This is a genomic window from uncultured Algoriphagus sp. (genome assembly GCF_963974835.1).
Taxonomy (GTDB): Bacteria; Bacteroidota; Bacteroidia; order Cytophagales; family Cyclobacteriaceae; genus Algoriphagus.
On record NZ_CAXBET010000003.1, the window covers coordinates 173,015 to 288,357 of the forward strand.

102 protein-coding genes and 1 riboswitch (2 of these 103 running past the window's edge) are annotated in these 115,343 nt (G+C 39.9%); of the genes, 64 read left to right on the top strand and 38 right to left on the bottom strand.

Going from position 1 to position 115,343, the window contains the following annotated elements; all coding sequences use genetic code 11:
• The 8 genes from AACZ73_RS08815 to AACZ73_RS08850 all read left to right on the top strand — a co-directional run.
• A protein-coding gene (locus tag AACZ73_RS08815) for an EVE domain-containing protein (RefSeq protein WP_339877187.1) crosses the window boundary here: on the top strand, positions 1-379 show its 3' portion. Its footprint begins 20 nt before the window's first position; only the last 379 of its 399 coding nucleotides appear in the window; its start codon lies beyond the left edge, outside the window; it ends in the stop codon at positions 377-379.
• Positions 376-1,995: a transcriptional regulator gene (locus tag AACZ73_RS08820; protein WP_339877188.1), complete on the top strand. Its 1,620-nt coding sequence runs from the start codon at positions 376-378 to the stop codon at positions 1,993-1,995. The genes AACZ73_RS08815 and AACZ73_RS08820 overlap by 4 nt, the downstream gene beginning before the upstream one ends.
• A gap of 34 nt (positions 1,996-2,029) precedes the next feature.
• Positions 2,030-2,578, top strand: a complete 549-nt coding sequence (pyrR, locus tag AACZ73_RS08825; protein ID WP_339877189.1) for a bifunctional pyr operon transcriptional regulator/uracil phosphoribosyltransferase PyrR — start codon at positions 2,030-2,032, stop codon at positions 2,576-2,578.
• Between the two features lie 2 nt (positions 2,579-2,580).
• On the top strand, positions 2,581-3,507 hold the full coding sequence (locus tag AACZ73_RS08830; RefSeq protein WP_339877190.1) for an aspartate carbamoyltransferase catalytic subunit: 927 nt from the start codon (positions 2,581-2,583) through the stop codon (positions 3,505-3,507).
• Between the two features lie 64 nt (positions 3,508-3,571).
• The gene (locus AACZ73_RS08835) at positions 3,572-4,288 is read left to right on the top strand and encodes an ABC transporter ATP-binding protein (RefSeq protein ID WP_339877191.1); all 717 of its coding nucleotides are present in this window, start codon (positions 3,572-3,574) and stop codon (positions 4,286-4,288) included.
• A complete protein-coding gene (locus AACZ73_RS08840) occupies positions 4,281-5,921 on the top strand; it encodes a putative ABC exporter domain-containing protein (RefSeq protein WP_339877192.1) in 1,641 nt (546 codons plus the stop codon). The genes AACZ73_RS08835 and AACZ73_RS08840 overlap by 8 nt, the downstream gene beginning before the upstream one ends.
• 161 nt (positions 5,922-6,082) lie before the next feature.
• A complete protein-coding gene (locus AACZ73_RS08845; protein ID WP_339877193.1) occupies positions 6,083-7,450 on the top strand; it encodes a pyridoxal-phosphate dependent enzyme in 1,368 nt (455 codons plus the stop codon).
• 182 nt (positions 7,451-7,632) lie between these two features.
• A complete protein-coding gene (locus AACZ73_RS08850) occupies positions 7,633-8,289 on the top strand; it encodes a hypothetical protein (protein ID WP_339877194.1) in 657 nt (218 codons plus the stop codon).
• Here AACZ73_RS08850 and AACZ73_RS08855 read toward each other — a convergent pair.
• Positions 8,276-9,004, bottom strand: coding sequence for a lysophospholipid acyltransferase family protein (locus tag AACZ73_RS08855; RefSeq protein WP_339877195.1), 729 nt, complete (start codon positions 9,002-9,004; stop codon positions 8,276-8,278). The genes AACZ73_RS08850 and AACZ73_RS08855 overlap by 14 nt on opposite strands.
• Before the next feature lie 452 nt (positions 9,005-9,456).
• Between AACZ73_RS08855 and AACZ73_RS08860 the strand changes: the two genes are divergently transcribed.
• From AACZ73_RS08860 to hisIE, 5 genes are all read left to right on the top strand, one after another.
• On the top strand, positions 9,457-10,236 hold the full coding sequence (locus AACZ73_RS08860) for a phenylalanine 4-monooxygenase (RefSeq protein WP_339877196.1): 780 nt from the start codon (positions 9,457-9,459) through the stop codon (positions 10,234-10,236).
• Between the two features lie 69 nt (positions 10,237-10,305).
• Positions 10,306-10,902, top strand: a complete 597-nt coding sequence (gene hisH / locus AACZ73_RS08865) for an imidazole glycerol phosphate synthase subunit HisH (protein WP_339877456.1) — start codon at positions 10,306-10,308, stop codon at positions 10,900-10,902.
• 117 nt (positions 10,903-11,019) lie between these two features.
• Positions 11,020-11,736: a 1-(5-phosphoribosyl)-5-[(5-phosphoribosylamino)methylideneamino]imidazole-4-carboxamide isomerase gene (gene hisA, locus AACZ73_RS08870; protein WP_339877197.1), complete on the top strand. Its 717-nt coding sequence runs from the start codon at positions 11,020-11,022 to the stop codon at positions 11,734-11,736.
• Between the two features lie 96 nt (positions 11,737-11,832).
• Positions 11,833-12,588 carry an imidazole glycerol phosphate synthase subunit HisF gene (gene hisF / locus AACZ73_RS08875; RefSeq protein ID WP_339877198.1) on the top strand — a complete coding sequence of 252 codons (756 nt, stop codon included), beginning with the start codon at positions 11,833-11,835 and terminating at the stop codon, positions 12,586-12,588.
• Between the two features lie 172 nt (positions 12,589-12,760).
• The gene (gene hisIE, locus AACZ73_RS08880) at positions 12,761-13,363 is read left to right on the top strand and encodes a bifunctional phosphoribosyl-AMP cyclohydrolase/phosphoribosyl-ATP diphosphatase HisIE (RefSeq protein WP_339877457.1); all 603 of its coding nucleotides are present in this window, start codon (positions 12,761-12,763) and stop codon (positions 13,361-13,363) included.
• Positions 13,364-13,389: 26 nt separating this feature from the next.
• On the opposite strand, the gene AACZ73_RS08885 is transcribed toward hisIE, so the two are convergent.
• Both AACZ73_RS08885 and AACZ73_RS08890 read right to left on the bottom strand, forming a co-directional pair.
• Positions 13,390-14,709, bottom strand: a complete 1,320-nt coding sequence (locus tag AACZ73_RS08885; protein ID WP_339877199.1) for a S41 family peptidase — start codon at positions 14,707-14,709, stop codon at positions 13,390-13,392.
• 54 nt (positions 14,710-14,763) lie between these two features.
• Positions 14,764-15,156, bottom strand: a complete 393-nt coding sequence (locus AACZ73_RS08890) for a Dabb family protein (RefSeq protein WP_339877200.1) — start codon at positions 15,154-15,156, stop codon at positions 14,764-14,766.
• Positions 15,157-15,322: 166 nt separating this feature from the next.
• Here AACZ73_RS08890 and AACZ73_RS08895 point away from each other — a divergent pair, with 166 nt between their 5' ends.
• Positions 15,323-16,309 carry an aldo/keto reductase gene (locus AACZ73_RS08895; protein ID WP_339877201.1) on the top strand — a complete coding sequence of 329 codons (987 nt, stop codon included), beginning with the start codon at positions 15,323-15,325 and terminating at the stop codon, positions 16,307-16,309.
• Positions 16,310-16,339: 30 nt separating this feature from the next.
• Here the strand turns inward: AACZ73_RS08895 and AACZ73_RS08900 are convergent, their stop codons facing one another.
• From AACZ73_RS08900 to typA, 3 genes are all read right to left on the bottom strand, one after another.
• Complete coding sequence (locus AACZ73_RS08900) at positions 16,340-17,239, bottom strand: hypothetical protein (protein ID WP_339877202.1); 900 nt, start codon at positions 17,237-17,239, stop codon at positions 16,340-16,342.
• 176 nt (positions 17,240-17,415) lie between these two features.
• Positions 17,416-18,345, bottom strand: coding sequence for a hypothetical protein (locus tag AACZ73_RS08905; RefSeq protein WP_339877203.1), 930 nt, complete (start codon positions 18,343-18,345; stop codon positions 17,416-17,418).
• 137 nt (positions 18,346-18,482) lie between these two features.
• Complete coding sequence (gene typA, locus AACZ73_RS08910; protein ID WP_339877204.1) at positions 18,483-20,288, bottom strand: translational GTPase TypA; 1,806 nt, start codon at positions 20,286-20,288, stop codon at positions 18,483-18,485.
• A gap of 509 nt (positions 20,289-20,797) precedes the next feature.
• On the opposite strand from typA, the gene AACZ73_RS08915 reads away from it, so the two are divergent.
• Positions 20,798-21,712, top strand: a complete 915-nt coding sequence (locus tag AACZ73_RS08915) for a glutaminase (RefSeq protein ID WP_339877205.1) — start codon at positions 20,798-20,800, stop codon at positions 21,710-21,712.
• On the opposite strand, the gene AACZ73_RS08920 is transcribed toward AACZ73_RS08915, so the two are convergent.
• Positions 21,709-22,164 (bottom strand): YciI family protein, encoded by a 456-nt coding sequence (locus tag AACZ73_RS08920; protein WP_339877206.1) that lies wholly within the window; start codon positions 22,162-22,164, stop codon positions 21,709-21,711. The two genes, AACZ73_RS08915 and AACZ73_RS08920, sit on opposite strands and share 4 nt — an antisense overlap.
• 1,063 nt (positions 22,165-23,227) lie before the next feature.
• Here AACZ73_RS08920 and AACZ73_RS08925 point away from each other — a divergent pair.
• Genes AACZ73_RS08925 through AACZ73_RS08940 form a run of 4 tightly spaced genes read left to right on the top strand, consistent with a single transcriptional unit; the run spans position 23,228 to position 26,186 of the window.
• A complete protein-coding gene (locus tag AACZ73_RS08925) occupies positions 23,228-23,599 on the top strand; it encodes a response regulator (RefSeq protein ID WP_339877207.1) in 372 nt (123 codons plus the stop codon).
• Between the two features lie 60 nt (positions 23,600-23,659).
• Complete coding sequence (locus AACZ73_RS08930; protein ID WP_339877208.1) at positions 23,660-24,457, top strand: ABC transporter permease; 798 nt, start codon at positions 23,660-23,662, stop codon at positions 24,455-24,457.
• 2 nt (positions 24,458-24,459) lie between these two features.
• Entirely contained in the window at positions 24,460-25,212 is a 753-nt protein-coding gene (locus AACZ73_RS08935) for an ATP-binding cassette domain-containing protein (protein WP_339877209.1), read from the top strand.
• Positions 25,209-26,186 (top strand): MlaD family protein, encoded by a 978-nt coding sequence (locus AACZ73_RS08940; RefSeq protein WP_339877210.1) that lies wholly within the window; start codon positions 25,209-25,211, stop codon positions 26,184-26,186. The genes AACZ73_RS08935 and AACZ73_RS08940 overlap by 4 nt, the downstream gene beginning before the upstream one ends.
• A gap of 277 nt (positions 26,187-26,463) precedes the next feature.
• Here AACZ73_RS08940 and AACZ73_RS08945 read toward each other — a convergent pair whose 3' ends face one another.
• A complete protein-coding gene (locus AACZ73_RS08945; RefSeq protein ID WP_339877211.1) occupies positions 26,464-27,522 on the bottom strand; it encodes an endonuclease/exonuclease/phosphatase family protein in 1,059 nt (352 codons plus the stop codon).
• A gap of 151 nt (positions 27,523-27,673) precedes the next feature.
• On the opposite strand from AACZ73_RS08945, the gene acnA reads away from it, so the two are divergent.
• The 5 genes from acnA to AACZ73_RS08970 all read left to right on the top strand — a co-directional run bounded on the left by acnA (position 27,674) and on the right by AACZ73_RS08970 (position 33,095).
• Positions 27,674-30,451, top strand: a complete 2,778-nt coding sequence (gene acnA, locus AACZ73_RS08950; RefSeq protein WP_339877212.1) for an aconitate hydratase AcnA — start codon at positions 27,674-27,676, stop codon at positions 30,449-30,451.
• A 344-nt stretch (positions 30,452-30,795) separates the two neighbouring features.
• Positions 30,796-31,173, top strand: a complete 378-nt coding sequence (locus tag AACZ73_RS08955) for a hypothetical protein (RefSeq protein WP_339877213.1) — start codon at positions 30,796-30,798, stop codon at positions 31,171-31,173.
• 45 nt (positions 31,174-31,218) lie between these two features.
• Positions 31,219-32,058 carry a hypothetical protein gene (locus tag AACZ73_RS08960; protein WP_339877214.1) on the top strand — a complete coding sequence of 280 codons (840 nt, stop codon included), beginning with the start codon at positions 31,219-31,221 and terminating at the stop codon, positions 32,056-32,058.
• 6 nt (positions 32,059-32,064) lie between these two features.
• Complete coding sequence (locus tag AACZ73_RS08965; RefSeq protein ID WP_339877215.1) at positions 32,065-32,433, top strand: hypothetical protein; 369 nt, start codon at positions 32,065-32,067, stop codon at positions 32,431-32,433.
• A 425-nt stretch (positions 32,434-32,858) separates the two neighbouring features.
• Entirely contained in the window at positions 32,859-33,095 is a 237-nt protein-coding gene (locus AACZ73_RS08970; RefSeq protein WP_339877216.1) for a hypothetical protein, read from the top strand.
• Positions 33,096-33,311: 216 nt separating this feature from the next.
• Here the strand turns inward: AACZ73_RS08970 and AACZ73_RS08975 are convergent, their stop codons facing one another.
• Positions 33,312-34,082, bottom strand: coding sequence for an energy transducer TonB (locus tag AACZ73_RS08975; RefSeq protein ID WP_339877217.1), 771 nt, complete (start codon positions 34,080-34,082; stop codon positions 33,312-33,314).
• A gap of 158 nt (positions 34,083-34,240) precedes the next feature.
• Between AACZ73_RS08975 and pgi the strand changes: the two genes are divergently transcribed.
• Positions 34,241-35,887, top strand: a complete 1,647-nt coding sequence (gene pgi / locus AACZ73_RS08980) for a glucose-6-phosphate isomerase (protein WP_339877218.1) — start codon at positions 34,241-34,243, stop codon at positions 35,885-35,887.
• Between the two features lie 245 nt (positions 35,888-36,132).
• On the opposite strand, the gene sucD is transcribed toward pgi, so the two are convergent.
• Positions 36,133-37,014 (bottom strand): succinate--CoA ligase subunit alpha, encoded by an 882-nt coding sequence (gene sucD, locus AACZ73_RS08985; RefSeq protein WP_339877219.1) that lies wholly within the window; start codon positions 37,012-37,014, stop codon positions 36,133-36,135.
• 288 nt (positions 37,015-37,302) lie between these two features.
• Here sucD and AACZ73_RS08990 point away from each other — a divergent pair, with 288 nt between their 5' ends.
• From AACZ73_RS08990 to AACZ73_RS09005, 4 genes are read left to right on the top strand one after another with little or no spacing between them, the layout of a single operon-like run.
• Positions 37,303-38,478 (top strand): ATP-binding protein, encoded by a 1,176-nt coding sequence (locus tag AACZ73_RS08990; protein WP_339877220.1) that lies wholly within the window; start codon positions 37,303-37,305, stop codon positions 38,476-38,478.
• A gap of 2 nt (positions 38,479-38,480) precedes the next feature.
• Entirely contained in the window at positions 38,481-39,113 is a 633-nt protein-coding gene (locus AACZ73_RS08995; RefSeq protein ID WP_339877221.1) for an ATP-binding cassette domain-containing protein, read from the top strand.
• Positions 39,110-40,369, top strand: a complete 1,260-nt coding sequence (locus AACZ73_RS09000) for an FtsX-like permease family protein (protein ID WP_339877222.1) — start codon at positions 39,110-39,112, stop codon at positions 40,367-40,369. The genes AACZ73_RS08995 and AACZ73_RS09000 overlap by 4 nt, the downstream gene beginning before the upstream one ends.
• Before the next feature lie 29 nt (positions 40,370-40,398).
• Complete coding sequence (locus tag AACZ73_RS09005; RefSeq protein WP_339877223.1) at positions 40,399-40,839, top strand: hypothetical protein; 441 nt, start codon at positions 40,399-40,401, stop codon at positions 40,837-40,839.
• 44 nt (positions 40,840-40,883) lie between these two features.
• Here AACZ73_RS09005 and AACZ73_RS09010 read toward each other — a convergent pair whose 3' ends face one another.
• Positions 40,884-41,705: an aminotransferase class IV gene (locus AACZ73_RS09010; protein WP_339877224.1), complete on the bottom strand. Its 822-nt coding sequence runs from the start codon at positions 41,703-41,705 to the stop codon at positions 40,884-40,886.
• Between the two features lie 128 nt (positions 41,706-41,833).
• On the opposite strand from AACZ73_RS09010, the gene AACZ73_RS09015 reads away from it, so the two are divergent.
• Positions 41,834-42,244 carry a hypothetical protein gene (locus tag AACZ73_RS09015; protein ID WP_339877225.1) on the top strand — a complete coding sequence of 137 codons (411 nt, stop codon included), beginning with the start codon at positions 41,834-41,836 and terminating at the stop codon, positions 42,242-42,244.
• Here AACZ73_RS09015 and AACZ73_RS09020 read toward each other — a convergent pair whose 3' ends face one another.
• The 3 genes from AACZ73_RS09020 to AACZ73_RS09030 are packed head-to-tail and all read right to left on the bottom strand — an operon-like array spanning position 42,245 to position 43,874.
• Positions 42,245-42,685 (bottom strand): cytochrome c, encoded by a 441-nt coding sequence (locus AACZ73_RS09020; protein ID WP_339877226.1) that lies wholly within the window; start codon positions 42,683-42,685, stop codon positions 42,245-42,247.
• On the bottom strand, positions 42,682-43,332 hold the full coding sequence (locus tag AACZ73_RS09025; RefSeq protein ID WP_339877227.1) for an SCO family protein: 651 nt from the start codon (positions 43,330-43,332) through the stop codon (positions 42,682-42,684). Before AACZ73_RS09025 ends, AACZ73_RS09020 begins: the two co-directional genes overlap by 4 nt.
• A 5-nt stretch (positions 43,333-43,337) precedes the next feature.
• Positions 43,338-43,874: a CopD family protein gene (locus AACZ73_RS09030; protein WP_339877228.1), complete on the bottom strand. Its 537-nt coding sequence runs from the start codon at positions 43,872-43,874 to the stop codon at positions 43,338-43,340.
• 52 nt (positions 43,875-43,926) lie between these two features.
• Between AACZ73_RS09030 and AACZ73_RS09035 the strand changes: the two genes are divergently transcribed.
• The 3 genes from AACZ73_RS09035 to AACZ73_RS09045 are packed head-to-tail and all read left to right on the top strand — an operon-like array spanning position 43,927 to position 46,082.
• Positions 43,927-44,334, top strand: a complete 408-nt coding sequence (locus tag AACZ73_RS09035; RefSeq protein WP_339877229.1) for a hypothetical protein — start codon at positions 43,927-43,929, stop codon at positions 44,332-44,334.
• Positions 44,331-45,329, top strand: a complete 999-nt coding sequence (gene meaB, locus AACZ73_RS09040; RefSeq protein WP_339877230.1) for a methylmalonyl Co-A mutase-associated GTPase MeaB — start codon at positions 44,331-44,333, stop codon at positions 45,327-45,329. The genes AACZ73_RS09035 and meaB overlap by 4 nt, the downstream gene beginning before the upstream one ends.
• Positions 45,330-46,082, top strand: coding sequence for a DUF4163 domain-containing protein (locus tag AACZ73_RS09045; RefSeq protein ID WP_339877231.1), 753 nt, complete (start codon positions 45,330-45,332; stop codon positions 46,080-46,082).
• A gap of 112 nt (positions 46,083-46,194) precedes the next feature.
• Here AACZ73_RS09045 and AACZ73_RS09050 read toward each other — a convergent pair whose 3' ends face one another.
• Entirely contained in the window at positions 46,195-47,244 is a 1,050-nt protein-coding gene (locus AACZ73_RS09050) for a DUF5074 domain-containing protein (protein WP_339877232.1), read from the bottom strand.
• Positions 47,245-47,377: 133 nt separating this feature from the next.
• Entirely contained in the window at positions 47,378-49,234 is a 1,857-nt protein-coding gene (locus tag AACZ73_RS09055; protein WP_339877233.1) for a TonB-dependent receptor, read from the bottom strand.
• Positions 49,235-49,346: 112 nt separating this feature from the next.
• Positions 49,347-49,562, bottom strand: a riboswitch (cobalamin riboswitch).
• A 99-nt stretch (positions 49,563-49,661) separates the two neighbouring features.
• Here AACZ73_RS09055 and AACZ73_RS09060 point away from each other — a divergent pair.
• From AACZ73_RS09060 to AACZ73_RS09070, 3 genes are read left to right on the top strand one after another with little or no spacing between them, the layout of a single operon-like run.
• Entirely contained in the window at positions 49,662-50,822 is a 1,161-nt protein-coding gene (locus tag AACZ73_RS09060; RefSeq protein WP_339877234.1) for an ABC transporter substrate-binding protein, read from the top strand.
• A complete protein-coding gene (locus tag AACZ73_RS09065) occupies positions 50,809-51,840 on the top strand; it encodes an iron ABC transporter permease (RefSeq protein ID WP_339877235.1) in 1,032 nt (343 codons plus the stop codon). The genes AACZ73_RS09060 and AACZ73_RS09065 overlap by 14 nt, the downstream gene beginning before the upstream one ends.
• Positions 51,841-51,843: 3 nt before the next feature.
• Positions 51,844-52,809: an ABC transporter ATP-binding protein gene (locus tag AACZ73_RS09070; protein ID WP_339877236.1), complete on the top strand. Its 966-nt coding sequence runs from the start codon at positions 51,844-51,846 to the stop codon at positions 52,807-52,809.
• 126 nt (positions 52,810-52,935) lie between these two features.
• Here the strand turns inward: AACZ73_RS09070 and AACZ73_RS09075 are convergent, their stop codons facing one another.
• Positions 52,936-53,274 carry a type II toxin-antitoxin system PemK/MazF family toxin gene (locus AACZ73_RS09075; RefSeq protein ID WP_339877237.1) on the bottom strand — a complete coding sequence of 113 codons (339 nt, stop codon included), beginning with the start codon at positions 53,272-53,274 and terminating at the stop codon, positions 52,936-52,938.
• Entirely contained in the window at positions 53,261-53,500 is a 240-nt protein-coding gene (locus tag AACZ73_RS09080; RefSeq protein ID WP_339877238.1) for a hypothetical protein, read from the bottom strand. The genes AACZ73_RS09075 and AACZ73_RS09080 overlap by 14 nt, the downstream gene beginning before the upstream one ends.
• Positions 53,501-53,802: 302 nt before the next feature.
• Between AACZ73_RS09080 and AACZ73_RS09085 the strand changes: the two genes are divergently transcribed.
• The gene (locus AACZ73_RS09085; RefSeq protein WP_339877239.1) at positions 53,803-55,287 is read left to right on the top strand and encodes a DUF5687 family protein; all 1,485 of its coding nucleotides are present in this window, start codon (positions 53,803-53,805) and stop codon (positions 55,285-55,287) included.
• Positions 55,284-55,979: an ABC transporter ATP-binding protein gene (locus AACZ73_RS09090; protein ID WP_339877240.1), complete on the top strand. Its 696-nt coding sequence runs from the start codon at positions 55,284-55,286 to the stop codon at positions 55,977-55,979. The genes AACZ73_RS09085 and AACZ73_RS09090 overlap by 4 nt, the downstream gene beginning before the upstream one ends.
• 164 nt (positions 55,980-56,143) lie before the next feature.
• On the opposite strand, the gene AACZ73_RS09095 is transcribed toward AACZ73_RS09090, so the two are convergent.
• The 4 genes from AACZ73_RS09095 to AACZ73_RS09110 all read right to left on the bottom strand — a co-directional run bounded on the left by AACZ73_RS09095 (position 56,144) and on the right by AACZ73_RS09110 (position 62,430).
• Positions 56,144-57,583 (bottom strand): TolC family protein, encoded by a 1,440-nt coding sequence (locus AACZ73_RS09095; RefSeq protein ID WP_339877241.1) that lies wholly within the window; start codon positions 57,581-57,583, stop codon positions 56,144-56,146.
• Positions 57,576-60,743, bottom strand: a complete 3,168-nt coding sequence (locus AACZ73_RS09100; protein ID WP_339877242.1) for an efflux RND transporter permease subunit — start codon at positions 60,741-60,743, stop codon at positions 57,576-57,578. The genes AACZ73_RS09095 and AACZ73_RS09100 overlap by 8 nt, the downstream gene beginning before the upstream one ends.
• 30 nt (positions 60,744-60,773) lie before the next feature.
• Positions 60,774-61,862, bottom strand: coding sequence for an efflux RND transporter periplasmic adaptor subunit (locus AACZ73_RS09105; RefSeq protein ID WP_339877243.1), 1,089 nt, complete (start codon positions 61,860-61,862; stop codon positions 60,774-60,776).
• Between the two features lie 157 nt (positions 61,863-62,019).
• On the bottom strand, positions 62,020-62,430 hold the full coding sequence (locus AACZ73_RS09110; RefSeq protein ID WP_339877244.1) for a hypothetical protein: 411 nt from the start codon (positions 62,428-62,430) through the stop codon (positions 62,020-62,022).
• 547 nt (positions 62,431-62,977) lie between these two features.
• Between AACZ73_RS09110 and AACZ73_RS09115 the strand changes: the two genes are divergently transcribed.
• From AACZ73_RS09115 to AACZ73_RS09160, 10 genes are all read left to right on the top strand, one after another.
• On the top strand, positions 62,978-63,760 hold the full coding sequence (locus tag AACZ73_RS09115; RefSeq protein ID WP_339877245.1) for a DUF3050 domain-containing protein: 783 nt from the start codon (positions 62,978-62,980) through the stop codon (positions 63,758-63,760).
• A gap of 23 nt (positions 63,761-63,783) precedes the next feature.
• Positions 63,784-64,221, top strand: coding sequence for a GNAT family N-acetyltransferase (locus AACZ73_RS09120; RefSeq protein WP_339877246.1), 438 nt, complete (start codon positions 63,784-63,786; stop codon positions 64,219-64,221).
• The gene (locus tag AACZ73_RS09125) at positions 64,211-64,654 is read left to right on the top strand and encodes a GNAT family N-acetyltransferase (protein ID WP_339877247.1); all 444 of its coding nucleotides are present in this window, start codon (positions 64,211-64,213) and stop codon (positions 64,652-64,654) included. The genes AACZ73_RS09120 and AACZ73_RS09125 overlap by 11 nt, the downstream gene beginning before the upstream one ends.
• Positions 64,655-64,713: 59 nt before the next feature.
• The gene (locus AACZ73_RS09130) at positions 64,714-65,361 is read left to right on the top strand and encodes an HAD hydrolase-like protein (protein ID WP_339877248.1); all 648 of its coding nucleotides are present in this window, start codon (positions 64,714-64,716) and stop codon (positions 65,359-65,361) included.
• A 477-nt stretch (positions 65,362-65,838) separates the two neighbouring features.
• A complete protein-coding gene (locus tag AACZ73_RS09135) occupies positions 65,839-66,237 on the top strand; it encodes a heme-binding protein (protein WP_339877249.1) in 399 nt (132 codons plus the stop codon).
• Between the two features lie 94 nt (positions 66,238-66,331).
• Positions 66,332-66,760, top strand: a complete 429-nt coding sequence (locus AACZ73_RS09140; RefSeq protein WP_339877250.1) for a DUF1801 domain-containing protein — start codon at positions 66,332-66,334, stop codon at positions 66,758-66,760.
• Positions 66,761-66,770: 10 nt separating this feature from the next.
• Positions 66,771-67,349 (top strand): YdeI family protein, encoded by a 579-nt coding sequence (locus tag AACZ73_RS09145; RefSeq protein ID WP_339877251.1) that lies wholly within the window; start codon positions 66,771-66,773, stop codon positions 67,347-67,349.
• Positions 67,350-67,568: 219 nt separating this feature from the next.
• The gene (locus AACZ73_RS09150) at positions 67,569-68,147 is read left to right on the top strand and encodes a helix-turn-helix domain-containing protein (protein ID WP_339877252.1); all 579 of its coding nucleotides are present in this window, start codon (positions 67,569-67,571) and stop codon (positions 68,145-68,147) included.
• 166 nt (positions 68,148-68,313) lie between these two features.
• Complete coding sequence (locus AACZ73_RS09155; protein ID WP_339877253.1) at positions 68,314-68,760, top strand: hypothetical protein; 447 nt, start codon at positions 68,314-68,316, stop codon at positions 68,758-68,760.
• A complete protein-coding gene (locus AACZ73_RS09160; protein ID WP_339877254.1) occupies positions 68,761-69,276 on the top strand; it encodes a GNAT family N-acetyltransferase in 516 nt (171 codons plus the stop codon). It begins immediately after the preceding gene.
• Between the two features lie 11 nt (positions 69,277-69,287).
• On the opposite strand, the gene AACZ73_RS09165 is transcribed toward AACZ73_RS09160, so the two are convergent.
• Together AACZ73_RS09165 and AACZ73_RS09170 are read right to left on the bottom strand one after the other, a co-directional pair.
• Positions 69,288-70,124 carry a sialate O-acetylesterase gene (locus tag AACZ73_RS09165; RefSeq protein ID WP_339877255.1) on the bottom strand — a complete coding sequence of 279 codons (837 nt, stop codon included), beginning with the start codon at positions 70,122-70,124 and terminating at the stop codon, positions 69,288-69,290.
• A 40-nt stretch (positions 70,125-70,164) separates the two neighbouring features.
• Entirely contained in the window at positions 70,165-70,860 is a 696-nt protein-coding gene (locus tag AACZ73_RS09170) for a GDSL-type esterase/lipase family protein (RefSeq protein ID WP_339877256.1), read from the bottom strand.
• Positions 70,861-71,014: 154 nt separating this feature from the next.
• On the opposite strand from AACZ73_RS09170, the gene AACZ73_RS09175 reads away from it, so the two are divergent.
• Positions 71,015-72,409 carry a sulfatase gene (locus tag AACZ73_RS09175; protein ID WP_339877257.1) on the top strand — a complete coding sequence of 465 codons (1,395 nt, stop codon included), beginning with the start codon at positions 71,015-71,017 and terminating at the stop codon, positions 72,407-72,409.
• Positions 72,410-72,424: 15 nt separating this feature from the next.
• Here AACZ73_RS09175 and AACZ73_RS09180 read toward each other — a convergent pair whose 3' ends face one another.
• From AACZ73_RS09180 to AACZ73_RS09210, 7 genes are all read right to left on the bottom strand, one after another.
• Positions 72,425-74,098 (bottom strand): D-aminoacylase, encoded by a 1,674-nt coding sequence (locus AACZ73_RS09180; protein WP_339877258.1) that lies wholly within the window; start codon positions 74,096-74,098, stop codon positions 72,425-72,427.
• Positions 74,099-74,135: 37 nt separating this feature from the next.
• Positions 74,136-75,083: an FAD-dependent oxidoreductase gene (locus tag AACZ73_RS09185; protein ID WP_339877259.1), complete on the bottom strand. Its 948-nt coding sequence runs from the start codon at positions 75,081-75,083 to the stop codon at positions 74,136-74,138.
• 12 nt (positions 75,084-75,095) lie between these two features.
• Complete coding sequence (locus tag AACZ73_RS09190; protein ID WP_339877260.1) at positions 75,096-76,886, bottom strand: serine hydrolase; 1,791 nt, start codon at positions 76,884-76,886, stop codon at positions 75,096-75,098.
• A 406-nt stretch (positions 76,887-77,292) separates the two neighbouring features.
• Entirely contained in the window at positions 77,293-77,628 is a 336-nt protein-coding gene (locus AACZ73_RS09195; RefSeq protein ID WP_339877261.1) for a HopJ type III effector protein, read from the bottom strand.
• A gap of 318 nt (positions 77,629-77,946) precedes the next feature.
• Positions 77,947-78,411 (bottom strand): GAF domain-containing protein, encoded by a 465-nt coding sequence (locus AACZ73_RS09200; protein ID WP_339877262.1) that lies wholly within the window; start codon positions 78,409-78,411, stop codon positions 77,947-77,949.
• Between the two features lie 161 nt (positions 78,412-78,572).
• Positions 78,573-79,706 (bottom strand): VCBS repeat-containing protein, encoded by a 1,134-nt coding sequence (locus AACZ73_RS09205; RefSeq protein ID WP_339877263.1) that lies wholly within the window; start codon positions 79,704-79,706, stop codon positions 78,573-78,575.
• Between the two features lie 88 nt (positions 79,707-79,794).
• A complete protein-coding gene (locus AACZ73_RS09210; RefSeq protein ID WP_339877264.1) occupies positions 79,795-82,944 on the bottom strand; it encodes a PVC-type heme-binding CxxCH protein in 3,150 nt (1,049 codons plus the stop codon).
• A gap of 325 nt (positions 82,945-83,269) precedes the next feature.
• Here AACZ73_RS09210 and AACZ73_RS09215 point away from each other — a divergent pair, with 325 nt between their 5' ends.
• The 5 genes from AACZ73_RS09215 to AACZ73_RS09235 all read left to right on the top strand — a co-directional run bounded on the left by AACZ73_RS09215 (position 83,270) and on the right by AACZ73_RS09235 (position 92,502).
• Positions 83,270-86,368, top strand: coding sequence for a TonB-dependent receptor (locus tag AACZ73_RS09215; RefSeq protein WP_339877265.1), 3,099 nt, complete (start codon positions 83,270-83,272; stop codon positions 86,366-86,368).
• 45 nt (positions 86,369-86,413) lie between these two features.
• On the top strand, positions 86,414-87,922 hold the full coding sequence (locus AACZ73_RS09220) for a RagB/SusD family nutrient uptake outer membrane protein (protein WP_339877266.1): 1,509 nt from the start codon (positions 86,414-86,416) through the stop codon (positions 87,920-87,922).
• A 240-nt stretch (positions 87,923-88,162) separates the two neighbouring features.
• Positions 88,163-90,814: a c-type cytochrome gene (locus AACZ73_RS09225; protein WP_339877267.1), complete on the top strand. Its 2,652-nt coding sequence runs from the start codon at positions 88,163-88,165 to the stop codon at positions 90,812-90,814.
• Entirely contained in the window at positions 90,811-91,614 is an 804-nt protein-coding gene (locus tag AACZ73_RS09230) for a DUF1080 domain-containing protein (RefSeq protein ID WP_339877268.1), read from the top strand. The genes AACZ73_RS09225 and AACZ73_RS09230 overlap by 4 nt, the downstream gene beginning before the upstream one ends.
• A gap of 210 nt (positions 91,615-91,824) precedes the next feature.
• Positions 91,825-92,502 (top strand): hypothetical protein, encoded by a 678-nt coding sequence (locus AACZ73_RS09235; protein WP_339877269.1) that lies wholly within the window; start codon positions 91,825-91,827, stop codon positions 92,500-92,502.
• 409 nt (positions 92,503-92,911) lie between these two features.
• On the opposite strand, the gene AACZ73_RS09240 is transcribed toward AACZ73_RS09235, so the two are convergent.
• On the bottom strand, positions 92,912-93,364 hold the full coding sequence (locus tag AACZ73_RS09240; RefSeq protein WP_339877270.1) for a transposase: 453 nt from the start codon (positions 93,362-93,364) through the stop codon (positions 92,912-92,914).
• Between the two features lie 298 nt (positions 93,365-93,662).
• Here AACZ73_RS09240 and AACZ73_RS09245 point away from each other — a divergent pair, with 298 nt between their 5' ends.
• From AACZ73_RS09245 to AACZ73_RS09260, 4 genes are all read left to right on the top strand, one after another.
• A complete protein-coding gene (locus AACZ73_RS09245; protein WP_339877271.1) occupies positions 93,663-94,721 on the top strand; it encodes an aldose 1-epimerase family protein in 1,059 nt (352 codons plus the stop codon).
• A 107-nt stretch (positions 94,722-94,828) separates the two neighbouring features.
• A complete protein-coding gene (locus tag AACZ73_RS09250; protein ID WP_339877272.1) occupies positions 94,829-96,040 on the top strand; it encodes a hypothetical protein in 1,212 nt (403 codons plus the stop codon).
• A gap of 173 nt (positions 96,041-96,213) precedes the next feature.
• The gene (locus AACZ73_RS09255; RefSeq protein ID WP_339877273.1) at positions 96,214-97,236 is read left to right on the top strand and encodes a TIM barrel protein; all 1,023 of its coding nucleotides are present in this window, start codon (positions 96,214-96,216) and stop codon (positions 97,234-97,236) included.
• Between the two features lie 117 nt (positions 97,237-97,353).
• Positions 97,354-98,520 carry a Gfo/Idh/MocA family oxidoreductase gene (locus tag AACZ73_RS09260; RefSeq protein WP_339877274.1) on the top strand — a complete coding sequence of 389 codons (1,167 nt, stop codon included), beginning with the start codon at positions 97,354-97,356 and terminating at the stop codon, positions 98,518-98,520.
• An 80-nt stretch (positions 98,521-98,600) separates the two neighbouring features.
• Here AACZ73_RS09260 and AACZ73_RS09265 read toward each other — a convergent pair whose 3' ends face one another.
• Complete coding sequence (locus AACZ73_RS09265; RefSeq protein WP_339877275.1) at positions 98,601-99,506, bottom strand: sugar phosphate isomerase/epimerase; 906 nt, start codon at positions 99,504-99,506, stop codon at positions 98,601-98,603.
• Positions 99,507-99,616: 110 nt separating this feature from the next.
• Between AACZ73_RS09265 and AACZ73_RS09270 the strand changes: the two genes are divergently transcribed.
• From AACZ73_RS09270 to AACZ73_RS09285, 4 genes are read left to right on the top strand one after another with little or no spacing between them, the layout of a single operon-like run.
• The gene (locus tag AACZ73_RS09270) at positions 99,617-100,339 is read left to right on the top strand and encodes a hypothetical protein (RefSeq protein WP_339877276.1); all 723 of its coding nucleotides are present in this window, start codon (positions 99,617-99,619) and stop codon (positions 100,337-100,339) included.
• A complete protein-coding gene (locus AACZ73_RS09275) occupies positions 100,336-103,074 on the top strand; it encodes a carboxypeptidase-like regulatory domain-containing protein (RefSeq protein WP_339877277.1) in 2,739 nt (912 codons plus the stop codon). The genes AACZ73_RS09270 and AACZ73_RS09275 overlap by 4 nt, the downstream gene beginning before the upstream one ends.
• A complete protein-coding gene (locus AACZ73_RS09280; protein WP_339877278.1) occupies positions 103,074-104,228 on the top strand; it encodes a DUF4249 domain-containing protein in 1,155 nt (384 codons plus the stop codon). Before AACZ73_RS09275 ends, AACZ73_RS09280 begins: the two co-directional genes overlap by 1 nt.
• A gap of 1 nt (position 104,229) precedes the next feature.
• Entirely contained in the window at positions 104,230-105,852 is a 1,623-nt protein-coding gene (locus AACZ73_RS09285; RefSeq protein ID WP_339877279.1) for a hypothetical protein, read from the top strand.
• Between the two features lie 38 nt (positions 105,853-105,890).
• Here the strand turns inward: AACZ73_RS09285 and AACZ73_RS09290 are convergent, their stop codons facing one another.
• The 5 genes from AACZ73_RS09290 to tilS all read right to left on the bottom strand — a co-directional run bounded on the left by AACZ73_RS09290 (position 105,891) and on the right by tilS (position 113,350).
• Entirely contained in the window at positions 105,891-107,555 is a 1,665-nt protein-coding gene (locus AACZ73_RS09290) for a mechanosensitive ion channel family protein (RefSeq protein WP_339877280.1), read from the bottom strand.
• A gap of 69 nt (positions 107,556-107,624) precedes the next feature.
• Entirely contained in the window at positions 107,625-110,330 is a 2,706-nt protein-coding gene (locus AACZ73_RS09295) for a hypothetical protein (protein ID WP_339877281.1), read from the bottom strand.
• 100 nt (positions 110,331-110,430) lie between these two features.
• Positions 110,431-111,366 carry a malate dehydrogenase gene (gene mdh, locus AACZ73_RS09300; protein WP_339877282.1) on the bottom strand — a complete coding sequence of 312 codons (936 nt, stop codon included), beginning with the start codon at positions 111,364-111,366 and terminating at the stop codon, positions 110,431-110,433.
• Between the two features lie 145 nt (positions 111,367-111,511).
• Positions 111,512-112,027 (bottom strand): cyclic nucleotide-binding domain-containing protein, encoded by a 516-nt coding sequence (locus tag AACZ73_RS09305; RefSeq protein ID WP_339877283.1) that lies wholly within the window; start codon positions 112,025-112,027, stop codon positions 111,512-111,514.
• Positions 112,028-112,030: 3 nt separating this feature from the next.
• Positions 112,031-113,350: a tRNA lysidine(34) synthetase TilS gene (tilS, locus tag AACZ73_RS09310; RefSeq protein ID WP_339877284.1), complete on the bottom strand. Its 1,320-nt coding sequence runs from the start codon at positions 113,348-113,350 to the stop codon at positions 112,031-112,033.
• Positions 113,351-113,398: 48 nt separating this feature from the next.
• Between tilS and AACZ73_RS09315 the strand changes: the two genes are divergently transcribed.
• Together AACZ73_RS09315 and AACZ73_RS09320 are read left to right on the top strand one after the other, a co-directional pair.
• The gene (locus AACZ73_RS09315; protein ID WP_339877285.1) at positions 113,399-115,063 is read left to right on the top strand and encodes an OstA-like protein; all 1,665 of its coding nucleotides are present in this window, start codon (positions 113,399-113,401) and stop codon (positions 115,061-115,063) included.
• 151 nt (positions 115,064-115,214) lie between these two features.
• Positions 115,215-115,343 carry the beginning of a T9SS type A sorting domain-containing protein gene (locus tag AACZ73_RS09320; protein ID WP_339877286.1) on the top strand. The gene runs 585 nt beyond the window's last position, so 129 of the gene's 714 nt are visible here — the first part of the coding sequence; it begins with the start codon at positions 115,215-115,217; its stop codon lies off the right edge, out of view.

Genomic DNA, 115,343 nt, shown 5'->3' on the forward strand with positions numbered 1-115,343 from the left:
GTCAGAGCCGGAATCGTATTCCTGGGATGATTTCGTGGCAAAAAAAGAAGATGTTTGGGATGGGGTAAGAAATTATCAAGCTCGTAATTTTCTCCGTGAAATGCATCTCGGAGACTTGGTGTTTTTTTACCATAGCGGTAAAGAAAAGGCAATCGTAGGCATCGCTGAAGTCAGTCAGGAGCAGTTTCCTGATCCTACGGATGAGGCTTGGACTTCTGTCAAGTTGAAGGTTAAGAAATCCCTTAAAAATATGATTTCCTTGTCAGCAATGAAGGCGGAAGATAGACTATCAGAGTTACCTATGTTAAAGCAATCGCGTTTGTCCGTATCGCCAGTGAGTAAAGATGAGTTTGACTTACTTCTCCAAATGGGCTCATGAAAAAGCCTTTATTATTCTTCTTTCTTTTCATTCTTTTTCAGCAAGGTTTTGCTCAGTTGAAATTTATTGAGCGCTTTGAAGTAGCTTCTGAGTTGAATGACCCCTTATTCGAAATGATTGACTCAGAAGCTGGGCTAGTCTCTTTTCGCACCATCCCTGAGAAAGGACTTAACTTGAGGAGAGTTTTTCAATATTTCGTCTCGGATTCTTCTCTGAGATCCCCAGATGGCATAATTGAATTTCCTGTCAAGGAAGGTTTTGATATGCTGGGTTATGACACAGAAAGAAACCAGTTATATATACTTTTCACAAAAGGCTTCGCTATCAACTCAGCGAAGTATTTGCTGCAGGTGAATTTGGACACAAAGCAAGGTTTGGAATTTACAGTGGACAATGTGCTGGATATGGAGCTTGTGGAGTTTCTTGTCCAAGATCAAAAAGCCATTTTCATGGGGACATCAGATAACCGACCTGTTTTGCAGATTCATGATATGGTGACCAAGAGTGTACATACACTACAGGGTATTTATGGAAACGACACTCAAATTCTACAAATCAGGAAAAAGCCTGAAACACGTTCCTTGGAAGTCGTGCTGAGTCGTAAAGGATTATACAGGAATCGTGACTTATTCATCAATACCTATGATATGATTGGAAATGTCATTCAGGAAGTAAAAGTTGACCAGTTTGCTGATCCCGGACAGGAGATTCTGGACGGAATTCTATTGACAACAAATAATTATCAGGAAGCAATGATTGGTGCATTCGGCATGGAGCGGAGAAACTCCTATCAAGGCATGTACATAATGGATATTAATGAGTTTGGAGAGTTTGACTTTAAGCTTTATACCCTGGAGGATTTTCCCAATTTTTATAATTACCTCAATGAAAAAGCAAAAGGAAAACGCGATGCTGAAATTCAGAAAGAGATAGAAAGAGAAAAAATACCGGCCATAAATAGTCTATATTCAATTCGTGATGTTCGACAGACAAGTGACTCTTACTATGTTTATTTTGATCAGTATACGGTTTCCAATAGCCGTTCAGGATATCAAAATGGCTACTCTCCAGGAAGTGGCTACCGGTACGATCGATGGAGCAGGATGGGGACCACCATCATTAATGACCCTTATTTAGCAAATCGTTTTCCAATGTCAAGCAGTTATCAGACGATTTCGGAGTACCGCTATATTTCTGCTCACTTTGCTAAAATAGCAAAGACAGGCCAAGTAATTTGGGATAATGCTTCCACGTATGATGAGCTGGTGACTACCTATCCGGAAGCATTTGGAGAAGTAGCTGTGGTTGGAGAGGATTTTTATCACATGTTTGTAGAGAATCAGACTATCAAACTGAGTTTTTTTAGAAACGGTGAGAAAATCTTTGAAAATCAGGAATTTGAATTAGGCCTAATAAAAGAAGATGAGCGTATCAGGGACACTAATGAGGAAAGCTTGCGATTGATCCACTGGTATGATAGATATTATTTACTATCTGGTACACAGCGGGTAAGGTTTTTAAGCAATAAGGGAGGAGACGAAATTAGGGAAGTGTATTTTCTAACCAAAATAGTCGTGGATGGGGATTTGTATCAGCCCGAAGAACTCCCGGACTAGATTTTATTTTTATATTTACCCGCAAATCTACCCCATGCAAAAACGGCTAGTCTTAGACCAAGGACAGATTGAGATCATACTCAGACGATTCTGTCATCAACTGATCGAAAATCACAACGATTTTGATAATACCGTGCTTCTGGGCTTGCAGCCGAGAGGGCCGATATTGTTGGACAAAATCGTAAAGCTTCTTGAGGAAATTTCAGGAGTGAAGGTTCCTTCAGGGTATCTTGATGCTACTTTTCACAGAGATGATTTTCGCAGAAGAGATTTTCCCCTCAAAGCCAACGAAACTAAAATCAACTTCCTGGTCGAAGGCAAGAAAGTAATCTTGGTTGATGACGTGCTCTATAAAGGACGATCAGTTCGTGCTGCCATGGATGCCATGATCGCTTTTGGAAGACCACAGAAAGTCGAGCTCATGGTACTGATAGACCGCAAGCTTACCCGGGATTACCCTATCATGCCGGATTACTATGGCGTGAGAGTCCATACACTTGAAAGCCAATATGTACTGGTAGAATGGGCTGAAAAGGGGAGTGAAAAAGATGCAATTTGGATCATAGAGAAAGTTAATCACTAACGATGTCGCAACTTAGTACGAAACACCTACTTGGAATTAAGAACCTCACAGAGGATGATATCCAACTTATTCTTGACACGGCGACAAATTTCAAAGAGGTGATCAATCGCCCGATCAAAAAAGTGCCTTCTCTCCGTGATATTACAATTGCCAACGTTTTTTTCGAAAATTCCACACGGACTAGACTCTCATTTGAGCTAGCTGAGAAAAGGCTTTCTGCAGACGTAGTGAATTTTTCTTCTGCAAATAGCTCCGTGAAAAAAGGAGAAACTTTGGTAGATACAGTAAACAACATTCTTTCGATGAAAGTGGATATGGTGGTGATGCGACATTCCAGTCCGGGAGCCCCACATTTTCTTTCCCGAAATGTAAAAGCCAACATTGTAAATGCCGGAGACGGAACGCATGAGCATCCAACTCAGGCTTTACTGGATTCCTTCTCGATCAAAGAAAAACTAGGAGATGTAGCTGGAAAAAAAGTCGCCATAATCGGAGACATCCTGCACTCCAGAGTTGCGCTTTCCAATATTTTTTGTCTTCAAAAATTGGGTGCGGAAGTGATGGTTTGCGGACCGATTACCTTGCTTCCAAAATATATTGCCAGTCTTGGGGTAAAAGTGGAGCTTGATGTGAAGAAAGCATTGCAGTGGTGCGATGTTGCCAATGTGCTCAGAATTCAGCTTGAGAGGCAGCAAATCAAATATTTTCCAAGTTTGCGGGAATACTCGCTTTATTACGGTATCAATAAAAAGCTTTTAAGCCAGCTCGATAAAGAGATTGTGATAATGCATCCAGGGCCGATCAATCGCGGAGTTGAACTGAGTTCGGATGTGGCAGATTCGGAACATTCAATTATCCTTGAGCAGGTGCAAAATGGAGTGGCTGTACGAATGGCTGTTCTTTATTTGCTGGCAGGAGCAAAAGGATAATCAATTTGAAATTTCAAATTTGGGATTTCAAATTCATTCACAATAAAATCTCAAATTTACTTTTATGCTGAGTGTTACCAATCTTGTAAAGACTTATGGCAAGCAAAATGCTGTCAATGATATTTCCTTTGAACTACAAGGTGGAGAGGTAGTTGGCCTGTTAGGCCCGAATGGCGCGGGGAAAAGTACCACCATGAAATGTATTGTTGGCCTGCTTCGCAAAACATCCGGGGAAATTACGCTAGGCGGATTCGATCATTTGAGCGTTGAGGCAAAGCGTCTTTTCAGTTACATTCCAGAGACTCCCTATGTGTATGATTTGCTTACCGTGCAGGAGCATATGCAGTTCATTGCTCAAGCTTATGGAGTGAAAGAGTGGAGAGCGAAAGCCGATGAATATTTAGAGCTATTTGAATTAGCTGATAAAAAAGATAAGCTCGGACGAGACCTGTCTAAAGGAATGCGCCAAAAGGTATCGATTTGCTGCGCACTGCTTCCAGATCCACAAGTACTCTTCTTTGATGAGCCAATGATCGGTTTGGATCCAAAAGCGATCAAAAACACCAAGAAAGTTTTCAGAGAATTAAAGGAGGCGGGAAAAACCATTTTGGTTAGTACTCACTTAATCGATAGCGTTGAATCTATCGCTGATCGAGTGATGATTTTGAAAGATGGAAATATCGTCGGTAATGATACTGTGGCAAACTTGAAGATTCAATCTCTGCAAGGTGAAGGAACTACTTTAGAGGATCTCTTTTTAGAAATGACCAAAGATGAATGAAATCCGACTCCTGCTCAGAAAGGATATTCTCATTCTGATCAATAATATTAAGCTAATTATTAGAAATCCGCTCCGTCTGCTGCCTTATGCAGGCATCGCAGGTTATATATTTTTCATGTATTACCTACGTCTCAAGAGTCGAGGAAATGATACACCTACACCTGAAATGCCAGCGTTGGATGTAAATGGTATTCCAGAGGTAAATTTTGCAATGCAAAATGTAATCGGCGGAGTAACGATTCTCGCTTTGGTTGTTCTCATTTACCAGTTGTATAGCGCTACAAAAAAAAATGTCAGCTTCTTCAAAATGGCTGATGTAAACCTGCTTTTTACTGCGCCTGTTAAGCCTGAAAATATTTTGATTTACTACATGGCAAGATCGATTTTACCTTCTTTGGGAGGAGCGATCATTTTTGTCGCGTATGGAGCCAGCCAAGCAATAGATACTTTTGATACGACAATTCCCAATTTCATATTTCTGATTTTGGCTTTCGCCCTTTTCTTTTTTATTGTCTCTCCAATAAAATTCCTGGTTTACACGCTGAACTCCAAGTACGATGTAATGGAATACATCCGAACGGGGATAATTGTGTTAGCGGTTTTGCTTGCCGGAATGATTATTATTCCCGGATTGATGTCTGGGAAATTCTGGCAAGGTATGTTTTCTTGGGTTAGTTCGCCTTGGTTTGATTTCTTCCCAATTGTCGGTTGGAGCAGGGGAATCGGCAGCTATCTTATTCACGGGAATGCGATAATTTCCATCGGTTTTATCCTGCTGTACGCGGTTTCGTATTTTGTGATTCTAAAATTGGTCATCCGCTTTTCGGGGTACTATTACGAAGATGTGCTGGAAGCTACCAAGTCAAATGAAGAAAAACTTGAAAAAGTAAAAGGCAAAAAGCAGGTCGGAGAGAGTTCATATAGCTTAAATACCAAAAAGAAGTTGGCGCTTCCAGATTTTGGGACTGGTGCCAAAGCATTTTACTGGAGAAATTATGTGCACAGCTCAAGACAGGATTTTCACCCTCTTTTTGGGCTGTATTCTTTGATTATGGTAGGAATAGGAATTGTTCTCTCAGTCCTTTCTTTATTCCAATGGTTCTCTCATTACTTCTTGTATGGTTATCTGCTTATTATGCTATTTTTATATTTTTTTGGAGGAATAGGCAGGGCAAATGTCGGAGACCTGAAAAAACCATTTTTCATATTGATTCCAGCTTCTTGGACTTCAAAGTTCTGGAATATGATTAAGCTGGATATTCTCCAGATTACTTTGTTTTGTCTAGCACTGATTATTCCTTCAGTCTTGATTGCAGGGTTAAACTTTTATATTATCCCACTCTTCCTATTTGCTACAATAGAGATTTACTTGGTGGGATTCGGCATCAACATTATCCCTCAAATAGCCTTGGATGAAGGTTGGGACAGGAAATTGATCAAGCCTTTTATGATTGGTGGGATTGTGCTGTTCGGCTTTGTTCCGGCATTTGCGTTTAGCGTGGTGGCTTTTATTATGTCAAAACAATTCGTTTGGGCATTGTTTGGAGGCACATTTGGAATGTTTTTCGTGGCGGCTATTCTGATGCACGTGACGCTAGATGTACTGAAGCGATTGGAATTTAAAGAAGTGTAAACAAGTCTCACTGTTCAGTTTTCAGTCGCAGCATATTGAGTTCCTAGGTCATATTTGGTTCGATAATGCAGAATTTTATTCTGTTTTAACTTTCCTGTAATCGCATCCCCCGGAAAATTCCTTTATTTTTGATTACCAAATATGACCAAATGTAACCGACTATGATCTACAACTCAATTATCGATACCATCGGAAATACTCCGATGATCAGACTGAATAAACTGGCCAAGCATATCAAAGGGGAGGTTTTGGTGAAAGTGGAATACTTTAATCCAGGAAACTCCATGAAAGATCGTATGGCGATCAAAATGGTGGAGGATGCCGAAAAGGCAGGTTTGCTAAAACCTGGAGGAACGATCATAGAAGGGACTTCTGGAAATACCGGAATGGGCTTAGCTCTGGCAGCAGTTGCCAAAGGCTACAAATGTATTTTCACCATGGCTGATAAGCAGTCTAAGGAGAAGATAGATATTCTTAAAGCCGTGGGAGCAGAAGTGATCGTTTGTCCTACAAACGTGTCACCTGAAGATCCTCGTTCCTATTATTCCATTGCGAGGAAATTGAACCAGGATATCCCGAATTCCTTTTACCCAAATCAATACGATAACTTATCTAACACTGCCGCTCACTATGAGACAACTGGTCCGGAGATCTGGAATGATACGGATGGTAAAATCACGCATTATGCAGCTGGTGTCGGTACTGGTGGCTCTATGTGCGGAACTGCGCAATATCTAAAAGAGCAAAATCCAAATGTGGTGACAGTTGGGATTGATACCTATGGTTCGGTTTTCAAAAAATATAAAGAGACGGGCATTTTCGACGAAAAAGAAGTGTATCCATACCTGACGGAAGGAATCGGCGAAGATATACTTCCCAAGAATGTGAACTTCGATATGATTGATCACTTCATCAAAGTGACTGATAAAGATTCCGCCGTGATGACTCGTAGATTGGCTAGAGAAGAAGGCTTATTTGTAGGTTGGTCATGTGGATCTGCTGTGCACGGCGCATTGGAGTGGGCAAAAGATAATCTGAAAGAAGGTGATCAGATGGTGATTATTTTGCCGGATCATGGGACTCGATATTTGGGTAAAGTTTACAATGACGAGTGGATGAGAAATCACGGTTTCTTGGAAGATAAAACCTTCTCCACCGCTAGAGATATCATAGCGCAGCGAAATGGCGCTTATACTCTGGTTTCTTCCTTGAAAACTGACTCAGTGAAAGATGCCATCGGATTAATGAATAAAACCAGCGTATCTCAAATTCCGGTAATGGAAGATGGTGAAGTGGTAGGTAGTTTGACCGATAATAAATTGCTTGCTAGAATCATTGATAATCCATCTTTGAAAGATGCGAATGTCGCCGATGTGATGGAGGATTCCATGCATTTTGTGGCGCTGGATAGCACGTTGGATGTACTTTCATCTATGGTGGAAAAAGAAAAAGCGGTGCTCGTTCGTGATGTGCAAAATCAGATTCACATCATCACTAAGCATGATATATTAGAAGCTTTTACTAAGTAATATTATTTATCTCTCTGCTGCCAATAACCATGATTTTCTTGGCTTAGTAAGCCCGGAGACCGAAGACCGAAGAAGATTATCCTATAGCATTGAGGCCACTTCTGTCTCCCGTCTTCTGTTTTCCGTCTGCTAAATAAAAAAAAGAGGGTGATTAGCATCTTTGCCGGTATTATACATTAAATATGAATCAAGATAAAATTCAGCGAATCATTGATTCGGGAGTAGATTTTAATATTGGAGATATCATCGAAAAAGCATGGGAGATGTTCAAATCCCGTGCTTTATTCCATATTGGCTTTATGGTTTTGGTAGGTGCTATTCAAGCGGGATTTACGCTTTATTTAAAAGACTATACCTTTCTATACAGTATCTTCTTAGCACCACCATTGGTCAGTGGCTTTTACTTGGTGGCTAACCGCCAAAGCCAAAAAGAATACCTTGATTTTCAGAATTTTTTTGATGGTTTTAAGTATTGGTGGAATCTGGTTATAACTAATTTGATCAGCTCTATTTTAATCGTGGGAGGTATATTGCTCCTAATAATACCCGGGGTTTACCTGCTAGTAGGCTATTTATTCTGCCTCTTGTTTGTGATTTTTGGAGGCTTTGATTTCTGGACTTCTATGGAGCTTAGTCGTAGACTAATTCAAACAAATTGGCTCAAATTCTTACTGTTTCTACTGGTACTTCTGGCACTCAATATTGCAGGGTTACTCTTTTTCATCGTTGGGATTTTTGTCACTATTCCAATGAGCTATTTGGCAGTTTATATTCTCTTTGAAGAGTTGACTATTGATGCCATTGACGAAGAGCCGAAGGATAACATTATTCATGTGTAAGAAGCATCGCTTCTAGTCTGGAGCGGCATTTTTCCGATAGTTCATTTACAGCATTTTCAGAGGCCGAACTGGGCTGAATAGGTTTAGAAAAGTAAATCTTGACTTTACCTGGTCGTATCAACAGCGATCCCTTTTTCATCACCTTATTTGCTCCGATAACTGCAATAGGTAGAATAGGAATACCTGTTTCTACCGATAGACGAAATGCCCCGGATTTGAAAGGTAGTAAAGGTGCATTACTGGCATTTCGGGTTCCTTCAGGAGCTACCACAGCCGAGATCCCCTGATTTAGAAAAACCACCAACTGATCTATACTTTGTCTTCTTGATTCCGAATCTGTTCTGTCTACCCAGATAGCGACTTTGCCTACCACCCAGCCAAAAAATGGGATTTTGGATAATTCTTTCTTTCCTAGAGCTCTTACCTGCTGAGGAATGGCTAGCGGAATTATAGCTGCATCTAGAAAAGAGCGGTGGTTAAAGATATAGATGTAGGATTGAGTTCGGTCGATGAGATCACGATCATGGAATTCATATCGAATTCCAGATAAAAAAGACCATACTCTTGCCCAGATCCGAATAAACAAAAAAGATATTTTCCCGCCTGCTGGACTGATGCTTAAGGGGATTACGATAAAAAGCCCTAGAATCAGGAGTAGCGTGAAAAAGAGTATGATAGAGTAAATAGTAAATATTACTTGGATGACTTTTATCATTCGTCAGAATTGGTAATTTTGGGTATAATATAATCTTCACTCTTTGCTTGCAGGAGCCTCCGAGCGTTCGGGGGCTCTGTTTTTTTGAATCTTCGTAAAATATAGATAGATTTTAAGGAAATTGCTTTTGATAATACATTGCCTATCTTAGCAGTACGAAATGCAAAGAAGCATTTCAAATGAAAAAATTCACGTGAATCCGACACCAAGAACTTTCGTACATCATTCTTACTACCATCTTCAATGAAGGAATAGGATGACTATGGATTTTTGGTAAAAAAATATAGAGGCCTATTCCTAGTGGAATGGGCCTTTTTTGTTATCAGATCGCCGTTTTGCGGCCTCTCCAGAAGCAACATTTTGATAGTTGAAGAAAGTCCAGCTTCTGGAGAAGCAAGACAACTGAAAAGCAGGATAACCGAATAAGTAACTACAGAATATACCCAAATACCATGAACGCAAACACAAAACAAAAAAACTGGGTCTTCAGTGATCCCCGACTCCAAAAGCTTAGACAGGAGTATGATTCTTACACAGAGGAGGACTTCAAAGTTTGGAAAATCCTCTTCGAGCGACAGATGCCGAATCTACCAAAGGCTGCTTCCAAAGCTTATCTGGAAGGGGTGGAGATGGTGAAGTTTTCTGCTGATAGAATCGCAAATTTTGCTGAGTTGAACCAGGTTTTGGCTAAAAGTACAGGTTGGGAAGTGCAGGTTGTCCCTGGACTGATCGATGATGATCTGTTCTTTGGCTTGCTGAATAACAGAAGGTTTCCTTCCTCGACATGGCTTCGCACGATGGAGCAGCTTGATTATCTGGAAGAGCCAGATATGTTTCATGATGCTTTTGCTCACATGCCCTTGCTGACTAATCAGCCTTATGTTGATTTTCTGGAGAACTTGTCTGGGATTGCTTTAAAGCATATAGACAACCCTTGGGCGATACAACTGCTAAGCAGGATTTATTGGTTTACCATAGAGTTTGGGTTGATTCGTGAGGATGGTGAGTTAAAAATATATGGTGCGGGGATCCTAAGTTCGGCAGGAGAGACTAAATTCAGCCTTTCAAATGAACCTGCCCATCTGGAATATGATGTGAGGAGAATTTTGAATCAGGAATACTGGAAAGATCACTTTCAGGATAAGTACTTTGTGATAGAGAGTTATGAGCAGCTTTATGAGTCTCTTCCTGAAATAGAAGAGGTGCTTGAGGAGATGTTAAAAATGAAATAAATGTGGGATGACGGATGTCCGATGCTGGATGTTTACACCGGACATCGGTCACCTAACACCCGACAATACATGAAAATAGCAGTCATTAAATATAATTCCGGCAATGTGCAGTCGGTGCTCTATGCTTTGGAAAGGCTAGGTGCAAACGCTGAATTGACGGATGATCCAGAAGTAATCCGAGCCGCGGATAAAGTGATTTTCCCTGGTCAAGGTGAAGCCAGTACAGCAATGCGGTACTTGAAGGAGCGAAAACTTGACACCTTGATCAAAGACCTGCCACAGCCTTTTTTAGGTGTTTGTCTGGGCTTGCAATTGCTTTGCGAGCATTCTGAGGAAAATGATACGGAGTGTTTGGGAGTTTTTCCAGTGAAAGTGAAGCGCTTTGTGCCAGAGAATTCTCAGGAATTCAAAGTGCCACATGTGGGCTGGAATGAATTGGAGAATCTTGCGGATATTCCGCTCTTGAAAGACCTGCCTGCTGAGCCATTTGTATATTATGTGCACAGCTTTTATGCTGAGTTGAGCGATTTGACTATAGCTCAGACGCATTATATTCATGATTTTTCCGCGATGCTCCATCGGGATAATTATTATGCTATTCAAGCGCATCCTGAGAAAAGCGGTTTAGTAGGAGAGAAATTGTTAAGCAATTTCCTTTCTATTTAAAAATAAACACTTCGACTTCGCTCAGTGTGACAATTGCATGAGTCAGGCTGAGCGAAGTTGAAGCCCTTCTAATATTTTAATCTTTCAATTTTAGAATTTTCCAATCTTTCAATTCAAATGCAAATAATTCCAGCAATCGACCTCATCGGAGGCAAGTGCGTCCGACTTAGTCAGGGCGATTACAGCAGCAAAAAAGAATACCACGACGATCCATTGGAAATGGCCAAGCGCTTTGAAGGTGCCGGAATTCAACGATTACATCTGGTTGATTTGGATGGAGCCAAGGCTAAAAAGATTGTAAATGCAGATGTTTTGCAGAGAATCAGCTCAGGAACAAGCCTACAAGTTGATTTTGGAGGAGGGATTCAAGCGGATGAGGAAATCGAGAAAGCATTTAGCCTAGGAGCCAAGCAAGTGACCGGAGGAAGCATTGCTGTAAAGAATGCAGCGCTCTTTGGAGGCTGGATCACAAACTATGGTACTGAAAAAATCATTCTGGGTGCTGATGCAAAAAATAGAAAAATCGCTGTAGGAGGTTGGGAAGAAACTACTTCTGTGGAGTTGATTCCATTTATAAAAGACTATGTCGCTAAAGGAATTAGCTATGTGATTTGTACTGATGTTGCAAAAGATGGCTTGCTTCAAGGTCCATCTACGGATTTATACAAAGAGATTTTGGAAGAAATTCCTAGCGTAAAGTTGATCGCAAGTGGCGGTGTTTCTTCAGTTAAAGATCTGGAAGAACTGGAGAAAATTGGTGTCTATGGGACGATAGTAGGGAAGGCTTATTATGAGGGGAGAGTGACGCTGGAGGAATTGGCAGCTTTCGTTTAATTCAGAAAGCTAAAATTAGAAATCTCAAACTTTCCAACTTTACCACATTACAACCTAATTTTCCAATCTTTCAATTTTAAAATTTTCCAATTCAAAATGCTTACAAAACGAATAATCCCTTGCCTAGATATCAAAGAAGGCCGAACGGTTAAAGGAGTGAACTTTGTGGAGCTTCGTGATGCGGGTGATCCGGTGGAGTTGGCAAAGATCTACTCTGACGAAGGGGCTGACGAACTGGTGTTTTTGGATATCACAGCTACCGTGGATAAGCGTAAAACCCTAGCAGAACTCGTTACTAAAGTTGCTAAAGCAATCAATATACCTTTTACAGTGGGCGGAGGAATATCAACCGTAGAGGATGTAAAAGTATTGCTTAATGCTGGAGCAGATAAGATTTCCATCAATTCTTCGGCGGTGAAAAATCCACAGATCATCAATGAAATGGCAGCTGAATTCGGTTCTCAATGCATAGTCGTTGCCATCGATACTAGAAATGTGGATGGAATCGACTTTGTGCATACACATGGGGGAAGAAAGGCAACTTTGCTAAAAACTCAGGAATGGGCTCAGGAAGTTTGTGATCGTGGGGCAGGAGAGATTTTGCTAACTTCCATGGATCACGACGGGACGAAAGCAGGATTTTCTAATGAGCTTTTGGCGGAGATTTCATCCGCGCTTTCCATTCCGGTGATTGCTTCAGGCGGTGCCGGCACAATGGGACATTTCAAAGATGTGTTTACCTTTGGCAAAGCAGATGCAGCTTTGGCAGCAAGCATTTTTCACTTCAAGGAAATTGGGATTCCTGAGTTGAAGAGTTATTTATCCGATTCTGAAATCAGTATAAGGAAGTAAAAGAGACATAAGACATAAGTATCAAGACGATAGATTCTAGATCTGATAAAGTAAGAAATGGAGCTTATGTCAGACTGAGCATCCCGTATAGGTATCGGGATGGAAGTCTAGTAAGTACCACAAATTAATAAACAAAACCTTCGAGGTTTTGAAAACCTCAAAGGTTAGAAATATGAACATAGATTTTAAAAAAATGGATGGTTTGGTGCCGGCGATAGTGCAAGACGCGATATCTGGCAAAGTGCTAATGCAAGGTTATATGAATGAAGCGGCTTTAGCAAAAACCAAGGAAACTAATCAGGTTACATTTTTTAGCCGTAGCAAAAACCGTCTTTGGACTAAAGGAGAGACTTCCGGTAATTTTATGGAGTTGGTAAGCATTGCGGTTGATTGTGATGGCGATTCAATTTTGTTAAAAGCCAATCCAATAGGCCCGGTTTGTCATACTGGGGCTGATACTTGCTTTGACGAGGTAAATTCCTCCAAAACCGGATTTATAGATCAATTGAGGACGATTATTAAGGATCGCAAAAACAATCCAACTGATAAATCTTATACTGCTTCTCTTTTTGCCAAAGGCATCAATAAAGTAGCTCAAAAGGTAGGTGAGGAAGCTGTAGAGATTGTGATCGAAGCCAAGGATGACAATAAGGAGCTATTTATGGGGGAGGCAGCAGATCTGCTATATCATTACTTAGTTTTGCTGGAAGCTAAGGGGTATGAACTGGATGAAGTGATGGATGTGCTAATAGATCGGCATAAGAAGAAAGAATAGACTAAATATTTATAGCGAATCTTCTATTAATATGCTGGGAACTCCTGCTGTAATCCTTTAAACTGATCGATCATTTCCCATTTTGGTCTATAGAAGGTATTTGTAAGTCTTCCGGTTACCGAGCCATTTTCGATCAGATTTAGGGCTGCTGCCAGTCGAAGGTCATTTGGGTCTCCCCAATTGAACTGAGGGGAATCACCTACGGCGAAATCAGTGGGAAAACCTTCGAAATATTCAGTATTCCCTTCTGCATTGGCAGTGGCAAAAGTGATGGGTACTAGCTCAACATTATTATCTCTGAGCGTTTTATTGTAGCTGGAAAGAGGAAATGATCCTACAGGTTTTCCGTATGTATTGTCACCTATCAGTGTAATGTCAACATAGGGGGATAAGGAATTGATGATTAATTCAGACGCTGAAGCAGTGCCTCTTGAGGTAATGAAAAACAATCTATCAAGATTTAAACCTCCGATCTTTTTAAAGTTTACACTTTTTTGAAGGTCAGTTTTTAATGAATTTAATTGATTTGTGTACATCAATTTTTCGGTATTGGTAGATTGAATAAAGTAATTGTTGATTTGCTCGGCTACTGCTACTGATCCACCACCGTTATATCTCAAGTCAATGATCAATTCATCGATTCCAGCATCTTCAAAGAATTTCATAGTTTGATCCACTTCCAGACTTTTAGTAGGAGACTGACCAGCTGTAGCTTTGAAACTCTGATATACCCAATAACCCACCTTTTTTCCAGAGAGGTCAATGACTTCCTGATGCAAGACAGAGTTAGATTGGTATTCGGCTTTTACATTAACTCTAGTAGTAGTACTACCGTCAGGTAATCTAAATGTGAAAGAATTCGTTATGCCGGGATCTGAAGTGCCAAGTTGGAAATCGTATCCTCCTGAGCTGGTTTTATATTCTGAGATTGCCTTCCCATTAATTTCAGTGATTTCCCATCCTCGCTGCCATCCATCGAGTCCTGCTGGAGATTCATAAAATACGAAAGTGACATATAATCTCTCGTTAGCATCGAAGGCAAAACCAAACCCATGACCGGCATTTTTGCCAACAAATGCATTATTAAATGCATCCTGAGTCGTGAGGTAAGAAAATCTATCCAAAGGTTTATAAATGATTGCGTCTAGCAATTCCTCATTCGTGCTGTAAGAGGAAGTTGTTGTAGTATTTGGAAGCTCATCATTCCAATAATACCATTCTTGCATAGATTCTACTATGGCACCTTTCACTGCATCCGACTGAGGGTTTGGAATTACTTCTTCTTTCGGATCGCAAGACCAGATTAGCAAAACCAGCGAACTGAGCATCCACTTTGAAATATTCATATAAATGGGATTATCTGCTGTCAAATACGTGTGAAAGGTGCTTTTAGATTTCTTTTATATAGCTATGTCGTACACCTGGACTTTTTTCCACATATGGGAATATTTATCAATAAATTCCAGGTGAGTAGGATCTGACTGATAGATAAGCTGATCTTCTAAGCTATCAAAGAAGGCTGTACAGGCTACTTGAAAGCTGTGATCTACCACATCTCTATCTTCAGTCGCTGCAGGCGTGCCTGCTATGAATTTACCAACGGTTTTGCATCTACCCAGCATAGGCACAGCTTCAGTTAGAAATTCTTGAGTATTAGCGGTGTCGTGTAGCCAAAAATAAACTTGATGAATCATTTTTTGTTTTGCCATTTCTTTAGCGATTGAGGTTAGAGGTAAGACAGCTGTAGCACTTGCCACGCTGATGGTTTTTATAAATTGTCTTCTTGTTTTCATTTACATTGGTTTTAGGTTTGTTGAATGCGAAGGGTTTTTTTAACGGATAAATATCCGTTTTAACCGTGATTCTAAAGATAAAAATTTAAATTACTTTTAGATAATCGGGCAGTTTTTAGCCTTAATTTAAACCCTTAATATCTCTTTTTTAAAAATCGGCAGCATCATGAATTACAGAACTTTGGGAAAAACCGGATGGAAAATTTCTGAAATAGGTTTAGGAACATGGCAAGTAGGAGGCGGATGGGGAAGCCCATTTAATCCCAAAATTGCTGAAGAAATACTTCACACCGCTTTTGACCAAGGAATCAATTTTGTAGATACTGCAGATGTTTATGATGCTGGATTAAGTGAGTCAGCGGTGGGTGAAGTAGTGAGACAGCGATCTGAAAAAATCTATGTCGCTACTAAATGTGGCAGAAGAATTCAACCTCACATAGACGAAACGTACTCCACAGAAAAGCTGCGGAGACATGTAGAAGATAGTCTAAGTAATACAGGGCTAAATCGTTTGGACTTGATTCAGTTGCACTGCCCACCCACTTCTGTTTATAATCGAGATGAGGTATTTACACTCTTTGAAAAATTGCGAGCCGAAGGCAAAATTGCTGCAATGGGTGTGAGCGTAGAGAAAGTAGAGGAAGCTAAACTTGCTATGGAATACGATATCGTTTCTACTGTGCAGGTTATTTTCAATATGTTCAGGCAAAAACCAGCAGATGAACTATTTCCTTTGGCTGCCTCCAAAGAAATTGGATTGATTGTTCGTGTTCCCCTAGCCAGCGGACTCCTTACTGGCAAGATTACTCCAGAAACTACTTTTTCCAAAGATGATCATAGGCACTTCAACCGTGAAGGAAAAGCTTTCGATAAAGGAGAGACTTTTTCTGGAGTTCCTTTGGATAAAGCATTTCCTGCTGTAGAGAAGTTGAGAGAGGTCTTCAATGGAGATGGAGCTTTGGCGGCAATAGCTTTACGTTGGATCTTGATGTATGATCAAGTGAGTGTGGTAATTCCAGGGGCATCCAAATCATCCCAGCTAGAAGCTAATGTAAATGCCGGAAAACTCCCGCCGATCACAAAAGATCAAATGGATGCGGTGAGAGATATTTATAATGAACACATCCGAGAAGAGGTCCATCATTTATGGTAAAGATTAGAGGGCTTATTGCTAATGCCGACCCTACTTCTTACCCAATACTGGCCTAATGGATTTCATAAATTCACTTTCTTCAGTCTGAAGGATGTAATTATATACCGTGTTTTTATGTGTTTCCTTAAGAGTTAAGATTCCGTCGCGAAGGCTGATAACTTCCAGCTCATTATTTTTTGATCGAATAGAAGGTGTGCTTACATATAATTTACCATCACGTTCAACTACGCTTTGGATTTCATTCGTAATAGGAAGTCTATTTTCATCATATTTTAAGGACATTTCCATTTTCGGACTGAAATCATTTCTGTTTAGTAAAAAAGTTTGATATAAGGCATAACGAGCTCCTGAAATCTTATCTTTGATTTCAGTAATATTTAATGGATTAGAAGTAAATGCCTGACCAAAAAGTACCGTTTGGGTGGATTGGCTTGGGGTATTTTCGTTCCCATAATAATTGCCTCTGGACTGAGCATCAGATATCAATATTACATTGGCTCCGGACATGGCGGCTTCCGCTTTCATTTTGTCCAATGATCGATTTTTTACATTATGCATTGTTGAAAATACAGTAACGCCCGTGGCCTTACTGAATAACTCGCCCTTAGATGTTAAACCTTCAGTTTCCTGAGGCACGTAGGTAATGTAAACCTTATCTGCATCCTCCAATCCTTTTATTTGGTTGAAAGGGCTTTGAAACACTTCTTCCCTTCCGCTAGCAAATATGATTTTATTGATAGCATGTTTGCTGATAGAGTAAACAGCATTTTCTTGAGGAAAACTGTATTTAATTAAATTTTCACCTATTTCCTTTACCTGTACCTCTTTGGGTCCTTCCTTGAAAAAAAGAACATCATTTTTTGACTGTGCAATTCCTGATGTTGAGAATCCTATAAATGCGAGTAATGCAATCAATAAAGGAGATTTCATAGTATCTAATTAAGATGTTGTATATTGAACAGTCAGTTTAGTTATTGAAACTAAAATTAAAGGTTTTTTGGTAAGAACAAACAAACTTTTTTATAAAATTTGAAAAGAACAACTTCGATATTTAGCTGAGGATTACGCTTATTTTGATGCTAGAAACTTGCCTGAGTTTCAATTTCCTAGTCTGCCACTTTAATGTTTACTAAAGGAGGAATGTAGGATTTTGTAAACAGGTAAAAATTGGAAGTTTTCTGTGGGTTTATTCCTGCTATAACGACAAAATCTTCTCCCGCATCTATAACCTCAAGTTTATCAAATTCCTCGCTAATTCCTTCTGCACTCACAAAAAGCTGAATACCTTCTTCAGGAATATCTTTCAAATAGTTAAATACAGGCCTTCCTTCTTTTGTGTATTTGGATGCTTCAAAAGTTTGAACTTCGTTTTTCCATTGATTTAAGTTCTTCACAGTCATTAAATGATATTCTGCAAAAGCAATCTTATTTTTTAATTCTGAGATGTCAAAAGGATTGGTTCTATAGGCTATGCCATTATAATATTGAGTAATGGTGCTGTACGCGGATCCCAGGTTTTTAGTATAAGTTGAATTCGCCACATAATTGCTATCAGAGTAGTTAGTTCTTATCCCTTGTTGCACATTTTCTATCAAGACCACATTTGCCCCTCGCATAGCTGCTTCCAGTTTAAGTTTGGCTATTTGCTTATTGCTAGATCGATTAATCGAAATCAGGGGCCCAACGTTAGTTATGTAAGTATTGAGTACACCTATATTTTCCAACTCTACTACTTCATCAGGATTTGTTGCGATATATACCTCTTTGGAATCCTCTAGCTTATTTATAAACTTTGGAGCAGTCTGAAAAACTTCTTCCCTTCCGCTAGCAAATTGGATCTTGCTAACCAACATTTTATTTAGCGTATACAATGTCTCTTCGTCAAGGTAAGTGTATTTAATTACCAGTTCGGTTACTTCTTTTACATTAACTTCTTTTACTCCCTCCTGGGTAAAAACCCTGTCTGATTTGGTCTGAGCAAAAAGAGTAATGCTAAAGTAACATACTGTAAAAGTGAGTAATAAGATGTTTTTCATGCAGCGAATCAATTGATTAGTTTAGAGACGTGCGAATTAGGTAAATAGTTAGGGCTTAGGTTACTATTGAAAAAAAAAAATCCCTCAAACTTTCGTCTGAGGGATCTCTATATTTAAATCTAGATTCTAAAATCTTATTATGCGTCTTTCTTCGCCATTCTAGTTCTTTCGCCTTCATCCAAATAGATTTTTCTCATTCGGATAGACTTAGGTGTGATTTCGAGGTACTCATCTTTTTGGATGTATTCCATAGACTCTTCCAGGGAAAACTTCTTAGCAGGAACGATTCTTACGTTATCATCAGATCCTGAAGCACGCATGTTGGTCAATTTCTTACCTTTCTGTACGTTCACCACGATATCATTATCACGGGAGTTTTCTCCGATTACCTGACCTGTGTAAAGCTCGTCTCCTGGATCTACGAAGAAAGTACCTCTGTCCTGAAGTTTGTCAATCGCATAAGCAGTACACTGACCACCTTCCATTGATATCAACGAACCGTTAGTACGACCTGGCATATTTCCTTTGAAAGGCTCATATGACGTGAATCTATGGTTCATGATTGCTTCACCTTGAGTAGCAGTAAGCATGTTGTTTCTCAAGCCAATCAAACCTCTTGAAGGAATATTAAATTCCAAGTGTTGAAGATCGCCTTTTGGCTCCATGATAAGCAACTCACCTTTACGCTGAGTAGCCAATTCAATCACCTTACCAGCTGTCTCCTGAGGCACATCTACTACCAAAGTTTCGATAGGCTCACATTTCACACCATCGATTTCTTTGAAGATCACCTGAGGCTGACCTACCTGAAGTTCGTAGCCTTCTCTTCTCATCGTTTCAATCAGAACAGACAAGTGAAGGATACCGCGACCATATACCAAGAATTTATCTTCAGAGTCAGTTGGCTCTACTCGTAGGGCCAAATTTTTCTCAGTCTCTTTCATCAAGCGATCTCTCAAGTGACGGGAAGTCACGAATTTTCCTTCTTTACCGAAGAATGGAGAGTTGTTGATTGTGAAGAGCATATTCATCGTAGGCTCATCAATAGAGATTCTTGGAAGTGCTTCCTGATTATCAACATCGGAAATAGTATCACCGATCTCGAAATCATCTATACCAGTTACCGCACAAATATCACCTGCGAAGGCTTCTTCTACGCTAGCTTTGCCCAAGCCTTCAAAGGTATGAAGTTCTTTCACCTTCATTTTCTTCACAGATCCATCAGATTTCATCAAGGCGATCTGCTGATTTATCTTGATCGTTCCTCTTTTAATTCTCCCGATTGCGATACGACCCACAAAGCTGGAGTAATCCAGAGAAGTGATTTGCATCTGAAGTGTACCTTCATCGATTTTAGGAGCAGGAATATGGTCCACGATCGCATCCAACAAAGGAATAATAGAATCGGTTGGGTTTTTCCAATCAGGACCCATCCAGTTTTGCTTAGCAGAACCGTAAAGCGTCTGGAATTCCAGTTGCTCTTCAGTAGCGTCCAAGTTGAACATTAATTCAAATACTGATTCCTGAACTTCGTCAGGACGGCAGTTTTCCTTATCTACTTTATTTACGACTACTATTGGGGTTAATCCAAGGTCAAGCGCTTTACCTAGTACAAATCGGGTCTGAGGCATAGGGCCCTCGAAAGCATCCACCAAAAGGATCACGCCATCCGCCATTTTCAATACACGTTCCACTTCACCGCCAAAATCGGCGTGACCAGGTGTGTCGATAATGTTGATTTTGGTGTCTCTGTATCGAACTGATACGTTTTTGGAAAGAATTGTAATTCCTCTTTCACGCTCTAAGTCGTTGTTATCGAGAATTAAGTCGTCAAACTGTTGATTCTCTCTAAAGATCTTAGATGCATGGATGATTTTATCCACGAGTGTAGTTTTGCCGTGGTCAACGTGTGCGATGATCGCGATATTCCGAATATTCTGCATGGTTTGCCTGATTGAAGGCGCAAAAGTACGAATAATATTTTGGAGTAAGGTTATAGAATTATAAAATCTAAGGTTAAAAGTCTGAAATCCCGTGAATTGAATAGTGTTTTGGATGCCATTGTACGATCCAATTACGATTCATATATGACATAGTTCATTGTCCTCAATAAACACTTCCACCTTATAAGCCACATGATCCAGGATGTCGTATGGATATCGATCTAAGGGAATCCTTTTTTTGAGAGTGTCGACTTGGCAATGGGAGATTTTCATTCCAGCTGAACTCTTTTAACTGTTACTGAAAGTACTCTATAAAAATATTACATACATAATAATCTTATGTGCTGTTTCTTTTATTGAGATCTGAAACAATGCAATTTCACTAAAACCCTTTGGCCAGCTAGACTGAAGACTGGAGACCGAAGTGGGCTTCTGTCTTCGGTCTCCCGTCTTCCAGCTTTTCTCACAAAACTCTTTCTTTCTCTCCCATTTTTCCAGACTTTTCCAGAATGGACTACCAACATCTAATAGAAGAAGTATATCACGAGGTACAAGCGGAGAATTTAAGAGGTAAAGTTGCCAATTACATACCTGAGATTGGGAATGTGAATCCCAATCATTTTGGTATTGCTCTGGTAGACCTAAAAGGCAATGTCTATGGTGTTGGTGATCATCAGTTACCATTTTCTATCCAAAGTATCAGTAAAGTTCACACGTTGACGATGGTTTTCAATGTATTCAATTCCAAACTTTGGTCCCGGGTGAATGTGGAGCCAAGTGGAGATCCATTCAACTCTATAGCACAACTGGAATATGAAAAGGGCATACCCAGAAATCCCTTTATCAATGCCGGAGCTTTAGTAATCACTGATGCCTTGTGTAGCAAGTTTGATCGACCGATTGATCAGATCACCAACTTTATCAATGAACTCGCAGGCGCAACCTGTGTGAAAATTAATCCTGATGTTAAAAAATCAGAGTTGAATCATGGTGAGCGAAATACTGCTTTGGCTTATTTTCTCAAGTCTTTCAAAAATTTCAATAATCCCATCGATGAAGTGCTTGAAGTCTATTTTTCCCATTGCGCAATGGAAATGAGTTGCGTGGATCTTGCTAAATCCTTCTCATTTTTAGCTAATGATGGATTTTCGATTTTTGCTGATCGACAGATTTTATCTGAGAGCAGTGCACGAAGGATAAATGCCTTGATGCTGACCTGCGGCTTTTATGACGAAGCTGGAGAATTTGCATTCAAAGTTGGATTGCCTGGGAAAAGTGGGGTAGGTGGTGGAGTAGCTGCTGTGATGCCCCATAAGTTCAGTATTGCTGTTTGGAGTCCTGAGCTAAATGAAAAAGGCAATTCAGTCAAATCCATCAGAGCTTTGGAATTATTGACAGATAAGCTAGCCTTTTCCTTATTCTAGATTTCAACTTTTGCCACTTTACTGTGAAGGTCGCTCATTAGCATTAGGGCTGCTGAACCATACCATTCTTTCAGATCCATTTTCAGTACACCCGCTTCGATAGCAGGATCAGAGGCAGTAAGTTTTTGAGCTTCTTCAAGGCTTTCGACAGCAAAGAAGAATAGGCCCCTCAATTCTTCGTTTCCGAAGAAAGGCCCTGCCATGACAAGTTTTCCTTCCTCTGCCAATCGATTGATATTCGCCATATGACCTGCTTGAATTTCTGCTCTCTGCTCTTCCGTGTATTCCTGCACTTTATCACCTCTATAAAGAAAGGCAATTACATATTTTTTCATTCCATATTCATCGGCACCAACTTCCCCAGCAAGTGCGGAGTCGTATGCATCATTTTGGGCTTGGGAAACGAAAGTAAAGGAGAGCAAAGTGACGAGTAAAAGAACTATATTTTTCATATTGAAAGTACCGGAATTTTGTTAAAAATGGGATATGAATATTCAGAGATTGCAGGTCAATTTATGACTTTTAAAATTTTAGATTTTCCTTCCATTCACAATTATTTTTAGAAATAATTTATCATTTCTATGAGATTCATCTGTCAGATTTATTAGGATAATTGCGTGCTTGAACTGCGAAAATTTTTCTTTCAAATTCGTCTGGATTTTGAGATAAATATTTCTTGGTTTTTGTAATGATTTGATGGGAGAAAATCAATTTTCAGTTAGGGAAGCACGTACCTTATCAGAAAGACATTTCAAACATATGTGCAATATTCGATTCCCAAATCGGGACTTTTGCAGGACAATTTGAGCAAGATTGAAAATGCATTATCAAATCTTATTCTCCCAGATCCAAAAGAAAAACTAATTTCTTTTTAAGTCATGAATCCAAATTAACCCTGGATTGAATAACCATATTTTCTTTAGCTACTCAAATTATAAAATCGCACTTTTTATTTCTACAGGTTGGCCGAATCGTATGGATATGCTCAATTCAAATTGTAGGATTTGCAACTGTAAATTATCCATGGTTATGGCAATTAAAAAGTTAATTGAAAATTGATTTTGATAAAATATCTAAAATCGACCTCAGTTTTGTACTGGCGAACACCCCTATTATTTGCAGAATAATCTATTGTATCTGTGAAAATGCTATTTTTCTAAGCTCACCCAATATTACCAGTAATAGCTCTAGAAGTAATAAGCTTTACTTAATATTTAATCAGTTAAGTATTTGATTTAGTGAAATATAAAACTACTTTAGGGTTATCATAATTTGAGGTGGCTAAAAAAATTAGATTAGACTAAAAATCGGTTGGTGTTACTTAAATGGTCGAAAATTAATTTCATGCTATTGTTTTGGATAGTGTAAAGTTACATTGGATGAAAAGTAGTAAATTGCAACCTCACCCAATCATTTCTATCCTTCTTTTATTTGAGATTTTGTTTGATTTTTCAGGAGAAAACAGTTAAAAAATTTCCAAAGAAGGCTAGTGCTAATACTTTCTAAATTACAAAAATGAGCACAAGTCAAATCAGGAAAGTCCTCTTATTGGACGATGATAAGATTCAAAAAATATTGGTTGGCAAAAGACTTTTGAGATTAAATCCGCGTATCGAATTTGTCTACTTCGATGCGCCAAGTGACGCCTTGAATTATCTGAAATCTGAATCTGTGGATTTGCTTTTGATAGATTTGGATTTGCCTGAAATGAGTGGATGGGATTTTGTAGATGAAGTAGAAAAAGTAAGCCCACATTCGAAAGTGATTTTGCAATCCGGATCAGTTCGGAGAGAGGAAATTGCCAGAGCTAATTCTGATGTCAGAATTAGTGAGATCTTTGAAAAACCATTAAGTGAATCAGACTTAAATTCGATACTGGGACTTTGATGAATTTTAGAGCTATCCTTTTGAATAATTTAATTAATTTCGATCGATCAGAAAGATTGTATGACTGAAAAAGCAGAAGACAGAAAGCCGCTGCTTTCAAAGAAAATAGATAAGTTTTTTACCGGATTGGCGGACGCTTGGAATTTCGTTAGGAGATTCTTCAAAGTAGTATTTGTGCCACCTTATGAATTTAAGGAAATCATTCACCAGTGCTATAGAATTGGAGTCGAGTCTTTGCCTCTAATTTCACTCACGGGTTTTATCGTCGGTATTGTATTTACCAATCAATCCAGACCTTCACTTTCAGAATTTGGAGCCACTTCTTGGTTGCCATCGCTGATCTCAATTGCAGTAGTACGAGCGATGGGACCGCTGGTTACTGCGTTGATTGCAGCAGGAAAAGTAGGATCAAGTATAGGTGCAGAAATTGGCTCCATGAAAGTTACTGAGCAGATTGATGCCATGGAAGTTTCGGCAACTAGCCCATTTAATTTCTTGGTGGTGACCCGGGTGATCGCGACTACGCTGATGATTCCTATGCTGGTGATGTACACAGATTTTGTTGCGCTGATGGGATCTTTTCTTAGTGTAAGTGCAAACGAGAAGGTGAGTTTGACCACATTCTTTGTACAGGTTTTTGAATCCATCTCCTTTCTGGATATCATATCTTCAGTTCTGAAGTCAATTTTGTTTGGCTTTACGATAGGCATAGTGGGCTGCTATAAAGGATATAATTCATCCAAAGGAACAGAGGGTGTGGGCCGAGCGGCAAATGCAGCGGTAGTAATGGCTATGTTCTTAATATTTATTGAGGAGCTTTTAGTTCTTCAGATCGTAAACGCCATCCGAGCATTTTAATTATGGAAGAAAAGGTTGTTAAAATTCGAGGTTTGGAAAAGTCTTTTGGAGACTTGGATGTATTGAAAGGCGTCGATCTTGATCTACACAAAGGTGAAAACCTGGTTGTCTTGGGCAAATCAGGCTCAGGAAAATCTGTATTAATTAAAATAATGGTAGGACTGCTGAAGCAGGATTCTGGAACTATGAATGTCCTAGGCCAGGAGGTTTCTACTTTGAATACGAAGGATTTGAATGCTTTGCGTCTAAGAATTGGCTTTTCTTTCCAAAACTCTGCGCTTTATGATAGTATGACGGTGAGGGAAAATATGGAATTTCCTTTGGTGAGAAATATTAAAAATCTAACCAAAAAGGAAATCACGATGAAGATTGAAGGTTTATTAGACAGTGTCGGTTTACCTCAATCTATCAATCAGATGCCATCGGAGCTTTCCGGAGGTCAGAAGAAAAGAATAGGAGTTGCCAGAACCTTGATTTTGGAGCCTGAAATCATGCTTTACGATGAACCCACAGCGGGATTGGACCCAATTACATGTGGGGAGATCAATAATTTAATTACCCAAGTAAGAGAAGAATATAATACCTCATCCATCGTCATTACCCATGATCTCACCTGTGCTAAGGATACAGGGGACCGAATGGCAGTTTTGTTGGATGGGCAGTTTGACGCGGTGGGAACATTCGAGGAAGTTTTTCCAAATGCAGATGACCCGCGTATAAAATCATTTTACGATTATAATTTTATCAACTCATGAGAGGCGAAAATAAGAGATCAGTCATAGTTGGCATATTTGTCTTCATTGGCATAGCAATCCTGGTTGCAGGTGTTTTGACACTTGGTGGCCAGCAGAAGAAGTTTGTAAAAGCGATTCAGCTTAAAGCTGTCTTCGATGATATAGGCGGTCTACAGACGGGTAATAATATCTGGTTCTCAGGTGTGAAGATCGGTACTGTACGCAAAATTAACTTCTACGGGGATTCTCAGGTAGAGATAGAGATGAACGTGGAGGAGGAAGTAGTGGAGTTTATCCGTAAAGATTCCAAAGCTACCATCAGCTCGGACGGTCTGATAGGCAATAAAATCATTGTGATATACGGTGGGACCACTTTGGCACCGCCAGTAGAAGATGGAGACCGATTGGAATCTGTGATGCCACTGGACACTGATCAAATGATGGAAACGCTGCAAGTGAATAACGAGAATCTGGTAGAGATCACTGGAAATCTCAAAAACCTTACAAGCAAACTGGCAGAAGGCGAGGGAATGGTAGGTGCAGCACTCACGGACTCCCTATTGGCAGAAAGCTTCAGAGCTATCGTGAAAAATCTGGATCAAGCCTCTATCAATAGTAACAGGATGATTAGTGAGCTGAATAAGTTTACTTCCAAATTAAATCAAGAAGGCAATCTTTTCAACGATCTTGTTACTGATACTACCATGGCTAATGAGCTGAAGCAGACTATGGCGAGCTTTAAGCAAGCTGCTGCTAACTCAGAAGAGATGACACAAAAACTGAGTAGTATCACAGACAAATTCAATGATCCAAATAATTCTATGGGAATGCTTTTGAATGATCCTGAGTTTGCGGAGACACTGAAGAGCACATTGGAAAATACTGATTCTGCTACTTATAATTTAAACAGAGGTATGGAAGCTTTGGAATATACTTGGCCCTTTAACAAAGGCTTTAAGCGCAAGCAAAAAGCTGAGGCTAAAGAGAACAACTAAAGGCGACATCCTTTGACAGGTTGTCGGTGATAGGTACATCACATTCATACAAACAAAAAAAGAGGGGATAAAATGCACATCGATGGCATTCTATCCCCTCTCTCTTTTTAAAACTCTTTAGATAAGATTATCCTTACGAGGAATACTAAATCCTAAATGAGAACTTTCCCATCAACTTTGTGCAGTGTTTAGCCTTGAGATAGAGAATGAAGTGGGAAGTATTCAATAAGAAAGTGAATAAGCTTATAGACAAATCCGAAGATATTTAGTCGAGATCTTAATTCCCTTCTTCCACTCCATTACTGATTTTTTCGCGGGCTTCCTCTTTTTCCTCTTCATTCGCCTTCAACGTGTCTGTATCGTTTGTTGTAGTCAATACTGCTTTCAACGAAATCGGGAAGTGATCAGAACCTATTCCTTCTTCTACTTTCATACCGCCTAGCCCAAAATCATCGCTCAAGAAGATATGATCAAGTGGCCAGCGGAATAAAGGCACTTTCGCGTGGAAGGTGTTGAAAAGTCCTCTTCCTCGACGTGGATCTGCCATTTCTGAGTTTTTTAAAAATAATTCTGTGGTGTAGCTCCAAGCCACATCATTCAAATCTCCAATTACCAAAGAAGGTTTATTATTGTCTTTAGATTTTTTTCCAACAAGTAAAATTTCTGCATCCCTTTCAGTGCTTTTAGTATTTTCTCCAGGTACCGGGGGAGTAGGATGAATCGCATAAATGGTAATTATTTCCCCATTTCTTAATTTAACATCCAGTTCCAATGAAGGGATTTCGTCATCGATAAGATAATTTATTTCCTGTCGAACTATTTCCATTCTGGTGTAGAGCAGAAGTCCATAGGTATTATCCAAAGGAATTTTTATTTGGGTAGGATAGTCTTTTTCAATTTCAGAAAGACATTTTTCCCAAGCTTTGTCTGTTTCTACAAAAAAGATCAAATCAGGATCTACTGTTTTAACTAAAGATACTGCTTTACCATATTCTGTATTGTATTGATAGACATTTCCCACTAAAATATGAATCCCGGATTCTGGCGAATAGGGAACTGTTTCGATCATCTTTTTTCCCAAGGGAGTAAAAGGCAACACTTTAGTAACTAGGTAACTAGAGGTTATGATTAATACAGCAATCCAAATATTTCTCTCTAAGTTAGACTGTTTGTTATGGGTGAGGAACCACCAAACAATAAGAGAAATGGTAATTACCAGTTTTTGAAGGCGAGGATAATCAAATACTCTTACCCACCAGTAATCTAATTTTATAAGTGGAAAAAATGTAGCCAAAATGAAAAACGCACTGAGAATTCGAAGTATGATGTAGCCCATTTAAAAATTTTGAATTTCTTAAGTTAAATTAAAGATTATAAAGCCTGCTGCAAGGTGGTAATAGTTTGCAACATTTCGAAACTGTGGAATCCTAAGCAGGGAATTTGAGTTACTAAAGCGAATCTATTTTTAACCTTAGCCCACATAAGACATGAGTCAAGACCCATTCCAAATTAAAACTACTCTAAAAACTTCAACAGGAGATCATACTTATTGGAGTTTGGAAAAACTTGAAGCAAGCGGTCACCAAATTAAACATTTACCCTTTTCTATCAGGATATTATTGGAAAATGCCTTAAGGAATTTCGATGACTTCGCAATTACAAAAGAGCACTTAGAAACCTTAATGAATTGGTCACCTCAGCCTTCGGACAAGGACGTCCCCTTTAAGCCAGCTCGAGTGTTGATGCAGGATTTTACTGGAGTGCCGGCCGTAGTGGATATCGCTTCCCTTAGATCTGAAGCTCACAGAAAAGGCAAGGATGCAAGCACAATTAATCCTCTAATACCTGTAGATCTAGTAATTGATCATTCCGTTCAGGTAGATTATTTTGGAACCAATTATAGCTACCAGAAGAATGTAGAGAAAGAGTATGAGCGTAATTCGGAACGGTATAAATTTTTGAAATGGGCTCAAAAGACATTTAATAATTTTTCAGTGGTACCTCCAGGAATGGGGATCTGCCACCAAGTAAATCTTGAATATTTAGCTCAAGGAGTAATAAAACGTGATGGAATGGTATTTCCAGACACACTAGTCGGCACGGATTCCCATACACCTATGGTAAATGGTATCGGAGTAGTTGGCTGGGGAGTTGGAGGAATTGAAGCGGAAGCTGCAATTCTTGGTCAGCCGATTTACTTTATCATGCCAGAAGTGGTTGGTCTAAAACTGACAGGAAATCTACCTGCAGGTACTACTGCTACAGATATGGTTTTGACAATTACTGAGTTGCTTCGAAGAAACAGCGTAGTAGGGAAATTTGTAGAGGTATTCGGCCCTGGTTTAGATAATCTGTCTGTACCAGATAGAGCCACTATTTCCAACATGTCACCGGAGTTTGGTTGTACTGTTACCTATTTCCCTATTGACGATCGTACGCTCGATTACATGGGTAAAACCAACCGTTCAGCTGAGCAGATCAAGTTGGTTGAGGAATATTGCAAGGCAAACATGCTTTGGAGAAAAGATGAAGATCTAATAAACTATAGTTCTGTGGTGGAATTAGATTTGGGAACCGTCGAAGCTACAGTTTCTGGCCCAAAGCGCCCTCAGGATAAAATTTTGGTTAAGGATTTCAAACCAAAATTTGGAGAGTTGTTGGAATCAGTTCATGGCCGTCAATATATTCCTATAGATAAAAGAGAGGAAGTTGCCAGGTTTGTAGAAGAGGGTGGAGGACAGACTGAAGACCAATCTCACGAAAAAGCGCCTGCAGAAACTGAGATAAAGACCAAAATAAAAAATGGATTAAAATCCGTTTCCGTAAAGCTCCACAACGACAAGTTTGAATTGTATGACGGATCTATCGTCATAGCAGCAATCACTTCTTGCACTAATACCTCAAATCCCTCAGTAATGTTGGGAGCGGGCTTAGTAGCAAAGAAAGCGAGAGAAAGAGGTCTTGATGTAAAGCCTTGGGTGAAAACTTCTCTGGCTCCAGGTTCGAAAGTCGTAACTGACTATTTAGAGAAATCAAATTTACTGGAGGATTTAGAAGCATTGAAATTCCACACAGTCGGTTACGGTTGTACTTCCTGTATCGGAAATTCCGGCCCACTTCCAACCCACATCGCCCAAGCAGTAGAAGACAATGACTTAGTGGTTGCTTCGGTACTTTCAGGAAATAGAAATTTTGAAGCTAGAGTTCATCCCCAGGTGAAAATGAATTACCTCATGTCGCCAATGCTCGTGGTGGTGTATGCCATCGCAGGTCGTGTGGATGTGGATTTGTATAACGAGCCCATTGGCTACGATCCGAATTTGGAACCTGTATTCATGAAGGATATCTGGCCAACTAATGAGGAAATAGCTGAGGTTGCAAGAAAAGTCCTTACTCCAGATGATTATGCAAAAAGTTACGGAGAGATCTTCGAAGGAAATGATATCTGGAAAGAACTGAAATCAGGAGAAGGAGAAATCTATCCGTGGGATGATAGCAGTACCTATATCAAGGAGGCGCCATTTTTCAAAGGAATTTCGGTAGATGTACTGGAACCTAAAAATATCACAAACGCAAGAGTCCTTTTAAAACTGGGTGATTCGATCACTACAGATCATATTTCACCGGCAGGGTCTTTCAGACCAGATACTCCTGCGGGAAAATACCTGAATGGAAGAGGAGTAGAGAGACCAGACTTTAATTCTTATGGTTCGCGTAGAGGAAATGACGAGGTCATGGTTCGTGGTACTTTTGCGAACGTGCGGATCAAAAACCAGTTAAGTACTCAGGAAGGAGGTTTTACAACTTACATTCCTAGCAATGAGCAAATGTCTGTGTTTGAAGCTTCTGAGAAATATCAGGCAGCACATGTGCCTTTGGTTGTTTTGGCGGGGAAAGAATATGGCTCGGGATCTTCCCGTGACTGGGCAGCGAAAGGAACTAACTTGCTGGGCATTAAAGCTGTGATCGCAGAAAGCTACGAGCGTATTCACCGAAGCAATTTAGTCGGTATGGGCGTATTACCACTTCAGTTTATGCCGGGCGAAAATGCAGAAAGTCTAGGCCTGACAGGTAAAGAGGAATTTAGTATTGTGGGAATCGAAGATGGCTTAAAACCCTCGCAGAAATTCGAAGTGATTGTTACTTCAGAATCTCAGGAGAAGAAGATCGAAGTCCTTTCGAGGTTAGATTCAGAAGTAGAGATTGCTTATTACAAGCACGGAGGAATTCTGAATTATGTGTTGAGGGATTTCTTGAAGGAATAGGAAAGTTGGGTGTTTGAATGTCGGATGACCGAATGCACGCCTCTGCCAGTGTTGAGCTTGACTTTAATTAGTTTTGGCTCTTTTGAAATAACAAAACCCGTCAGAAATGGCGGGTTTTGTGTTTTCCTAGGCAAGATTCTTCAATAAAAGATTTGAGTATTTCCCATGTTAACAGAATGATAAATTATCAGATAAATTTTAAACTATTGTTGCTTTTATAGTCAAGGAGGTTCATACTTAAGAAGTTTTTAGACATTCAACTAATATTCTTTTATGAAAAACACTTACCCCCCGAGTACAAATTTTTAAGTAGATCTGGGTTTTGGTCATTTCTGCTTTTAGCTTTGATTCTCGTTATTACCTCTTGTGTAAGTGAGGAAGAACCTGTCACGATCCCAATATCTGATGTTCAGCAAGCAGTGGAGGAAGCCAAGTTATGGTTTGGACCGCAAGAGGAGTTTGTTCTACCTATGAAATCAGGAGAGAATTCACGAGCAAGGAATCAGATCAAGAAAATCCATTGGGACAAGGCAATCACCCATGAGAACGGATCGGTTATCGAAGTGATGATAGAGTACAATTTTCATGGTGTCCCAGTAAAGGGAGAACAATCCTCTGGACAGGTTAGTGAAAAGGAGAAGCTGTCATTTTATCGGTTGATCCTAAAGAAGGACGAAGCGGGTGGCTACACGAAATATCTGATGAAGTACTTTCCAGAGTAAAAGACTGAAAGCCAAAGTAAGCTTGAGGTAACTAATTATGGCAGGTTGAGTGGGCAATTCGTCGGGGAAATACTACTTTACGATTGGGACGAGAATCTGTTGATGGGCTGGGACATGGCAGAGGGCCGTGTTATACGTTTTTTCCGATCAAGAGAAGTTCGAAAAGGGTTGAATGGAGAGAATTTAGCTCAGCAGTGCCAGAATTATACCGAGTTGATCTGTATAGCTTATTACATAGGAAGTGAAAGAGTAATTGAGTGTACAGAATCGCCTGTGGTAGAATGTCCTGCTGATAAAGGCGGGGCAGGATGGTATGTAGGCCCTCCGGGATATTCTGGTGGCGGTGGTGGCTCAGGCGGAGGAGGTCCGACTGGACCAGTGCCTGGGGGAGGTTCCGGTTCTGGAGGTGAAGGATTGCCGAAGTTGTTGCCGGAGGATGAAGAAAGTATGCTTGAATTGGAAATTAGTCCTGAATTTGAACAAGATTATAGAAATCAAATGAAACCGAAAGAGCTTGAAATTTTTGATGATTTGAGTAGGTTAATACAATTACGATATTTAGTTAATGGAAAATCAGCGCTTGATTTAGCAGCATCACTTTATCCTGGAAGTGGTCTCTATAATGGTTGTGGGGATGCTTTCAGACATGCTTACTTTAGCGGATTAAATGTAAGTAGCCTTGATCCGACTTTGGCTAAATCTTCAGGGGATGCCCATGAGGATTTCTTGGGAAACCCTCAAAATGAAAAATCAATGGATTTGTACAATAATAATTTAGGTCGTAATACAGTTAACACTATTTTAAATAGTGCCTTTCCCAGAAGTTTTCAATTGGAGCTCAAGACAACACTTGTAGCTAGGGGACAGCAAAGGGAATTTAAATAATAATGAATGGTTCTACTGTGTTTGGAGGGTGCTAAGATGATGGCAAAATTATATAAAGCTTTAATTGTAGTTGGTTTTCTAACTTTGCTTTCAGGTTGCACTACCTTTAATATTAAAGAAATTTCGATTGATTTAGAATCAGATAATTATGAATCAGTGGAAATTGATTTTTCTCAATATAGTACTGCTATTGAGTGGGATACATTATATATTGTGAGGCCTTATTCAAATGTTAAAGAGTTCCAATTTAAGAATTGGAATTTGAATCAATTAGATATGATGGCTCAATCAGACAGTGAGATACTTGTCTTATATTCTTTAAAAAAAAGAGTGGTGGGCTATTCGCTTGTTCCAAGACGTTTTGATTTGCTTTAATTGTGGGGAGAAACCAAATATCAGTATGATCCTTATATAAAGTTTGATTTAAAGAGGAGCAAATTTTTATTTGTTAAACGCGATGAGGTATATAAGTTAGTAGACATTCAGACTGACCCAGCCAATTGAAATTGGTCAGGATATTAGGGTGAAGTTACAATCTTCACCCAGATACCTCGATGTTTTGTTTACGTCCAGTTGGGGAAAAAGATCGAAGTCCTTTCGAGTTTAGATTCAGAAGTAGAGATTGCTTGTTACGAGCACGGAGGAATTCTGAATTATGTATTAAGAGATTTTTTGAAGGACTAGGGAGTTGGGTGTTTGATTTCTGGTGACCGATGAGGGCCACCTCTAGAGTTCAAGGGATTATACATTATTGCGAGGCAAAGCCTGCCCCGATAGTTACTTATATAACAAACTATTAAATGGATCTCTATTACAGTATAAATAATATTTTAAAGGAATGGAATCCTATTTGTGTAAAAGGGATTGATCTTGAACATGAATACGAAAGATACATTGATGAAATTATAGAATGTGTTAAAAAAGATAATAATCTTCTGGAATTAATAGAGGATATTGAGGGTAATAGAATAGGATATCTATATACCTCAATTGATAAAAGATTGTGGGTTGTAAACGAAGTATTAAAATTGTTTTAAGAATAAGTGGATCTTCTTTAAATATTTGAATAAATCCCAAGGCAGGAGTTGTACTTCTGCCTTTCCATATGAATCAAAAACTTGATTTATTATTTTAAAATAGGTGAATTATATTGGACAGTATCTCAGGGCAATGATAGTGCTTTTAACTAATTAAGGCTTAGATTTCCAATTACTCCATTCTCTATTATTAAATTTAAAATTTATTTTTGAGTTTCAATCCAACATAAACCGCACTGGAATATATAGCCAAGCATCTACTGTGTTTCCATCAATGTTGGTAGCCGGAGCGATTTCTCCTTTATATTTACTAGCTGCGTAAAGTGCTTCTAAAGCTAATGCCTCGCTTACATTTTCGGGATTGACTATTTTAAATTCTCCATGCTCTCCAAATTCATTTACATACATGCCAAGTATTGCGGTCCCTTCTTCTCTATCCCTTCGGGAAGCTGCAGGGTATTTCAAGTTTTGCATCAGCGTGTTAGTCCAAAGATCCTGATCTAGTTTTGGCGTTGGTTCAAACACATTTTCATCAGCAATCATCATTTCTACACTACCTGCCTTTCGGATTTCAAAGTTCTTTTCGCCTTGAAAAAGCACTTCACCTATTTGTTCATCTTCATCAAAGTAGATAGCTTGGTAGAAGCCATTGTTACGATTTTTAATTTTCTTGGAAACCAATTTCCCGTTCGAGTCATATATCTCCGTTTTTTCCTCCGGAAAATTCCCTTCCTGATTATAACCATATCGAGTGATCTTTACGATTTGATTTTTCAGATTGAAAGTACGCTCGATGGAAGTGCTGTCAGTAAGAGTAACGATGATGGCTTTGTAAAAATAATTGATGCTATCGTTCTCATTGATCGGATGAAAATGCTCGTTCAATCGGACAACTTGCTTTTCCTGAGCTGAGGAATGCTTGCAAGAAAGCCCAAGCAAAATTGTTAGGAGAACGTAATTTAGTATGTATCTACTTCTGAAAGCCATTTATCGGTTGACTAATAGTGAAGTTTAATTATAGTCAAACAAATCTGATATTGAAAACCATTTTGAACTAAAGGCTATATCTTACTTTAATTCAAATCCCTTTCATCCCTGAGGATAAAGCTTATTTTTGTACCTCATTCCTATTAACAGAAGATCTAATGAACGCAATTAATCCTACGACCACTCCAGCCTGGGCGAGACTTCAGCAACTTGCCACAGAACATAAAGACATGACCATCCTTTCTCAATTTGATGAAAGTGAGCGTTTTGAACGACTTAGTATTACGATTGAAGATATATTAGTTGATTTTTCTAAAAACAGACTAAATCAGGATATCCTTGACGCACTTTTAGATCTTGCTCATGAGTGTAAGCTCCAAGTAGCGATTGAAGATATGTTTACAGGTAAGCCAATTAATGTAACTGAGGGAAGAGCTGTTTTACATACTGCGCTTAGAAAGCCCGCATCAGAGACCTTGTATCTGGATGGAAATAATATCATGGAGGATGTCTCAGGAGTCTTGAAGAAGATGAAGACTTTCGCTGACAAAATCCAAAACAAGCAATGGCTAGGCTACACTGGCAAGCCAATCAAATCACTTGTAAACATTGGTATAGGTGGATCTGACCTTGGTCCGGTGATGGTGACTGAGGCCCTAAAGCCTTATCAGAATCCTGATATTGAGTGTTTCTTCGTTTCCAATGTAGATGGGACCCATATGGCCGAAACGCTTAAGAAAGTAGATCCTGAGACCACACTTTTCTTTATTGCTTCCAAGACTTTTACTACGCAGGAAACCATGACCAATGCGCATACTGCAAGGAATTGGTTTTTGGAAAAATCGAATGATGAAGCTGCAGTTGCTAAGCATTTCGTAGCGCTTTCTACCAATGCCAAGTCGGTTGAAGCATTCGGAATTGATACCGATAATATGTTTGAGTTCTGGGATTGGGTAGGGGGAAGGTATTCACTTTGGTCAGCGATTGGTTTGCCGATTGCCTGCACGATCGGATTCGACAATTTCGAGAAACTACTCGCAGGTGCGCATGCGATGGATAAACATTTCCGTGGATCTCAATTTGATACAAACATCCCGGTAATCTTGGCGATGATTGGTATCTGGAATACCAATTTCCTTGGTGCAAGTTCTGAAGCAATCTTACCATACGATCAATACATGCATCGTTTCGCCGCCTATTTCCAGCAGGGAAATATGGAAAGCAATGGCAAATATGTAAGCCGCTCAGGCGAAAAGGTGAATTATACTACCGGGCCTATTATTTGGGGTGAGCCTGGAACAAACGGTCAGCATGCTTTTTATCAATTGATCCACCAAGGTACACACCTTATTCCTTGTGATTTTATTGCTCCTGCGATTTCCCATAACCCAATTGGAGATCATCATCCGAAGTTGCTTTCCAACTTCTTTGCACAGACAGAAGCCCTAATGAAAGGGAAGTCTTTGGAAGATGTGAAAGCAGAAATGAAAGCTGCAGGCAAGTCCGATGAGCAAATCGAAGAAATCGCTCCGCATAGAGTTTTCGAAGGCAATCGTCCTACGAATTCTATATTGGTGAAGGAAATTACTCCTTATACTCTTGGTACTTTGATTGCTATGTATGAGCACAAAATCTTTGTTCAAGGTGTAATTTGGGATATTTTCAGCTTTGATCAGTGGGGTGTGGAGCTAGGCAAAGTCCTGGCATCTGGCATTCTTCCTGAGCTAAAAGGTGATGAAGAAATTACCGCACATGATGGCTCTACCAATGGGCTAATCAATGCTTATAAAAAGATGAGAAAATAAGGAATCAATAGCGTAGGTTCTATGTGCAATCTGGATATCCGATCCATAGTCCAGTCCGCAATAGTTCAAACCAATAAAAATCTAAAATCCCGATTCTGAAAAGAGTCGGGATTTTTTGTTTTTTGTGTAATAACTGGATGGAATATAACCTTTGAAAAAATATGATCATCAAAAAAACCGCTTAGAATTCAATCTAAGCGGTTTTTAAAAGATAGGACATCGGTTACCCGAATCCCTAAAACTATTTATGCATTCACGCCCAAAGCTTTTGCCATGGTAGCTCCGATCTCCGCTGGAGAATCTACTACGTGAATTCCATTTTCTCTCATGATTCTCATTTTAGCTGCTGCAGTGTCGTCCGCTCCACCTATGATAGCACCTGCGTGGCCCATTCTACGTCCAGCGGGAGCAGTTTGTCCAGCTATGAAACCTACTACAGGCTTCTTGTTGCCGTTTTCTTTGATCCACTTTGCAGCCTCAGCTTCGTAGTTTCCACCGATCTCACCGATCATTACGATCGCGTCAGTCTCAGGGTCTTCCATCAGCAACTGTACTGCTTGCTTTGTAGAAGTACCGATGATTGGATCTCCACCAATACCGATAGCAGTGGATACGCCAAGACCTGCTTTGGCTACCTGATCCGCAGCTTCGTAAGTCAATGTACCTGATTTAGAAACGATACCGATTCTACCTTTCTTAAATACGAAACCTGGCATGATACCAACTTTCGCTTCTCCAGGAGTGATTACACCTGGACAGTTAGGACCGATTAGAGTAGCACCCCTTTCAATAATATATGGCTTAGCCTTCATCATATCAGCTACAGGGATACCCTCAGTGATAGCGATGATAACTTTTATACCTGCATCAGCAGCTTCCATAATCGCATCTGCAGCAAATGCTGGCGGCACGAAAATGATAGATGTGTCTGCACCAGTTTTTTGAACGGCTTCTTCTACAGAATTAAAAACAGGTTTTTCCAAGTGAGTCGAACCTCCTTTACCAGGAGTTACACCGCCGACTACGTTTGTGCCGTATTCGATCATTTGCTGTGCGTGAAAAGAACCCTCAGACCCGGTGAATCCTTGTACGATCACCTTGGAATTTTTATTTACTAGTACACTCATGATGCGATTTCTAAAGTTTGTGACAAAAATAGAACAAACAGCCTACCCACAAAAGAAAAGGATAACAATATGCAGGTATTTAGGTGATTCTTTGAAAAAGTCAGTAATCTGGTGATAGATGGTCAGTAAAGTTTTCAAGGCTCTCAAGTTTTTGGCTATTTTAAAAACATACACTTATTTGCAGAAATGTAGCGCTATTAGAAAGCAAAAGTTCTATTTTGCGCTTGCCTGACCTATATTTTTCATATTTTCGACCCGAGTTTTTATTCTTCACTTCCAATATGATCTATGTTTAGCCTTAAAATTCTCATCGTTGAAGATGATCCGGTCTCAGCTCTTCTGCTTCAGCGAGCCCTGGAGAAGAACAGACACGAAATACTTGGGATAGCAGATTCAGGTGAAAAAGCTCTGGAAATTTTATCCGAAAATCACGCCGATATGGTGATGATGGATATCAATCTAGCAGGAGAACTGGATGGCATCAAGACGACTGAAATTATCAATGAGATTTATGATATTCCGGTAGTTTATTTAAGTGCAAGCTCTGATGCAGAGACACTTAATAAGGTGGTAGGTACCAATCCAAGTGCCTACGTAATTAAACCGTTCAATATCCGTGAACTTAACATGGTTATCGAATTGGCGATTTACAAAGATCGTAAGGAGAAGGAACTTCAAAAGCTCAATAACGAACTGGAGGAAAAGGTAAAGCAGCGTACGCTAGAGCTTTATAGCGCCAATAAGGAGCTTACCAAAGCATTGGAGAAAGAACGGGAAATCAATGAATTGAAATCAAGAATTGTATTGAACGTGTCACATGGGTTTAAAACCCCGCTTACTTCTATCTTGAGTTCTGCTCAGTTACTTCATATCTATGCTGAAAAGGATCATCCATTCAAAGTAAAGATATCCAAGCATGCACTTAAAATTGAGAATTCTGTAAGGGCACTTAATAATCTGCTTACCAGTGTCCTGTTTTTTGGAAAAGCAGATGCGGATAAAGTGGAGTTCCGTCCTAAAAAGATGTTTCTGGGAGCTTTTGTTAAAGAAGTTCTGGATACTATTAATGCTGGAAAAGAAAACAATGTGCGTGTCAATTCCGAGCTGATTAATCTACCAAAGGTCATTACTTCGGATAGTGAACTTTTGTACCAAATCTTTGAAAATCTTCTTTCAAATAGTGTGAAATATTCCAAAGATGGCCAGGAAGTGTTTTTTGAATTGGAATATGTAGATAAAAAATTGATAGGCACGATAAAAGACCAGGGAATTGGAATACCGGAAGCTGAGCAAAACCAACTTTTTGAGCGGTTTTTCAGGGCCAAGAATGTAGGCATAGTAGAAGGATCCGGCTTGGGGCTATCAATAGTGAAAAAGTGTATCGATGTTTTAAATGGTAAAATTACTTTTGAAAGCAGCGTTAAAAACGGCACAGTCTTCAAAGTAGAAATTCCGGTGAGCTAGTTATGCTTTTTGAATCAAGGAATCTGAAATATAGCCACCACGGCCAGAAGCAGATTGTTTTTCCTGATATTAGTCTGGATAAGGGTGAAAGCATACTTGTGCTGGGGAAATCAGGGTCCGGTAAAACTACCTTACTTAATTTACTCGCAGGATTGCTTGATCCCGAAATAGGCGAGGTGAAATTGGCGGGACAAAGCCTTTCAGAAATGAAAGGGCAGAAGCTTGATTTGTTCAGGGGAAAAGAAATCGGAATAGTATTCCAAAAACCTCATCTTTTGGCAGCGCTTACTCTTAAAGAAAATCTTCAGATGGCTCACTTTTTCGGTAAGAAAAAAGGGCAGGACATAGATAGGCTACTTGAGGAATTGGGATTGGCACATAAGTCAAACTCCTCTGTTCTGACATTGAGCGAGGGGGAAGCTCAACGTGCTTCCATCGCCAGAGCATTAGCCAATACTCCAAAATTAATTCTAGCTGATGAGCCTACATCGAGCTTGGATGATGAAAACACAGAGAAAGTGGTCAATCTTCTGAAATCTCAAGCGGCAAAGATCGGAGCAGCGCTGATTATAGTGACCCATGATCAGCGGGTGAAGTCACATATCCCCAATTATGTAGAGGTAAAATCGGAATGAATTTAATTAAGCTGAGTTGGAAACATTTGACATTCAGGCCCCTTTCTACAGGTTTGAATGTGTTTTTGCTGGCACTGGGATTGGCGATTATCACGGTTTTGTTGTTGATTCAGGATCAGTTTGAAAAGAAGATGAATCAAGACTCAGCTGGGATCGATTTGGTCGTCGGAGCTAAAGGTAGTCCGCTTCAATTGATTTTAGCTGGAGTTTATCACATTGATTTTCCGACAGGAAACATTCCCATGGATGAAGCTCAAAAGCTTTCCAGAAACCGACTGGTAAAAAACATCATTCCAATGGCTCTGGGTGATAATTACCAGGGCTTTCGAATAGTGGGTACCAATCATGATTATGTATCGCTTTACGATGCTTCACTTGAAAGTGGAGAGCTTTGGCAAAAACCGTTTGAGGTTGTACTTGGAGCTGAGGTAGCTGCTAAATCAGCCTATAACGTAGGGGATGAATTCCTTGGTAGTCATGGTATCAGTATAGGAAGCCATGAGCATGACGCGAATAGATTTAAGGTAGTAGGTGTCTTAAATAGTAAAGGAAATGTGCTGGACCGATTAATACTAACAAGTATAGAATCTATCTGGTACACACATGATGAAGGTGAGGCGGAGAAAACAGATACAACTGGAAATCATAACCAACATGTAATTGATTTGACAAAGACGGTTGCTTCCAAAGGCTTTCCAAAAACAACTGAATCCAGAGATTTAACCACTTTATTAATTCAATACAGAAATCCTATGGCAGCAATTCAGCTTCCTCGAATGATCAATTCTGGGACTTCCATGCAAGCTGCTTCACCTTCTTTTGAGATGGCGAGATTATTTGAATTACTTGGCGTTGGTATTACACTTTTGCAGGGATTGGCAGTTGTAATTATTGGGATATCAGGGCTAGGGATTTTCATTGCGCTTTACAATTCATTGAAGGAGAGGAAATACGATCTGGCAATATTAAGAGCAATTGGCGCATCCAGAGGGCAGCTTTTGCTCCTGATATTTCTTGAAGGAATTATGCTAACATTGATGGGAGCTGTTTTGGGAATATTGCTTGGGCATACTTTTCTTTCAGTGATTATTTCGCAGAATGAGCAGGGAGTTGTTGGGGCTCTTCATCCATGGATTTTCCTCAAACAAGAACTTTGGATAGTTGTTTATGCGTTAAGCGTTGGAGTTTTGGCTTCCATTATACCAGCATTTGCAGCTTATCAAACAAGTATTGCAAAGCAATTAACAAAGGCTTAACTAGCGCCTAATTTAAAAACCTGAATATTATGAGACATTTAAAAATAGCCCTTCTGGCAATTACAGTGATGATCTTTGCTCAAGTTTCCCTTTCGGCTCAAAGCACTAATGTCTGGAAAAATCTTACGGAGGTAACTTATAAAATCTCTGAAGATGAATATGGAGAATTGTATGTTCCTGTATTTTCAGAAAATATTACCAAAATGGAAGGGAAGGTAGTGGAGGCTGATGGCTACATCATTCCTTTCGAAGGCATGTTTAAGCCGGAGCATATCATTCTTTCCAGTTTGCCTTTGGCTGAATGTTTCTTTTGTGGGTCCGGCGGACCGGAAACTGTAATGGAGGTAGACATGGCCTCTCCGATAAAATACACTTCTAATAGAGTTCGCGTCAGAGGAACCCTTACATTGAATAGTAAGGATCCTGAGAAGCTAATGTACATCATGAAGAACGCTACGCTCGTGAATTAAGATTTTTTATCGAAGAGTCCAACTTTGGAAGTGATTTTTATTTTCTAATAACACATCTCTTTTTCGAGTTTCCTGAACTTCTCCAAAAGGTCAAGAGAGACTGGTCCCGGTCTTCCGTTACCGATTTCGTGCTCATCAATCTGGGTTACTGGCAATAGCACTTTGGTAGTACTGGTGATAAATGCCTCATCTGCATTTAACGCTTCTTGCATACTTACAGGTCTTATTTGCACATTTCCAGCCAGTTCTATGACATTTTTTCTGGTTATCCCCATCAGGACATGAGAGTCTGGAGTGCTGATGATTCCATCCTTAACTATAAAAAAGTTGCTTCTGGAACTTTCGCTCAAAATGCCATTCATATGGTATAGAACATCTTCAGCTCCGGCATCTTTCCATCGCATGCTATCCCAGACCGGAAGAGCATAATTGGTAGTTTTAATTTCCGCAATTGGACGAACGTATTCCAGTGAAAGTAATTTGATTCCCTTATCGTACTTTTCCTGAGCTGGGAATATCAGTGATTCCGCGAAAATAAATAGCTTCCCTTTTGCAGGAGAAAAGTGGTTTTGTGAAATCCCACCACTCAAAACCATCCGGATTCCTCCTTCTTTTAGATGGTTTTTTTCAATCAAATCCTGTATCACAGCCTTCAATTCTGCACGGGAATATTCAAGTGGAAGAAATGTCTTTTCAGCAGAGGCAAAAAATCTATCCAAATAGCTATCCAAAAAAAGAGCTTTAAAATTGACCGTCCTGAAAAAGTCAAAAATGCCGTATCCACGGATAACCGCTAAATCCATAGGATGAATAGTGGCTTTTTCAGTTGAGATAATTTGCCCGTCGGCAAAGCAAAATGGTTTCATATAGTTAGTGTTTAGGAGCTTCTAAAATTACTAGCTCTGAGTGAATAAATCACACAGGAATATGATCTAACTTTATGATATTATTTTTAGATTAAACAGTAACTTTACGGCATATAATCTCATTATTCATGAAAAGAACAATTCCATTTTTAATTTTAACATTATTTTTATTGACAAACGCCTGTGGTCCAGCGGATAATGTAAAACTTAGACAAGAGGTTATTGCTGTGCACGATGAAGTAATGCCTAAAATGGCGCAATTGAAATCACTCGAGCGCAAAGCACTCAAAAAAGCGGAAGAATTGGAAAGTGGAGATACGACAGATTCGGTCAAAGTTGAGCAATATAAAGCACTGGGTTATGATCTCGCTCATGGATATGACTCAATGTTTGACTGGATGCATCAATACGATATTGAGGATGGAGATAGGACGGAAGAAGAGTTGAAGACATATCTTGACAGCCAGATGGTATTGGTGAAGGATGTCAATGAAGAAATTAAAAAAGCTTTGGAGAAAGCAGATAAACTTCTGGAGTAATCAGAATTCCGGCTTTTCCTCTAGATATTTTTCCACTTGTTTAGAAGTAATTTTTCCTTCACTCATCCCCCAGATATTGTATAAATAGGTGCTGATTTGGGAGATTTCCAAAGGAGTAAGTTTTGGACTTGCGGGCATCGGTTGATTATAAACTTCACCATTTACCACTATCTCGCCTTCTTGTCCGTATTTCATGATCCAAATTGAGCGATGAACGCTTTCTTTGAAATAATCAGAATCTTTTATTGGAGGAATTAATTTCCCTAAGCCTAAGCCATCATTCTGGTGACAGTTTCCGCAGTGATTTTCGTAGATAGTCTTGCCTTCCACTGCATATTTCATCACCTCTGGATCTTCTATTTGAGACAATGTGTTCTCTTCTTTAGAGTTTTTCGGGCTGCATGCTACTGCAAAAAGCAGAATGATCAGGTATTTTTTCATTCTCCCAAAATCTTTGGAATATCCTGCATCAATTGATCCACTTGATCAGTTTTCGTCCCATCATAAACCCCTCTGATATGGCCTTCTTGATCTATCAAAAGAAAAGCGCCTGAGTGAAGAAATCCCCCTGCTTCATTTTGATCTTCTTGTGCGGTGGTGATATAGCTTGTTTGTCCTAGTTCGTAGATTTTCTCTGCTTCTCCTGTTAGGAAACTCCAAGTCTTAGCATTCTCTATTCCCAATTTTTGTGAATAGTCTTTTAATACCTCTACTGTGTCATGTTTTGGATCAATGGTGTGGCTTAGAATTTTGAAGTTGGGATTATCTCCGAACTTCTCATACACACGTATCATTTCCTTTTTCATGATGGGACAAATTGTCGGGCAGGTGGTAAAAAAGAAATCCGCTACATATACCTTTCCCTTTACTGATTCATTGGTGATCGTTTCTCCATCCTGATTGGTAAAAGAAAAATCAGCGATTGTATGATAAACAGTATCCTGAACAACCTTTCCGTCCACTGTTTTTTCATCCACATGCCAATTCCCAAGTTTTGGTAAAGCCTTGCTCTTTTCTTCTGAAGGTGTGCATTGAGAAAATAAGAGTGAAATTAGAAGAAGCGAAAGGATTGAAAACCTAGTATGCATAATGATTAAGCTTTATTTCTAAATTTTTTATAAAGTCTGATAGCTAGCATCAGTGTTACTCCAAGTGTGATTAGTCCAGCCAAGCCCCACACCATACTTAGGGTGCTTTTCAACACAATTAAAAACACAATTGCAAAGAGTAGCAAGGTGGAAGCCTCATTCCAAATTCTTAACTGAGTGGAGGTCCATCTAGTTCGGCCAGCTTGCAGTTCTTTAAAGAGTTTGTGGCACCAGCCATGATAGCAGTAAAGTAGGAATACAAACCCGAGTTTGGCGTGCATAAAAGGCAGCTGCAAGAATTCCATGCGGTGTGTCAAAACCAGCGTGCCAAAGATCAATGTGAGAACTGCGGATGGCCAGGTAATGATATACCACAGACGGGAAGACATTAAGTCTAGCTGAGGTTTGAGGATTTTTCGCTCCGCTTCAGGGCGTTCCATCGCTTCAGTCTGATAGATGAATAATCGAACGATATAAAATAGCCCTGCAAACCAGGTGACTACAAAAATGATGTGAAGTGCTTTGAGGTACTCGAAAGTCATTCTCGGAATTTTCGGCTAAATTAAGGCCTAATCTTTATAACCGCACTAGTTTTTGAAAAGCTCTAAAATCATTTTCTGGATTATCGCCTTAATCGTGGGCGGACTCGTAGTTTATATCTCCTTGGATTCACTTTCTCAGCCTGGGATGGAACGATTCGAAGGGAAGTACAAGGAATTGTCAAGCTTTAGAAATGAAAATAATACAGGGCCGGTGGTACGGGTATATGCGATTAAAGCATTGGATAGTTCTAAGGATTGGATGCGTGAATACGGTGATGCCATGCCACACACCAAATATGGCAGGACAGTAGTTTTCTTTTTCAAAGATGAGATTGATCAGGAAATCAAACTTTCCCCGACTGAACCATATTTCATGGAAGCCATGCAGCCTTATGTGATCGCAACCTACCAAAAAAGCCCAATGGGCGATGTGAGTTTTACCGATGGTTATCCAAAATGAGAAAACGCTTCACTCTTCAGGAATATAAAGAAGGCGTTCTTTCTGGCGATAGAACGAAACTCAGCCAGGCAATTACCTTGGCTGAAAGTTCACTTGAAACAGACCTCAAGCTTGCTTCTGACTTAGTTCAGGAGATTTTGCCGTATACAGGAAAGTCAATTAGAATAGGAATCACTGGAGTTCCAGGAGTTGGGAAAAGCACTTTTATAGAAGCCTTTGGACAGCTTCTTGTCGATTCGGGGAAATCAGTAGCTGTTTTGGCGGTAGATCCTTCCAGTCAAAAAAGTAAGGGGAGCATTCTTGGGGATAAAACCCGAATGGAAAAGTTGGCTGGAGATAAGCGGGCTTTCATTCGGCCTAGTCCTACAGGCACAACTTTAGGTGGAGTGAGTTCAAAAACCAGAGAAGCCATGTTGCTCTGTGAGGCAGCAGGTTTTGATGTGATTTTGATTGAGACAGTGGGAGTGGGGCAATCAGAAACTGCTGTAAAAAGCATGGTGGATTTTTTCCTTTTGCTCATGCTAGCAGGTGCTGGAGATGAGCTACAGGGAATCAAAAAAGGCATAATGGAAATGGCTGATGGGGTAGTGATTCACAAGGCCGATGGAGAAAACCTTTGCAGTGCCAAGAAGGCAAAATCATCATATGAAAATGCCCTTCATCTTTTTCCATTAGGAGAAAATAACTGGTCAACTCCCGTGATGACAGCTTCTTCATTAACCAAGGAAGGGTTGAGTGATATTTGGGAAATGATCCAAAAGTATGCTAACCAAATGCAGCTATCAGGATTTTGGGAATCAAACCGTGCTTCGCAGAGGTTAAATTGGTTGGATGAAAACCTACAGTTTTTATTAGGAAAATTCTTCATGGAGCACGAGCAAGTGCAGGAATTGCTTCGGCAAAATCGTTCAAGAGTAGAAAATGGTAAACTCAGTCCATTGTCTTTGGCGAGGGATTTGATCACTACTTTTTTCCAATTCAATGATAGACGATAAATGAAATATCTAGTAATTATTGTAGCATTCCTATGTGTAGCCTGCAGCAAACCAACGAAAGTTGAGGAGCAAATTGTAGAGCAGCTAGACTTTAGAACCAAAACCTTTACTTCTGAAAGATGTATAGATGACAATTGTGCGAAGGTTGAATTGACTTGGCCAATAGCAGAAAATGGGGCGGCAGCATCTTCAATTAATGAGGAAATAGGCCGCCAGCTGCTTGCATACTTTCAACAGGATAAAACCTATGACAACCTCGATTCTGCAGCAAACGATTATTTGAATTCTTACGAGGAATTTAAATCAGATTTTCCGGATGCTCCAGGAAGTTGGGCTATTGAAGTGAATGTAGAGAAGAGTTATGAATCAGACAGCACGCTGAGTTTCAAATTTTCTGAATACAATTTTTCAGGAGGAGCACATCCCAACTCAAGTGTTTATTATATGAACTTTGACAAAACTTCCGGTGAATATCTAAGCATTGACCGCGTGGTTTTAGATAAAAGCAAAATGCTGGAATTGGCGGACCAAGCTTTTCGAAAGTATCATGAAGTGGAGGAAGGAATTGAGCTTAAAGATGATGGCCGATTCTTCTTGCCTGAGACGGGTTTCTTTCTACCCAATGCGATTGGCTATGAAAACGATAAACTCCACCTGACATACATCCCTTATGAAATCGGTCCATATGCGCTTGGATATACTGAACTGGAGTTTGAGCTGAAGGAACTAGAGGGAATTATGAGAACAAAGTAGACTACAACAATCTCCCATTTTTAAAATTAAAAAAGCCGCTGAGAAATCAATCTCAACGGCTTTTTAATACCGAATATCCAATGTGAAATGTTGAATAATGAAGTTGGAAATCCTAATAAACCAAGAACCCAGAAGGTCCTCTTCCTACTTCGAAGCTTCGGATCACAGAACCAGTTTCAGAAAGAACAGTTACAGTTCCGTTACCTTGGAAGCCATTCGAGTTGGCTACATAGATCTGATCTGAGTTGTGGTCATATCCTATGCCGTAAAATCCTGAACCAGTCATCAATTCAGTGGCAGTAGCGTTGCTCCCTTCGATGTCAATATTAACCACTGCGTCATTGTAATCAGGCCATCCCGTGCTAGTCAAAATATACATCTCATCATCTCCGTCAAATGCAATTCTACTTGTAGCATCTGCCAAAGGAATTGTATACGTGTTTCCTAAAGTCAAGCTATTCAAATTCACTGTATAGAAAACCACATCATCAGAAGTCACTGCATATACCCAAAGAATTCCGTCTTCAGCATAGAATTGGCGAGGTGAGGCGTCTAGGTCAAGTGTTGTAACTACAGTTTCTTGAGCTGCGTCTATGATTTCGATTTTATTTTCTTCAGAGCCAGCGACAATGATGTAATTTCCATAAGAAAAGAGAGCCTCTGGTTTGTTCGAAACCTCAATTTTCTTTGAAACTACTCCGCCGTCAAGACCATTTACCACAGCAACATAAGAATCGGGAGTGCCATAGTTATCGTCATAAGGTCCATAATCACTGATGAAAAGCTTGGTGCCGTTCACTGCCAAAGACCTAGGCTGATCCAATTCAGATGCCACAGCACCCAAACTCTTGAAGTCTGCTGGATTAACGATTTCTACTTTGCCGGTATTTGCAACTAAGTACAATCTATCACCTTCAAGGATCATATCTTCCAACAAACCTGCGAATGGTCGAAGGTTTTCTGCTTCAAAAATATTTGGAAGAAGCTCTTCAGTAGTTGGGTTTAGATGGTAGACTTCACCATCATTAGTTCCAAAATTCCCTTCGTTCATAATCAAAATACCATTGTCGTATTTGCCTAAAGGTTTTTCATCTCCGCTGTCGGAACATGCAAAGGATACTGATACAAGGGCGGCAGCCCAAAATAGTTGGTTTGGTTTCATATGATTATAATTTGTTTTTTAATGGTCAGATAGCCTGTCCCGATTTTCCATCGGGAGGATCTCGCATGGTTGATATTCAGCAGTATTTGCTCACTGTGTCATGCCTGTCTGCCTCCTTTAGGCAGGCTCGATTTCATAATAGAATGGATAAGTTAAATTGATAAGATCTTCCAGGCATTGCCCTTAGGTAAAGCACTTGGTAGTCAGTGTCTAGAATATTGTTGATTTGAAAACTTACAGGAACCTGAAGATTGCCAAGAGTAAGTTGGTCGTAGCCCAACCCGAAATTGAAAAGCTGAAAGGAGGGCATCAAACGAGGATTGTCGGCTGTGACCGATCTTTCTCCGACGAAGTTTGTGGCTATGAAGCTGGTGAAACCGGATTTCTTTATTTGCACTTTTGCGGTTGCCTGATGCTGTGGCGTATATGGTAACTGCTTTCCTACTGACTGGTCATTCTCATCTGTTCCTTTGGTAGTTACAGCTTTGGAGTAGGTGTATGATGTGGTCAGCTCCCAATTACAAGTTCCAATAGCTCCATTCAAACTCCCTTGGTATTCGATGCCTTGGTTACTGACTTTTTTGATGTTTTCAGGAGTCCAGACACTTCCTTTAGGCAGCCAAATGATCCAGTTGTCCACGGACATTTTGTAGTAAGTCAGACTTTGAGTCCAGTTTAGATTTCCCTTTTTATTCCAGGTCAAGCCGATTTCTCCGCTTAGACTTTCTTCAGGAAGCAGATCGGGATTACCTCCGGGATTCCAAAAGCGATCATTGAGCGTCGGAACTTTGAAGCCTTTCCCTAGGGAAGTTTTCAGTTGCAAAGCCTGAGTATTTGTATTCCAAAATCTCCAGTCCATTCCCAGATTTGGCGTAAAGGGAGCGAAAGTCCCTGAATAAACTAATTGGCGAAGGTTAAGCGCAAAGGACAGGTTATCTGTGCCTGAAAATTTGGTGCTTTGATACAATTCAATGCGTTCATCATCGGCTTGATACGTGCTTAGATCCCCTTTGGTCAGCGTGTATCTAGCCCCTAGTTTTGATGTCCATTTGTCGGAAATTTCCTGATCCCAATCGCCCGCTAGAAAGTATTGTGTGCTGTTATTTTGACTGGCATTGAAAAGTTGCTCGTTCTTCACGAAGCCTGTTTTCAGATTCCAAACCGACTTCTCTTCAAAATGAAAGAAGTCAATCGCTGCCCGAAAAGCTTGATCTTCCTGTTCATCATTGGTGTTTGATCCCATGACCGGCTGAACTTCCCGATTGGTTTTATTCCACCAAAATGCAGTTTTCAGTTGGTTGTTTGCGTTCAGATTCCACGCCAAATCCTGAACTATTCCGATCTGTTCAAACTGTGCATGATCTTCTTTTACTTCTGGCGTTCCGATTTGTCCCAGGTCATTGTAAGGGAAATTGTTCTTGGAGAATTCGCGATAAACCTTGGTTTTACTGCTGAAATTTTTCGAAGAAAACCCCGCAGAAGCTGAGGTATTAAACAATCCAAAGCTTCCGAACTGCTGAGAAATGCCAGCTTGAAAGCCTTTCCCAAAATCAGTAGAAGTGCCTAAATGTACAGAACCACCAATAGCTTCATTCCCGAAAAGTGCTCCTGCATTTCCAAACTGAAGACTTATCTGATCGATGGCCATTACAGGTAAAATTGATAAATCACTTTGCCCAAGTGAAGGGCTGTTGATTGGAAAGCAATTCCAAAAAACTGCTGTGTGACCAGCTGAGGTGCCTCGGAATGAAGGAGATGCGATCATTCCAGCCCCGTATTGTCTGACAAAAACCGGAGATTGCTCCTGAAGAAGGTCGCCTAGAGAGCGGCCCTGGTAGTTTTCCAAGTCCTTTTTAGTCCAGCTGATTACTTTTTGGCCTTGGGCAAATCTATCTAGAGCAGGAGCATAGACTTCCACTTCGGCCAATTTTACCGTGTCCTGAATCGGGCTAGAAGCCACAAAAGAAAATGCCCAAACAAGCAAAAACATCCCTGATCGAATTAGTTATAAATTCGATTCGGTCTTAGAGAGAAATGGGAAGAAGTGATCGAAACCGAAAATTCAGTTCTGGTACTTTCTTCATTGCTTTTCCTCCGAAAGCACAGAATCAACAGAAATGGGCAGGTCTCCTGGCTCACCAAATTTGCCGCCTTCTCATCCCGAATTAGTTTCGAAACAATGGCATTGTTGACAAATCATTTGCGGAAAAAATCCGCTAGGCTTACAGTTGCGGGGACAGCTTTGGTTTTACACCAAATTCCCTTTTAATCCCAAGAGCTCAGATGCGAGATTGGGAACCTATTTCGACCGCAAAAGTAGATTGGGAAAGCGTAGAAAAAAAATCTGTTTGTTGAGAAATTTTGGAAGTGGCGAAAACCCGAGCTTATTTTGGGCTTTAATATCTCCAATTATTTCTGTGAAAAATCAACTATTTAGGCTCTTTATTAGGCTAGTTTTTATTAGTGTAACCTATTGTTTTACAGCATGTAATGTAAACAAAGAAGATGAGAATACGGAACTGGAAAAAGTAGACTTATCCTATGCTTCAGGATTTACAATTTCCCGAGGAAATAATTTTTGGGAGTTGGAAGTTACTCAGGCCTGGTCAGGTGCGGATAAGATCTTTACCTATTTGGTATTGGAAGAAAATGCTGAAAAACCAGCCGGAAATTTCGATGCAATTATCCAGCTTCCAGTGGAAAAAATTATCTTGACTTCGACCACTCATATTCCACATTTGGATATGCTGAACAGCACCGAAAAGTTGATCGGTTTTCCCAATCTAAATTTGATTTCCTCAGAAAAAACCTGGAGACAAATTGATGCTGGAAGGGTGGAGGATTTAGGGTCGGGTCCCTCTGCAAATACTGAAATGGTCATTGATTTGGCGCCTGATTGGATCATGATTTCTACGCTGGGAGATGATTTGAAATACCTGGATTTACTGGCGCAAGCTGAGATTCCTGCGGTAATCAACGGCGAGTATGTGGAGCAACATCCGCTTGGAAGGGCGGAGTGGATCAAGTTTACAGGTGTGCTTTTAGGGAAATATGAAGAAGCAAAAGCTGTTTTTGAAGAGGTAGAAAAAGACTATTTAGAGGCTGAGAAATTGAGCGATTCAATCATCGACTCACTTCGGCCAACTGTTCTCAGCGGAGTACTTTATCAGGATATTTGGTATGCTCCAGGAAGTGAAAGCTGGGGCGCGAACATCCTCCAAAATGCTGGGGGAAACTATATTTTCTCAGATCAAAAAGGAACTGGTAGTGCACAATTGAATTATGAATTTGTGCTCGAAAATGCATTGGAAGCCGATTTCTGGATTGGGTCTGCTGATTTTTCAGACTTGGAAACAATGGGGAATGCTGAGCCTCGTTACAAGGCTTTTAGGGCATTTAAATCCGGAAATGTATTTTCTTATACGCAGAAAAGAGGTAGAGCTGGTGGACTTGAATATTTTGAGTTGGGCTACATGCGCCCGGATTTGATTCTAAAAGATTTGATCAAAATTCTTCATCCGAACTTACTTCCAGCGTATGAGTTGTATTTTTATCAACAACTCGATGCGAAAAAATAGTCCAATTCTTCTTCTCTCGGCTGCGCTGATTCTGTTGATTTTGAGCTTTTTGCTCAATGTCAGCTTAGGATCTGTGTCTATTTCTCCAAGTGAAATTCTGTCTGGGATTTTTACTGGAGATTGGATAAAAGCATCCCGGGAGCAGATTATAATGAACTATAGACTACCAAAAGCATTAGTAGCAATATTAGCTGGAATTGGACTAAGCATAAGTGGGCTTCAAATGCAGACATTTTTTAGAAATCCACTTGCAGGACCCTTTGTGTTGGGAATTAGCTCGGGTGCAGGATTGGGAGTAGCGATCCTAATGTTGGCAGGTTCTGCCTTTGGATTATCAGCTTTTGGTGCTGCGATCAATCCTTGGGCAATTGCGATTGCCGGTACTTTAGGTGCAAGTTTGGTCTTACTTACGGTAAGTTTAGTGGCATGGAAAGTAAAAGATAGCATGACCCTATTGATCGTAGGATTGATGTTTGGTTCTGCAGTGTCGGCTATTATTTCTGTTCTTTCATATTTCTCCGGTGCAGAGGCTTTGAAGCTTTTCACCATGTGGTCTATGGGGAGTTTGGGAGGTTTGGTTTGGGATCAAGTTTGGATTCTAGGGTTGGTGATTTTTATAGGAATCATTCCAGTGATTGCCTCGATCAAGTCCTACAATGGAATGCTCCTAGGTGAGAGCTATGCAAAAAGTATGGGGATCAATCCTGATCGTTTGCGATGGCTGATGATTCTCAGCACCGGTTTACTGGCAGGAAGTGTCACTGCATTTTGCGGTCCGATAGCTTTTATAGGGATTGCAGTGCCGCATTTGGCTAGGATGGTGTGGAAAACATCAGACCATAGAATTCTTTTTCCTGCTTCAGCCTTGATAGGAGGGAGTTTACTTCTATTATGTGATGCCGTTGGGCAACTGCCAGGATCTGCTCAGACCTTGCCGATTAATGCTGTGACCTCACTCGTTGGAGCTCCGATAGTGATAAGCTTGGTGCTTCGCAAAAACTTCAGTAAAGAATTCTAAGCCATGAGGAAATCATCAATCGTAGGCACTAATCTTAACCTTGGATACTCCAAGGGCAAGTTGAAAAAGGAGATACTGAGTGAATTGAGTTTTGAGCTTTTTTCAGGTGAAATGACTTGTTTGCTTGGTCCGAATGGTGTAGGGAAATCAACTTTAGTAAAGGCAATCTTGGGACAATTGAAGCCTTTCGAAGGAGAAGTTTTGTTGAATGAGAAGCCTATTTCTACTTATTCAAACGAAGACCTCGCTAAGCAGCTTTCGGTTGTATTGACTGAGCCATTTTTGCCAGGAAATATGACTGTGGGGCAGTTGGTGGCAATGGGGAGAATCCCACACACAGGCTGGACGGGAAAACTGGAAGATATAGATCGAGAAGCAGTTCAGCAGGCGCTTTCTGCAACGAAAATTGAGTATTTACGAGAAGATCGACTTTTTGAAATATCTGATGGACAGCGGCAAAAAGCGTTAATAGCGCGTGCGCTGGCTCAAGATGGAAAGGTGATGGTATTGGATGAACCGACTGCTCATCTGGATTTGGTAAATCGATATGAAATCATGCATCTGCTTCAGGAGATTTCCAAAACTCAAGGTAAATCAATTCTTGTGGTCACCCATGATTTGGAGATTGCATTGGAGACAGCAGATCGATTCTGGTTGCTGAACTGTGGTACGCCACTAATCTCAGGATTGCCGGAAGATTTGGTGATTTCCGGTGAAATCAATCAGCTATTGCATGGGAAGAAATTTCATTTCAGCGTAGAAAAAGGGAGAATTGAATCTAAGGTTCAAGATTTGAAATTTGAAATTTCAGGCCCCGAAGATCTCGCTAGTTGGATTTCAAAAGCACTTGAAAAGGCTGGGATAAAAGAAATGGCAGGAGCTATTGAGGTTAGCAAAGATCCGTTTTCTATAAGTTACAACGGAAGTATTTATAACAGTGTGGAGGAATTTCTCTTGGCTAACCTTTGAAGTGTCATTTCGAAAGAGGTACGATTGAGAAATCTCTTCGAAGGTTTAGAAGTTTTTAAATATCAAATGATGAATGGCTAATGATGAATTTTGAAGTTTTGAAGACTGGTGATTTTTTCCATTAATCTAAAAATCCAAAATAGCCTTCACTTTATTTCTTAGCTCAGCAATTTCCTTATGACCTAAGTCTCCTAGCTTCTCCAAAAATCTTCGATTGTCCAAAGCTCTGATTTGATCTATAAGAATTTCAGAGTCTTTTTCTAAACCAAAATTCCCTTCAGATATATGGACTCGAAGTATATTTTTCTTAGCAGTAACCTGCGTTGTGAGTGGGCAAACAAGCGTAGAAGGGTGATCAACTTGATTGAGGAAATTTGTTTGAATGACTACAACTGGCCTAATCTTTCCTGGCTCAGTTCCTTTGGAAGGATTCAAATTGGCAAGCCATAGTTCAAATTGCTTCATCTTCTTCGATTAAAGCATCAAATTCCGCCATGATTTCAGTTGAACTTTCTTTGCTTAGGTCAGAAGCTTCGGCAAATTCGGTACTCAATTTCTTTCGCTTTTGATACCTGTTATAGAATTCAAGTGCTTGATTAATATACCTGTTCCTTGCAATCTTTTTATCCTTAATAATTGCCTCGGTTTCTTCGAAGACCTCCGAGTCAAGTTTTAAAGAGAGTGTTTTCATATGATTATAGTTTGAATTTTATTATTCACATGGAATATTTGACGATTAAAATAATCATTACCCTGTGTGATTAATGATGATTTTAATCCTGTCGATTTCATCACCATTAGTATATACTATAAATGTATACTATTTTTGAATAGTTCCTTTTATTTAGCGGTTCGATTTTAGAATCAGCGCTGAAAGAAAAAGCATATCAAAATCCCCTCAAAACTCATTAATTACATAGCAGGACTATGATTAAGTGATCTTTTACCTATATTTTGAGATCAATTTAGAACCTTATTTACTTTTGAGATTATATGTTATTTGAACTGATTCGGTTGGAATTCCTGAAGAGTTTCCGATCTACTTCATTTGCCAAAAGCGTGATGGTTGCCATATTTCTTGGCTTCCTAGCGATTATGCTTTTAGGATATCTCTTGATGGCAGGCATTTTTTTAAGTAGAATTTTAGATGAATTGGCTGAAGGGCAGGATCCAATCCAGGTTTTGAATTCCGGCTTGATTTTCTTCTTCCTTGTAGAATTCATGTATAGATATTTTCTGCAGAAACTCCCTGTAATAGAGCTGGAAAGCCTGCTGCATCTTCCTATTTCCAAAAAGAAAATTATGCACACGCTACTTGGGAGATCCTTTTTCTCTCCTTTGAGCATTATTGCATTGATACTGTTTGCTCCCTTTGCGTTCACTGAGATATCCATTCAATATGGAGTGTCTGGAGCTATTTCTTGGTTGGGGACTATCTTGTTTATCAGCTGGACTCTTCATTGGTTTATGCTCTGGTTCAAGCAGAGATTTGAAGATAGTTTGATAGGAGTTGTTATCGTTTTTGTTGTATTGCTCTTGGGTGGAGGATCTACCTATATGGGTTGGTTTAATTTGGGAGAGATAGTAGCCCCATTATTCACCTTGGCCCTAAGTAGTTTTTTGCCAATGTCAATCATGATGATATTATGTTTTATAGGGTATTATATGGCATTTAACTATTACTTGAATAATGCCTATTTGGAAGATTTGGCCAAGGAAGAGGAGGTTCGATTTGTGAATCAGTCTGTGGGGTTCTTTTCCAGATTTGGAATGGCAGGTGAGCTTGCCGACCTAGAATGGAAGCTTATAATCCGCCATAAAAAGAGCCGCACGTTCTTGATGCTTAGTGCATTTTTCTTGCTTTACGGCACCATTTTCTACGATAATCCTCAATATCAAGAGGGGCCAATGCAGTACATCTTTATTTTCGTTGGGGTATTTATCACTGGGATATTTATGATTCAGTACGGTCAACTTTTCTTGAGCTGGAACTCTGGTTATTTTGATTTCTTTCTAAGTAGAAAAGATGGAGTGAAAAATTTGGTGAGAGGAAAATATCTCCTGCTATTATCCATATCCTTACTGTGTTTTTTACTGTCAATTCCCTATGTTTATTATGGATGGTCATTCCTGTTGATTCATTTAGCTACTTTCCTTTTTAATGCGGGGATTATGATCCATTTGATTATTTATCTGGCTCTTTGGAAACCAAAACCTATGGATCTGAACAAGGGTGCAATGTTCAATTACGAGGGAGTCGGCGCGGCTCAGTTTCTTATGATCATACCCATGATGGTCGCACCATATTTGATTTATTTACCATTTGCTATACTATTTAATTTCTATGCTGGATTGGCAGCGCTGAGCACCGTGGGAATCATAGGAATTATTTTCTTCAATAAGCTTTCAACTATTAATATTAATCGGGTTCTAGAAAGCCGATACGAAATTTCATCTTCATTCCGTCAAGAGTTATGATCCAAGTTACTAATCTTAAAAAGCAATATAAAGAAGCATTGGTCCTGGATGTGGAGAGACTGGATATACCAAAATCAGAATGTTTCGGTTTGGTAGGGAATAATGGGGCTGGGAAGACGACCTTGTTTCGGATTATGCTCGACCTTGTCCGTGCTTCTCAAGGGAAAGTGGAAATCGATTCCAGAGACGTAAGTAAAACTGAGGAGTGGAAAAGAACCACAGGTGCCTACTTGGATGAACACATGCTTTTATCTTACCTGACTGCTGATGAGTATTTTCAGACGCTTCGCAAAATCTATGGACTGTCTGAGGCTGATTTGCAGCTACATCTTAGCAAGTTCACCGAATTCTTTAACGATGAAATTGTCGGGAAGAAGAAATACATCCGTGATCTTTCAAAAGGAAACTTGAAGAAAGTAGGAATTGCAGCTGCGCTAATGGGTAATCCAGAAGTCGTTTTTTTGGATGAGCCTTTTGAAAACCTGGATCCCAGCTCTCAGATCAGATTGAAAAAATTGATCCTACAGGAGAAAGAAACCTCCCAGGTTACCTTTTTGATTTCCAGCCATGACCTTACCCATGTGACAGAGATTTGTGATCGAATCGTGCTGCTTGAGAAAGGAAGAATTATCAATGATCTAAGGGATAAATCCGCCATGCTAGCTGAGCTGGATGCTTACTTCACTGGCTGATAATAATAATCAATATTAAGGATACTGAGATCTACAATTTTAATTTAAGAAAGAGTTTGTTCAAACTCTTTCTGAACAAAAAAGTCCCTCCAAACGCTTAGAGGGACTTTCGAATATGCTATCCATACCATTAAATGGATAGCTTCAACCTTTAATCAACCAATTTATTTCCAACCACCACCAAGGGCTTGGTAAATATTGACCTTGGCATTCATTTGTTTCAATTTTGTTTCGATCAGGTCAAATTTTGATTCAAGCGCATCTCGCTGCGTTAATAGAACTTCCATGTAGTCTGCTCTTGCAGAATTGAATAGTTCATTAGAAATATCAACTGACTGAGTAAGTGCTTGTACTTCCTGGGACTTCAGATCATAGGTTTGCTCCAGGTTTTTAATGTTTGAAAGCTGGTTAGCTACCTCTATGTATGCATTCAAGATTGATCGCTCATAATCGTATATAGCCTGAATCTGTTTTGCATTGGCTGTCAAATACCTGGCTTTAATCGCATTTCTATTGATCAAAGGAGCCACTAGTTCACCTGTGAGAGAATAGATCAGTGACTCAGGGGATGTGAAGATGTAGCTAGGGTTAAAGGCATTGAAACCAAGTCCTGCAGTAATCTCCAGAGTAGGATAGAAATCAGCTTTTGCTACGCTAATGTCTATTTTTGAAGCAGCTAGCTCAAGCTCAGCCTGTCTGATGTCAGGTCTGTTTGCCAGCAATTGAGATGGAATACCGGCTTGGATCGTCTCAGGCAACAGATCTCCAAATGAATTTGAGTCTCTATCTACCTTCTGAGGGAATCTACCTACAAGGAAATTGATTCTATTCTCAACTTCCACAATACTTTGCTGTATTCCATATTGCAGGCTTTTGGTATTTAGTACTTGAGCCTGGAATCTTCTTACAGCCAACTCAGTTACCCGCGCTGCATCTTTCTGATATTTTACTATCTCAAATGCATTGTTTTGAATCTCAATATTCTGCTGTACGATAGCCAATTGATTATCCAGTGCTAGCAATTCGTAGTAAGAGTTTGCAATCTCGGAAATCAGGTTGGTCACCATGAAGTTTTTACCTTCTACAGTTGCCAGATATCTGGTCAATGCTGACTTTTTTGCATTTCTCAGCTTGTGCCAAATATCTATCTCCCAATTAGCATAGGCTCCTAGCATGTAATCCTGCAGAGGATCAGGCATTTCCTTTCCGGGTTTGATGTCAGTATTGGCATCATTAGCACCTTGGCTAGTATATCTACCCACTTTATCCACACCAGCTCCTGCACCAATATTTACAGAAGGTAAAATTTCGCCTTTGCGGACTCTAACTTCATTTTGTGCGATCTGAATTTCCTGCAAGGTGATATTCAATTCCTGATTGTTTTTTAAAGCTGTGTCAATCAGTGCTTTCAGGTAAGGGTCGGTAAAATAATCCTGCCATACCACTTCAGCTGCAGTATTTGTTGTGTCCTGAGAGCTATTGGCGTAGCTCTCAGGCACTGTATCATTGACGTCTTTTTGGATTAGCTCGGGAGTTTTGCAACCAGTCACAGCTAGAGTGATAGTGGCTGCCCCTAGGCATATATATATGATTCTCTTAAGCATGTGAATGTTGTTTTTGTTCGGATAATGGAGTTTCATCTTCGTCTTTGATCAAGTGACGGCCATCAGCCAAACTACCGAATATGTAGTATAAGCCTGGGACAATGATCACCCCGAAGATGGTTCCGAATAGCATACCTCCAAGTGCTGAAGCACCGATAGTATGATTACCAATCGCGCCTGCACCAGATGCAATAATCAAAGGAATCAAACCAGCGATAAAGGCAAATGAGGTCATCAGGATTGGACGGAAACGGACTTTAGCCCCTTCTATCGCTGCTTCCAAAATGGAAAGTCCATCTTGACGTTTCTGCACCGCAAATTCCACAATCAACACCGCGTTTTTACCCAAAAGCCCGACGAGCATAATCAAACCGATTTGGGCGTAGATATCATTATCTAGTCCCATCAATTTCAATAAAAAGAAGGAACCAAATACACCCGCCGGAAGCGAGAATACTACCGCAAGAGGGATGATAAAGCTCTCGTATTGAGCTGCCAGCACGAAGTAAACGAACACCAACACGATTAGGAATACATAAAGAGCTTCATTTCCTCTGTTGGATTCATCATAGGATAAACCTTCCCATGCGATGTCATAACCTTTAGGCAATGTCTGGGCAGACACTTCTCTAATCGCCTGAATTGCATCTGCTGTAGTATAACCAGGTCCTGGAAGTCCTCTGATGGATGCTGAATTGTACATGTTGAATCGGGTAACCTCATTAGGTCCCTGAGTTTTCTTCATGGTCATGAAGGCTGAATAAGGAACCATTTCACCAGCTTCATTCTTCACAAATAGGTTTAGGACATCAGATGGAAGTCTTCTAAAGGAAGGATCTGACTGCACGTACACTTTAAAGAATCTACCAAATCGAATAAAACCCTGTTCATAAGTACTACCAATAAGTATGTTCAGGTTTTCCATGGCATCTCCGATAGAAACGCCTTTCTGCATTGCTTTGTCGTTATCTATCTCCAATTCATACTGAGGATAATTTGCCGCAAAGAATGTGAACAAGCCAGTTACTTCTTTACGCTTGCTCAGGTCATCCATGAACTGTTTGTTGATTCGGTCAAAATCCTGGTAGTCAGTAGTGGTAGTCTTGTCTAATAGTCGCAATGAGAAACCTCCTGAAGAACCAAAACCAGGAATAGCTGGTGGTTCAAAGAATTCCACAACGGCACCTAGACCTTTTGATTCCTCTTCCAGTTCTTCCATGATTTCTTTCACGGTATGCTTACGATCTCCCCAAGGCTTTAAGTTGATCAAACAAGTACCCGCGTTTGAACCACGGCCTTCTGTCATGATTTCATATCCTGCAAGGGAAGAGACTGATTCTACTCCGTCTATCTCCTCACATATTTTTTGAAGTTTCTGAGAAACCTGATTTGTACGCTCTAGGGTAGAGCCTGGAGGGGTTTGAATAATCGCGTAGATTGTTCCTTGATCCTCACTTGGGATAAAGCCTGCAGGTAGGATCTGATTTTCGAATACGATCCCAGCTCCAAAGAGTAAAAGAATTCCGAAAGTGAGCCATCTTCGGCTTACCATAGACCTGAGCAATCCTACATACTTGCCAGTAAGCTTATCAAAACCGCTGTTAAAGCCGTCCAATGCCTTCGTAAGAATATTCTGCTTTTTCTCTTTTCCATGATGATTTTTCAATAACATGGCACAAAGCACTGGAGTCAGCGTCAAGGCAATGATTGCAGAAATCACAATAGAACTTGCCATTGTAATGGAAAACTGCCGGTAGAAAGTACCCACTGGCCCGCTCATGAAGGAGATTGGCAAGAATACAGAAACCATTACAGCTGTGATGGCTATGATCGCTCCAGAGATCTCACCCAATACTCTTTTTACAGCCTGATACGGAGTCAGGTGAGGCATTTCCTCCATTTTGGCGTGGACTGCTTCCACCACTACAATCGCATCATCGACCACAATACCAATAGCAAGTACCAAGGCAAATAGCGTGATGATGTTGATCGAGAGGCCAAACATCTGAAGGACGAAGAAGGCTCCAATGAGTGATACTGGTACTGCGATGATAGGAATCAAGGTCGATCTCCAGTCTCCCAGGAAGATAAATACTACCAAAGCTACCAAGACGAATGCATCCCTTAATGTATGGATCACTTGCTCAGTGGATGCGTCCAAGAAACGGGATACGTCATAACTGATACTGTAATCCATTCCTGGAGGGAAGGAAGCTTTCATTACTTCAAGCTCAGCTTTTACTTCTTCGATTACATCACTTGCATTACTACCATAGTTTTGCTTCAATACAATTGCAGCCGATGGGTGACCATCCAAATTGGAATAAATATCAAAGAACTCACTACCCAATTCAGTTCTGGCTATATCCTTTAAGTGAATACTTTCACCTTCCGAATTTGCCCTGATAATGATATTGTCATACTCCTCTGGCTTGCTGAAACGCCCTTTGTATGTCAGTACATATTCCAGAGACTGTGCTTCAATACCGGAACTTTGCCCGATTCTACCAGGACGACCAACGATACTTTGCTCTTGCATAGCTTCCATTACCTCATCTACTGAGATATTGTATGCGCGCATACGGTCAGGATTTAACCAGACACGCATAGCGTAGGTACGGCTACCTAATATTTGAGATCTTGCAACCCCTTTGATCCTGTTGATTTCAGGAATCATATTCACGTTAGCGTAATTATATAGGAATTTCTCATCCATATTTTCGCTAGTTGAATACAGGTTGACATACATCAACATACTTGGTTGGATAGGCGTGATTACCACACCTTCTCTTTGTACAAGCTCAGGAAGGAGAGGCATTACCTGATCCACCCTGGTTTTGACCCTGATTACCGCTTGGTTAGGATCTGTGCCTGGCTCGAAGATGATGTTAATTGTAGCTTCACCCGCACTGGTAGCATCCGTTGCCATGTATCTCATGTCCTGTACACCGTTGATAGCGTTTTCCAACGTAATCAAGGTGGACTTCACAAGTACGTCCGCACTTGATCCTGGATAGGCTATGAAAATACTTACCGTAGTAGGAGCAATCGGAGGAAATTGAGATATAGGCAGTTGATTAATTGAAAGGGAGCCTATAAATACGATAATGATCGATATTACAATCGCGAGGACTGGTCTTTTTATGAATGTGCTAAACATTATTGCTTCTGGTTTTTATGAGAGAATTGACTACTCTGCATATAAGTCTAACTGAGACAATGCTGTATGCGGCTGCACGAAATCGTAGTGTATTTCGTCATTTTCTCTTACCAGTCGCAGACCTTCAAGAAGAATTTTATCTGTCTTTTCCAGGCCTCCTGAAATCACATAAATATGTGGTATTTCCGCTGCGATAGTTACTTCACGGGAGCGGATTTTATTCTCTTCATCTACCACATACACGTACTTTTTGTCAAGTACTTCAAATGTTGCTTTCTGTGGGATAAGTAATGCGTCCTTTAGTGGGATTCTCATCTCGATATTTCCGGTTTCGCCATGTCTAAGCAGACCATCAGGGTTTGGGAAAGTAGCTCTGAAAGCAATATTACCAGTCTCGTTATTGAAGTCAGCTTCAATAGTTTCCACGATTCCTTGATGTTCGAAGTACTTATTATTGGCCATTAAAAGATGCACAATAACATCTTCATCCTTTTTAACTTCTGCTTTATACTCCAGATATTCAGCTTCAGGGACATTATAATACACCCACATTTTACTGTTGTCTGAGAATTCAGATAGCAATTCACCTTCATCCAAAAGACTACCTTCCCTAACTCTAAATCGGCCAACAATGCCGTCAAAAGGAGCTCTGATCTCTGTGAATTGTAAGTGAACTTCTGCCAAAGCCAATTCTGCTTTAGCTTTTCCTAGTTTAGCTTTTGCCATCGCCAACTCATTTGGAGCAACGATATTTCTATCAGCCAGCGTTTTCGTGTTTTGGTATTCAATCTCAGCAAACTCAACTTCAGCTGCTGCACTCTGTTGCTCAGCTTCATACAGTTTAGGCATGATTTTATATAAAAGCTGTCCCTTTTTTACTAATTGACCTTCATCTACATAAATCTTCTGAAGGTAACCTCTCTCCTGAGCTCGTAGCTCAATGTGTTGTATTGAATGTATTTGGGAGACATAATCTTTGGTGATTAATGTGTCCATAGTCAAAGGGCTAGTGACCAAAAACGTAGTTTCTGCCTCTTTATGCTCTTCTCCGTGTGAGTTACAACTAGCAATCCACAATGTGCCGCACAGGCTCAAGAGCATGAAAATTCGATTTTTCATAGGTTGATTTTTTTAAAACGATACTATTTCCAGGTGATTTTGGGTGTGTGTATAGCAAATACACGGAGCCCTAACAGCTTGTCGCTAATGGTTTTAGGGCAAATAAATAATTGGGGTAGGGTTGGCAACAAAAAATATTGCCATGCTTAAAAGAGTATTAAATCCTAAATACTTGAATTACGACGTGCAAACGAAGTGCTCTGGTATCAGGAATAAACTTACTGAAATACAAGTCTTCAGATAAGTCTAGGAATAGATATCGAAAAATCCGGGTAAAGTGTAGTGCATTAAAGTACTGATAGTCTAAAAAGTTGTCGTTACTTCCAAAGTCCTTGTCTTCCTCTTCAACCTTTGAGTTGTTTACGGCAAATATATTATTTCCGTGTTCTTTGGACGCTGAATAGGAAAGGGGATGTTGGCGAGAATTGTTTACTCCAAGGGAGTTTTCAAAAGAGGCACCGTAGCTGTCGATAGCAGCATCACTACCAATGCTGGCATAGATTGCACTATACCCACTTGATATGAGAATACTTAGCGAAAGAAGGAATCGAACTAAATACTTTGCCATTTGGGCACAAACTTATATAACACTTTCATGATAGTCAAGCGCTTTTGGTTAATTATTGTCAACGATATACCTTATTTTTTGAAAAAAATTTATTAGAAGGTGTTTCACATTGTAAAGTGCAAGTAATGAATGGGTTTGGATTGTTCACCAAACAATAGGGAATAATGAAGCAATAGTTATACAGAACATATTTGTTTGTTACCAAAGAATAAGATGTGTTTTAATTGATTGATAAAGAGCTATTTTTATTAGGAGCTATTGTTTTAAAAGGACTAAGTTAAAATTCCCTCTTTAAATTGAAGCAGATTACTTTTTCCACGTTTTGTAATCATTCATTAGTGGGAAATTAGTTTTAATATGAGCCCGAAGATTACATTTTTCCAGCTGGGCAAAAGTCTTAATTCTAGACACTAAAAGTGAATTTACTCATAGAACACCTAAACTCTTTCCGTTTTTTCTCAGTTTTGCATCCAAATTAGCGAATTGGTACGTAAAGTTTTGTGTCCCACAGAATTTTACTGATCAATCAAAAAGAGATTAGAAAAACATGAATAGAATAGCACACATCGAGCAAGAAATCTCAGGACTGAGAAAGCAATTGCAGAATCACCCATTATATGCAAATCTCCAAAATCTGAACGACATACGGGTTTTTATGGAAAATCATGCTTTTGCAGTATGGGACTTTATGTCGCTTCTGAAAGCACTTCAGATCAATCTGACCACCGTAAGTATACCCTGGACACCAAGCCCAAATCCTACCTTGGCGAGATTTATAAATGAAATCGTCCATGGTGAAGAGAGCGATATCAATGAATTGGGGGAGCCGAAGAGCCATTATGAAATGTACTTGGATGCTATGAGTCAGATCGGTGCTGAGAATAGTCAAGTGTTGAAATTTGTAAAACTAATTGAAGCAGGAAATTCAATTGAGAAAGCGTTTGAGCAAGTGGAAGTGGACGAAAGTGTCGCTGAATTCGTGAAATTTTCCTTTGAGGTTATCGCAACAGATAAGGCACATTTAATTGCTTCTGCTTTTACTTTTGGAAGAGAAGACGTAATTCCGGATATGTTTATCTCAATTCTAAAGCAGGCAGATTCAGAAAATTTGCAGTACAATAAACTTCGCTATTACCTAGAGCGGCATATTGAGCTTGATGGGGACGAGCATGGACCCCTCTCCCTGAAAATGATTTCAGAATTGTGCGGAGATGATGAACAGAAATGGCAAGAAACAATGGATGTTGCGAAGCGGGCACTTCAGCAAAGGATTTCATTGTGGGATGGGATTGGAAATCAGATCTTAAAAGTAGATCAAGTGAAAGGCTAAACTAATTAACCGCCTTGTTACCTATGGAAGCAAGAAAAGATGATTATTTAATTTCCACAGATAGGGAGAAATTGAACCGAGAGCTAATCCATCGCTTTTTAAGCACTGAGTCAGGCTGGGCAAATGGGATTAAGCTAGAAACTGTCAATAAATCTATTGACAATAGCCTAAACTTTGGTTTGTATTTAAAGAATGAACAGATCGGTTATGCAAAAGTGATTTCAGATTTTTCTACAATTGCGTATTTAGGAGATGTATTCATTCTCAACGACTACAGGGGATCTGGTCTTAGCAAGTGGATGATGGAATTCATCACCGCGCATGAAGATTTGCAAGGATTGAGGCGCTGGATTTTATTGACCAATACTGCTCCTTGGCTTTATGAAAAGTTTGGATTCACTCGCCCAAATAATCCTGATTTCTATATGGAACGATACAATCCAAAGGTTTATGAATTATAAAATTGATCGGATTGATCCTTCTGAGTATGTTGATGTCGTGACCCTTTGGGAAATTTCCGTTAGGGAAACTCATGATTTTTTGAAAGAAGAGGATATTTCCTTTTTCAAACCTCTGATTCTGAACAACTATTTGAATGCTGTAGAATTAAGATGTATTAGAGGTGAATCGGGAGAGATTTATGGTTTTTCAGGCGTGTCAGAAGGAAATCTGGAAATGCTTTTTGTACATCCTCATCAAATGGGAAATGGAATTGGGAAAGAATTATTAAGTTATGCCATAGAACACCAGCAAGTAACTAAAGTGGATGTGAATGAGCAAAACCCCAATGCAATTGAATTTTATGCAAGAAATGGCTTTACAGTTGTTGGGCAATCTGAACTGGATGGCACTGGAAAGCCTTATCCTATAGTGCATGTGCGCTATGAGAAATAGTCTTAATTCTTTTCCGCCAAGAATTTTGCTGTAGATTAAGTTAAGCTTATACAATTACTATGAAGACAATAAAAGCAGTGATTTTTGATTTAGATGGTACGATAGCCAACACTCTGCCTCTTTGTATTTCCGCATTTCGCCAATCCATCGAGCCTTTGATTGACCGTGAGGTTTCAGATGAAGAGATTATCGAAACGTTTGGGCCTTCTGAGGAAGGTACAATTATGGCTTTGGCACCAGATCACTATGAGCAGGGAGTAGCTGATTATCTAAGACACTATGAGATGTCCCATTCCATGTGTTCAGCACCATTTGAGGGAATAGCTGACATATTGGATTTTTTGAAGGAAAATGGAGTGCATACCTCTATGGTCACTGGTAAAGGCCGCTATAGTGCGGAGATCTCGTTGAAACAATTTAATCTTAGTGAAGCATTCGAATATGTAGAGACTGGTTCGCCGGAAGGTCCAAGAAAACCTGTAGGTATACAGCGGGTTTTGGATAAGCTAGAAAATGTAACGAAAGATGAGGTAATATATGTAGGAGATGTGCCAAGCGATATTTTGGCAAGCCGGCAAGTCGGTGTATTTTCTGTGGCGGCTGCATGGGCAGAGACTGCAGAGCCTGAAAAATTACTAGAGCTCAATCCAGATGTGATTTTCTACACTCTCCAAGAGTTTTTTGCTTGGTTAAAAAATAAAATATGATTATCCGCAATGATGCCAGTCGGCTAATATTCTTCGCTTATTTGGTCGGAAGACCGAAGTGGCCGCAATTATAAATTTTAACATATCCTAGATCACTTTCGCCTCCTTACTTGTAGAAAAGCGGATATATCAAAAATAAAATATTAGACCTTTCGAAAAGATATCATATAAATTTTCAACACGTTGGCTGATTTATAACTATTCGTTCGCTAATAGCACTTGCAATATTTTCTGAAATAAAATTTGGGATATTCATTTTGATTGGTTTTAAGAAAGTACAGTCAAACTGAATGGTGGATTAATATGCTCTTTGCACTTTCACTGAGCTTTTTTAAGGATAAGTTTTATACACGGAAAGTATCTGGTATAGGAAAGTTTGCTGACAGGGAATGAGATTTTGCCACTTCCTCGTGACAGTTGCTCAATTAATTTTTTATACCTTAATGGGAACGATAAACTATAACTAACTAAAAAAAAATGAATATTAAATTAGATCAAGCCGAATTAGCCATAGCAGCAGCAAAAGACAAAGCTTATGATTTGGATACCAAAATGAACATTGCTATCGTAGATGCAGGAGCAAATTTGGTGGCTTTTGCCCGCATGGACGGTGCGTGGTTAGGTTCGCTGGACATCTCTATTAAGAAAGCGAAGACCGCTCGTTTTTTTGATATGGAAACTGGGACTGTGGGGAGTCTTTCGCAGCCTGGAGGTCCACTTTATAATATTGAGCATTCCAATGGAGGCCTTATTACTTTTCCGGGAGGAATCCCTATCAAAAATGAAAGTGGCGAGATTATAGGTGCAATCGGAGTAAGTGGTAGCACTGTGGAAAATGATCATACAGTAGCAGAAGCTGGTGCTTCCGCTGTATAATACTTGTTTCGAAAGTTCAATTAATTACAAAGCCAAGACTAGCAGAAATGCTTTTCTTGGCTTCTTTTTCACAGGATCATAAAAGGTATTCGATATGAATCTTAAGTCAAATCCTGACGTGAAGGTTGTGTTTACAAGATATCCGGAATCTGTTCGTGAGAAAATGTTAAATCTTCGGAGGTTGGTCCTGGAAGTGGCGGAGGATCTTGGTTTGTCTGATTTGGAGGAGACACTCAAGTGGGGCGAGCCTAGTTTTCTTGCCAAAAAGGGAAGTACTTTACGGATGGATTGGAAACCAAAAGATCCTGGAAAATACGCAATGTATTTTAAGTGTACAAGTAAATTGGTTCCTACTTTCCGGTTGGTTTTTGATGATTTTTTTAATTTTGAAGGAGATCGGGCAATCGTTTTTAAATTGGATCAAGCTATACCTGAGTTTGAGCTGAAGCAGTGTATCAAAGCAGCTTTGAGATATCATGAAGTTAAACGATTGCCGGAATTAGGGATTTTAAAAAAAAACTGAATACACTGATATGAATCCAAAAGTTGACTTCTTTTTTGATAAAGCCAGCAAATGGCAGAAAGAGTACCTGCAATTAAGAGCTATAGTTCTGGAGTGTGGACTTAATGAAGAATTGAAATGGGGAGTTCCATGCTATACCTATCAGGGTTCCAATGTTGTGCTAATTCATGGGTTTAAAGAATACTGCGCATTACTATTTCATAAAGGCGCATTGCTTAATGATATCAACGGGATCCTTATTCAGCAAACGGAGAATGTACAGTCAGCACGTCAGATTCGGTTTCCTGACCTTCACGAGATCGTAGAGTTGAGACCAGTATTGAAAACGTATATTTATGAGGCTATAGAAGTGGAAAAAGCCGGACTTAAAGTAGAATTGAAAAAGACAAAGGAATATGCAGTACCGGAGGAGTTTCAAGTAAAACTGGATGAGAATGAAATGTTGAAACAGGCATTTGAAAAATTGACACCAGGAAGACAAAGAGGCTATCTCTTGTACTTTGATTCAGCGAAGCAAGCTAAAACCAGAGAAGCGAGAGTGGAGAAAGTCATCCCGCAAATTCTGGAGGGAAAGGGTTTGAATGATTAATTAAACTATTCCTGTTCGAGTATTTTGCAGAAATATTTCATTTTTTTATTATCAATGAATTCGTTGGTTCAGGAATCACACCTTCCTTTAGCTTGGGAGAAGAGGTCGTTGCTGAATTGGACATTTAAAGTAATACATCAGCAAATCTGACCATATAACTTTTAATTCTTTTTTCAAGTCGGATAAATAGGTAGTTTACTGCGCCCAAAATTACCAGACATGGAACATGAAATACTTGTCCAGATCAGCAATAAAATCAAAAGTAAGAGAAAGGAGAGAAGCCTGACTCTTCAGGACGTGGCAGAGCGGGCAGGAGTAACAAAGGGATTGATCTCTCAGATAGAAAACAGCCGAACTGTCCCATCTTTGCTGGTTTTAATACAGATAATAAAGGCCCTCGAGATAGATTTAGATGACTTTTTCAAAGAACTTAGTTTACATTCCACAGAAGCTCCTGTACTTGTACAAAGGAAGTCGGACTATGAGCGATTTGAAAAAGAACCTGCCAGCGGATATGAGTATTTTCGGATTTTTACTAAAAAAGTAAAACAGAGTACCGTTGAAATTGTATTGTTAGAAATTCAGCGTGGATCAACCTGTGATTTCGCCCAGACGGAAGCATTCGAATTCAATTATCTTATTTCCGGTTCTGCACGATATATCTTTAGAGATCAGGTTATAAATCTGCAATTCGGAGACTCCATTTTGTTTGATGGGAGGTTGGAGCACAATTCTATGAATGAAGGAAATGATCCAGTACAGATGCTTGTGGTATATTTCTTTGAGGATAAAAACTGATATGCTTAAGATAATCTTATCGATAGGAATACTTTTGTTCAGCCAAAGTTTATTTGCTCAGACAGTCTATAGAAATGAAATGGGAGGCATTATTTCGAAGGATTAATTTGAAGAGCAAATTCTCAACGGGCCTTATTTTGGCGTACCAGGTAATGGAGATGAAAAGGTGCTCATCCACCGCATGCCATTTGGACAGGTAGAGGCTGAGTTATTTTACCATGCATTGGATATGCAGCAGACTTTGAAAGCAGGCAAGTCATTAGTAGTCATCTACTATCCTGGCAAGGATTGGTGTAATTCTACCATTTCTACCACTTCTTCCTCTCTAAAAAAAGAGCATGAATCCATTGTGAAAGCAGTGGGCATGCAAGGTGTTGCAGATCCAGTTTATATTTATAAAAGTAACGAGGGCTTAGACAAATATGAAGGCATAGTGGCTTGGAGAGCTGATCCGGATAATATTTTCGAGAAGACATTCTTTCGTTTTCCATATCCTTGCCGTAGTTTTGTTGTCATCCATCCAAGTGGTGCTTTTAGATCCATTTTGGGGGAATATCCTAATTCCCAAATCACCCAAGCGCTAAAGGTGCTCAATAAATCTGCAAAGAAATAAATGGAATATCTGATCAGAAAAGCAAATTTCGCTGACTTGATTTCCTTATTGGAATTAGCCAGGGCTTCATTTATACAGGCATTTACCGAAGGAAATAAAATTGAAAATGTGAATGCCTATTTGGAGGAGGCTTTCACGGAAGAACAATTTTCGGAGGAAATGGAGAATCCGGCTTCCGTATTTTTTCTATTGGAAGTGGGAAGAAAGCTGGCTGGTTATGCTAAAGTTAATTTTGTGCCTGCCCAAACTGATCTTCAGGATAATTCCAGTTTGGAAGTAGCCAGATTATATCTTCTGGACGAATTCATAGGATTAGGTTTGGGTAAGATCCTGTTTAATCACACGATTAATTTTGCCAAATTGAACCGGAAAAAATACCTATGGCTCGGAGTGTGGGAAAAGAATAAGAGGGCAATCAAATTTTATGAAAAGCATGGATTGAGTATTTTCAGCTCGCATCCTTTTCCTTTTGGGGATGAAATCCAGACTGATTTTTTGATGCGAATAGACTTTTGATAAAGTCTAGGCTATTTTAAGATCCATTTCAAAGAACATGCAACTTGTAATTTTTGCATTTTCGCAGCATATCTTGCTCCTAGGGCATGGTAAGAATCCGAATCAAAATGAGTACTGTCACCTTTGTGATTCAAACCTTCTGCGGTAACTAGTTCAATACATTCATCTTTGTTGGCAATTTGATTTATGGTTGCATTCATGCTTTTAGCAGAGGAAGCTTTGGAGTAAAAAAAATAGCCGATTTCACCTATCACAATAGGAATGGATTCAATTCCCAAATCTGATTTAAGCGAATCAATCATAGCTTTGAATTTTTCTGGATAACCTTTTACGTTCGCATCTGTATTAGAATCCGCTTCCCCCTGATGCCATAGAATACCTTTCAGCGTACCGGTTTCCATTGCTTTTTTAGCTCTCCGAATCATATCATCGTAGGGGTATGAATTTGTTTGTTGATATAGCGAATCGGCAAACCAATAATTGATTGAGCTGCCTCCGACTGCAGTGGGAATTAGGCCTATGCTTATCGCATTGTTTTGATTTGCCATCACTTTCCCAAAAGTCAGACCCAAACCAGTTCCTGCTACAGGCTTATCAAAGTGCATGGGATCCTTTGCCAAAACCCAATTCCCAGCTTTATTTAACATGAATACCCGTGGGTGTGTAAGTGTATCTATTGATTCGACTTTGCCTCTTCCAGCCATGTTGGATTGTCCCATGAGAAGGTAGAGGTGTAGATTTTCCTTTGAAATTCTGCTGTCAGAGTCTTTTGTAGCTATACTTTTTCCACTGGAGCAGCCTAAAAATAGGAATCCAAGGATGATAAGTAATAAGTATGATACTTTCATTTTGCGGTGATTTATGAAGAACATTGCAGATGCATACTATTTAGAAATAGGAAAGAATTGCTTGGGAGATCAACGCATGTCCTTTCTCATTTGGATGATTTCCCTGAGACATGAAGGACCTAAGTTTTCTGTTTGATTTAGCTTTCTTTTTAAATAGCTCATAGCTGTCAACTAAGCCGATTCCATATTTTTCCGATAATCCCCTTATTTGATTTGCATGCTGATCTAATATGGTGTCATCTTCCTGTATATCTATTTCCTGATCGGGAGATGGAGTTAAAAGAATTACTTTAATATCCATTTCCAGCGCTTTCTGAATCATCGACTCCCAAGCAATTTTGGCACTATCCAGACCGATCCTGCGATCGTTTAGCGCATAGTCTATGAAGAGCACATCTGGATTATGGTTCAATACTTCTGATTCAAAACGGCTGGCACCACTTTTAGAATCTTCACCTCCGATAGCTGTATTGATCAGATTGATTACTGCAAATGGATATTCTGCAGTTAGTTCCTTGTAAACCAAAAATGGATAAGACTCCAGGGAGTTTACGATCGGAGTTTTGAAATAACCGGAAGGCACAGAATGGCCGTGAAAAACCAAATTAATTGTCTTGTTTTCAGGCCATTTCTTTTGCAGCTCGATTTTCAACTCGCTCAAATAATCAGACTTACTCTGTTTGGATTGAAATGATAGGAGGAAAATTGAAAGTAGAGAAATGTAAAAAAGCTTCATTCCAGAATTGGTTATATGGGTTGTTTGAAAGGTAATTTAGTGAAGTTCGAGATGAGGAGCTATATTTTTTCTATAGGAAAATGATAGTATGCCAAGAGTTATTCAAGACTCCACAGGACAGATAGGTTTTATATTTCTTTCTATTTTAGAAGCTATGAAAAATAATCTGTCGCTGCGAAATCTTCTCTTTTACCTATTTTTTCTCGTAGGTTCTTCAGCTTTTGCGCAGCAGGATAAACCCAATATAATCTTTATCCTCACGGATGACCAGAGATGGGATGCACTAGGTTTTTCCGGAAATGAGATCATCCAAACTCCTGAAATGGATAAGTTGGCGGAAGAAGGAATCTATTTTAAAAATGCTTTTGTCACCACACCTATTTGCGCAGCGAGTAGAGCCAGTATCTTGACAGGGCTTTATGAGCGAACACATGGATATACATTTGGAGAAGAGCTAGAAGAAAGTTACGCTCAGAATTCCTATCCAAATAAATTGAGGAGATTGGGATATGAGACAGCTTTTTTCGGGAAGTTTGGGGTGAATTATCCTGGATTTTCGGAGCTATTTGATGTGGGAGATAACTATGATCGAAATGGGAAATTCGATGATAGGAGAGGATATTTCTATAAAACCATTGATGGAGATACTGTTCATCTTACTAAGTATACTTCTCACCAAGCACAGGAATTTATCAAAGCCCAAGCAGCTGGAAAACCTTTTATGCTTTCCCTGAGTTTCTCGGCTCCGCATGCCCATGATCCTGCCGAAGATCAGTATTTCTGGTCCGAAGATGTGGACCATCTGTATGAAGATGTCACGTTTCCAAAGCCCCTTTTAGCTAAGCAAAAATTCTTTGATCAGCAGCCAGATTATGTGAGGAAAGGGGAGAACCGTACGCGGTGGCATTGGAGATATGATACGCCGGAGAAATACCAGAAAAGTATGAAGGGCTATTATAGAATGATCTCCGAAGTGGATCTGGAAATCGGTAAAATCCGCAAGACACTGGCCGAAAAAGGGATGGCAGAAAATACAGTAATAATTTTCATGGGAGATAACGGATATTTCCAGGGAGAGCGTCAGCTAGCGGGAAAATGGCTCATGTATGAGAATTCTCTTCGCGTTCCTATGATCATTTACGATCCGAGAAATCCTGGTCATCGAACGATTACCGACTTTGCTTTGAACATAGATATTGCTCCGACTATTCTAAGTTTTGCACATGGCACTGCCCCCGATATCTGGCAAGGTATAAGTTTGGCAGACTATGTGACCGGGGAAAATCCGGCGATTGATAGAACGGAATTCGTGGCAGAGCATCTTTGGAAAGTGGCTATCATTCCGGCTAGTGAAGGGATAAGAACCAAGGATTGGAAATACTTCAGATATCAGGATAATCCTGAACATGAAGAACTTTACAATCTGCTGAAGGATCCTTTGGAGAAAAAGAATCTGGCTGGAAATCCAAAATATCAGGATATACTCAATGAGATGAGAAACAGATTTGATGAGAATTCTAGGAGACTTTTTGAGAATAGATCCAAGTAGAGATTTAAAAAGGAATCACTCTTTGAATCCTGGCCCTTTCACCACTTGGCCTGGCAATGCGCCGGTATGCTCTCCATTATCAAGTACTTGCTTTCCATTTACGAAAACATGAACCATCCCCGTGGCATATTGCATAGGTTTGTCGAAAGTAGCGTGGTCCTGGATGGTAGCGGGATCGAAAATCGCCAAATCCGCAAAGTACCCTTCCTTAATGGCTCCACGTTTTTTGATTTTCAAATTGGTTGCAGGTAGAGTAGTCAGTTTATAAATAGCTTCTTCCAAAGAAATTATTTTTTCATCCCGAACATACTTCCCAAGCAGTCTTGAGAAATTGCCGAAGGCGCGGGGATGATAACTCGATTTTAAAAATACTCCTTCAATAGCATACGATCCTGCATCCGATCCAAAACTCATATATGGCAAGGCTATCTGTTTTTTCACATTTTCCTCAGACATCAAAAAGTAAATAGTCCCGACTCGACTTCCATCCTGAACCACTAGATCCATAGCCGTTTCTTCCGGAGATGTATTTCTCATTTTGGCTACTTCAGCAAGGGTTTTCCCTGCTAAGTATTTCAAGCTATCGTTATTAAATCCCACCAAAATAATTTTATCAGGACCTTCCACCGCCTGCATCAGACTTTCCCATTCGTCCGTGGGGGTGCTCATTTCTTTCAAAACTTTTTTCCGGATAGCCGGATCCTGTAAACGCTCAGCCCATTTATTATATCCTCCTTCCTGTACCCAAGGAGACATGGAGGCGTCCAGTCCTGTAGCTCCTGCCACGTAATTGTACATGTCTGCGGTAATCTGCAAACCAGCCGATCTCGCTGAATCAATTTTGGCCACAACTGCATCATATTTATTCCAGTTTGCGCTGCCACTTTCTTTAAGATGGTAAATTTCAGCACGGATTCCTGCTTCATCTGCTATCTGAATTAATTCATTCATGCTTTCTAAAAGCCTTCCACCTTCACTTCTCATGTGGGAAATATACATGCCGTCGTATTCCGCAGCGACTTTGCACAGCTCGATCAACTCTTCTGTGCTGGCGTAAAAGGCAGGCGCATAGATCAAAGAAGAACCAACTCCAAGTGCGCCTTCTTCCATAGCCTTTCTCACCATAGTCTTCATGGTATCCATTTCTTCCGGCGTAGGGGCACGATCTTCATAGCCAACCGTGTTGATCCGGAGAGTAGTGGCGCCAACGAAAGAGGCAACGTTTGGAGAAATTCCTTTTGTCACCAAAAAGTCTAAGTATTCACTGAGACTTGACCAGGAAATAGGAAATTTTATGTCACCCTGGGATTTTTCCTCAGAGGCTTTCATTTCTGCGTTGAGAGGGCCCATGGACCAGCCTTCGCCAAATACTTCCAAAGTTACTCCCTGCCGAATATCGCTTTGGGACTTCCCATCTTCGATCAGGGATTCAGTTGCCCAGCTCAGCATATTGATAAATCCGGGAGCAACCACTAATCCGCCCGCATCAATCTCGACGTTCGATTTGGCAGCAGACAAATCTCCGATTGCTGCGATAGTATCCGCTCTGATTCCTACATCGGCCGTGAAAGAATCATTTCCTGAGCCGTCAACTACCTGCCCGTTTCTAATAATTACATCGTAAGATTCAGGACTGGTACAGGCTGTGAAAAGGCTAATAATGAAAAAATATCGAACTGGTAATTTCATGGTTTTGAGAGTTTCGTATCAAAATAGTAAAACATCTTTATTTACTAAGTCCCTTTTGATTCATTATATCAGCCAATTCTATTGCGCATCCCCAAGCAACGGTAAATCCTGCCCCTCCATGCCCATAATTATGAAACACATTGGGATAAAATGGATCAAACTCAAATCTGACTTCATTTCGCCTCGGTCTAAATCCTACAATCTCTTCGAGGATTTCTGGTTTGTCTTTTACACCAGCAAGCTTTAATCGTTCTAAAATTAATGCAGTATCCTTCGGATCAATTTCCTCATTCCAATCATTCTCATAATCCGTCCCGCCAACAATGCAATCTTCACTTCTTTGTATGACGTAGCTTAGCGCACCTTTATTAAGTGTGTTGGCGAAGGAAATAAGAGGCAAACTAGCACAGCGAAGAATTTGTCCACGCATAGGATGAAGCGCATTATCCTGGCAGAGCTTTTTTGCCCCCAAACCCGTGCAATTGATCACGTATTTGTCCAATTTTGACGTCTCAGATAGGGAAATAATCTCTTGCTGATAAAAGCTTCCTCCATTATCCAAAAATTGCTGGAATAAATTGGGTAAGTATTTCAAGGGCTCGGCAAGAGGCACTATGGAAATAAAAGCTTTTTCCATTCCATCGGGAAGCTCATTTGAAAAAGCTTCTCGCACCCGTCCCTGAGGTAATTGGCTAGTCCAGTCGGTATTACTTTCAGCGTTATAGGCAGTGATAAACGGAATAAAAGATAAGCCATTATTTTCTGTATGCTCAGACTCATATCTTTCGTAGGCCATCCTGGCCCAAGCATTTGTTTTCTCCTTAGGAAGGATCTCAAAAGGAAACCAAATCGCCCCAACTTTGCTTGAAACAGTCTTGTCGAACTTCTCTCTTGCAATTATCTTCACCTGAAATCCAGCTTCCTGTAGCAGTATGGCGGAAGTCAGGCCGACAATTCCCGACCCTACGACTGTTACCTTTTTCATGGTGCAGCAATTTTACTTTTTTGTGGCGGTGAAAGTGCCGTTAGGTTGGATAAGTAGCATATTCAAAATTTCTTCTGTTTCTTCAAACCGAACTTTAAATCCTGTCAATCCTTTGATCGCAAATTCATTTTCTTTGATTGGGATTAATGTATACTCAGGTTGTCCAGGTACTAAAAGTTTTAATTGCCCGTCATTAATGGATATTTTAAGATTTGCTCCTGAAAGAGCGTATATACCCACGTAGCTTTCCAGCTTTTCTTTCGACACAGAAGCTTCTTCTGGATTTCTGGTGAAAGGGATGGGATCAACTGTTGGCTCAAATTTTAGTTTCACCTCTGAGATATCCCCAGCGTCGTTGGTCTGGAAATTGAAATTTACAGGGAAGCTGGATTCCGCTTTTAATTTCCCATTCTTCATCATATGCGGTAAAAAAATATCGTAATGCCTGTGGCCCAGGTACATTTTTTCTCGAGGAAATTGCGCCCAAAGTGAATCATTTTCGAGCAGGATTTTAAAAATCCCGTATCCGGGATTTTGGTAATTACCTGTGTATTCAGCCAGACTGTGAGAAGGTTTTGTATTGGATATCGTGCTGGATTTTTCTGCTTCCTTTGATTTTTCCTGCTGTTTTTTGGATTCCTCCACTTTGCCGAGATGGTAAGCTTTCCAATCTGTTTTATTCAGTCCTAAAATCTCATCGGCAATGGCATTTCTGGCCAAATCAGGAAGAGCAGACCCGTTCTGATTAGTTAGCACCACTATACCTAAACTGTCTGTTGGAAAAAAGGAAACATTCGCAGAAAACCCATCAATATTTCCTCCGTGCTCCAGGCGGTAATGGCCCTTATAAGAAGAAGTGAACCATGCGAAACCATAACTATTCAGATGCTGGTCGGGGAACTGTTTGTCACCGATACCGCCACCGACTAGCATTAGAGGATTGATAGCTTTTTCCACATAAGCCTCAGGTAAAATCTGAGTGTCGTTGAATTTACCTTTATTCAGCCATACACGTACCCAATTAGCCATTTCCTTAGCGCTGCTATTGATACTTCCAGCAGGGCTGATCGCCGCTATGTCATAATAAGGCATCATAGTGTTGGTTTGGAAATTTTCCAAGGAATAGCCTTTTGATATGTTCTTTTGACTAATGAGTTCTGTTATACTTGTGTTTGAAGTAGCCATCTGAAGCGGTAGAAAAAATCTCGTTTTGATGTTTTCTTCCCAGCTTTTTCCGGTCAGTTTCTCAGTGATCAAACCTTGAGCGAGGTACATGAAATTATTGTAATACCATTGACTACGAATCCCGGTGAAAGGTTCCTGGTATTTCACTCGGGCGATCAGGCTATCTTTGTCATGAGTAGGAAAAAGATACCAGGAAATATCATGCCTTGGAAGGCCGGTACGGTGACTGATCATATCTATGATCGTGACCTGATTATTTAGATCGTCATTATAAAATTCAAGTTCAGGAAGGTATTTCCTCGGACTATCGGTGAATTTCAATCCTTCTTCATCCTCCATTATACCAAGCAAGGCGACCGTAAAAGCCTTTGAGGATGATCCTATCGCGTACAGCGTGTTTTCATCCGCTGCTAGTTTGTTTTCCAGATCCCGATATCCAAATCCTTTGCTGTAAATCAGTTCGTTTCCCTGAACGATTGCCACAGAAAATCCGATGGTCTGGGTGGCTTCCTGAAGTGATTTTAGTGTTTCGTCCAGTTGTTTTTGATCGAATTTGACTTGCGCAAAAACAAAGGAATTACAAAATAAAAAAAGGAGAGAAAGTAGTCTTGTTTTCATTAGAATAAGTCATGTAAGCTATGAAGATATTAAACTGAGCAATACTTTGGAGCATATCTTCCAATAGGAATAGAAATAAGTATGCTGTACAGTGTCCTGGATGCCGATTCCTTTACCGATAAGCTACATGCTAATTATCCGAAGATTCGCTGGGTGGAGACTTACGAGAGTGATTATGATTAAGTGTTTGTGGGGAATAAAGCCGTTCAAAGACCATGGCATCCATACATTAAAAACTTATTAGCGAATTGTTATGGAGATTCTGTAGGGGGTAGAAAAGTAAGATATCGAAGGATAAAAATATTAGGTGAAAGTTGTTAAGAAGTAATTAATCACACAATTCTGCTAAGAATTTTATTAAACTCATAATCAATGGGAGTTGAAACTGTAATAGGTATTTATCCATCTACTTCTCTTTTAACGCTTGCCCGTCAAACTTAATACCTTCCCATCCGGTATGGATAAAATTGCGGATATTTTGATGGTCTGTACCATCTGGTTTTTGCAGCACATCTTTTCTGTAGAAATCCCCAAATAAAATTAGCGTTTCTGATGGGCTTAAGTCATGAAGTTTGGCAAACGAAAAAATCTTGCAGCTACCATTGTTTTGTCCAGCCTCATTGACAAGTGATCCATTGATAAACCGGGTAGGAGTAAAGTCGTAATTCGCATCTATATAAGCGATCACAGCAGAAAATTCGATAGTTCCGGGAGAAGTTTTGATTAGGTCTAGGATTTTCATAGGAATGCTGATTTGAATGCAAGATGGGGAATTTTTGAAAAATTTTAATGTGCTTATTCCCTAATTCTAGCCTACCGATTTGTCCGTCAGATAGTACTTTAATTCTCCATTTTAGAATGTTTTTTACCCTGCAGGGTTTTCAATAGGATTTTATAGATTTTGTGAATTAGATTGACCGTGATTGCCAAGTATAATCTGTGGCGTTAAAATCCAAGTTATTCGAAGTCATTACACCTCTTTGATTAGCACTGCAATAAAGGTTGATAATCAAATTTTAGGTAACCGCGCCAAATCAATTCCTTGATAACGCGAGGTGGTTTAGGATTTGATATTTCTGGCAATTTCTTCACCGATCTCTAGCAAAGCATCACTTTCTGGCTTAGTAAAATCATAAGGTACAGGTTTAGCTATTCCTAAAGTTCCATACAGTTTGCCTTCTAACAACATAGGTACGGCGATGGATCCTTCTACTTTAGTTTCTTTAGCAGCAGGACGAGCTACACCCGAATCATCGGTTTGCAAATTGCACATTTCTACAGGAGCCTTTCGCTCAGCTGCAATTCCAGCCATTCCTTTGCCGATAGGAATGGAAGACATCTTAGGTAATAGAAAATCAGGAACTCCTTTCTGAGATTTGAGCATCAAAAGATTCGTTTCAAAGTCAAGCGTATGAAGAGTCCCAGTGGTACAGTCAAAAGCTGAAATTATATTTTCAAGCAATTCCTGCCAGTTGATTTCACCTGAAGTTTTAATAGAGTTAATAATTTCTTCTTTACTGTCCATAATATAGTAGTGAATATTTAAAATTGTTGGTTTGTCTTGCTGACAGAAAAGCGGTTTTTTTTGGATTTTGTTTCAAGGCAAATATGAGACTTTCAATTTTATACGAATGATGTATTTGCCGTTTTATTCAAAGAAATAAAGCCTAAAGTAAAGTAGTGATTTTAGTTTTCAGGACGGCCAAGATTTTTAAAAACTACCAAACCATCTTTTCCCGCTACTACTATATCTTTCCAGTCATCCCCATCCAGGTCTGCAATGGAAAAATAAAGCCCACTTCCTTTCCCTTCTCCAAGCGGACCGTAGCTGATTACATTCTTGGTGAAGGATTCCCCATTCCATTTGAAATAATATAAACCTGCGTAATCTCTTCCGCCGGGATCTTTCCCATTATGGGCACGGTAGCGCTTCCCTGTAACTAATTCATTTTGTCCGTCATTATCGATGTCTACCCATTCCATCGTATGGTACTGGGATTGATATGGATCTATTTCGTGCTTTGCAAAAATGATCTTTCCACTTTCTTTCTTTTGTTCCATCCAAAACAATCCATAACCATGTGCTTGGCCTACGATAAGATCAGCTAAACCATCCTGATTTACATCTGCTACAATCATCGGAATGCTGGCATCACCTAAATTAAAATCTGCATGCAGAATCCATTTTCCAGCTTTTAGATTTTCGGGAGCTTCCAACCAACCCTGAGAAACCACCAGATCGCCTCTTCCATCTCCATTGATATCCCCGAAACCCAGTCCATGTCCATGGGTATCTGCAACAGGATATTTTTCAAATTGAGTTGGTCCGGTCTTTTTATAATAGGCGAGAGGTTTTCCTGGTGTATTGGGTACTATTTCCATTATCCCATCTCCGTCAATATCAAAGCCTCGCGTAGTTTCAATATTTCCAGTATTGGCTATTTCATGGGTTTGCCATTCGCTTCCATCACCAGGGTTTTCTTTCCAGATTAAGGTTCCTTCAAACCAGCCTCCTGTAATAAAATCCATTTGTCCATCTTCATTCACATCCATCGGAATGGTTGAGAAATCCTCATAATACTCCCCAAATCGCTTCACCTGCCCGATCAGAAATCGATGGAGATATGCTGGACCTTTGTACCAAAAACTTCCAGAAACCAAATCCAGCGTGCCGTCATTGTCCACATCAAAAATTCCTACCGATTCCGTGCTCTCAAAGGCGATTACCTGTTTTTGAAATTTCACAGTTGTTTCCTGGGCATTTACCAGAAAGGGAGTTAAGGCAATGAAAAAGGAAAACCATCTTGTGGAAGCGTTCATGGCAAAGCAGGGTTTATGTTTTTGAAATGATAGAAAATCTGTCAAAGGGGACTCTTGTCCTCTAACTTAAATTTTCATTGTCTGAAATCTATTTTTCCATGGGATGAGCTTTCAGCAAATCTGCAGGTTGGAAAAAGCCAGTATGATCTTTGACTTCTTCACGGACTTTCTTTACCAAATCAGGAGAGATTGCCGATGCGGAATTTCCAAATGAATTTCTCACGAAGGTCAATACAGCCGCCACTTCCGAATCATCCAACATTCCTTCAAAAGGCGTCATCGGCACTTGCCCTGGATAATCTTTATCTAATACAGTGATCGGACCCATCACACCTTTAAGTACAATTTTAATTAACCTTTCTTCATTTCCAGTTACCCAAGGTGTTCCCGCAAGAGGAGGGAAACCTGAGGCTGAGAGCCCTTGTCCATCCGGCTGGTGGCAGGTGCTACAAAAGCCCTCCCTTGCATAAATTTCCTTACCCAACAAGAAAAGCTCGCGATCCGACCCTGTGAGCGATGATTTGATGTCTTCTTCTTTTTTCTCCTCTACAGAAAGTCCATTTATATGGGCGACAGCAGTTTCATAAGCGGGAGTAATCCATTCCTCCATTGGAGTGTCTTCTGCGGCTTCCAAGACTTTTACTCCTTCAATTTGAGGCAGCCATGAGGCGGCTACAATAGCCTCTAGTCTCACACGGCCATTTTCGTCTGTTGCAGCCTTGGTCAATAGTTCAGTCTGATTGTTTACCTGGTGACCTGAGTATCGTAATACTCTGACAGCTGCTGCGCGTGCTCTATAGTCTTTTGCTTCCAGCAATTGATTAAGTAGATCTTGATTGACTTGATTGATCCCCCAACTTACCCAAAGAGCTTCAAGCAGATTATGCTCATATCTTGGATCGTTTTTGTCGAGTTTTTCAGCCCAATCAGCAACTGCTTCTGAAACTTCGGCTTTATCCCTTCCACGTAGTTCTCTACGGGTTCTATACCTGGTTCTGTATTCGGGGAGTTTCAGGTTTTCCAAAAGATCAGGAATACTTGCACCATCAATTTTGGCTGGAGTGAGTAAAGGTCTGGAAGGATATGTAATTCTGTAAATCCGTCCATGCTGGTGATCTCTGAGTGGATCACGGGCATTGTGCTGCATATGACCGATCAGGATATTGTGCCAATCAACTAAATAAAGAGAGCCGTCAGGTGCAATCTCCATATCTACCGGGCGGAAGTTTCTGTCTGTAGAGGAAAGAAGATCCTGTCTATATTTAGTACCAAAACCAATTTCCTCATCTATCATCTGATGCTGTTTAGTTCCCAGAAAGCCAATTGTGTTATTGATAATCATGTCGCCTTGAACATCATCAGGAAAATGTCTACTATAAATAAACTCTAGACCGGAAGTGGGACGCACCATTTGATCCTTTTGAATCAGGTTGGCACCTTTATCATTTGCATTTCCATAGCGTGGTAATACAGAACCAGGCTCCATCCAGTTGACATTTGGACCGGAAGTTTCGGCATAAAAGTTTTGCCCCCACTCGTCAAAAGCAATACCCCAGGGATTTGGAATGCTCACCTGGGCCACGCGTTCCAGCTTATGCCGGGCGGGAGTATATCTATAAAATCCCCCATTTGTCGCGCGAACAGGTCCGTATGAAGTCTCCACGTTAGTATGTAGGAATACTCCTTCTGCCATATAAATAGATCCGGATTCATCTGTAGTAAAAGCTGAAATAGCATGGTGTGTGTCGTGATCATCAAACCCACTTAATAAAATTTCTTTACGATCAGCCTTGTCATCACCATTATCATCCTTTAGGATAATGAGGTTGTTTCCCTGAGAAACATACACACCTTCTGGAGCAAGTTCGAATCCAACGGGAATATGGAGATCGTCTGCAAAGACAGTTTCTTTATCTGCTTTGCCATCGTTATCCGTGTCTTCATAGATCAGCAGCTTATCGGCTGGTCTGGAATCGCCGGGCTTATAATGTGGGTAACTTGGCATGGTTGCTACCCAAAGCCGCCCTTTATTGTCAAAGGAGAGCTGTACAGGGTTTGCAAGATTTGGCCATTCTTCTTCCGAGGCAAAAAGCTCAATTTTGTATCCAGGAGCTACTTTCAATTTGGAAAGGGCAGCTTCTCCATAGAGATATTCCAAACTTCCGTTTTGTTCAGGATTATAATTAGTCTCTACTTCAGGAAGTTTTTTCGTCTTCGCGTCGGCAGCTGCGAGATCTTTCTTTTCACCATTATTTGCCATCCATATTGCAGTGTCCCGAATGGCAGTCATCTGACGGATTTTCTCCAACTCAAATGGATAATTGTCAGGACCAAATGGATCGTACCTCCTTCCGAATACGTGCACACCATTCGGAATCTTATAGTCATTTCTCCAAAACCAGTTTTTCTCCTGAACCGCTTCATGAACCAACTCCCTATTAGCTTCACTTTTGATTTTTGTTTTGCCAAAAATCTCGTCTGCCAATAGTACTGCAAATTTCCTGTAGCCTGCTTCGTTCAGTTGAGATCCATCGATCGTAAGATCTTCTTCCGTTTCCAAATACCATTCTTTGCTGGGATTAAAGGCGTCTACGAAGAGAACATGATTTTTTTCAGCAATCTCTTTCATTGCTATGGTGTAGAGATTCAGATTTTCATTCTCGGTTTTCCCGTCCGGAACATCTATTTTCTCAGATAAGTCTTCAAATGCAATGGGAGATACGATGACAAGCTTTGGGGATAATGTATCGTGATATTTCTGTCGTTGTGTGTGCTTGATGAAAGCATCCAATTCAGCCTTATAGTTTTCCAGTCCATCCACTCCTTGAAATGATTCATTGTAGCCAAAGAAAGAAATGATGATATCAGTTTGAAGTCGAGTCAGCCATTCGTCTGGTTTTTCCAGATGTCCTATACTTCCTGATGGAGTGGCATACTCGACTTGATAATTCTCAGCTCCTGGGAATGCCCAAGGATCATTAGTTCCTGATCTAGGTCTGAATCCAGGCGTATCGCCAGGGTCAGAAAGATTTCGGATATAGAGATTCTTTTCCGGGTTCCTGAGATGCATCTCCGTCTCAAAGCTTCCATAATCCATCATTCTGGAGCCTAGATTATTTCCTATTAAAGTGATTCTTGAATTTGGCTTTAATTCTATCGTTTCCTTTTGGGTGCATTGAAAACTCAGAATTCCTAAAATAGATAGGATAAAGAGGTTATGTAGATTTTTCTTAAGCATTTTTGGATTACTAAGGAATGAACTCTAATAATAGGGAATAACGCTGGAATTATCAATTGAGAACCTTCGACGAGAAGTATAGGTTGGGTTGGGTGGTAATATGTATATATGGTGTAATAATAATTATATATAAGAGGTAAGAGTTGTTCTTATATAGATGGTAATACAATCATTATTTAATAAAACTATCCTGTTCTATCCTGATTTATTTTAATTATTTTAAAATTATATAAGGTAGTATAATTCAGGATGGTACAGGATAGAATAGGGGGCATAGAATACTTAATTGTGATAAGTTTTGTAATTAATATTTAAACCCAATCCTATGCTAAACTATTATCAAACTTTTATAAAAATCCGCAACCTAGGATTTTTATTGGCTTTGTTTATCGTGTCGGTGCCCACTTTTGCACAAACGATAACAGTAAAAGGTACGGTCGTATCTGAAGGTGACAATGAACCAGTCCCAGGGGCTCTTGTTTCTGTCAAAGGAACTCAAAAAGGAACTGTTACAGACATCGACGGTAGCTTCTCAATTCAAGCGTCTGTCGGAGAAACTTTGGTCATAAGCTTTATTGGATTTACCACCAATGAAGTAGTGGTAAATGCAAACTCCACCGATCTTCAGGTTACTTTAGGTTATTCCACATCCGATCTATCTGAAGTGGTGGTCGTGGGCTATGGTAGCCAAGTGAAACGTGAAGTAACTGGAGCGGTGCAATCCGTTGGGGAAGAGGAATTGAAAGATATGCCAGTGTCTTCTGTCGCGCAAAAACTGCAGGGTAGACTTGCGGGAGTACAGATAAACCAGACTACGGGTAAGCCAGGTCAGGGCATGAACGTGCGGATCAGAGGCCAACTATCTGTTTCTGGTGGTAGCTCTCCTCTCTATGTGGTAGATGGTTTCCCTATTACAGGAGATATCAACTCTATTAACCCAGATGAAATTCAGGAAATCACTGTACTGAAAGATGCAGCGTCTACCTCACTGTATGGTTCCCGTGCTGCTAATGGTGTGGTATTGATTACTACCAAGACAGGAAAAGTAGGTCAGACAAATGTAAACCTGAATGTGTACACAGGTTTTCAAACTGTTCCTGAAAGAGGAAGACTTGAAATGATGGATGCTGAAGAATTTGTCACATTCAAAAATGAATATTATCAGGCTGCCGGACAGGAAGTACCAAGTATTTTTCAAAATCCAGCTCAGTATAGAGGCCAAACCAACGATTGGTATGATGCCATGCTACAAACGGCGCCAATCACTTCTTACAATCTAACAGTAACTTCAAACAAAGAAAATGTAAATACAGCCATTATTGCAGGTGTATTCGATCAGGATGGAGTGGTGGTTAACTCGGACTATACCCGGTTTTCGCTAAGGATGAACACAGATTATAAAATATCTGATAAAGTAAACATTGGAGTAAATGTGGCTCCAAACTATGTGGTAGATAATACTCCGAGAACAGATGGTTCTAGAGGTACGGGAATTTTATTTAATGCTCTTCACACATGGCCAATTATGCCGATTTACGAAGAAAACGGTGAATTAACTTCCTTCAACCAGCTGCCTGCCAGTACAGGAAATATTTACGCTTATCCAAACTGGGTAAGATCCGCTCAGGAAATTACGAATCAGACCAAGCAGATGAACATCCTGGCAAATACCTATGTGGAGTGGAAACCAATTAAAGGACTGTCGCTGAAATCCACATTCAATGCTGAGGTGAGGAATTCCAAGTATTTTTGGTTTAACCCATCTACTGCAACAGCAAACATCAATGTTTCTATTCCTACAGTGGCTGTATCGATCCGTGATCATTATACCAGCTTGTCTTGGTTGAATGAAAATATCGCTACCTATTCAAAAAACATTGGAGATCATAATTTTCAAATTTTGGGTGGTCTTTCTAATCAGAGATTCAGAGATGAAAGCACAAGAATTCAGGCAGATACCTACGCTGATGATAGAATTCCAACAGTTCAGGGAGCAATTAACATAAACCGTGGAGGCACTAACTCAGGAGTAGGCGAGTGGGCACTAACTTCCCTCTTTTCTAGATTGACTTATAATTTTAAAGGTAAATATCTGTTTACAGCTTCTGTAAGAGGTGACGGATCATCAAGATTTGGCGAAGACAACCGATGGGGGGTATTCCCATCTACTTCTATTGGCTGGGTACTTTCTGACGAAGGTTTTTTAAATGCTAGCTCTACCATTTCTTTTGCTAAGTTAAGAGCAAGTTATGGGGTGACCGGTAACAATAATATCGGTAATTACACTTCTTACGCTTTGGTTAATAATACCATTAATGCCGTTTTTGGCGAAACAGTAGTGGCAGGTGCAGCAGTGACTTCTTTGAACAATAGAAATTTGGGATGGGAGACAACAGCCCAAGTCGACCTTGGATTGGAGTTGGGTTTATGGGATGATAGATTGCTTTTTACGTATGATTTCTATACTAAAAACACAACTAACCTTCTTTACGCAGTCCAGATTCCTCAAGAATCAGGATTTACTAATTACAATGATAACATCGGGGAGATCCATTTCTGGGGTCATGAGTTTTCTGTAAATACAGTAAATACTACAGGTTCTTTCCGCTGGACCACCAATGCCAACCTGTCTATTAACAGAAACAAGGTGCTTGAATTGGCAGAGGGAATTGATAGAGTGTATGGGTCATATCATATTACTCAAGTAGGTCAGCCGTTTGGTCAATTTTACGGATTGAAGAAACTTGGTAACTACATGAATCAACAAGACCTTGATAACTCTCCTATCATTCCCGGAAGATCTACTGTGGGTAGTATCAAGCTGGAAGATGTAAACGGCGATGGCGTCATTACATATGGTGGTGATAGTGATGACCGAACAATCATTGGTAACCCATTCCCGGATTTTACATACGGTCTGATTAATAATTTCACATGGAAGGGCTTTGACGCTAGTGTGGCGATATCAGGATCTCAGGGAAATCAATTGTACATGAGACATCTTTATTCTACAGCGAATTTGGATGGGGTATTTAATATGGTGGAAAAAGTATCCAGAAGATTTAAATCTCCGGAAGATCCAGGCGACGGTATCTTCGGAACTTCAACAGGTGGTGGTAATGTCACCGGAGTTGAGCGTGATTGGAACAATAGCAATTTCGTTTGGGATGCATCTTACTTGACTATCAGAAATCTTACACTTGGATACACGTTCAGCAATCTGCCAAAAACCATCAAGTCTTTAAGACTGTATGCTTCTGGCCAGAATATGTGGGTATTTACCAAGTATTGGGGTGGATCAAATCCGGAAGTCAGTATGCAGGATAACGGTGCTGGAGATGGTGGAAACCTTAGCCCTGGAGTTGATTTGTCAGGATATCCGGTACCACGTACGATCACTTTTGGTGTTAATATCAACTTTTGATATTTCTTAAAAGGATCTAACTAATCATATCAAACTCTATAAAAAATGAAAAAATATATAATTGCAATATTAGCAGCGAGTATGGGACTGACCAGTTGTGATGATTTTCTCACGGTCGTTCCTGAGACACAACTAAGTTCAGCAACGTTCTTTAAGACTGAAACCGATTTTATTCAGGCAGTCAATTCAGCATATGTTCCATTAAGACCGATTGTAAATGATAGAGCTTGGAAGCTAGCAGAAATGCATTCTGACAATACTTATTATGGTCGAAATGTATTGTTCGGTGCAGTGGATCCTCAAGAGGATTTGGCTGATTTTTCTGTACCTACAGCTAATGGAGTCACAGCAAATGACAACGTACTTCAACAATACCGACTGGATTATCAGATTATTGCGCGAGCGAATCAGGTCTTGGCACTGATAGATGAAGCTGGCATTGATCAGGAAGTTAAAGATAATGTAAAAGGACAGGCTTTATTTCTTCGGGCATATGCCTATTTTGAATTAGCTAGATATTTTGGAAGTGTTCCACTTCATCTTACTCCAGTAGCTACCAGGGAAGAATCGGCTCTGCCTCTGTCTTCCGAAGATGAAATCTATGGACAAATTATTGATGATTTGGTAGCAGCAGTTCCCATTTTACCTCCTAAATCAGATCAGCAACCTGGCCGCGTTACTTCTGGAGCAGCTAGAACTTTATTGGCAAACGTCTATATCAACCGTAAACAATGGTCTGAAGCAGAAGCAATTTTGACTCCTGTAGTAACTGGCGGTGAATACATGCTTATGCCTACTTATGAAATGGCTTTTTCAGATAATGCAGGAAATAAGAACAATGCCGAATCAGTATTTGAAGTGCAATTCTTAGAAGGATCTGCGGGACTCAATGGTAATTTTATATATCAGATGTTGCCGAGACCTCTTTTGGCCGAAGAACTTGTTCCTATCACCGGCACAAGTAACCCGCAACCTTTAGATGGTGAGGGGAATAACATTCCTACGCCGGATATTATTGCGGCTTATGAAGATGGGGATGAGCGGGAAGATGCATCCATTGGATATGTGGAACTGTCCAGTAGTTTTCGCGAAGATAAAACCTATCCATATATTAAAAAGTACGCTAAAAAGCATTCCCAGCATAATAATACGGGGACCAATTTCCCAATCTACAGATACTCAGAGGTATTGCTATTCATGGCGGAGATATCAAATGAGCTCGGTAAAGATGCGGAAGCAAGAAACTACCTGAATCAAGTAAGGGATCGGGCTGGTTTGGGTCCTGTTTCCAGTAGTGGAACTGAACTTGGAGATGCTATTTTCAGGGAAAGGAGAGTCGAATTAGCTTTCGAAAACAAACGCTGGTTTGATATACAAAGAAAGGATCTTATCGAGGAAATTATAATTCCATACGGTCAACGAATCGTAGCAAATCCTTTGGATTATTATTATCCACCAAATCAAAACTCTGTACCTAGATCAAATGTATTCACCAATCTTAATAAATTCTATGGATTGCCGGCAGCTGAGTCTGATCTAAGCCCTTATTTCTAAAACTCTTCAACATTAATTACCCAATGCCTAGGTCAATAATATTGATTAGCATTGGGTAATTTATATTTCGTGCTACTCATTTTGAAAGAAAATTAATGTGATGGAGAGCGATTATATTTCATGGGTGGTTTTATTATAGAAGAATTAATCCCCAATTTAAATTTCTAAATACTGTTATCAATTAACAATTGACCTATGCGACTCAAATATTCAATAAGGAGTTTGTTTTCATTATCAGTCATGGTACTATTCATTGTATCATGTAGCCCAGATAAAGAGAAAGAAACTCCCAAAAGGCAGCTTACCGGAAATCCTAAATTAGACAAACTCAAACTCCCTGACGGGTTTGTGGCTGAGCATCTTTTAAGTCCTGGAGAAAAAGACGAGGGATCATGGGTTGCTATGACTTTCGATGATAAGGACCGCCTGATCACAGCCGATCAATACGGGTTCTTATACCGATTGGAAATTCCTCCAATTGGGTCTGATTCCCTAGAGCCGAAAGTTGAAAAACTTATAATCGGAAATGTGGCTGAGCCCCAGGTGGGCATGGGCTACGCTCAAGGGCTTCTATATGCTTTCAATAGTATCTATGTGATGGTCAATCACAATGGAAATGAGACATTTGAAGAAAGTACGGGTCTATATAGAATTCAGGACCTGGATGGTGATGATCAATATGAATCAGTAACTAAAATCAAAGCCTTTACAGGACAGCCAGGTGAGCACGGACCACACAGTATCAAGCTTTCTCCGGATGGTCAATCACTTTACATTGTAGCAGGTAATCATACAGATGTACCTGAAATGGATGCATACAGACTTCCTAATGTTTGGCAGGAAGACAATCTTTTTCCTCTGATCAAAGATCCTAGAGGGCATGCGAATGATAGAATGGCTCCAGGTGGATGGGTGGCGAACATTGATCCGGAAGGAAAGCATTGGGAATTGATATCGGCTGGGTATAGAAATCCATTTGACATCGCGTTCAACGAAGTGGGTGATTTGTTTACTTATGATTCTGATATGGAATGGGATTTCGGAATGCCATGGTACCGTCCTACAAGAATCTGTCATGTGACTTCTGGAAGTGAATATGGCTGGCGAACAGGAAATCAAAAATGGTCACCTAATTATCCTGACAATCTTCCCGCAATTCTAAATATAGGGCAGGGTTCTCCTACGAACGTGATGTTTGGAACTGGATCGAAATTCCCTGAAAAATACAGAAATTCTCTCTTCGCGTTTGACTGGAGCTTCGGTATTATTTACTCCATGACCCTTACACCGAAGGGTGGCACTTACGAAGCTACTGCCGAGGAATTTATCTCAGGATCTCCTTTACCATTGACGGATGGTACAATTGGTCCTGATGGGGCTATGTACTTTATGACTGGAGGTAGAAGATTAGAGTCTGATCTATATCGGGTTTATTACGATGGGGAAGTCGAAGATTCTGATAAAAAGCCTTTGCAAATGGCAGACTTGCCTGCTGAGGCTAAGTTGAGAAGGGAGCTTGAAGCACTTCATGTAGATGGTGCTCCTGCTTCTGGTCTTGATTTGGCTTGGGAAAACTTGAGCAACAAAGATAGATTTGTCCAGTATGCTGCACGAATTGCTGTAGAACACCAGCCTGTGAGTTCATGGAAAGCAAAGGCATTGACAGAAACTGATCCAGCGAAATTGACCATGGCAATGATTGCTTTAGCCAGACATTCTGAAGCGGGAACTGGAACTCCAATGCTACAAGCCTTGATGGGGATTGATTATAAAAGTCTTGATGAGACAGGCAAACAGAATCTACTAAGAGCTGTAGAGTTGATCCTAGCGCGACAGGGAGAGCCAGCAGGTTCTGTGAAATCAGATTTAGTGGCCTACTTGGATGATAATTACCCTGCAAATAACAATAATCTTGATCGCGCATTGGCAGTTCTTTTATCTTACCTAGATGCGCCGGATGCTGTAGAAAAGACGCTGGCATTGTTAAAGTCATCCAAAGACGATCCTGATTACCAAAAGACTTTCTCAGCCTCTTCAGATTTGATCATGAGAAATCCACAATACGGACTGGACATTGCGAATATGCTTGCGAATGTGCCTCCTGCCCAGCAAACTTATTTGGCAACGGTCCTTGGTGGAGCTGAGGCTGGTTGGACGCCAGAGTTGCATGAGGAGTATTTTACTTGGATTCAGAATGCTTTCAAGTACAAAGGCGGTCGAAGTTATGTTGGATTTATTGATAGAGCTAGGAAAATGGCTCTTGCACATGTCGCAAAAAATGAATTTGACAAATACAATGAGCTTTCCGGCGCAGCCTTGTTGACTGGAAATGGCAATGATTTAGTAAATACCGATATTGAGCCAGAAGGCCCTGGAAGAAGATGGACTGTGGAGGAAGCTGAGCCGCTAATGGCAAATTTGAGTGGTAGAGATTTAGCTAAAGGCAAAGCAATGTTTGCAGCCTCTCAGTGTCAATCCTGTCACACTTTAGGTGGAGAAGGTGGAATTATAGGTCCTGATCTTACTCAATTGGGAACTAGATTTTCTCCAAAAGACATTCTGGAAGCAACTATTAATCCTAGTGACGAAATTTCTGAGCAATATGTAGCCAGCGTGCTAGAGCTAAAAGATGGAAGTTCAGTTATGGGAAGAATTATCAATGAAGACGAAACTAGCTATTCAGTTTCCCAAAATCCTTTCTCGCCTGATGTGCTTCGCAAAGTTGAAAAGAGCAATGTGGTCCTAGTTAAAGATTCCAAGATCTCCATCATGATGCCTGGAATGATCAACAGATTGAATGAAGAAGAGCTGAAAGATTTGATGGCTTACCTCATATCAGGAGGAAAAGCGGACCATCAAGTATATCAAACTAAAGCCCAAGCTGAAGAATGAAAAATCTATTAAAATCTAAATGGTTAAGAGTGGAAGCGCTCAGTGTGGGAGCTTTGATGGTGATTGGATTGGTGAATTGCCAGCAGCCTGCAGAGAGATCTACTTCCAGCATTGAGCCCATAACTGAAAGTGAAGCAAGTTTTAAATCCATTTTTGATGGTAAAACCTTGGATGGTTGGGAAGGTGATCCGGTTTATTGGACTGTTCAAGATGGAGCAATTACCGGAACTATCACTCCTGAGACGCTTTTAAAAGCAAATACTTTCCTGATTTGGCAGGGTGGACAGCCTGGAGATTTTGAGCTGAAAGCTGAATTTAAAATCTCAGAAAGTGGCAACTCAGGAATAAACTATCGAAGTGAAATGGTGGAAGATGTGCCCTTTGCTTTGAAAGGTTACCAAGCAGATATTGATGGTAAGAATAATTACACTGGCCAGAACTACGAGGAGCGTAAGAGAACAACGCTTGCATACAGAGGCCAAGAAACAAAAATTTTACCTCAGCCTGATGGAGTAGAAACGCGTGAATATGTTGAGCGAAATGCTTGGAAAGGTCTTAATGTAGAAAAGGAAATAGGAGATCGTGCAGAACTTGGTTCATTGATCAAAGCCGGTGAATGGAACAGTATTCACATAGTGGCTAAAGGCAATGTGATAAAACATTATGTAAATGGTCAGCTGATGTCTGAGGTACACGATGAAGACCCAAAAAATAGAGTGGAATCAGGTTACCTTGGTGTACAGGTTCATGTCGGACCACCGATGACAGTCCAATACAAGGATATTATGCTGAAGCAATAATAGAATAATAAGATTATTAGTATAAATGCCCCTGCTGAAAAGTAAGGGGCATTTTTTGTTTATCCCTGACTCGGAATTTTTACACTTTTCCCTAATCCGAACGCTTACTGTACTAAGCCTGTTATAAAAATAGCTAGCGTTACCTCTTTCCAAAGGACTCTTTACTAGCAAATCCAAAAATCAATTTTATATACTACCAAACCACTATTTATGAATTACCATATTAACATTAATAAAGTAACAAATGTCGACGAATTACCTGGAAGTTGGAGCAATCAGGATTTAATAGAATTACTTGATCGATTTGGTTTTCCGGATGCATCCAATTCCAATCCAGCGGAGCTGAAAGAGTTGCTAAATATGGCAATCTCAGATTTTGAACCAGCAGAAGCTGCTGCGATTGTGCTTGACTATCGACTTTCTGACACCCTCAATGAAGGCCAAATAGATCAAATGTCGCATGATATGCTTTTGGATAAAATTTCCGAAGAATACCCGCAAATCGGCCTACATCATCAGCTTTTCAATATCAACCAGCTTTTGCATAAGGCTTATAATGGAAAATTTCCTAGTGCAAAAGCTACAATAGCAGAATTTGAAATTACTAGCGAGGATACTGGCGCTGAAGAAATTACCAAAGAGGTTGTGTTGAAGGCTTTACAGCATACGCTGAATGACAGCAATTTGATCAAACGTCTTTTCTCAGATCAATTGGAAGGAAAAGTCAGTTTCGATGAAGCAGAATCAATCATTTGGGTTTTGAAAAAAATTGAAGGGCAACAATATCAGCTAATCACCTCCGAATACTGGATTGCTACAGATGAGTTTCTTGAGGCTGAATTTGATGCAGAAGTTCAGATGTTTGTGGAAGAAGAAAGCGAAGGGTAATTGTTAACCAGATGTTTTCCAGTTTAATGAATGTTTACTGACTGATACTCTTGGCTTTATTTTAAGAATTACAATTGGCCCACGTTGAAACACTTGGGCCAATTTTTTTTAATCCTGCATTAGTTCAAGTCTTTAGACTTGGACTCATTTTAATGCAGTCTCCCGACTGCAAAGTTGCTATCGAATGAGATAGTTTGAAGAGATTTTACACTATATCAGTTTCCACAAATATGTAGTCTGAAGACTGCATTACTTTAGGACCAAGACATGAGACTTGAACAAAATACACTTGATAATTTTCTCCAAACTTATTCAATGAAAAGCACATCAATTAACTTTTCTGGTAAACCAGCATAATTTGATGCGCTACTATAAACATAATCCTCAGCAGAAAATACAATGCCTGCAACTACTGGGTTTTGATGGATATAGTTAAGACAGCGAGTGATTTTGTCATTTGAGTTAAGTTCAATTGGATGATTATGTTGCTGCCAAATTTGGAAGGTCGAATTATTTGGGTTTTGAGCTCCGGCCTGCCTAAAGTGATGAAGTAAAAACTCTTTTCTACTTTCATTAGAACTCCTTGAATATATTTGAGTATTTCGACTGCAGTAAACTTTTTGAAATCTCTAATAATTGCCTCAATTGTCGGTTCACCATTTCTACCCACAATCAAATGAATATGGCTTGACATGATACAAAAGGCACATAAATCCAGGCCTTTATTATTTTGGCAGTATTTTAAAGACTCTATTAGTATGTCTTTATAGTGTTTTCGAGTAAATACATCGATCCATTCTACAATTGTGAAGGCCACAAAGTAAAGCTTCTCTTGATTTCTGATTCTGTATTTTCTACTCATTTAAAAAAAATGATGCGCGGATATTAAGGTAATTAATAGTGAGAAATACTTTCAATAAAATTCGGTTTTTAAGCAGTCTGAAGACTGCAATGTTTTAGGTCCAAGTCTGAAGACTTGAACCATACCTATTAATTAATTGGCCCAAGTTGAAAAACTTGGGCCAATTTTTTTATTAACGGCATATTTCACACATATAAGTTGCATAACTTATTCCCGAGCTTTTAGACCCAACCCATATAGGACAGGACAGTGTCAGGAGGCCTTTTTAATAGATTACAAACTAGTCTAAAACCCAATAATGAACCTCTCAGATCCATCCAATTGGAAAGATAAATTGTCCAATTTCCGCCAGATTGGTGGAATAGAAACCTCTATTCTTGATAATGGTGCAGGTCGAGGAACCCGCATCGCATGGGTAAATACCGGAACTGGTCTCAGATTCAAGGTGGTACTGGATCGAGGTATGGATATTTTGGACGCATTCCACAATGAACATAGCCTCTCGTGGATAAGTAATGCTGGACATGTTGCTTCTCAACCATTTTCCAATCAAGGAATAGATTGGTTGAGGACTTTCGGTGGAGGCTTATTGACTACCTGTGGGATTTCCTCTATGGGACCACCAAATGAAGATGAGACTGGAAGCCGAGGCTTGCATGGGAATTTCAGCAATACTCCTGCAGAATTGATTTCCATTAAACAGCCGGATATTTATTCAGGAAATCTGGATTTTGAAATCATCGGTGTCATTCGTGAGACAACAACTTTTGGCCCAAGTCTGGAACTGAAAAGAACTATCTCAGGAACTTTAGGTAGTGCTGAAATCAAAATCAAAGACGAGGTCTTCAATCGAGGAAATTCTCCAGCTCCCCACATGGTCTTATATCATATCAACTGTGGTTGGCCCCTGATAAATGAGGGGACAAGGATAGTTTGGCAAGGCGAAATTCAAAAGAGAGAATCAGATGATTCCATGTCTAAATTCAATAAGAAAAATAGATTTACTAAATGCGCAGCTCCTTTGGAAGAGCATTCGGCTTTTGGTGAAGATGTGGCTTTTATCGTTCCCGAAGCTGATTCAAATGATCAAGTTACCTGCGGCTATATGAATGATGATTTAGAGCTGGGTTTGAGCATTTCCTTTTCCAAAAAGCAAATGCCTTGGCTAATCAACTGGCAGCATTGGGGGAAAAATGAATACGTGACAGCATTAGAGCCTGCAACAAATCCGCCAATTGGACAGGCTGCGGCTAGGAAGGATGGAACCTTGATTTTGTTGGAGCCGGGAGAAAGTAGGATCTACGAGGTCAAGATGGAAGTGCTAAAGGGGGCTTCAGTCAAAGAATTTAAAATGTAAAATATGTGAAGAGATGAAATGGTCTGAAGAATTTTCAAATTTTTCAATTTTTCGATCTTCCAATTCAATTTCAAATAAAGAATCTCAAAAATCAAATTAATAAACCCATGAGTTTAGCAAAAAAAGCTCTCGAACAGGGAGGCGGAATACTTAGATTAACACCTACTTGGGTTCCTCGGTCGTTTTGTGTGCCAGGCCGTAGAATCAAACTTCATCCCGATGATTATTATTGTTTAGGCGGAGAGCGTGGAGGGATAGATGAACGTTGGTTCTCATCAACTACTCCAGCTGAAAACGGCCCTTTGACAAGCAAGAATGAAGGTTTGAGCCATATTGCTTTTGAAGATGGCGGTAAGACAGAGTTGTTCCTTTTGAAGGATGCAATAGATGAATTAGGCGGAGAAATTATTGGCAACCGACTCTGGGACAAATACAAGTCTTGGCCTATGTATTCTAAGTTTTTTGATAACATGGGGCCACTGCCGCATCACATCCACCCAAGTGATGAGTTTGGTAAATTGACAGGGCAAAACGGGAAACCGGAAGCGTATTATTTCCCTCCTCAAGTAAATAATCATGGTGGGGATTTCCCTTATACTTTCTTTGGTATAGCTCCAGGGACATCTAAAGAGACTATTCTTGAGTGTCTCAAGAACTTCAACAAGGGAGATAATAAGATCACTAACTATTCGCAGGCGTTCAGACTTCAGCCAGGTACAGGTTGGAATGTGCCTCCTGGAATGCTCCATGCTCCAGGAAGTTTGTGCACGTACGAGCCGCAGAAAGCTTCTGATATTTTTGCCATGTATCAGTCCTTAGTGAACGAGGCGATCATTCCCGATGAATTACTTTGGAATGCAACTCCAAAAGATCGTTGGGGCGACTATGATTTACTGGTCGAGATGATTGACTGGGAATTGAATGTCAATCCAAACATCATGGATAACCACTACATGGAGCCAATTCCAGTAGAAGATAGAGAAGAAATGAATGCCAAGGGATATGATGACAAGTGGATTTGTTACCGTTCTCATGATTACAGTGCCAAAGAATTAACTGTTTTTCCGGGTCAAACGGTGACCATTAAAGATTCGGCAGCTTACGGTATGATCATGATGCAAGGTTATGGTAAGATGAATGACTGGGATATTGAAACTCCAGCTCTTATCCGCTTTGGCCAATTAACGCATGATGAGTATTTTGTTACAGAAAAAGCTGCGCAGGCAGGTGTGAAAATCACTAATCACTCCAAGACTGATCCTATTGTGATGTTGAAGCATTTTGGTCCTGATAATCCTGATTTGAAAGTGATGGAATGAATTGGGATTTACGATTTACGATCTTCAATCTAGTGTTAATCTTCAAGATAAAATGTGAGTGCTTGGCGGTTTCAATAAAGAAAATAATAAAGAATGCAGAATGATGAATTTTGAATAATGAAGTTAAATCGCTTGTACTTCAATCTTTTAACTAACTAATAACCCATATTACCATGAGTCAAAATAATTTTCCAAAACTACATAATGCTACCTGGCCTGGAATCGTGGGCAAAGGAGCAGATTCTGAACCTGTAATTCCGTTTGATTCACTTCTGGCGATGACAGCAGCAGCTGAAGTGGATGGAGTGAAATTTGATGGTTTAGACCTAGGTTTGCTTGAGCCTCATTTCACCTTAAATGATCCAGATGAAACCAAAATTCTGGCAGAAAAACTTCAGAAGCATAACCTTGTTGCAGGCTCTTTAGTAGCACCTATATGGGCTGGATCTGCTATGGGAACTGCTGACCAGCGCAAGACTTTTGTGGAGATGGTTCGCAAAGCATGTGAATTCGGTAAGGAGCTAAATGATCTTGGCGTTCGAAGCTACGGTGTAGTTAGAATTGATTCAGCTGTTGGCGTAGAAGATTGGGCTAAAGATCCTGCTGGAAATACGAAAATCATTGCAGAAACATTCCGTGAAGCCTGTGATGTAGCGGCTGGCTACGGAGAGAAACTTGCGACGGAAGGTGAGATTTGCTGGGGTGCTATGCATAGCTGGAAATACATGGTGGAGCTACTTGAAATGGTAGACAGACCAAACATTGGTTTTCAGGCAGACATGTCTCATACCTTTCTTTATACTATGGGTTATAATGCTCCAGAGCACAGAATCCTTCCAAAAGACGCGGATTTGAAGGATCGCGAGGCAGTGAAAGCTGCTTTGAAAACTGTAACAGATGCACTTCGCCCTTGGACTATTGATTTCCATGTGGCGCAAAATGACGGTTCAGTATTCGGTTCAGGCTCACACGATAAGACTGGAAGACATTGCCAAGCCACAGATCCAAATGGAGTTTTGGATATTGCTCATGATGCGGGCTACTGGCTTCGGGATGAAAAAGGTGAGTTGACTAAAGCGTTCAAGCATATCTGCTGGGATGGATGCATGTTCCCTAATGATGTGATGAACAATCAACAAACCTGGAATGATATCCTTGCGGCATTGGTGAAGGTCAGAAATGCACACGGTTGGTGAAAAAGAATTTGAGATTTGATATTTGAAACTCAATCTCGAACCTGTCCAATACAAGCGAAGATTGCCTAGTGAGGCAATTTCAAATTTTAAATCTCTGAAATTTCAAATTGTAGAAACATGAAAGAAAAAAAACATATAAGAATAGGCCTCATCGGAACTGGACTGATGGGCAGAATCCATACCAATGGTTACAAGAGAGTGCCTGACTTTTTCCCAGAGTACGAATACGTTCCAGTGTTGCAGGCTTGTTGCTCCCGAAGAGAAGACAAAGCGAAGGCTTTTGCCGAGCAATGGGGCTATAAATCTGTAGAAACCGACTGGAGAGAACTGTTAAAGAGAGATGATATAGACGCAGTAGATATCTGTACTCCAAATGATACTCATTCGGAAATAGCTATCGCAGCTGCTGAAGCTGGAAAAATGATTCTTTGTGAAAAGCCACTAGCTCGAACTGTTGCGGAAGCCGAAGGAATGGTGAAGGCAGTGGAAAAAGCAGGAGTGAAAAACACCGTTTGGTACAATTACAGAAGAGTGCCTGCAGTGACCTTGGCAAAGCAAATTGTTGCTTCCGGGAAACTTGGTAAAATATTCCATTATAGAGCAAACTTCCTTCAGGATTGGACTATCAGTCCAGACTTACCTCAGGGAGGTGATGCACTTTGGAGATTGGACGCAGATGCTGCAGGTTCAGGAGTGACCGGTGATTTGCTTGCACATTGCATCGATACTGCTATGTGGTTAAATGGAGGTATTAAGGACGTTTCAGCCATGACTGAAACGTTTATCAAGGAACGGGTTTATCAAGGAACAGGAGAGAAGAAAAAGGTGACTATAGATGATGCCTGCGTTTTCCATTGTCACTTTGAAAACGGTTCATTAGGCTTGTTTGAGGCGACTCGCTATGCAAGAGGTCATAAAGCACTTTATACATTTGAGATCAATGGTGAGCATGCTTCCATCCGTTGGGATTTACATGATTTGACTCGCTTGGAATACTTTGATCACAATGACGAAGGTCAGGTTCGCGGCTGGAGATCTATCCACGTAACAGATGGCGATCATCCATATATGGGTCGATGGTGGATACCTGGGACTTCAATCGGTTATGAGCATTCATTTATTCATCAAGTAGCAGATTTCTTCCATAGCCTAGAGACTGGTGAGGCTTGTCATCCTACTTTCAGAGATGCATTTGAGACCCAGAAGGTTTGCGAAGCTGTTATCAATTCTGCGGATGAAAGAGCTTGGAAGGATACTGGAGTAGATTGGATTGAGAAAGTCTGAAATATAGAGTAAGAAGTATAAAAATTGAAAAAGCAGGAAATGTGGAATTTCCTGCTTTTTAGTTTAAAGGCGAAATTCTATCAAAAGAACTGCTTCATCTTTTTCAATCCTGTATTAGCGACTTCCTGCGCATCCTGAGCCCAGTAAGTTTCATTGAATAGCTCAAGCGACATGAATTTATGGCCTCCCATCGCTTTTAAAGTTGCGGCGATTTCCTTCATTGGTGCAATACCATCCCCAGGATAAACGCGATCACTATCCTTTTGCTCCAATCTTGGTTTGGAAGTGAAATCGTTCATATGGAAAACTTCTATCGCATTTCCATTGACCAATTTCAATCCTTCAAATCCTGATCCTCCTCTGAACAAGTGAAAAATATCTGGTAAGATTCGTGCATCGGGGTCATTTGCGGCAGCAGCAGTTGCTAATGTCTGACCTAAGTGATGGAAGGGAGCGAAAGATCCCCAGAATTCGAGTTGAGGCATGACGCCAGTTTTTCTTCCCAAAGCAATGAGTTTAGCATATTGCTCTCCAGCCGCCATTAAGTCTATGGGATCTGTTGCCCCGATTGCTGGTGCAGCTACTCGTTTACATCCGATTTCTGCGAGCATTCCCATTTCCTTTTCCATCTGCTCAAAACCAGCCTTGCTTTTTGCTACATCCTGAGCCATCCAAGGTGCAAATCCTATTGCATTTACTGGAATTATTTTAGCATCAGAAAAAAGTTGTTTGAGAGATGCTAAGGATTTTCCTGTCTTCAGGTAAGCTTCCATTTCAGCTATCCACAGTTCTATTCCATCATATCCAGCTTTAGCAGCAACCTCTATAATCTGTGGTAAATCTAACTTTTGGCCGCGTAATGTACTGGTATTTAATGAAAATTGTATCGTTGCTTCCTTTTTCTGCGTAGTGGTAGCAAGAGCTGTAGTCAAGGGTAGAGCCGTAGCTCCGAGCGCAATAGTTTTAAGTAAATTTCTTCTTTGCATCTTAGGTTTATTGAAATTTTGAAAGGCTTAATCCATTCAAGTACTATATTTGCCGTTCAGATTATTCCTTAATAAAAAGACTGTAATCTAATCTAGTATAGTGTGAACATATGCTAAAAATAAACTTTTTCACACCTTTTCTTCTGTTTTTTATATATGCTGCCAATTCTTTTGGACAGTCAAAACCTTATGTGTCGCTCTATAAAGAGCAGCTTCCTTACTTTCAGGAAATTATCACAGGCGGGCAGTATAAGGAACCTCCTTTAAATTACGATGGTGATCCTTACTTTAAGGAAAGGAAATTCGGAGAGGGGACACTATCAATAAATAAAATCACCTATACTGAGGTCCCACTTTTGTATGATGAAAATGCGGATGCTGTAATCACATTCCATCCTATTCATCGGCAGAAAATTCTAATTAAGCCGGAGAAAATTGAAGAATTTCAGCTTGAAGATGAAAGCCTATTCAGGAAATTCGCGGGGAATGATTCCTATGCCCGCCACAAAAATGGTTTTTATCGTGTGCTTAAGGATGGGCAAATAAAAGTGTTAATTAAGGATTATAAGTATATAGATCCCACCAAGGAAGTAGGCAAATACACTCATAGGTTTGTTGAGAATAAAGATTATTTCTATTGGTACGATGGCCAATTTGTACTTATAAGAAAAAAGAAACAAGCGATCCAAAGCTTGGGTCTGACAAAAAGGGAGGTAAAAAGATTTACTAAGGATCAATCTGTTTACTTTTCTATGGATAAGGAGAAATACATTCTGGCATTGGCTAGACTAAGGGAAGGTAAGGCTGAGACTTTTAATGGTTTTGTCGAATGAAAAGATTTCTACTACTGATTTTGCTCCTTTCATTTTTTGCTGAAGTAAAAGCTCAGACCAATACCACTAAAGTGTCTGGTATGTTTTTAGGGATGTCATTTGAGAGATTTGCTGAAAAGCTGGAATCAGAAACGGATTTCAGGTTCTACTATAAAAAGGATGATATAAAAGACCTTCAGGTTAACCTTCAGGCATCAGATATTGAAATACGTCTTGTATTGGATCAAGTCTTTGCTGAATCAGGTCTCAGCTATTCCATAGATTCAGAGAAGCGAATATGGGTAAGCAAAGGCCAAAAAATACAGATTGAATTTCCACAGGATTATTTTCAAGTTCAGGAAAGGCAGGAAGATAATCTTGCAAAGGCCGGAGATTCCTTAAGCGCATTTGACAAGAATAAGCGATTTGTGATAGGTAAATCCGCTGACAATCCACAATCCAAAACAGCAACCCTAAGTGGAGTGGTGACAAGTATAGAGTCGGGAAAGCCTATGAACGGGGCTATTGTTTTGGAAAAAGTCAATTTTTCACAGGTGGCTACAGATCAAAATGGCAATTATAAACTTGTACTTCCAAAAGGAAGACATACTATCTGGGTTCAAAATATCGGGGGATTCCAAGAGCAACGACAGATTGATTTAAAAGGTGATGGTGTGCTAAATATGAGCATCGAAGAGACCATACTATCCTTAGATGAAGTTGTGGTGAGCTCCGGAGCGCTTTCGAATGTGAATAAGCTGGACATGGGGGTGCAGTCCATCAGTATAGCTGAAGTGAAACGTCTTCCTGCCGTGATGGGAGAAGTAGATGTGCTTAAAGGTATTCTGATCATGCCTGGAGTGAATACTGTAGGGGAGGCGACATCCGGATTTAACGTAAGAGGTGGAGCCGCTGATCAAAACCTCATTTTATATGGCAATTCAACAATTTTCAATCCAACCCACGCCTTTGGTTTTTTCTCTGCATTTAATTCTGATATGGTAAATGGAGTGGAACTGTACAAAGGATCCATTCCTGTCAATTATGGAGGAAGGCTTTCTTCCGTGTTACAAGTGGATCCTAAGTTTGGCAAAAATGATAAAATAGGAGGTTCCGGAGGCATTGGAATTTTGACCAGTAGATTGAGTATGGAGGGACCTATAGGTGAGAAAACTACCTTTACCCTAGGAGGAAGAACTACCTATTCAGACTGGGCTTTGGATTTATTGGATGATGAAGCGGATTTGAATGATAGCAAAATCACCTTTTACGATATCAATGCAAATATTCAGCATAATCTTAATGAAAGGAATATCCTAGAGTTGACTGCCTATTTAAGTCAGGATGATTTTAGGTTTGATCCTGATACAACTTACTCATATCAAAACCTGAATGTCGCACTTGGATGGAAGCACTATTTTAACGATGAGCTTGAGGGAAGATTCTCTGCGGGTACTGATAATTATGAATTTGGGATTGTTGGTATTGAAAATCCATTAAATTCCTTTGAGTTTAGCTTTGATGTGCATCAGCTATTTTTAAAAGCAGATTTCGAATACCGAAAGAGTGAGAAGCATATAATAAATTTTGGCGTGCATGGAATTCAATATTCTCTCAATCCAGGTAGAAATCAACCATATGGATCTGAGTCTATAGTGATAGATAAGGAGCTGGATGAAGAGAATGCGCGTGAGATATCGGTTTACTTAGGTGACGAATTCATTGTAAGTGAAAAGTTGTCAGTAAGTTACGGAGGGCGGTATATGTTGTATCAAATGTTGGGGCCGATGACAGTAAATCAATACGTAGATGGAGCTCCGATAACGGATAGTAATCTGATAGGAGAGGAACTTTACAAAAGCGGAGAAACTGTGAAAACGTATCATGGACCGGAATTCCGGGTAGCAGCACGATATACATTGGACAATAGATCTTCTGTAAAAGCTGGATTTAATACCATGAGACAGAACATACATCTACTTTCCAATACTTCTTCCATTTCTCCCACAGACTCCTGGAAATTAAGCGACAGTTACATCAAACCTCAGACAGGCGGTCAGGGATCAGTAGGATACTACAGAAATCTTGCAAAAAACCAGCTTGAATTTTCTACCGAAGTATATTATAGGTATATGACAAATCTGTTGGATTATCGCTCAGGGGCAAACATTATCCTGAATGAAAACATAGAGCAGGATGTCTTGAATTCCAAAGGGAAAGCCTATGGTGTGGAAGTTTTGCTAAAGAAAAGCACTGGTTCCCTTAAAGGATCCTTGGCTTATACCTACTCCAGATCACTCATGAAGACATCGGATGAACCGAGTATCGAGAAAATAAATGATGGAAATTTCTATTCCAGCAACTTTGATCAGCCGCATCACCTGGTGGTTTTCGCTAACTATGAGCTGAGCAAGCGGGTGAATACCACTCTTAATGTTAATTACAGTACAGGTAGACCGGTTACTTTGCCCATTTCCAAGTTTGACTACGCTGGTTCTGAGCGAGTTTATTTTTCTGATAGAAATGCATATAGAATACCTGATTATTTTAGGATGGACTTCTCAGTTAACATAGAGGGAAGCCATAAAATCAAAAAATTGGCACATTCTTCCTGGTCATTAGGTGTTTATAATCTTCTTGGAAGAAGCAATCCATATTCTGTGTATTACACTCCTGTAGGAGGCCAGCTTAAGGGATACCAATTGTCAATTTTTGCAAGACCTATTCCATTTGTCACATACAACTTCCGTTTCTGATGAATAGATTAGCCCTACTTATTTTATTTTGCTCAGCACTACTTATCGGATGTAGAGAACCCTTCGAGCCGGATATAGAATCTTCAGATCTTACTGTATTAGTTGTAGAAGGATATTTGGATACGGAAGGATTGTCAAGCCAGTTAAAGCTGAGCTACACAAGAAATATTCAAACTGATGATTCCTTTGTCCCAAGTTATCCGGGTGCTGAAGTTTACCTGGAGTCAGAGCTTGGGATGGAATATCCACTTACCGATTTGGGTGAAGGTCTTTATGAGTTTGCTTATGACATTCCAGAAGAAGAGCGTTACACCTTACGGATTATAACTAATACTGGCCAAACCTATTCTTCAGAATTGATCAAGCCTATTCTTACTCCTGAAATAATTGATGTGGGTTTTGAAAGGAATGAAGATGGGGTCGAGGTCTATCTTACCACCAAAGGCGATGAAAATGCAGATGATTTCTTGTGGACATTCGAAGAAACTTATGCTTTCAGACCGAAAATCCCAACTTCCTATAAATACGACATAGAGAGTATGGATGTAGTATTTAGGAAACCGGACGATAGGACAGATTTATGTTATAGGGGCGAGGTGAGTTCGGATTTGATCTTGGAGACCTCTTCCAGATTTGAGGACCAATATGTGTTCAGGCAATCGATCACTCAGATAGAGAATGGTGATGAACGACTTGGTGTACATTACAGCATTCTGATTTCGCAGAAAGCTTTGGATAAAAAAGCATCTGAGTTTTGGGAGATTCTAAGGAAAAATACGAATGACCTAGGATCTATTTTCAGTCCATTACCTTCAAACATAGGAGGGAATATTACAAATGATCAAAACCCTGATTTACCTGTTGTGGGCTATATAAGTTTAGGTACGGTAAAGCAAAAGAGGTTTTTTATAGATGTGAGAGAGGTGGTTCCGTGGCGAGCTGAGGTACCGGCTTATTACGATTGCTTTATTGAGCAAGATACGGTACTAAAAGCTGATTATGATCAGTCTTTTAGAAGTGGCAATTTTGTGCCAGTGACGCCAATAATTCCCGACGGGTCCATTTCTCCTATTGGATATCAAGGGGCTATCAGAAGGTGTACAGATTGTACGTTGAGAGGAACAAATGTGAAACCAAACTTTTGGGATTATTGATATGAAATTTCTCCGCAGAATACTTTCACTTTTTGTTTTTATTAGTTTTGCAAATGAATTTTCTTTTGCTCAGAATGTACAAAACGATGATTTTGAGACAGTAGGTTTTTCTATTCCTAAAACCATCTATTTTGGTGGAGAGCGGGTATGGATATCCAGTGAAGCGATGCAGAATAACCTTCCGGCAGAATCCAAAATCATCTATGCCGAACTGCTTGATCGATACAATGAATCTGTAGCTATGGCGAAAATTCCTTTGGAAGGAGGGAAAGGATTTAATTTCCTTCAATTACCCACGAATATTCCATCTGACAATTATCTCTTAAGAATATTTACAAGGATAAGTCCATACCAAAATCTTGAAAAAGGGTTGGTTCAGCGCTTTATTACAGTGTTTAATAGTAAAGTTCCCCCTACTGTGGTAAGAGAAAGGAAATCATTTCCACAGGATGAAGAATCTAATGAAGTGGTAATTTCACAGGAAATAAACCAGCCTGGAGCCACTTTAAAAATAAAGCTGCCTAATGACATTAAGATAAAGGAAATAAGTATTGGAGCATTAAATCCATTTCTTGAAAATGAGGGGTTGATTCCCTCTACAGAAATATATGAAGGAGTTGAAACCCGAAGCGTTGTTCCTGAGCTATATGGGCATATTATAGAAGCTCAAGTGGAAGAGGAATCCGCAGATACTACACAGCTTTATTATGTTTCACTACATGGGGAAAAGTCAGCTCTATTTACGGATCGTCCGGATTCCAAAGGGAGAATGTTCTTTGATGCGGGAGGTATGAAAAACTGGAATTATCTGGTGGCCCAGACAGATGCAAACGGTAGCTTATTGGATTTCGGCATTGTTTCACCGGCTCCATTAACTCATTTCAAGAAGAATTTTATTTTCCCAGAGCTTCAGATTAGTCCTAAGGATGAGCCACTTTTAAAAGAGTTGCTCAAGGGAGGACAAATAGAAGGATATTTTGTAAATGAGTTTGACGCAAGCTTATTTCCTGTAGTCACTGGATTTGTGGAGGATAGGACTTATTTGTTGGATGACTATACTCGGTTTGAAACAGTGGAGACTGTGATCAAAGAATATGTACCCGAGGTATCGGTTAGAACTGTCAAAAAGAAGAAACAGTTTAGAACCCTAAATGAAGTACGTTCCTATGCTTTTGACAGCAATCCACTTATGTTGGTGGATGCCATGCCTGTTTTTGATGCAGATCAGTTGGCAGCCTTTAACCCAAAGGGATTTGAAAAACTCGAAGTACTCACCCGATCATTTTATCTAAATGAGGAAGCGTTTGATGGAGTAATGAGTTTTATTTCCTATAAGAATGATTTTGGTGGTTTTCCTATTCCATCAAATGGAATTTACCTTGATTATCAAGGCATATTACCTAGGATCACTTCAGCCGCTGATTTATTTGAGGCTCCTGAGCAAGGATCAAATCTGAAAGATTGGCGCACGGTATTGTATTGGTCCGCAATTCCTGATAAATCTTTAGAGGTAGATTCCATTGAAATTGATGTACCTGAACTAGTTGGAAAGTTTAAGATTATTGTAACTGCCGAAGACGATGATCAAAAATCATATACTAAAACGTTTGAGGTTAGACAGTAAATAGTACTTCAAAAGATTAGATGATCATATTCATTTTTTCAATCTTCTTTTTTCTTTAATTCCTGCTGCATAAATGCACCTAGTTTGTTATGATAAAATTCTTGATCCGGATTATAGTCAGGAACTAGGCTTTTTTTCTCAGGGAAGGATTCCATGTGCAATGTCTGCGTAGGGAATGCAAAGCGCACACCTAAAGAATTTGCCAATTTTACTATTTGTATCAAAATCTCGTGTCTACATTTCAATTCATCTCCCCAGGTAGGAACTTCAAAGAAAATGTAAAACATGATGTCCTGACTAAATGAGGATAGATTATTAAAATACACATGATACATATCCTTTCTGGTATGTGGATGAGCTAAGACTATTTCGCGGAGACCTATCACAAACTCATCTATTAACGGCGGTGGTGTGTCGTAAGTAATTGTCAAGGTGGTGTAAAACCTTCTGTATTGTCTTAAACCATGGTTGTCCAATATGGCGTCCGCAATCTTTCCGTTTGGCACATACATCAGGGAATTTCTGAAAGTCCGTATACGCGTAGACCTAAACCCCACCTCTTCCACTGTGCCATCTATATCTCCCGAAGTAATCCAATCTCCGACCTGAAAAGGCTTATCAATGAAAATCATGACAGATCCGAAGAAATTTTTAATCGTATCCTGAGCTGCCAGAGCTATGGCCACACCACCAATGGAAAGACCTGTCAGGAATGGAATAATGTCTAGATTAAGCCCGTCGCGAAGGATAAACAATGTACCTACAATGATGACAAATGCTTTTAGCGTTTTGCGCAACAAAGGGACCAGTTGATCATCTAGTGTCGATTCTGTTTTAGTAGCAAGTTTGGTGAAATAGGCTGCTACTACATCCGCTAATTTGTAGAAAATGATCGTGACCAGGAATGGCTTAAGCGTGCGTAGTACTATTACAATCCATGCCCAAATCTCTATCGGCAGCTGAAGAACTCTGATAAAAAGTGAAAGCAATACGACAATTAGATAAAAGCTAACAACTCTGGCTACTGGAAGAATATAGTCTTCACCCACTTTTTCGTATCCATATCGCTTAAAAATATAGAGTAGCAATCTATCCACTACCAAAGTGAATATCCAGTGTGAGAGGAAAATCAGTAAAAGAAGAATAAATAGTCCAACCAACTGCCATAAATGGAGCCCCAAATATTCCTGATTGCCAATTTTTGGGAGGACATTTAGAAGTTTTGCCGTTCCATAAGGATAAGTTTCAGTGTGGAGTTCATCTATCTGGCTGACCGAGAAAGCAGAATATTTCCAACTATTTCCAGTTTTCTGAAGAAAAATCCCAGGAAGTTTTTTCTTATCAAAATAATAGATTTTCTCCTCAGAGGTAGCGGTGCTGTCAAAGTAGTTTTGCTCGTTTGGGATATCATTAATTCGGATTAGAATTCCTTTTCCCTCAAAAATCTGTTTTAGTTTTACTGCAAGACGCTGACCATTTTGATTCTCGATATCGGATAGATCAAGTGTCTTTGCTGCGTTTTCAGGCTTATAATGCCCTTCTTCGAGATTGTAAAAAAATGAAAGCGTAGTGTGATAGGGAGAACTTAAATTAACCGAACTGCCTAAATCATAAATGTTCTGATTGTCAGAAATCAGCTGTGCAAAAGAATGTGTGCTAGCGCAAATAAGTAAGATTACTAAAAGGAAATACTTTTTCAGCATTAGAAGGTTTAGGGATTTTTCGCAAGTTAGCCAATGATCGAACTAAGCCAAAAGAAAAAGCCGATATGCCTAATCTGCCAGTTGGAATTCTGTGAGAGTAGAGCCATTTACAGTTCTGATCAAATATTGACCTAAAGAAGACTGGTATGTGATCTGTATAGCGCCTGTACTTTCCAGAGGCATTGTAGTCTGTAGATTACCTTTCAGGTCATAGAGATAGCAAAACTCCTGATTAAGATCTGTGATTGCGAAAAGTTGCCTGTTTGATCCGAAGTCAAAATACTGATAGATCAAATTATCATCCGATACATGGGTACTGAAAAGTGCTTTTTCAGAACGATCTAACACGTTTACTTCATTAAACTGACGGGAGATAAGCACAAAATCATTCTGCTTCTGATCAGGTATAAGCAAGAATTGACTGTCACGATCTTTTTTGATCAATTGATTTCTATATCCTATTTCTCCATTAAAATTGGAATGTATGACTTCGCCGTTTTTTGTGATTCCTACAAGTTGGGAGGAGCGAGACTTTGGATCTCTCCAGGCTATCAGGCCAGAGTTGAAAGAATTACCGAGGATAACAGATGAGCCGGCTTGGCTCTCTCCTCTGCGATTGAATAGTTGAAGAGCTCCTTTCTCCGTTAACGCTACCATGTAATCCCCTTTGCCTGGGACTCTGTAATGTGCTGGAGCTCCAATAGTCTTTGAACCGATTTTTTTAGGATTCCAACCTTCGAGCTTTTCCCCGGTTTTATCCAATAAATATAGATTTCCTTCCCCGGTGCTTATGAAATATCGATAATCTTTTGAGTTACTATAATCGACCAAATTTAGATGGTTAATTTTTTCATTATTTACTTCCAAAGGATATGCGGGTAGGGAATTGCCAAGTCTGTCGATTCCGTAGATCTTATCAGCAGTGGCTAGCAGTACCTGTAATTTTGAATTTTTATAATAGTCTATCTGAAATACATCAGAGACGATAGGGCCAGAAAGACCTATAGAATATACTTCCTCCCCGGCAGAATTGATGAGGTACAGCACATTGTTTTGGTCCTGGACGATCAGATCTTCCGTGTTGTCCTGATAATTCGTGATGGATTTCGGGCCATATATCAGACGATGGTCGAAGGAAATTTTATTGCTCGGCTGTATAGAGACAGCATCGGTAGTTTCAATCTTCGGGGTGGACTCTCCGTCATAAGGAAAGCTCAATGTGGCTTCAGTTCTGTCTTGGAGCTGATTTATTTTGAATGAAATCCAAGGAAAAGATTGGAAGGCTTCAGCATATTTTTGCAGAAAAGAACTCCAGGAAGGATTGGAATTTTTAGTCCAAGAATCCCAAATATGATCTGTCAGGAAAATTCGACTGAAGCCTGAAGTTGGGCTGAGGTCTTTTTTTGCTCTAGGCGCTCTGGAGGATTTGCCCCAGGTACTTCCAGATCCGATGTCATCCAATACCAGTTTCATAGCTTGCTGGGAGTTGGTAAAAATAAGTATTTCATTTTCTGATGAAATGAAAGTTTGTCCAAAACCGGGGAATTTTCCTTCAAATAAATGAGCTGGAAAATTCTCTTCAGAAAGATAAAGAATTTCGTGCCCTGAATAGAAATCTAAACCTTCATCACTTTCGCTCACCTGAAATTCCTTTAGCTGTTGAATGGCTTGTTCGGCGTCTCTTGTTCGAGCTAAAAGAGCCAGGTTCTGATCTGTACCTCCTGTACTTTCCAAGTCGAGTAAATATAATTCACCAGTGAAACTATCCAAAAAGCCTTTATCCACAAGCTTCCTCTGAATGTCACCACTAAATGTGGATCTCGCTGTAAACGCTCTGTTAGTGATTTTTTGTGTTTCGTAGATACTCTCCAGGTTAATCTGAGTAACAGATAGCGTTCGATTGGAAATTACTTCTTCGATGGAGGCTAAATTAGCTTGGATGGATGGAGTGAAATTTACCTCCTCGCCATAGATAATCGGTCCTTTAAACACCATTTGATTTTCCTCCAGCTGCATATCCAATGCTGCTACTCCGGGCAAAATCTCCAGACTGGAAATAGCATCACTTTGCCTTTGTCCACCGACTCCCTTAAGTAAGCTTGCAATTCCTTTTCCGGAAACTAAAAGTCTTCCCTCAGCTTCCGAATTATAAGGAGCCTCATTAACCAAGGAGTAAAAACTTTGCTGATCTTCATTTACAAAAAATCGGATTGCTTCTTCCACTAAAAAGGATGAGGATGAAATTACTGCTAGATCGCCAAGTATTGAAATGCTCCAAATACGATTATTGTCTGAATCATAATATTCCAGTACATCGGTATCTGAATATTTTCTGGATTGGAATCTTGATCCTGACGGTATCCGTGAAGTTATTTCGTCAATAAAACCCGCTGCGGTGGAAGGATTTAGGTTAAGTGTAAAAAGTAACTCAAATGTTTCTATTCCAGTTGAGTGTAGGCTTATTGTAGCCTGTTGGCCATTGATAGTTTCTGCTATTTCACCAGAGCCTCCGTTGAGACTGTCCAAAGTGACAAGCTGGTCGGCAAATTTTTGGAAAGCGGGGAAAGCTTTTAGAATCTGCCATACTGGATCGTTGATTACGGCATTCCACTTTCTTGCTCCTTGGTAGGTTTCGAAAACAAAAACTGCATTTTGGCTTATAACCTCAAGACTATTGATTTTTCGGGTTGAAAAGTAGCTTTTGTAGATCCAGAATCCACCCCCAGCTAAAAGAATGGTGATAAAAAGTATTAGAAGGCTTTTCCAGATCTTCACAGTCAAAAGGATGATTCAGGTGGTATGTTACAAAAATCAGACCTAAGAAACCCTTGCCAAAGCTAGAGAATCTCAGGTCTGATAGATTAAGTTACTAAGATTACTTACCTAGCTTGTTCAAAACTTCCATTACTTCTTTCACGTGACCTCTAGAAGTCTCAAGAAGCGCTTTTTCTTCATCGTTTAGGTCTAATTCCAATACTTTCTCAACTCCATTTTTGCCAAGAATTACTGGAACTCCTAGGTAACAATCATCGATTCCGTATTCACCTTCCAATTTGATACAAACTGGGAATACTCTTTTTTGATTTTTCAATATAGCTTCTACCATTTGCGCAGCTGCAGATCCTGGAGCATACCAAGCAGAAGTACCCATTAGCTTCACAAGCTCACCACCACCGAATTTCGTTCTTTCGATGATTGCGTCAAGCTTATCTTTAGCTACCAATTCAGTCACTGGGATTCCAGCTACAGTAGTGTAGCGAGGAAGTGGAACCATGGTATCACCATGACCACCCATTAAGATAGCCTGGATTTCTTTTGGAGAAATGTTCAGCTCCTCGGCAAGGAAAGCTCTGTAACGAGCTGTATCCAAGATACCAGCCATACCGATTACTTTGTTTCTAGAAGTACCTGCAGTGATGTGTGCCTGATAAGTCATTACATCTAGTGGATTAGAAACCACGATGATGATTGCATTAGGAGAATGTTTGATTACGTTCTCAGTCACTGACTTCACGATACCAGCATTGGTTTCGATCAAATCATCACGCGTCATACCTGGCTTACGAGGAAGTCCAGAAGTGATCACTACTACATCTGAATTAGCAGTTTTGCTGTAATCATTTGTGCTGCCTATGGTTCGGCTATCGTATTGGTTGATAGGTGCCTTTTGGAAAATATCAAGTGCTTTACCTTCGGCAACTCCTTCTTTAATGTCAATTAGTACAATTTCCTCGGCGATTTCGCGATAAGCTAATACGTCTGCACAAGTTGCGCCTACGTTACCAGCTCCTACTACGGTTACTTTGCTCATTAGATTTATAGATTTAATATGAATTTTTTGTGTTAAAAAGCGGCGCTAAGTTATTAAACAATGCCTAGGATTCGAAACTGAGTCAAGAATACTTTAGAGTAATTAAGGTTTTTTGACAAATGCGAAAAAGGGTGTTTGAATGATATTATTCAAACATTTGGCGGAGACTAAAGAATCCAAATGATTCTCTGTAGGAGCGGAAAAGTCTCTGATTATTTTGATTGTAATACTCAGAAAGAGAGGTCATCATTTTTGCCTTAATCTTCGGATTGCTGTCAAAAATCTCCTGGATGGCAAAGTGTGGAATTACAATTAGTTCAGCTTCATCTGATACGATCAGAGCGGTATATGTTCTTTTAGCGTTTTCAAGTAAAGAATTTTCCCCGAAAGCTTCACCTCTTTTGATTTCCAGAATTGTTTCAAAATTGTCCTTGATATCGATAGTTAGGGAAATGTTCCCGCTTTTCACCAAATAAAGTGCCTGACTGGGGTCTTTGCTGAAGAAGACAACTTCGTCCTTAACATATTTACGATGATGCATAGCAGGGATGAAGCGCACCATTTCTTTGTTTTTTAATTGCTCAAAAAACTTAATCTGCCCAAGGAAGTCGAACATCTTGTCCTCTTGCTCAGTGTATGTTTTAGAAAATGGATTACGCATGGGCTATCTTTTTTTTAGATAAAGTAATTTTCGGGTTGCCGCTGTGGATTTTGCCCAATCGGCTATTCTGTAGCCAATTACCCAAGCTATTTGTCCTTCCGAAATTAATACTTTAACGGCACGTTTTTTCACCACAGGTATTTTTAAATCTATTAAAAAGTCGGAGACTTTCTTGGCGTTTTTCATACCGAGGGGAATAAATCGATCCCCTTCCTTCCATGTTCGTATTTCTAACGGAAAGCTCAGTCTCTCCAGATCAAACATCGCATTTTGGCGGGATTTATCTATAGCTTCTTTTCCTTCCAACTTTAGAACCTCATACTTAGCTTCCGGTAATTCAAAATCAATATCATTTTCGGATAAAGTGATGGAATCGAATTCTTTTGGAATAGGGGCTAATATCAGTTGATCCCGGTCAATATTGAGGAGATGAGTACTACTTTCGAATAGCTTTCCAGATTCGCTAAATTGGCAGGTATCCAAAATATCCTGGGCTTGATCAGAATTGAATCCATATGGACGAAGCCAAAAGTAAAGCAGGGAAGATGCACCTGCAGTCTTCAGCAGGTCATTTGCTGAAAGGATGTGCATTCCATCAGACTCTTTGATTTTCTCACTTTTCCAGGTTTCGAAAAGTGCTGTAAATGCTTTTCCCGTGTCTTTGAGTCTGGCAAAGCTGTTTAGTAAGCTCGACCTTGAATCATCAGCCACTCCGTATAGCGCAGGCAAACTGATGTGCCTAAGTTTATTTCGCTTATAGTCAGTTTTTTCATTTGAACTGTCTTCACGCCACTCAATACCGTTTTCAAGAACATAGTTTTGAATATCTTTCCTGCTGAATGGCAGCAAAGGACGGATCAGCCAACCTCTACGCTCTGACATCCCGTATATCCCTTCAATCCCAGTACCTCTAAGGAGATTTAAAAATATTGTTTCGATCTGGTCATCTTCATGATGAGCCACGATGACTCCTGCCAAATTTCTATCTGATCTTAATTTCTCAAACCAATCGTATCGAATCTCTCTTGCTGCCATTTGCGTAGAGATATTTCGATTTGCAGCGAATGTGTAAGTGTCGGAATGATGAACATGAATGGTTTTGTTCAGTTTAGCCGCCCATTGTCTAAGGAATTCTTCATCATCATTGCTGTCTTGACCCCTCAGTTGGAAATTAACATGAGCTACTTCGAAGGGGATATCAGCTATGGTAAGAAGATTGCCTAAGCACATGCTGTCTATTCCGCCACTACTCGCCAATAGGTAGGTTTTGGAAGGATCTAAAATTGATTTGTTCCGGATATGCCGGATAAAAGCTTCAACCATTGATCAAAAATATCATTTTCTACTAATTTTGCCCACATTCGTTCAGCTATGACTTCATTCTTATCTCGTATTGTATTCTTCCTTCTGTGTTTTTGGGTCGTATCATTTGCATCCCATGCCCAGGAAAAATCGGTTTTGGAGATTAATAATGCTGGTGAACTAGCTGGAAGTGGGGGTAAAGGATACGATCGGTTGTTGGGATCTGTGGAGATGAAACATCAGCAAACACTGATATATTGTGATTCTGCCCATTTTTTTAGAGAGGAAAATAAAGCCCGCCTATTCGGCAATGTGAGAATAGTGGATACGGTAGATCCTGTGCAGACAACTAGTGGCTATGCAGAGTATGATGGAAATACCAAGTTGGCTAAGCTTCGTAATCATGTAATTTTTACAAACCAAAAAACTACACTTAATACAGAATACCTTGATTACGACCGCGCGGGAAACATTGCCTATTATTTCAATGACGGCAAAGTAGTAGACTCGGTAAATGTTTTGACTAGTGAGCGAGGAACATACGAAGTTAATATTGAGAAAATCACTTTTAAAACTGATGTGGTGCTAGTTAATCCCGACTACACCATGAAAACCAATGATCTGGTTTATTTTACAATTCCAAAGACTGCCGAGACAAAAGGATTGACAAACCTGATTTCTAAAGATGGAAATACGTTGGATGCCAAGAACGGCAGTTTTTATGATACACAAGCTAAAAAGTTCCGGTTTTTTGATGGAATTGTAGAGTCAGAGACCAGTCGGATTAAAGCGAAGGAACTTTTCTACAGTGAGCTGGATGGTTATTATGAAGGAAAAGAAAATGTAAGTGTACTTAACAAAGAGAGACAAGTAGAAGTCTTTGGAGACGTAGGAGAATATTGGGAGGAGCGCAAACATAGTGTGGTGCATGGAAAGGCTTTGGTCCGAAAATATTTCGAAAAAGACACTCTTTATATGACTTCCGACACCCTGATTTCGCAAGATGGGGAGGCAGATTCGATGAAGTATCTGCTTGCATTTCATTCCATTAACTTGGTGAAGAAGGATTTGGCAGGGGTGGCTGATTCGTTGATTTATAATTATGCTGATTCATCGATTCAGATGTTTAAAGATCCTGTAATGTGGAATCAAAAGAGTCAAATCACTGCTGACAGCATGGTTTTTTACTTGGCAAACGAGGAGCTGGATCGTGTATTTATGAAAGATAAAGTATTTGTGATCACTCAGGATACCATCAAGAATTTCAATCAGATGAAGGGCAGGACAATGATCGGATATTTTGATGATGGCCAGATGGATAAAATTGATATTGATGGGAATGGGGAATCTTTATACTTCGCCTTGCAGTCAGATACAATCGCACAAGGAATCAATAAAACTCTGAGTGCGAATATTAAGCTCCGGTTCAAAGACGGCGCTATTCAGCGGGTAACTTATGGGATAAAGCCTGATGGGAAATTTACCCCATTTCAATTGATCACTGAGGAGAATTCCAGGCTGGAAGGATTTATTTGGAGATTTGAAGAAAGACCGGGCATGAAAGAAATAAATGAATGGAGAAAACCTGAAGAAATTGATCCGGAAGCAGAAAATTTATTTAATAATCCGGAAATTGAATTTGTCTTGCCATCAGATGAAGAAATACTAAAATCACTTGAAAAACGTGGTTGGAAGCCAGAAAAAAAGATTACAACACCAATTAGTGAGGGCTAGAGCACGTGGTAACGTGTGAGTTAACAAAAAATTTCATTAGGGTTAACAGATTTTAACCGCATTTTTCTACTAAAGTATAGCCATTGGCTTAATTTTGTGCGTATATTGAATACAGTTACAACAACTGAAAGCATATCGAATAAAACTCTACATGAAACGATTACTCATATTTTTTACATGGCTCTGGCTGTTGGTTCCGATAATAGCGGAGTCACAGCAAGTACGTGTGTTGAGTGAAGGTTTAGAATTCAAAGGTGACTTGGGTTCCATTCAGCGAAAA

Excerpts from the sequence above, each read along its gene's own strand:
- AACZ73_RS08965 (WP_339877215.1), top strand. The coding sequence starts at position 32,065 with ATGGTTCTACTGTGTTTGGAGGGTGCTAAGATGATGGCAAAATTATAT.
- AACZ73_RS08835 (WP_339877191.1), top strand. The coding sequence starts at position 3,572 with ATGCTGAGTGTTACCAATCTTGTAAAGACTTATGGCAAGCAAAATGCT.
- AACZ73_RS09100 (WP_339877242.1), bottom strand. The coding sequence starts at position 60,743 with ATGTTTAGCACATTCATAAAAAGACCAGTCCTCGCGATTGTAATATCG.
- pgi (WP_339877218.1), top strand. The coding sequence starts at position 34,241 with ATGAACGCAATTAATCCTACGACCACTCCAGCCTGGGCGAGACTTCAG.
- AACZ73_RS09175 (WP_339877257.1), top strand. The coding sequence starts at position 71,015 with ATGAAAAATAATCTGTCGCTGCGAAATCTTCTCTTTTACCTATTTTTT.
- meaB (WP_339877230.1), top strand. The coding sequence starts at position 44,331 with ATGAGAAAACGCTTCACTCTTCAGGAATATAAAGAAGGCGTTCTTTCT.
- AACZ73_RS09190 (WP_339877260.1), bottom strand. The coding sequence starts at position 76,886 with ATGAAAACAAGACTACTTTCTCTCCTTTTTTTATTTTGTAATTCCTTT.
- AACZ73_RS08945 (WP_339877211.1), bottom strand. The coding sequence starts at position 27,522 with ATGGGCTACATCATACTTCGAATTCTCAGTGCGTTTTTCATTTTGGCT.
- tilS (WP_339877284.1), bottom strand. The coding sequence starts at position 113,350 with ATGGTTGAAGCTTTTATCCGGCATATCCGGAACAAATCAATTTTAGAT.
- AACZ73_RS09180 (WP_339877258.1), bottom strand. The coding sequence starts at position 74,098 with ATGAAATTACCAGTTCGATATTTTTTCATTATTAGCCTTTTCACAGCC.
- AACZ73_RS09150 (WP_339877252.1), top strand. The coding sequence starts at position 67,569 with ATGGAACATGAAATACTTGTCCAGATCAGCAATAAAATCAAAAGTAAG.
- AACZ73_RS09000 (WP_339877222.1), top strand. The coding sequence starts at position 39,110 with ATGAATTTAATTAAGCTGAGTTGGAAACATTTGACATTCAGGCCCCTT.
- AACZ73_RS09255 (WP_339877273.1), top strand. The coding sequence starts at position 96,214 with ATGAGTCAAAATAATTTTCCAAAACTACATAATGCTACCTGGCCTGGA.
- AACZ73_RS09230 (WP_339877268.1), top strand. The coding sequence starts at position 90,811 with ATGAAAAATCTATTAAAATCTAAATGGTTAAGAGTGGAAGCGCTCAGT.
- AACZ73_RS09115 (WP_339877245.1), top strand. The coding sequence starts at position 62,978 with ATGAATAGAATAGCACACATCGAGCAAGAAATCTCAGGACTGAGAAAG.
- hisH (WP_339877456.1), top strand. The coding sequence starts at position 10,306 with ATGAAAATAGCAGTCATTAAATATAATTCCGGCAATGTGCAGTCGGTG.
- AACZ73_RS09225 (WP_339877267.1), top strand. The coding sequence starts at position 88,163 with ATGGTACTATTCATTGTATCATGTAGCCCAGATAAAGAGAAAGAAACT.
- AACZ73_RS09095 (WP_339877241.1), bottom strand. The coding sequence starts at position 57,583 with ATGCTTAAGAGAATCATATATATATGCCTAGGGGCAGCCACTATCACT.
- AACZ73_RS09170 (WP_339877256.1), bottom strand. The coding sequence starts at position 70,860 with ATGAAGCTTTTTTACATTTCTCTACTTTCAATTTTCCTCCTATCATTT.
- hisA (WP_339877197.1), top strand. The coding sequence starts at position 11,020 with ATGCAAATAATTCCAGCAATCGACCTCATCGGAGGCAAGTGCGTCCGA.
- typA (WP_339877204.1), bottom strand. The coding sequence starts at position 20,288 with ATGCAGAATATTCGGAATATCGCGATCATCGCACACGTTGACCACGGC.
- AACZ73_RS09125 (WP_339877247.1), top strand. The coding sequence starts at position 64,211 with ATGAATTATAAAATTGATCGGATTGATCCTTCTGAGTATGTTGATGTC.
- AACZ73_RS09260 (WP_339877274.1), top strand. The coding sequence starts at position 97,354 with ATGAAAGAAAAAAAACATATAAGAATAGGCCTCATCGGAACTGGACTG.
- AACZ73_RS09215 (WP_339877265.1), top strand. The coding sequence starts at position 83,270 with ATGCTAAACTATTATCAAACTTTTATAAAAATCCGCAACCTAGGATTT.
- AACZ73_RS09195 (WP_339877261.1), bottom strand. The coding sequence starts at position 77,628 with ATGAAAATCCTAGACCTAATCAAAACTTCTCCCGGAACTATCGAATTT.
- AACZ73_RS08850 (WP_339877194.1), top strand. The coding sequence starts at position 7,633 with ATGAATCAAGATAAAATTCAGCGAATCATTGATTCGGGAGTAGATTTT.
- AACZ73_RS09160 (WP_339877254.1), top strand. The coding sequence starts at position 68,761 with ATGGAATATCTGATCAGAAAAGCAAATTTCGCTGACTTGATTTCCTTA.
- AACZ73_RS08940 (WP_339877210.1), top strand. The coding sequence starts at position 25,209 with ATGAGAGGCGAAAATAAGAGATCAGTCATAGTTGGCATATTTGTCTTC.
- mdh (WP_339877282.1), bottom strand. The coding sequence starts at position 111,366 with ATGAGCAAAGTAACCGTAGTAGGAGCTGGTAACGTAGGCGCAACTTGT.
- AACZ73_RS09090 (WP_339877240.1), top strand. The coding sequence starts at position 55,284 with ATGATCCAAGTTACTAATCTTAAAAAGCAATATAAAGAAGCATTGGTC.
- AACZ73_RS09200 (WP_339877262.1), bottom strand. The coding sequence starts at position 78,411 with ATGGACAGTAAAGAAGAAATTATTAACTCTATTAAAACTTCAGGTGAA.
- AACZ73_RS08970 (WP_339877216.1), top strand. The coding sequence starts at position 32,859 with ATGGATCTCTATTACAGTATAAATAATATTTTAAAGGAATGGAATCCT.
- AACZ73_RS09010 (WP_339877224.1), bottom strand. The coding sequence starts at position 41,705 with ATGAAACCATTTTGCTTTGCCGACGGGCAAATTATCTCAACTGAAAAA.
- AACZ73_RS09280 (WP_339877278.1), top strand. The coding sequence starts at position 103,074 with ATGAATAGATTAGCCCTACTTATTTTATTTTGCTCAGCACTACTTATC.
- AACZ73_RS08925 (WP_339877207.1), top strand. The coding sequence starts at position 23,228 with ATGAGCACAAGTCAAATCAGGAAAGTCCTCTTATTGGACGATGATAAG.
- AACZ73_RS08930 (WP_339877208.1), top strand. The coding sequence starts at position 23,660 with ATGACTGAAAAAGCAGAAGACAGAAAGCCGCTGCTTTCAAAGAAAATA.
- AACZ73_RS09020 (WP_339877226.1), bottom strand. The coding sequence starts at position 42,685 with ATGAAAAAATACCTGATCATTCTGCTTTTTGCAGTAGCATGCAGCCCG.
- acnA (WP_339877212.1), top strand. The coding sequence starts at position 27,674 with ATGAGTCAAGACCCATTCCAAATTAAAACTACTCTAAAAACTTCAACA.
- AACZ73_RS09050 (WP_339877232.1), bottom strand. The coding sequence starts at position 47,244 with ATGAAACCAAACCAACTATTTTGGGCTGCCGCCCTTGTATCAGTATCC.
- AACZ73_RS09265 (WP_339877275.1), bottom strand. The coding sequence starts at position 99,506 with ATGCAAAGAAGAAATTTACTTAAAACTATTGCGCTCGGAGCTACGGCT.
- AACZ73_RS09240 (WP_339877270.1), bottom strand. The coding sequence starts at position 93,364 with ATGAGTAGAAAATACAGAATCAGAAATCAAGAGAAGCTTTACTTTGTG.
- AACZ73_RS09005 (WP_339877223.1), top strand. The coding sequence starts at position 40,399 with ATGAGACATTTAAAAATAGCCCTTCTGGCAATTACAGTGATGATCTTT.
- AACZ73_RS09290 (WP_339877280.1), bottom strand. The coding sequence starts at position 107,555 with ATGCTGAAAAAGTATTTCCTTTTAGTAATCTTACTTATTTGCGCTAGC.
- AACZ73_RS09030 (WP_339877228.1), bottom strand. The coding sequence starts at position 43,874 with ATGACTTTCGAGTACCTCAAAGCACTTCACATCATTTTTGTAGTCACC.
- AACZ73_RS08890 (WP_339877200.1), bottom strand. The coding sequence starts at position 15,156 with ATGAAAACAAGAAGACAATTTATAAAAACCATCAGCGTGGCAAGTGCT.
- AACZ73_RS09145 (WP_339877251.1), top strand. The coding sequence starts at position 66,771 with ATGAATCCAAAAGTTGACTTCTTTTTTGATAAAGCCAGCAAATGGCAG.
- AACZ73_RS08855 (WP_339877195.1), bottom strand. The coding sequence starts at position 9,004 with ATGATAAAAGTCATCCAAGTAATATTTACTATTTACTCTATCATACTC.
- AACZ73_RS08840 (WP_339877192.1), top strand. The coding sequence starts at position 4,281 with ATGAATGAAATCCGACTCCTGCTCAGAAAGGATATTCTCATTCTGATC.
- AACZ73_RS09105 (WP_339877243.1), bottom strand. The coding sequence starts at position 61,862 with ATGAAAAATCGAATTTTCATGCTCTTGAGCCTGTGCGGCACATTGTGG.
- AACZ73_RS09055 (WP_339877233.1), bottom strand. The coding sequence starts at position 49,234 with ATGTTTTTGCTTGTTTGGGCATTTTCTTTTGTGGCTTCTAGCCCGATT.
- AACZ73_RS08845 (WP_339877193.1), top strand. The coding sequence starts at position 6,083 with ATGATCTACAACTCAATTATCGATACCATCGGAAATACTCCGATGATC.
- pyrR (WP_339877189.1), top strand. The coding sequence starts at position 2,030 with ATGCAAAAACGGCTAGTCTTAGACCAAGGACAGATTGAGATCATACTC.
- AACZ73_RS09085 (WP_339877239.1), top strand. The coding sequence starts at position 53,803 with ATGTTATTTGAACTGATTCGGTTGGAATTCCTGAAGAGTTTCCGATCT.
- hisIE (WP_339877457.1), top strand. The coding sequence starts at position 12,761 with ATGAACATAGATTTTAAAAAAATGGATGGTTTGGTGCCGGCGATAGTG.
- AACZ73_RS08975 (WP_339877217.1), bottom strand. The coding sequence starts at position 34,082 with ATGGCTTTCAGAAGTAGATACATACTAAATTACGTTCTCCTAACAATT.
- AACZ73_RS09045 (WP_339877231.1), top strand. The coding sequence starts at position 45,330 with ATGAAATATCTAGTAATTATTGTAGCATTCCTATGTGTAGCCTGCAGC.
- AACZ73_RS09220 (WP_339877266.1), top strand. The coding sequence starts at position 86,414 with ATGAAAAAATATATAATTGCAATATTAGCAGCGAGTATGGGACTGACC.
- AACZ73_RS08990 (WP_339877220.1), top strand. The coding sequence starts at position 37,303 with ATGTTTAGCCTTAAAATTCTCATCGTTGAAGATGATCCGGTCTCAGCT.
- AACZ73_RS08935 (WP_339877209.1), top strand. The coding sequence starts at position 24,460 with ATGGAAGAAAAGGTTGTTAAAATTCGAGGTTTGGAAAAGTCTTTTGGA.
- AACZ73_RS09120 (WP_339877246.1), top strand. The coding sequence starts at position 63,784 with ATGGAAGCAAGAAAAGATGATTATTTAATTTCCACAGATAGGGAGAAA.
- AACZ73_RS08885 (WP_339877199.1), bottom strand. The coding sequence starts at position 14,709 with ATGAATATTTCAAAGTGGATGCTCAGTTCGCTGGTTTTGCTAATCTGG.
- AACZ73_RS08900 (WP_339877202.1), bottom strand. The coding sequence starts at position 17,239 with ATGAAATCTCCTTTATTGATTGCATTACTCGCATTTATAGGATTCTCA.
- AACZ73_RS09210 (WP_339877264.1), bottom strand. The coding sequence starts at position 82,944 with ATGCTTAAGAAAAATCTACATAACCTCTTTATCCTATCTATTTTAGGA.
- AACZ73_RS09270 (WP_339877276.1), top strand. The coding sequence starts at position 99,617 with ATGCTAAAAATAAACTTTTTCACACCTTTTCTTCTGTTTTTTATATAT.
- AACZ73_RS09165 (WP_339877255.1), bottom strand. The coding sequence starts at position 70,124 with ATGAAAGTATCATACTTATTACTTATCATCCTTGGATTCCTATTTTTA.
- AACZ73_RS08995 (WP_339877221.1), top strand. The coding sequence starts at position 38,481 with ATGCTTTTTGAATCAAGGAATCTGAAATATAGCCACCACGGCCAGAAG.
- AACZ73_RS09025 (WP_339877227.1), bottom strand. The coding sequence starts at position 43,332 with ATGCATACTAGGTTTTCAATCCTTTCGCTTCTTCTAATTTCACTCTTA.
- AACZ73_RS09130 (WP_339877248.1), top strand. The coding sequence starts at position 64,714 with ATGAAGACAATAAAAGCAGTGATTTTTGATTTAGATGGTACGATAGCC.
- AACZ73_RS09140 (WP_339877250.1), top strand. The coding sequence starts at position 66,332 with ATGAATCTTAAGTCAAATCCTGACGTGAAGGTTGTGTTTACAAGATAT.
- AACZ73_RS08905 (WP_339877203.1), bottom strand. The coding sequence starts at position 18,345 with ATGAAAAACATCTTATTACTCACTTTTACAGTATGTTACTTTAGCATT.
- AACZ73_RS08830 (WP_339877190.1), top strand. The coding sequence starts at position 2,581 with ATGTCGCAACTTAGTACGAAACACCTACTTGGAATTAAGAACCTCACA.
- AACZ73_RS09205 (WP_339877263.1), bottom strand. The coding sequence starts at position 79,706 with ATGAACGCTTCCACAAGATGGTTTTCCTTTTTCATTGCCTTAACTCCC.
- AACZ73_RS08860 (WP_339877196.1), top strand. The coding sequence starts at position 9,457 with ATGAACGCAAACACAAAACAAAAAAACTGGGTCTTCAGTGATCCCCGA.
- AACZ73_RS09275 (WP_339877277.1), top strand. The coding sequence starts at position 100,336 with ATGAAAAGATTTCTACTACTGATTTTGCTCCTTTCATTTTTTGCTGAA.
- AACZ73_RS09285 (WP_339877279.1), top strand. The coding sequence starts at position 104,230 with ATGAAATTTCTCCGCAGAATACTTTCACTTTTTGTTTTTATTAGTTTT.
- AACZ73_RS09110 (WP_339877244.1), bottom strand. The coding sequence starts at position 62,430 with ATGGCAAAGTATTTAGTTCGATTCCTTCTTTCGCTAAGTATTCTCATA.
- AACZ73_RS09080 (WP_339877238.1), bottom strand. The coding sequence starts at position 53,500 with ATGAAAACACTCTCTTTAAAACTTGACTCGGAGGTCTTCGAAGAAACC.
- AACZ73_RS09135 (WP_339877249.1), top strand. The coding sequence starts at position 65,839 with ATGAATATTAAATTAGATCAAGCCGAATTAGCCATAGCAGCAGCAAAA.
- AACZ73_RS09245 (WP_339877271.1), top strand. The coding sequence starts at position 93,663 with ATGAACCTCTCAGATCCATCCAATTGGAAAGATAAATTGTCCAATTTC.
- AACZ73_RS09075 (WP_339877237.1), bottom strand. The coding sequence starts at position 53,274 with ATGAAGCAATTTGAACTATGGCTTGCCAATTTGAATCCTTCCAAAGGA.
- AACZ73_RS09315 (WP_339877285.1), top strand. The coding sequence starts at position 113,399 with ATGACTTCATTCTTATCTCGTATTGTATTCTTCCTTCTGTGTTTTTGG.
- hisF (WP_339877198.1), top strand. The coding sequence starts at position 11,833 with ATGCTTACAAAACGAATAATCCCTTGCCTAGATATCAAAGAAGGCCGA.
- AACZ73_RS09070 (WP_339877236.1), top strand. The coding sequence starts at position 51,844 with ATGAGGAAATCATCAATCGTAGGCACTAATCTTAACCTTGGATACTCC.
- AACZ73_RS08895 (WP_339877201.1), top strand. The coding sequence starts at position 15,323 with ATGAATTACAGAACTTTGGGAAAAACCGGATGGAAAATTTCTGAAATA.
- AACZ73_RS09065 (WP_339877235.1), top strand. The coding sequence starts at position 50,809 with ATGCGAAAAAATAGTCCAATTCTTCTTCTCTCGGCTGCGCTGATTCTG.
- AACZ73_RS09250 (WP_339877272.1), top strand. The coding sequence starts at position 94,829 with ATGAGTTTAGCAAAAAAAGCTCTCGAACAGGGAGGCGGAATACTTAGA.
- AACZ73_RS09185 (WP_339877259.1), bottom strand. The coding sequence starts at position 75,083 with ATGAAAAAGGTAACAGTCGTAGGGTCGGGAATTGTCGGCCTGACTTCC.
- AACZ73_RS08920 (WP_339877206.1), bottom strand. The coding sequence starts at position 22,164 with ATGAAAAATATAGTTCTTTTACTCGTCACTTTGCTCTCCTTTACTTTC.
- AACZ73_RS08820 (WP_339877188.1), top strand. The coding sequence starts at position 376 with ATGAAAAAGCCTTTATTATTCTTCTTTCTTTTCATTCTTTTTCAGCAA.
- AACZ73_RS08915 (WP_339877205.1), top strand. The coding sequence starts at position 20,798 with ATGGACTACCAACATCTAATAGAAGAAGTATATCACGAGGTACAAGCG.
- AACZ73_RS09305 (WP_339877283.1), bottom strand. The coding sequence starts at position 112,027 with ATGCGTAATCCATTTTCTAAAACATACACTGAGCAAGAGGACAAGATG.
- sucD (WP_339877219.1), bottom strand. The coding sequence starts at position 37,014 with ATGAGTGTACTAGTAAATAAAAATTCCAAGGTGATCGTACAAGGATTC.
- AACZ73_RS09235 (WP_339877269.1), top strand. The coding sequence starts at position 91,825 with ATGAATTACCATATTAACATTAATAAAGTAACAAATGTCGACGAATTA.
- AACZ73_RS09015 (WP_339877225.1), top strand. The coding sequence starts at position 41,834 with ATGAAAAGAACAATTCCATTTTTAATTTTAACATTATTTTTATTGACA.